At 72.4% G+C, this 114313-nt stretch carries 107 protein-coding genes and 1 pseudogene (1 of these 108 cut by a window edge); 49 read left to right on the top strand and 59 right to left on the bottom strand.

Translation table 11 applies throughout. The annotated features are described in order from the left end of the window. The 9 genes from glgX (AB0J55_RS41235) to AB0J55_RS41195 form a co-directional block, all read left to right on the top strand. Positions 1 to 63: the 3' portion of a glycogen debranching protein GlgX gene (gene glgX, locus AB0J55_RS41235; protein ID WP_364261979.1), read on the top strand. 2064 nt of this gene lie to the left of the window's left edge; the window shows 63 of its 2127 coding nt (coding positions 2065-2127); its start codon lies off the left edge, out of view; it ends in the stop codon at positions 61 to 63. Then, positions 60 to 2336 carry a malto-oligosyltrehalose synthase gene (gene treY, locus AB0J55_RS41230; RefSeq protein ID WP_364261976.1) on the top strand — a complete coding sequence of 759 codons (2277 nt, stop codon included), beginning with the start codon at positions 60 to 62 and terminating at the stop codon, positions 2334 to 2336. The genes glgX (AB0J55_RS41235) and treY overlap by 4 nt, the downstream gene beginning before the upstream one ends. Beyond that, positions 2333 to 4051 (top strand): malto-oligosyltrehalose trehalohydrolase, encoded by a 1719-nt coding sequence (gene treZ / locus AB0J55_RS41225; protein WP_364261973.1) that lies wholly within the window; start codon positions 2333 to 2335, stop codon positions 4049 to 4051. The genes treY and treZ overlap by 4 nt, the downstream gene beginning before the upstream one ends. Positions 4052 to 4122: 71 nt before the next feature. Beyond that, a complete protein-coding gene (gene glgX / locus AB0J55_RS41220; RefSeq protein WP_364261970.1) occupies positions 4123 to 6270 on the top strand; it encodes a glycogen debranching protein GlgX in 2148 nt (715 codons plus the stop codon). Positions 6271 to 6629: 359 nt separating this feature from the next. Then, the gene (locus AB0J55_RS41215; protein WP_364261967.1) at positions 6630 to 8612 is read left to right on the top strand and encodes a maltotransferase domain-containing protein; all 1983 of its coding nucleotides are present in this window, start codon (positions 6630 to 6632) and stop codon (positions 8610 to 8612) included. 47 nt (positions 8613 to 8659) lie between these two features. Then, entirely contained in the window at positions 8660 to 10468 is a 1809-nt protein-coding gene (treS, locus tag AB0J55_RS41210) for a maltose alpha-D-glucosyltransferase (RefSeq protein WP_364261964.1), read from the top strand. Between the two features lie 5 nt (positions 10469 to 10473). Next, the gene (locus AB0J55_RS41205) at positions 10474 to 11853 is read left to right on the top strand and encodes an aminoglycoside phosphotransferase (protein WP_364261961.1); all 1380 of its coding nucleotides are present in this window, start codon (positions 10474 to 10476) and stop codon (positions 11851 to 11853) included. Further along, positions 11850 to 14060, top strand: a complete 2211-nt coding sequence (glgB, locus tag AB0J55_RS41200; RefSeq protein ID WP_364261958.1) for a 1,4-alpha-glucan branching protein GlgB — start codon at positions 11850 to 11852, stop codon at positions 14058 to 14060. The genes AB0J55_RS41205 and glgB overlap by 4 nt, the downstream gene beginning before the upstream one ends. A 178-nt stretch (positions 14061 to 14238) precedes the next feature. Next, positions 14239 to 14631, top strand: a complete 393-nt coding sequence (locus tag AB0J55_RS41195) for a hypothetical protein (RefSeq protein ID WP_364261955.1) — start codon at positions 14239 to 14241, stop codon at positions 14629 to 14631. 46 nt (positions 14632 to 14677) lie between these two features. Here the strand turns inward: AB0J55_RS41195 and AB0J55_RS41190 are convergent, their stop codons facing one another. From AB0J55_RS41190 to ppgK, 3 genes are all read right to left on the bottom strand, one after another. Continuing rightward, complete coding sequence (locus tag AB0J55_RS41190) at positions 14678 to 15538, bottom strand: LLM class flavin-dependent oxidoreductase (protein ID WP_364261952.1); 861 nt, start codon at positions 15536 to 15538, stop codon at positions 14678 to 14680. A gap of 99 nt (positions 15539 to 15637) precedes the next feature. Further along, positions 15638 to 17038: an RNA polymerase sigma factor gene (locus AB0J55_RS41185; RefSeq protein WP_364261949.1), complete on the bottom strand. Its 1401-nt coding sequence runs from the start codon at positions 17036 to 17038 to the stop codon at positions 15638 to 15640. A gap of 240 nt (positions 17039 to 17278) precedes the next feature. Beyond that, a complete protein-coding gene (gene ppgK / locus AB0J55_RS41180; protein ID WP_364262124.1) occupies positions 17279 to 18043 on the bottom strand; it encodes a polyphosphate--glucose phosphotransferase in 765 nt (254 codons plus the stop codon). 67 nt (positions 18044 to 18110) lie between these two features. Between ppgK and AB0J55_RS41175 the strand changes: the two genes are divergently transcribed. Beyond that, positions 18111 to 18929 (top strand): inositol monophosphatase family protein, encoded by an 819-nt coding sequence (locus AB0J55_RS41175; RefSeq protein ID WP_364261946.1) that lies wholly within the window; start codon positions 18111 to 18113, stop codon positions 18927 to 18929. Between the two features lie 375 nt (positions 18930 to 19304). Here the strand turns inward: AB0J55_RS41175 and cei are convergent, their stop codons facing one another. Next, positions 19305 to 19988, bottom strand: a complete 684-nt coding sequence (gene cei, locus AB0J55_RS41170) for an envelope integrity protein Cei (RefSeq protein WP_364261940.1) — start codon at positions 19986 to 19988, stop codon at positions 19305 to 19307. A 518-nt stretch (positions 19989 to 20506) separates the two neighbouring features. Between cei and AB0J55_RS41165 the strand changes: the two genes are divergently transcribed. Beyond that, a complete protein-coding gene (locus tag AB0J55_RS41165; protein ID WP_013224476.1) occupies positions 20507 to 20815 on the top strand; it encodes a DUF4193 domain-containing protein in 309 nt (102 codons plus the stop codon). 136 nt (positions 20816 to 20951) lie between these two features. Here AB0J55_RS41165 and AB0J55_RS41160 read toward each other — a convergent pair whose 3' ends face one another. Next, positions 20952 to 21434 carry a DUF3093 domain-containing protein gene (locus AB0J55_RS41160; RefSeq protein ID WP_364261937.1) on the bottom strand — a complete coding sequence of 161 codons (483 nt, stop codon included), beginning with the start codon at positions 21432 to 21434 and terminating at the stop codon, positions 20952 to 20954. A gap of 24 nt (positions 21435 to 21458) precedes the next feature. Between AB0J55_RS41160 and dut the strand changes: the two genes are divergently transcribed. Both dut and AB0J55_RS41150 read left to right on the top strand, forming a co-directional pair. Next, on the top strand, positions 21459 to 21962 hold the full coding sequence (dut, locus tag AB0J55_RS41155; RefSeq protein WP_364261934.1) for a dUTP diphosphatase: 504 nt from the start codon (positions 21459 to 21461) through the stop codon (positions 21960 to 21962). Next, positions 21962 to 22630 (top strand): DUF3710 domain-containing protein, encoded by a 669-nt coding sequence (locus AB0J55_RS41150; RefSeq protein ID WP_364261931.1) that lies wholly within the window; start codon positions 21962 to 21964, stop codon positions 22628 to 22630. Before dut ends, AB0J55_RS41150 begins: the two co-directional genes overlap by 1 nt. A gap of 49 nt (positions 22631 to 22679) precedes the next feature. On the opposite strand, the gene AB0J55_RS41145 is transcribed toward AB0J55_RS41150, so the two are convergent. Next, on the bottom strand, positions 22680 to 23363 hold the full coding sequence (locus AB0J55_RS41145) for an alpha/beta hydrolase (RefSeq protein ID WP_364262121.1): 684 nt from the start codon (positions 23361 to 23363) through the stop codon (positions 22680 to 22682). A gap of 137 nt (positions 23364 to 23500) precedes the next feature. Here AB0J55_RS41145 and AB0J55_RS41140 point away from each other — a divergent pair, with 137 nt between their 5' ends. Together AB0J55_RS41140 and AB0J55_RS41135 are read left to right on the top strand one after the other, a co-directional pair. Beyond that, positions 23501 to 23881, top strand: coding sequence for an OB-fold nucleic acid binding domain-containing protein (locus AB0J55_RS41140; protein WP_003074944.1), 381 nt, complete (start codon positions 23501 to 23503; stop codon positions 23879 to 23881). A gap of 9 nt (positions 23882 to 23890) precedes the next feature. Further along, entirely contained in the window at positions 23891 to 24616 is a 726-nt protein-coding gene (locus AB0J55_RS41135) for a DUF3159 domain-containing protein (RefSeq protein ID WP_364261927.1), read from the top strand. A gap of 160 nt (positions 24617 to 24776) precedes the next feature. On the opposite strand, the gene AB0J55_RS41130 is transcribed toward AB0J55_RS41135, so the two are convergent. Together AB0J55_RS41130 and AB0J55_RS41125 are read right to left on the bottom strand one after the other, a co-directional pair. Then, the gene (locus AB0J55_RS41130; protein ID WP_003067924.1) at positions 24777 to 25433 is read right to left on the bottom strand and encodes a TrkA family potassium uptake protein; all 657 of its coding nucleotides are present in this window, start codon (positions 25431 to 25433) and stop codon (positions 24777 to 24779) included. Next, a pseudogene (locus AB0J55_RS41125) lies at positions 25430 to 26104 on the bottom strand (TrkA family potassium uptake protein); the annotation flags it as partial. The pseudogene AB0J55_RS41125 and the gene AB0J55_RS41130, both read right to left, overlap by 4 nt. An 82-nt stretch (positions 26105 to 26186) precedes the next feature. On the opposite strand from AB0J55_RS41125, the gene AB0J55_RS41120 reads away from it, so the two are divergent. Genes AB0J55_RS41120 through AB0J55_RS41110 form a run of 3 tightly spaced genes read left to right on the top strand, consistent with a single transcriptional unit; the run spans position 26187 to position 30001 of the window. Next, positions 26187 to 28220: an APC family permease gene (locus AB0J55_RS41120; RefSeq protein ID WP_364261924.1), complete on the top strand. Its 2034-nt coding sequence runs from the start codon at positions 26187 to 26189 to the stop codon at positions 28218 to 28220. Further along, positions 28217 to 29404, top strand: coding sequence for a class I SAM-dependent RNA methyltransferase (locus AB0J55_RS41115; RefSeq protein WP_364261921.1), 1188 nt, complete (start codon positions 28217 to 28219; stop codon positions 29402 to 29404). Before AB0J55_RS41120 ends, AB0J55_RS41115 begins: the two co-directional genes overlap by 4 nt. A 33-nt stretch (positions 29405 to 29437) precedes the next feature. Further along, complete coding sequence (locus AB0J55_RS41110; RefSeq protein WP_364261918.1) at positions 29438 to 30001, top strand: TIGR03086 family metal-binding protein; 564 nt, start codon at positions 29438 to 29440, stop codon at positions 29999 to 30001. A gap of 169 nt (positions 30002 to 30170) precedes the next feature. On the opposite strand, the gene AB0J55_RS41105 is transcribed toward AB0J55_RS41110, so the two are convergent. Beyond that, positions 30171 to 30602: a hypothetical protein gene (locus AB0J55_RS41105; protein ID WP_364261915.1), complete on the bottom strand. Its 432-nt coding sequence runs from the start codon at positions 30600 to 30602 to the stop codon at positions 30171 to 30173. A gap of 73 nt (positions 30603 to 30675) precedes the next feature. Continuing rightward, entirely contained in the window at positions 30676 to 32145 is a 1470-nt protein-coding gene (locus tag AB0J55_RS41100) for an aldehyde dehydrogenase family protein (protein ID WP_364261912.1), read from the bottom strand. Between the two features lie 174 nt (positions 32146 to 32319). Between AB0J55_RS41100 and dxs the strand changes: the two genes are divergently transcribed. Continuing rightward, on the top strand, positions 32320 to 34233 hold the full coding sequence (gene dxs / locus AB0J55_RS41095) for a 1-deoxy-D-xylulose-5-phosphate synthase (protein WP_364261909.1): 1914 nt from the start codon (positions 32320 to 32322) through the stop codon (positions 34231 to 34233). Between the two features lie 62 nt (positions 34234 to 34295). Here dxs and AB0J55_RS41090 read toward each other — a convergent pair whose 3' ends face one another. From AB0J55_RS41090 to AB0J55_RS41070, 5 genes are read right to left on the bottom strand one after another with little or no spacing between them, the layout of a single operon-like run. Continuing rightward, positions 34296 to 35744: a cytosine permease gene (locus tag AB0J55_RS41090; protein ID WP_364261906.1), complete on the bottom strand. Its 1449-nt coding sequence runs from the start codon at positions 35742 to 35744 to the stop codon at positions 34296 to 34298. Continuing rightward, positions 35741 to 37099: an aminobutyraldehyde dehydrogenase gene (locus tag AB0J55_RS41085; RefSeq protein ID WP_364261903.1), complete on the bottom strand. Its 1359-nt coding sequence runs from the start codon at positions 37097 to 37099 to the stop codon at positions 35741 to 35743. The genes AB0J55_RS41090 and AB0J55_RS41085 overlap by 4 nt, the downstream gene beginning before the upstream one ends. Further along, positions 37096 to 38739 carry a thiamine pyrophosphate-binding protein gene (locus tag AB0J55_RS41080; protein WP_364261900.1) on the bottom strand — a complete coding sequence of 548 codons (1644 nt, stop codon included), beginning with the start codon at positions 38737 to 38739 and terminating at the stop codon, positions 37096 to 37098. Before AB0J55_RS41080 ends, AB0J55_RS41085 begins: the two co-directional genes overlap by 4 nt. After that, positions 38736 to 39680, bottom strand: coding sequence for an agmatinase (gene speB / locus AB0J55_RS41075; RefSeq protein ID WP_364261897.1), 945 nt, complete (start codon positions 39678 to 39680; stop codon positions 38736 to 38738). Before speB ends, AB0J55_RS41080 begins: the two co-directional genes overlap by 4 nt. Beyond that, positions 39673 to 41118, bottom strand: coding sequence for a sodium:solute symporter (locus tag AB0J55_RS41070; protein ID WP_364261894.1), 1446 nt, complete (start codon positions 41116 to 41118; stop codon positions 39673 to 39675). Before AB0J55_RS41070 ends, speB begins: the two co-directional genes overlap by 8 nt. A gap of 98 nt (positions 41119 to 41216) precedes the next feature. Between AB0J55_RS41070 and AB0J55_RS41065 the strand changes: the two genes are divergently transcribed. Genes AB0J55_RS41065 through AB0J55_RS41055 form a run of 3 tightly spaced genes read left to right on the top strand, consistent with a single transcriptional unit; the run spans position 41217 to position 44547 of the window. Further along, complete coding sequence (locus AB0J55_RS41065) at positions 41217 to 42713, top strand: PucR family transcriptional regulator (RefSeq protein ID WP_364261891.1); 1497 nt, start codon at positions 41217 to 41219, stop codon at positions 42711 to 42713. 35 nt (positions 42714 to 42748) lie between these two features. Next, on the top strand, positions 42749 to 43426 hold the full coding sequence (locus AB0J55_RS41060; protein WP_072480390.1) for a response regulator transcription factor: 678 nt from the start codon (positions 42749 to 42751) through the stop codon (positions 43424 to 43426). Next, positions 43423 to 44547 carry a HAMP domain-containing sensor histidine kinase gene (locus AB0J55_RS41055; RefSeq protein WP_364261888.1) on the top strand — a complete coding sequence of 375 codons (1125 nt, stop codon included), beginning with the start codon at positions 43423 to 43425 and terminating at the stop codon, positions 44545 to 44547. Before AB0J55_RS41060 ends, AB0J55_RS41055 begins: the two co-directional genes overlap by 4 nt. A gap of 40 nt (positions 44548 to 44587) precedes the next feature. Here the strand turns inward: AB0J55_RS41055 and AB0J55_RS41050 are convergent, their stop codons facing one another. After that, a complete protein-coding gene (locus tag AB0J55_RS41050; protein ID WP_364261885.1) occupies positions 44588 to 45670 on the bottom strand; it encodes an alpha/beta hydrolase in 1083 nt (360 codons plus the stop codon). Next, a complete protein-coding gene (locus tag AB0J55_RS41045) occupies positions 45664 to 47205 on the bottom strand; it encodes a twin-arginine translocation signal domain-containing protein (RefSeq protein WP_364261882.1) in 1542 nt (513 codons plus the stop codon). The genes AB0J55_RS41050 and AB0J55_RS41045 overlap by 7 nt, the downstream gene beginning before the upstream one ends. A gap of 68 nt (positions 47206 to 47273) precedes the next feature. Here AB0J55_RS41045 and AB0J55_RS41040 point away from each other — a divergent pair, with 68 nt between their 5' ends. Further along, positions 47274 to 47702: a hypothetical protein gene (locus AB0J55_RS41040; protein WP_364261879.1), complete on the top strand. Its 429-nt coding sequence runs from the start codon at positions 47274 to 47276 to the stop codon at positions 47700 to 47702. Here the strand turns inward: AB0J55_RS41040 and AB0J55_RS41035 are convergent. The 9 genes from AB0J55_RS41035 to AB0J55_RS40995 all read right to left on the bottom strand — a co-directional run bounded on the left by AB0J55_RS41035 (position 47699) and on the right by AB0J55_RS40995 (position 60185). Beyond that, positions 47699 to 49810, bottom strand: coding sequence for a 3-hydroxyacyl-CoA dehydrogenase NAD-binding domain-containing protein (locus AB0J55_RS41035; RefSeq protein ID WP_364261876.1), 2112 nt, complete (start codon positions 49808 to 49810; stop codon positions 47699 to 47701). The two genes, AB0J55_RS41040 and AB0J55_RS41035, sit on opposite strands and share 4 nt — an antisense overlap. Then, entirely contained in the window at positions 49810 to 51000 is a 1191-nt protein-coding gene (locus tag AB0J55_RS41030; protein WP_364262118.1) for a thiolase family protein, read from the bottom strand. The genes AB0J55_RS41035 and AB0J55_RS41030 overlap by 1 nt, the downstream gene beginning before the upstream one ends. Positions 51001 to 51127: 127 nt before the next feature. Continuing rightward, positions 51128 to 51757, bottom strand: a complete 630-nt coding sequence (locus AB0J55_RS41025) for a DUF998 domain-containing protein (protein WP_364261873.1) — start codon at positions 51755 to 51757, stop codon at positions 51128 to 51130. A 60-nt stretch (positions 51758 to 51817) separates the two neighbouring features. After that, a complete protein-coding gene (locus tag AB0J55_RS41020) occupies positions 51818 to 51970 on the bottom strand; it encodes a hypothetical protein (protein ID WP_364261870.1) in 153 nt (50 codons plus the stop codon). 31 nt (positions 51971 to 52001) lie between these two features. Further along, entirely contained in the window at positions 52002 to 53642 is a 1641-nt protein-coding gene (locus AB0J55_RS41015; RefSeq protein ID WP_364261867.1) for an allophanate hydrolase, read from the bottom strand. Next, a complete protein-coding gene (uca, locus tag AB0J55_RS41010; RefSeq protein ID WP_364261864.1) occupies positions 53639 to 57172 on the bottom strand; it encodes an urea carboxylase in 3534 nt (1177 codons plus the stop codon). Before uca ends, AB0J55_RS41015 begins: the two co-directional genes overlap by 4 nt. Beyond that, positions 57169 to 57804: an urea amidolyase associated protein UAAP2 gene (locus AB0J55_RS41005; protein WP_364261861.1), complete on the bottom strand. Its 636-nt coding sequence runs from the start codon at positions 57802 to 57804 to the stop codon at positions 57169 to 57171. Before AB0J55_RS41005 ends, uca begins: the two co-directional genes overlap by 4 nt. After that, the gene (locus AB0J55_RS41000; protein WP_364261858.1) at positions 57801 to 58634 is read right to left on the bottom strand and encodes an urea amidolyase associated protein UAAP1; all 834 of its coding nucleotides are present in this window, start codon (positions 58632 to 58634) and stop codon (positions 57801 to 57803) included. The genes AB0J55_RS41005 and AB0J55_RS41000 overlap by 4 nt, the downstream gene beginning before the upstream one ends. 12 nt (positions 58635 to 58646) lie before the next feature. Next, a complete protein-coding gene (locus AB0J55_RS40995) occupies positions 58647 to 60185 on the bottom strand; it encodes an amino acid permease (protein ID WP_364261855.1) in 1539 nt (512 codons plus the stop codon). A gap of 194 nt (positions 60186 to 60379) precedes the next feature. Here AB0J55_RS40995 and AB0J55_RS40990 point away from each other — a divergent pair, with 194 nt between their 5' ends. Next, positions 60380 to 61027 (top strand): helix-turn-helix domain-containing protein, encoded by a 648-nt coding sequence (locus AB0J55_RS40990; protein ID WP_364261852.1) that lies wholly within the window; start codon positions 60380 to 60382, stop codon positions 61025 to 61027. Here AB0J55_RS40990 and AB0J55_RS40985 read toward each other — a convergent pair. From AB0J55_RS40985 to AB0J55_RS40970, 4 genes are all read right to left on the bottom strand, one after another. Beyond that, entirely contained in the window at positions 61024 to 62163 is a 1140-nt protein-coding gene (locus tag AB0J55_RS40985; protein ID WP_364261849.1) for a toll/interleukin-1 receptor domain-containing protein, read from the bottom strand. The genes AB0J55_RS40990 and AB0J55_RS40985 overlap by 4 nt on opposite strands. Before the next feature lie 104 nt (positions 62164 to 62267). Continuing rightward, positions 62268 to 63521 (bottom strand): ribonuclease D, encoded by a 1254-nt coding sequence (locus tag AB0J55_RS40980; RefSeq protein ID WP_364261846.1) that lies wholly within the window; start codon positions 63519 to 63521, stop codon positions 62268 to 62270. A 68-nt stretch (positions 63522 to 63589) separates the two neighbouring features. Then, positions 63590 to 64306, bottom strand: a complete 717-nt coding sequence (locus AB0J55_RS40975) for a response regulator transcription factor (protein ID WP_033291604.1) — start codon at positions 64304 to 64306, stop codon at positions 63590 to 63592. Positions 64307 to 65029: 723 nt separating this feature from the next. Beyond that, the gene (locus AB0J55_RS40970) at positions 65030 to 65593 is read right to left on the bottom strand and encodes a DUF3000 domain-containing protein (protein WP_364261843.1); all 564 of its coding nucleotides are present in this window, start codon (positions 65591 to 65593) and stop codon (positions 65030 to 65032) included. Positions 65594 to 65681: 88 nt separating this feature from the next. Between AB0J55_RS40970 and hemE the strand changes: the two genes are divergently transcribed. Genes hemE through AB0J55_RS40950 form a run of 4 tightly spaced genes read left to right on the top strand, consistent with a single transcriptional unit; the run spans position 65682 to position 70238 of the window. Then, complete coding sequence (hemE, locus tag AB0J55_RS40965; protein WP_364261840.1) at positions 65682 to 66752, top strand: uroporphyrinogen decarboxylase; 1071 nt, start codon at positions 65682 to 65684, stop codon at positions 66750 to 66752. Continuing rightward, positions 66749 to 68149, top strand: a complete 1401-nt coding sequence (hemG, locus tag AB0J55_RS40960) for a protoporphyrinogen oxidase (protein ID WP_364261837.1) — start codon at positions 66749 to 66751, stop codon at positions 68147 to 68149. Before hemE ends, hemG begins: the two co-directional genes overlap by 4 nt. A gap of 56 nt (positions 68150 to 68205) precedes the next feature. Further along, positions 68206 to 68898 (top strand): hydrogen peroxide-dependent heme synthase, encoded by a 693-nt coding sequence (gene hemQ / locus AB0J55_RS40955; protein ID WP_364261834.1) that lies wholly within the window; start codon positions 68206 to 68208, stop codon positions 68896 to 68898. After that, entirely contained in the window at positions 68898 to 70238 is a 1341-nt protein-coding gene (locus AB0J55_RS40950; RefSeq protein ID WP_364261831.1) for a CoA transferase, read from the top strand. Before hemQ ends, AB0J55_RS40950 begins: the two co-directional genes overlap by 1 nt. A gap of 139 nt (positions 70239 to 70377) precedes the next feature. Here the strand turns inward: AB0J55_RS40950 and AB0J55_RS40945 are convergent, their stop codons facing one another. The 8 genes from AB0J55_RS40945 to AB0J55_RS40910 form a co-directional block, all read right to left on the bottom strand. After that, entirely contained in the window at positions 70378 to 70716 is a 339-nt protein-coding gene (locus AB0J55_RS40945) for a hypothetical protein (RefSeq protein WP_364261828.1), read from the bottom strand. Next, complete coding sequence (locus AB0J55_RS40940) at positions 70713 to 71513, bottom strand: DUF692 domain-containing protein (RefSeq protein ID WP_364261825.1); 801 nt, start codon at positions 71511 to 71513, stop codon at positions 70713 to 70715. The genes AB0J55_RS40945 and AB0J55_RS40940 overlap by 4 nt, the downstream gene beginning before the upstream one ends. Then, on the bottom strand, positions 71506 to 72429 hold the full coding sequence (locus AB0J55_RS40935; RefSeq protein WP_364261822.1) for a TIGR04222 domain-containing membrane protein: 924 nt from the start codon (positions 72427 to 72429) through the stop codon (positions 71506 to 71508). The genes AB0J55_RS40940 and AB0J55_RS40935 overlap by 8 nt, the downstream gene beginning before the upstream one ends. A gap of 66 nt (positions 72430 to 72495) precedes the next feature. Next, positions 72496 to 73395 (bottom strand): TIGR04222 domain-containing membrane protein, encoded by a 900-nt coding sequence (locus tag AB0J55_RS40930; RefSeq protein ID WP_364261819.1) that lies wholly within the window; start codon positions 73393 to 73395, stop codon positions 72496 to 72498. 89 nt (positions 73396 to 73484) lie between these two features. Next, on the bottom strand, positions 73485 to 73907 hold the full coding sequence (msrB, locus tag AB0J55_RS40925; protein ID WP_364261816.1) for a peptide-methionine (R)-S-oxide reductase MsrB: 423 nt from the start codon (positions 73905 to 73907) through the stop codon (positions 73485 to 73487). A gap of 19 nt (positions 73908 to 73926) precedes the next feature. After that, a complete protein-coding gene (locus tag AB0J55_RS40920) occupies positions 73927 to 74232 on the bottom strand; it encodes a hypothetical protein (protein WP_354819337.1) in 306 nt (101 codons plus the stop codon). A gap of 53 nt (positions 74233 to 74285) precedes the next feature. Beyond that, positions 74286 to 75947 (bottom strand): serine/threonine-protein kinase, encoded by a 1662-nt coding sequence (locus AB0J55_RS40915; protein ID WP_364262115.1) that lies wholly within the window; start codon positions 75945 to 75947, stop codon positions 74286 to 74288. Between the two features lie 57 nt (positions 75948 to 76004). Continuing rightward, positions 76005 to 76727 carry a TVP38/TMEM64 family protein gene (locus tag AB0J55_RS40910; protein WP_364261811.1) on the bottom strand — a complete coding sequence of 241 codons (723 nt, stop codon included), beginning with the start codon at positions 76725 to 76727 and terminating at the stop codon, positions 76005 to 76007. Between the two features lie 68 nt (positions 76728 to 76795). Between AB0J55_RS40910 and AB0J55_RS40905 the strand changes: the two genes are divergently transcribed. Further along, a complete protein-coding gene (locus tag AB0J55_RS40905) occupies positions 76796 to 77812 on the top strand; it encodes a DNA polymerase domain-containing protein (protein ID WP_364261808.1) in 1017 nt (338 codons plus the stop codon). A gap of 2 nt (positions 77813 to 77814) precedes the next feature. Here AB0J55_RS40905 and AB0J55_RS40900 read toward each other — a convergent pair whose 3' ends face one another. Further along, entirely contained in the window at positions 77815 to 78444 is a 630-nt protein-coding gene (locus tag AB0J55_RS40900) for a hypothetical protein (protein ID WP_364261804.1), read from the bottom strand. A gap of 342 nt (positions 78445 to 78786) precedes the next feature. Between AB0J55_RS40900 and AB0J55_RS40895 the strand changes: the two genes are divergently transcribed. The 3 genes from AB0J55_RS40895 to AB0J55_RS40885 all read left to right on the top strand — a co-directional run bounded on the left by AB0J55_RS40895 (position 78787) and on the right by AB0J55_RS40885 (position 80638). Beyond that, on the top strand, positions 78787 to 79179 hold the full coding sequence (locus AB0J55_RS40895) for a DUF6221 family protein (protein ID WP_103350506.1): 393 nt from the start codon (positions 78787 to 78789) through the stop codon (positions 79177 to 79179). A gap of 48 nt (positions 79180 to 79227) precedes the next feature. Continuing rightward, on the top strand, positions 79228 to 80202 hold the full coding sequence (locus AB0J55_RS40890; RefSeq protein ID WP_364261800.1) for an LLM class flavin-dependent oxidoreductase: 975 nt from the start codon (positions 79228 to 79230) through the stop codon (positions 80200 to 80202). A gap of 217 nt (positions 80203 to 80419) precedes the next feature. Then, the gene (locus AB0J55_RS40885; RefSeq protein WP_364261797.1) at positions 80420 to 80638 is read left to right on the top strand and encodes a S1 RNA-binding domain-containing protein; all 219 of its coding nucleotides are present in this window, start codon (positions 80420 to 80422) and stop codon (positions 80636 to 80638) included. 30 nt (positions 80639 to 80668) lie between these two features. Here the strand turns inward: AB0J55_RS40885 and AB0J55_RS40880 are convergent, their stop codons facing one another. Together AB0J55_RS40880 and AB0J55_RS40875 are read right to left on the bottom strand one after the other, a co-directional pair. After that, positions 80669 to 81325: a maleylpyruvate isomerase N-terminal domain-containing protein gene (locus AB0J55_RS40880; protein ID WP_364261794.1), complete on the bottom strand. Its 657-nt coding sequence runs from the start codon at positions 81323 to 81325 to the stop codon at positions 80669 to 80671. 19 nt (positions 81326 to 81344) lie between these two features. Beyond that, positions 81345 to 82898: a helix-turn-helix domain-containing protein gene (locus AB0J55_RS40875; protein WP_364261791.1), complete on the bottom strand. Its 1554-nt coding sequence runs from the start codon at positions 82896 to 82898 to the stop codon at positions 81345 to 81347. 118 nt (positions 82899 to 83016) lie between these two features. On the opposite strand from AB0J55_RS40875, the gene pruA reads away from it, so the two are divergent. Further along, on the top strand, positions 83017 to 84645 hold the full coding sequence (gene pruA / locus AB0J55_RS40870; protein ID WP_364261788.1) for an L-glutamate gamma-semialdehyde dehydrogenase: 1629 nt from the start codon (positions 83017 to 83019) through the stop codon (positions 84643 to 84645). A gap of 25 nt (positions 84646 to 84670) precedes the next feature. Beyond that, positions 84671 to 85600, top strand: a complete 930-nt coding sequence (locus AB0J55_RS40865) for a proline dehydrogenase family protein (RefSeq protein WP_364261785.1) — start codon at positions 84671 to 84673, stop codon at positions 85598 to 85600. 51 nt (positions 85601 to 85651) lie between these two features. Here AB0J55_RS40865 and trxA read toward each other — a convergent pair whose 3' ends face one another. Beyond that, complete coding sequence (trxA, locus tag AB0J55_RS40860; RefSeq protein ID WP_176176156.1) at positions 85652 to 86023, bottom strand: thioredoxin; 372 nt, start codon at positions 86021 to 86023, stop codon at positions 85652 to 85654. 88 nt (positions 86024 to 86111) lie between these two features. Between trxA and AB0J55_RS40855 the strand changes: the two genes are divergently transcribed. From AB0J55_RS40855 to AB0J55_RS40845, 3 genes are all read left to right on the top strand, one after another. Next, positions 86112 to 86354 (top strand): DUF2630 family protein, encoded by a 243-nt coding sequence (locus tag AB0J55_RS40855; protein WP_364261781.1) that lies wholly within the window; start codon positions 86112 to 86114, stop codon positions 86352 to 86354. 102 nt (positions 86355 to 86456) lie between these two features. Next, positions 86457 to 86867 carry a YciI family protein gene (locus AB0J55_RS40850; RefSeq protein ID WP_364261778.1) on the top strand — a complete coding sequence of 137 codons (411 nt, stop codon included), beginning with the start codon at positions 86457 to 86459 and terminating at the stop codon, positions 86865 to 86867. 35 nt (positions 86868 to 86902) lie between these two features. Then, the gene (locus AB0J55_RS40845) at positions 86903 to 88045 is read left to right on the top strand and encodes a DUF6596 domain-containing protein (RefSeq protein ID WP_364261775.1); all 1143 of its coding nucleotides are present in this window, start codon (positions 86903 to 86905) and stop codon (positions 88043 to 88045) included. A 168-nt stretch (positions 88046 to 88213) separates the two neighbouring features. On the opposite strand, the gene AB0J55_RS40840 is transcribed toward AB0J55_RS40845, so the two are convergent. The 10 genes from AB0J55_RS40840 to AB0J55_RS40795 all read right to left on the bottom strand — a co-directional run bounded on the left by AB0J55_RS40840 (position 88214) and on the right by AB0J55_RS40795 (position 94866). Beyond that, positions 88214 to 89761, bottom strand: a complete 1548-nt coding sequence (locus AB0J55_RS40840; protein WP_364261772.1) for an alpha/beta fold hydrolase — start codon at positions 89759 to 89761, stop codon at positions 88214 to 88216. A gap of 69 nt (positions 89762 to 89830) precedes the next feature. Then, on the bottom strand, positions 89831 to 90910 hold the full coding sequence (locus tag AB0J55_RS40835) for an ATP-dependent DNA ligase (RefSeq protein WP_364261769.1): 1080 nt from the start codon (positions 90908 to 90910) through the stop codon (positions 89831 to 89833). A gap of 27 nt (positions 90911 to 90937) precedes the next feature. After that, the gene (locus AB0J55_RS40830) at positions 90938 to 91537 is read right to left on the bottom strand and encodes an alkaline shock response membrane anchor protein AmaP (protein WP_364261766.1); all 600 of its coding nucleotides are present in this window, start codon (positions 91535 to 91537) and stop codon (positions 90938 to 90940) included. Then, complete coding sequence (locus AB0J55_RS40825) at positions 91534 to 92070, bottom strand: DUF6286 domain-containing protein (protein ID WP_364261763.1); 537 nt, start codon at positions 92068 to 92070, stop codon at positions 91534 to 91536. Before AB0J55_RS40825 ends, AB0J55_RS40830 begins: the two co-directional genes overlap by 4 nt. 2 nt (positions 92071 to 92072) lie before the next feature. Continuing rightward, positions 92073 to 92423 (bottom strand): Asp23/Gls24 family envelope stress response protein, encoded by a 351-nt coding sequence (locus AB0J55_RS40820; RefSeq protein ID WP_364261760.1) that lies wholly within the window; start codon positions 92421 to 92423, stop codon positions 92073 to 92075. Continuing rightward, positions 92420 to 92596: a hypothetical protein gene (locus AB0J55_RS40815; protein WP_013224542.1), complete on the bottom strand. Its 177-nt coding sequence runs from the start codon at positions 92594 to 92596 to the stop codon at positions 92420 to 92422. The genes AB0J55_RS40820 and AB0J55_RS40815 overlap by 4 nt, the downstream gene beginning before the upstream one ends. A gap of 38 nt (positions 92597 to 92634) precedes the next feature. Further along, positions 92635 to 93072, bottom strand: a complete 438-nt coding sequence (locus AB0J55_RS40810) for an Asp23/Gls24 family envelope stress response protein (RefSeq protein WP_364261757.1) — start codon at positions 93070 to 93072, stop codon at positions 92635 to 92637. 89 nt (positions 93073 to 93161) lie between these two features. Further along, positions 93162 to 93575, bottom strand: a complete 414-nt coding sequence (locus AB0J55_RS40805; protein ID WP_364261754.1) for an Asp23/Gls24 family envelope stress response protein — start codon at positions 93573 to 93575, stop codon at positions 93162 to 93164. Beyond that, positions 93575 to 94129, bottom strand: a complete 555-nt coding sequence (locus AB0J55_RS40800; RefSeq protein WP_364261751.1) for a sigma-70 family RNA polymerase sigma factor — start codon at positions 94127 to 94129, stop codon at positions 93575 to 93577. The genes AB0J55_RS40805 and AB0J55_RS40800 overlap by 1 nt, the downstream gene beginning before the upstream one ends. Continuing rightward, positions 94126 to 94866 carry a pyrimidine reductase family protein gene (locus tag AB0J55_RS40795; protein WP_364261748.1) on the bottom strand — a complete coding sequence of 247 codons (741 nt, stop codon included), beginning with the start codon at positions 94864 to 94866 and terminating at the stop codon, positions 94126 to 94128. The genes AB0J55_RS40800 and AB0J55_RS40795 overlap by 4 nt, the downstream gene beginning before the upstream one ends. A gap of 89 nt (positions 94867 to 94955) precedes the next feature. Here AB0J55_RS40795 and zapE point away from each other — a divergent pair, with 89 nt between their 5' ends. Then, positions 94956 to 95975, top strand: a complete 1020-nt coding sequence (gene zapE / locus AB0J55_RS40790; RefSeq protein WP_364261745.1) for a cell division protein ZapE — start codon at positions 94956 to 94958, stop codon at positions 95973 to 95975. On the opposite strand, the gene AB0J55_RS40785 is transcribed toward zapE, so the two are convergent. Further along, positions 95929 to 96543 carry a hypothetical protein gene (locus AB0J55_RS40785; protein ID WP_364261742.1) on the bottom strand — a complete coding sequence of 205 codons (615 nt, stop codon included), beginning with the start codon at positions 96541 to 96543 and terminating at the stop codon, positions 95929 to 95931. The two genes, zapE and AB0J55_RS40785, sit on opposite strands and share 47 nt — an antisense overlap. A 28-nt stretch (positions 96544 to 96571) precedes the next feature. Here AB0J55_RS40785 and AB0J55_RS40780 point away from each other — a divergent pair, with 28 nt between their 5' ends. Further along, positions 96572 to 97453, top strand: coding sequence for an FAD-dependent oxidoreductase (locus AB0J55_RS40780; RefSeq protein WP_364261739.1), 882 nt, complete (start codon positions 96572 to 96574; stop codon positions 97451 to 97453). On the opposite strand, the gene AB0J55_RS40775 is transcribed toward AB0J55_RS40780, so the two are convergent. The 3 genes from AB0J55_RS40775 to rocD all read right to left on the bottom strand — a co-directional run bounded on the left by AB0J55_RS40775 (position 97440) and on the right by rocD (position 101486). Continuing rightward, positions 97440 to 98738: a hypothetical protein gene (locus tag AB0J55_RS40775; protein ID WP_364261736.1), complete on the bottom strand. Its 1299-nt coding sequence runs from the start codon at positions 98736 to 98738 to the stop codon at positions 97440 to 97442. The genes AB0J55_RS40780 and AB0J55_RS40775 overlap by 14 nt on opposite strands. 84 nt (positions 98739 to 98822) lie before the next feature. Next, entirely contained in the window at positions 98823 to 100172 is a 1350-nt protein-coding gene (locus tag AB0J55_RS40770) for a DUF2252 domain-containing protein (protein ID WP_364261733.1), read from the bottom strand. A gap of 81 nt (positions 100173 to 100253) precedes the next feature. Continuing rightward, a complete protein-coding gene (gene rocD / locus AB0J55_RS40765) occupies positions 100254 to 101486 on the bottom strand; it encodes an ornithine--oxo-acid transaminase (RefSeq protein ID WP_364261730.1) in 1233 nt (410 codons plus the stop codon). A 144-nt stretch (positions 101487 to 101630) separates the two neighbouring features. Between rocD and AB0J55_RS40760 the strand changes: the two genes are divergently transcribed. From AB0J55_RS40760 to AB0J55_RS40740, 5 genes are read left to right on the top strand one after another with little or no spacing between them, the layout of a single operon-like run. Then, positions 101631 to 101951 carry a metalloregulator ArsR/SmtB family transcription factor gene (locus AB0J55_RS40760; protein ID WP_364261727.1) on the top strand — a complete coding sequence of 107 codons (321 nt, stop codon included), beginning with the start codon at positions 101631 to 101633 and terminating at the stop codon, positions 101949 to 101951. Further along, positions 101948 to 102418 carry an SRPBCC family protein gene (locus tag AB0J55_RS40755; protein ID WP_364261724.1) on the top strand — a complete coding sequence of 157 codons (471 nt, stop codon included), beginning with the start codon at positions 101948 to 101950 and terminating at the stop codon, positions 102416 to 102418. Before AB0J55_RS40760 ends, AB0J55_RS40755 begins: the two co-directional genes overlap by 4 nt. 17 nt (positions 102419 to 102435) lie before the next feature. After that, positions 102436 to 103287, top strand: a complete 852-nt coding sequence (locus AB0J55_RS40750; protein WP_364261721.1) for a PPK2 family polyphosphate kinase — start codon at positions 102436 to 102438, stop codon at positions 103285 to 103287. A gap of 20 nt (positions 103288 to 103307) precedes the next feature. Then, the gene (locus AB0J55_RS40745) at positions 103308 to 105407 is read left to right on the top strand and encodes a prolyl oligopeptidase family serine peptidase (RefSeq protein ID WP_364261718.1); all 2100 of its coding nucleotides are present in this window, start codon (positions 103308 to 103310) and stop codon (positions 105405 to 105407) included. Next, the gene (locus tag AB0J55_RS40740; RefSeq protein ID WP_364261715.1) at positions 105404 to 106354 is read left to right on the top strand and encodes an LLM class F420-dependent oxidoreductase; all 951 of its coding nucleotides are present in this window, start codon (positions 105404 to 105406) and stop codon (positions 106352 to 106354) included. Before AB0J55_RS40745 ends, AB0J55_RS40740 begins: the two co-directional genes overlap by 4 nt. A gap of 67 nt (positions 106355 to 106421) precedes the next feature. Here the strand turns inward: AB0J55_RS40740 and crcB are convergent, their stop codons facing one another. From crcB to AB0J55_RS40725, 3 genes are read right to left on the bottom strand one after another with little or no spacing between them, the layout of a single operon-like run. Continuing rightward, entirely contained in the window at positions 106422 to 106796 is a 375-nt protein-coding gene (gene crcB, locus AB0J55_RS40735) for a fluoride efflux transporter CrcB (RefSeq protein ID WP_364261712.1), read from the bottom strand. Then, the gene (locus AB0J55_RS40730) at positions 106793 to 107125 is read right to left on the bottom strand and encodes a DUF190 domain-containing protein (RefSeq protein WP_364261709.1); all 333 of its coding nucleotides are present in this window, start codon (positions 107123 to 107125) and stop codon (positions 106793 to 106795) included. Before AB0J55_RS40730 ends, crcB begins: the two co-directional genes overlap by 4 nt. Continuing rightward, positions 107125 to 107517 (bottom strand): CrcB family protein, encoded by a 393-nt coding sequence (locus AB0J55_RS40725; protein ID WP_364261707.1) that lies wholly within the window; start codon positions 107515 to 107517, stop codon positions 107125 to 107127. The genes AB0J55_RS40730 and AB0J55_RS40725 overlap by 1 nt, the downstream gene beginning before the upstream one ends. A gap of 152 nt (positions 107518 to 107669) precedes the next feature. On the opposite strand from AB0J55_RS40725, the gene AB0J55_RS40720 reads away from it, so the two are divergent. The 5 genes from AB0J55_RS40720 (at position 107670) to AB0J55_RS40700 (ending at position 114220) form a co-directional block, all read left to right on the top strand. Further along, positions 107670 to 109304: an aminotransferase class I/II-fold pyridoxal phosphate-dependent enzyme gene (locus tag AB0J55_RS40720; protein WP_364261704.1), complete on the top strand. Its 1635-nt coding sequence runs from the start codon at positions 107670 to 107672 to the stop codon at positions 109302 to 109304. Beyond that, complete coding sequence (locus tag AB0J55_RS40715; protein ID WP_364261701.1) at positions 109301 to 110584, top strand: SidA/IucD/PvdA family monooxygenase; 1284 nt, start codon at positions 109301 to 109303, stop codon at positions 110582 to 110584. Before AB0J55_RS40720 ends, AB0J55_RS40715 begins: the two co-directional genes overlap by 4 nt. Beyond that, on the top strand, positions 110581 to 112308 hold the full coding sequence (locus AB0J55_RS40710; protein ID WP_364261698.1) for an IucA/IucC family protein: 1728 nt from the start codon (positions 110581 to 110583) through the stop codon (positions 112306 to 112308). The genes AB0J55_RS40715 and AB0J55_RS40710 overlap by 4 nt, the downstream gene beginning before the upstream one ends. After that, entirely contained in the window at positions 112305 to 113609 is a 1305-nt protein-coding gene (locus AB0J55_RS40705; protein ID WP_364262112.1) for a glutamine synthetase, read from the top strand. The genes AB0J55_RS40710 and AB0J55_RS40705 overlap by 4 nt, the downstream gene beginning before the upstream one ends. A 92-nt stretch (positions 113610 to 113701) precedes the next feature. Beyond that, positions 113702 to 114220, top strand: a complete 519-nt coding sequence (locus AB0J55_RS40700) for a hypothetical protein (RefSeq protein WP_364261695.1) — start codon at positions 113702 to 113704, stop codon at positions 114218 to 114220. The last annotated feature ends 93 nt before the right edge of the window (positions 114221 to 114313 follow it).

The raw sequence follows: 114313 nt of genomic DNA, 5'->3' as shown, positions 1-114313 counted from the left end.
CGGCTCACCCTGCCCGCCCGGTCCCTGATCGTGCTGCAACGGACGGAGACGGAGCCCGAATGACCGTGCCGGAGTCGACCTACCGGGTGCAGCTGCGCCCGGAGTTCACCTTCGCCGACGCAGCCGGCATCGCCGGCTACCTGCGCGACCTCGGCATCGGCGCGCTGTACGCGTCGCCGGTGCTGGACGCGGCGCCGGGCTCGACGCACGGCTACGACGTCGTCGACCCGACCCGCGCCCGGCCCGCGCTGGGCGGCGAAGGGGCCCGCCAGGAGCTGTCCGCGCTGCTGAAGGAGCTCGGGCTGGGCCTGGTGGTCGACATCGTGCCGAACCACATGTCGGTCGAGGTGCCGAAGGCGAACCGCTGGTGGTGGGACGTGCTCGAGCACGGCCGCGACTCGGAGTACGCGTCCTTCTTCGACATCGACTGGGACCGCGGCCCGCTCCTGCTCCCGGTCCTCGGCGACGACGACGCCGTCGCCGAACTGACGGTCGACGGCGACGAGCTCGTCTACTACGACCACCGGTTCCCGATCGCGCCCGGCACGGACGGCGGGACGCCGCAGGAGGTCCACGAGCGCCAGCACTACCGCCTGATCGGCTGGCGCCGCGGCAACGCGGAGCTCAACTACCGCCGGTTCTTCGACATCACGACCCTGGCCGCGGTCCGCGTCGAAGACCCGAAGGTGTTCGCCGCGACGCACGGCGAGGTGCTGCGCTGGGTCGCCGACGGCGACGTCACCGGCCTGCGCGTCGACCACCCCGACGGCCTCGCCGACCCGGGCGGCTACTTCCGGCGGCTGCGGGAGAACGCGCCGGACGCGTGGATCGTGGCCGAGAAGATCCTGCACCCGGGCGAGCCGCTGCCGCAGAGCTGGCCGGTCGACGGCACCACCGGCTACGACGCCCTGCGCGAGATCGCCGGAGTCTTCGTCGACCCGCAGGGCGAGCCCGACTTCACCGCGCTGGCGAACGAACTCGGCGTCAAGACCGGTTACCACCGCGTCGAGGCCGAGGCCCGGCGCCTGGTCACCGACCGCATCCTGGTCGCCGAGGTCCGGCGGATCGCCGCGCAGCTGCAGTACGTCGACCCGGACCTGGCCCGGCAGGCGGTGGCCGAGACCATGATCGCCTTCCCGGTCTACCGCTCCTACCTGCCCGAAGGCGCGGACCACTGGGCCGCGGCGATCGACGGCGCCCGCCGCGCCCGGCCCGACCTCGCCGAGCCGCTGGCGATGCTCGACGCCGTCATGCGCAAGAACCCGGAAAGCGAGCTGGCCACCCGCCTGCAGCAGACCTCCGGCATGGTCGTGGCCAAGGGCACCGAGGACACGACGTTCTACCGCTACACGCGCTTCGCCGCGCTCAACGAGGTCGGCGGCAACCCGGACCGGTTCGGCCTCGGCGTCGAGGAGTTCCACCGGCTGGCTGCCGAGCGCGAGGCCGGCTACCCGGCCGCGATGACGACGCTGACCACGCACGACACCAAGCGCTCCGAGGACACCCGGGCGCGGATGGCGGTGCTGGCCGAGGTGCCCGGCGAGTTCGCCCAGGCCGTCCGGCGGTGGACCGCGCGGCGGGGGATCGACGAGCCGTCGCTGAACCTGCTGGCCTGGCAGACGCTGGTGTCGACGTGGCCGATCGAGCCCGCGCGGCTGCGGGACTACCTGGACAAGGCGGCCAAGGAAGCCAAGCTCCGGACCAGCTGGACCGACCACGACGAGCCCTTCGAGGCCGACGTCGCCGCCTGGCCCCAGGACGTCATGGACGACGCCGAGCTGGCCGCCGACGTCGAGGCGTTCGTCAAGCGCATCGAGGGACCCGGCTACGCGAACTCGCTCGGCCAGAAGCTCGTCCAGCTCACCGCGCCCGGCGTCCCGGACGTCTACCAGGGCACCGAGCTGTGGGACTTCTCCCTGGTCGACCCGGACAACCGCCGCCCGGTCGACTACGCCGCCCGCCGCGAGCTGCTGGCCCGGATCACCGACGGCGAGCTGCCGGAGATCGACGCCTCGGGCGCGGCGAAGCTGCTGGTCGTGCACAAGGCGCTCCGGCTGCGTCGCGAGCACCCGGCGCTGTTCCGCGGCTACCGGCCGTTGCGGGCCGAGGGCCCGGCCGCGGCCCACTGCCTGGCCTACACGCGCAGCCCCGGCCTCGCCGTGGCCGTGACCCGGCTGCCCGTCGGCCTCGAAGCCGACGGCGGCTGGCGTGACACCGTCCTGCCGCTGCCGCCCGGGGTCTGGACCGACGTCCTGACCGGCCGGGAAGTCACCGGCGAGCTGACGTCCCTGTTCGACCGTTACCCCGTCGCGTTGCTGGTGCGAGGAGACGCATGAAGTTCAGCGTGTGGGCCCCGGCGGCCCGCCGGGTCCGGGTGAGCGTCGACGAAGGCGTGCACGAGATGACCGAGGGCGACGGCGGCTGGTGGCACGCCGACGCCGAGGGCGTCAACTACGCCTTCCTGCTCGGCGACGACGAGAAGCCGCTGCCCGACCCGCGGTCGCGGTGGCAGCCGCACGGCGTCCACGCGGAGTCGCGCGTCTACGACCACGGCGAGTTCGCCTGGACGGACGACGCCTGGACCGGACGGCAGCTGCCCGGCGCCGTGCTCTACGAGCTCCACGTCGGCACGTTCACCGAAGGTGGCACCTTCGACGCGGCGATCGACCGGCTCGACCACCTCGTCGACCTCGGCATCACGCACGTCGAGCTGCTGCCGGTGAACGCCTTCGACGGGACCGCGGGCTGGGGCTACGACGGCGTCCTCTGGGGCGCGGTCCACGAGCCCTACGGCGGCCCGGACGGGCTCAAGCGGTTCGTCGACGCGGCCCACGCGCGCGGCCTGGCCGTCGTGCTCGACGTCGTCTACAACCACCTCGGGCCGTCCGGGGCCTACCTCGACAAGTTCGGGCCGTACTTCGCCGGCCAGAACGACTGGGGACCCGGTCTCAACCTCGACGGCGCCGGCTCCGACGAGGTCCGCCGGTACGTGATCGACAACGCGCTGGGCTGGTTCCGCGACTTCCACATCGACGCGCTGCGCCTGGACGCCGTGCACGCGCTGCTCGACCGGCGAGCCGTCCACCTGCTCGAACAGCTCGCCACCGAGGTCGACAGCTTGTCGGCGGCGCTGAACCGGCCGCTGACGCTGATCGCCGAGTCCGACCTCAACGACCCGCGGCTGGTCACGCCCCGCGAGCGCGGCGGCTTCGGCCTGCACGCCCAGTGGTCGGACGACTTCCACCACGCGCTGCACGTCAAGCTGACCGGCGAGGCGACCGGGTACTACACCGACTTCGCCGCGCCGGACGCCCTCGAGCGGGTGCTGCGCGAGGTGTTCTTCCACGCGGGCACGTGGTCGTCGTTCCGGGAGCGGACCCACGGCCGCCCGGTCGACACGCGGACCGTGCCCGGCCACCGCTTCCTCGGCTACCTGCAGAACCACGACCAGATCGGCAACCGCGCGACCGGCGACCGGCTGTCCGCGACGGTGTCGGCCGACCGGCTGGCCTGCGGGGCCGCGGTCCTGTTCTGCTCGCCGTACACGCCGATGGTGTTCATGGGGGAGGAGTGGGCGGCGAGCACGCCGTGGCAGTTCTTCGCCTCCTTCCCGGACCCGGAGCTGGCCGAGGCCGTCCGCACGGGCCGCCGTCGCGAGTTCTCCCGGCACGGCTGGGGCGAGTCGGACGTGCCCGACCCGATGGACCCGGCCACCGTCGACCGCTCCCGGCTCGACTGGGCCGAGGTGGAGCAGCCCGGTCACCGGGAGGTGCTGGAGCTCTACCGCGCGTTGATCCGGCTGCGCCGGGAGCGGCCGGAGCTGGCCGACCCGTGGGTCGCGGACCTGCGCGTCGACTCCGCGCCGGACGGGTCCTGGCTGGTGCTGCACCGAGGCGGGCTGCGGCTGGCCGTCAACTTCGGCCCCGGCCCGGTGACGCTGCCGCTGGGTGCCACGGCGACGACCCTGCTGGCCTGGGCCGGAGCCGAAGTGGACGGCGGGGCCGCGCACCTGCCCCCGGACACCTTCGTCGTCGCCGAAACGACACCCTGACGGCGGTTGCCTCCGGGCAGATCGTCTGTCATGGCGCGCACGGACCACCGGAGATCTGGGACGATTCAGGAATGGCCACACGACCCTCCGCCGACCACGTCCTCGCCGGCCGTCCCTTCCCCCTCGGAGCCCACCCCGAGGCCGGCGGGGTCCGGTTCGCGATCACGTCCGCCGTCGCGGACGCCGTCGAGCTGTGCCTGATCGACGCCGACGGGTCGGAACGCCGGATCGCGCTCACCGAGCGCACCTTCGGCGTGTGGCACGGCCTGGTGCCCGGGGTGACGCCGGGGCAGCGGTACGGCTACCGGATCCACGGCCCGTACGACCCGGCGCGCGGCCTGCGCTGCAACCCGCACAAGCTGCTCGTCGACCCGTACGCGCGGCAGATCACCGGCGGGCTCACCGACCTCGCCGCGGCCCAGGGCTTCACCGGCGACCCGGAGCGCGGCCCGATGTCCACTGTGGACTCGCTGGGCAGCGTGCCGCTGTCGGTGGTCAGCTCGCCCGGCGGGCCGGACACCGGGATCAAGCCGGAGGTGCCGTTCGAAGAGGCGGTGGTCTACGAGCTGCACGTCAAGGGCTTCACGCAGCGGCACCCGTTCATCCCGGCGGCGCTGCGCGGCACCTACCTGGGCCTGGCCCACCCGGTGGCGATCGAGTACCTGACCCGGCTCGGCGTCACCTCGGTGGAGCTGCTGCCGGTGCACGCGTTCCTCGACGAGCCGTCGCTGATCCGGGCCGGGCGGCACAACTACTGGGGCTACTCGCCGCTCGGCTTCTTCGCCCCGCACGCCGCCTACGCCAGCGAGCCCGGCCACGAGGTCGAGGAGTTCCGGCTGATGGTGGCCGCCCTGCACGCGGCGGGCATCGAGGTGATCCTCGACGTCGTGTTCAACCACACCTGCGAGGGCGGGCCGGACGGGCCGACGCTGAGCTTCCGCGGGCTCAACGCGCCGGTGTACTACCTGCACACCGAGCGTGGCCACATGGCCGACATCACCGGCTGCGGCAATACCCTCGAAGCCGGCTCGCCGACCGTCGTCCGGCTGGTGACCGACTCGCTGCGGTACTGGACGCAGGAGATGGGCGTCGACGGCTTCCGGTTCGACCTGGCCAGCACGCTCGGGCGGCCGCGCGGCGGCGCGTTCGACCCGGCGTCGACGCTGCTCACCGCGATCACCACCGACCCGGTGCTCTCGCGCTGCAAGCTGATCGCCGAGCCGTGGGACGCGACCGGCGAGGGCTACCGCGTCGGCGGCTTCGGCGCCCAGTGGGCCGAGTGGAACGGCCGCTACCGCGACACGATCCGCGACTTCTGGCGCGGCGCGACCGGCGTCCGCGACCTCGCCTACCGGCTGTCCGGTTCGTCGGACCTGTACGACCACAACCTGCGCCGGCCGTGGCAGTCGATCAACTTCGTCACCGCCCACGACGGCTTCACGCTGCGGGACCTGGTGTCCTACAACGAAAAGCACAACGAGGGCAACGGCGAGGACAACCGCGACGGCACCAACGACAACCGCTCGTGGAACCACGGCGCCGAGGGGCCGACCACGGACCCGGCGATCCGCGCGCTGCGCGCCCGCCAGGCCCGGAACCTGTTCGCGACGCTGCTGCTGTCCACCGGCACCCCGATGCTGACCGCGGGGGACGAGTTCTGGCGGACCCAGGGCGGCAACAACAACGCGTACTGCCTCGACGACGAGACGTCCTGGCTGGACTGGACGCCGGACGACCCGGAAGCCGAGGCCATGCTCGCGTTCGCCCGGCGGGTGGTGCGGCTGCGCGCGAACAGCCCGGCCCTGCGCCAGCCGGAGTTCTTCGAAGGCCGGACCACCCCGACCGGCAAGCCCGACCTGGTCTGGTTCCGCCCGGACGGCGAGGAGTTCGGCGAGAGCGACTGGTTCGAGGACCGCCACACGCTCGGCATGTGGATCGACGGCTCGAACAGCCAGGCCCGCAACCGCGAGGGCGAGCTGGTGCCGGACCACTCGTGGCTGCTGTGGCTGCACGCGGGCGACGCCCCGGCCGAGGTGATCCTCCCGGGCCGCGAGTACGGCGAGACGTTCAAGCCGACCCTGGACACGAGCACCGCGGACGGCAGCCCGGCCAACCCGGGCCCCCTGGAGGCCAAGAGCCGCCTGACCCTCCAGTCCCGGTCCCTCCTCCTGCTCCGCGCCCCCCGCCTGGCCGCCGAGCCCCACCCCGAACCCTACTGACGCGTACGAAGAGTCGACACGCGTGATCAGAAGGTCGACACGCGTGATTGAAGGGTCGACACGGGCTAGCCGCCGTGTCGACCCCGCAATCACGCGTGTCGACTCGCCAATCACGCGTGTCGGCTCCGCAAGCACGGGCGAATCGTCCGTTCGGGTACGGGTCTTGGCCGTTCGGGCTCGCGTGTCGGGCGCGCCCGGACTTAACCTGCCGGACACGTGGGCGGAACTCGTTGCGCGGAAAGCGTTTCGGATGATCTCTTTTGGGTACAGGGATAGAGAACCCTGCCTCGTGGGCGCTTGATCGAGTCAGGCAGACTGTCGCCGTCTGCGTCCAACCGACATATCGAAGGGCGTTGCCCATGACCGGCCGGCTCGGCATCGACGACGTCTCCCCCAGCGTGAGCTGCGGCCGGTATCCGGCCAAAGCCGTTGTGGGGGAACACATCCCGGTCTTCGCGACCGTCTGGCGCGAGGGCCACGACGCCGTCGCGGCGACCGTCGCGTGGCGTGGCCCGGAAGACCGGCTGACCCGCCAGACGCGGATGGTGCCGCGCGGCCCCGATCACCCCGACGAGTTCGCCGCGGTGATCGCCCCGGACACCACCGGCCTCTGGACGTTCCGGGTCGACGCGTGGGGCGACCCGTGGGCGACGTGGGAGCACAACGTCGAAGTGAAGGTCGCCGCCGGGCAGGGCCCCGAAGACCTCGCCAACGACATCGAGAACGGCGCCCGGCTGATCGAGCGCGTCTCCCGCCGCCCCGACCGCCGGGCCGAGAAAGCGCTCCTCACCGGCGCGATCAAGGCCCTGCGCGACGAAGAGCTCAGCCTCGCCGAGCGCGTCGGGCCCGCGCTCTCGCCCGAGGTCCGGCAGGTCATGCACGAGTTCCCGGTGCGCGAGCTGATCACCAAGGGCAAGCCGCACAAGATCTGGGTCGACCGCCGCCGCGCCGCGTACGGCTCGTGGTACGAGCTGTTCCCCCGCAGCACCGGCGGTCTCGACGCCGAGGGCAAGCCGGTGCACGGCACCTTCGCCACCGCCGCGACCGCGCTGGACCGGGTCGCGAAGATGGGCTTCGACGTCGTCTACCTCCCGCCGATTCACCCGATCGGCCGGGTCAACCGCAAGGGCCCGAACAACACGCTCGACGCCAAGCCGGAGGACGTCGGCTCGCCGTGGGCGATCGGCGCCGACGAGGGCGGCCACGACTCGATCCACCCCGACCTCGGCACCTTCGACGACTTCGACGCCTTCGTCGCCCGTGCGGAAGAGCTCGGCATGGAGGTGGCGCTCGACTTCGCGCTGCAGGCCGCGCCCGACCACCCGTGGGTGCTCAAGAACCCCGAGTTCTTCACCACCCGCCCGGACGGCTCGATCGCGTACGCGGAGAACCCGCCGAAGAAGTACCAGGACATCTACCCGATCAACTTCGACAACGACCCCAAGGCCGTCTACGAAGAGATGCTGCGGGTCATCACCGTGTGGATCGACCACGGGGTCAAGATCTTCCGGGTCGACAACCCGCACACCAAACCGCCGGACTTCTGGGCCTGGCTGATCCAGTCGGTCAAGGACGCCCACCCGGACGTGCTGTTCCTGGCCGAGGCGTTCACCCGGCCGGCGCGCCTGTGGGGCCTGGCCCGGCTCGGCTTCACCCAGAGCTACACCTACTTCACCTGGCGCACCGGCAAGCAGGAACTGATCGACTTCGCCATCGACCTGCGGGAACACTGGCACGAGGGCCGGCCGAACCTGTTCGTCAACACCCCGGACATCCTCCACGAGTCGCTGCAGCGCGGCGGCCCGGGCATGTTCGCGCTGCGGGCGGCGCTGGCGGCGACGATCTCGCCGACCTGGGGCGTCTACTCCGGCTACGAGCTGTTCGAGCACGTCCCGGTCCGCGAAGGCAGCGAGGAGTACCTGGACTCCGAGAAGTACCAGCTGCGTCCGCGCGATTTCGAGCGCGCGCTCGCCGAGGGGCGTTCACTGGAGCCATGGCTGGCGAAGCTGAACGCCGTCCGGCGCGCGCACCCGGCGCTGCAGCAGATGCGCACCCTGCACTTCCACCACGTCGACAACGACGCGCTGCTGGCCTACTCCAAACAGGACCCGGCCACCGGCGACACCGTGGTCACGGTCGTCACCCTCGACCCGTACGGGCCCCAGGAGGGCACGTTGTGGCTCGACACCGGCGCGCTCGGCTTCGAAGCGCACGAGCGGCTGATCGCCCACGACGAGGTCACCGGCGACACCTGGGACTGGGGCCCGGCGAACTACGTGCGGCTCGAACCCTGGCGGGCGGTGGCGCACATGGTGTCGGTGAGACGCCGCCTGGCCGGCTGAAGACGGGACGGGAAGGGACGGCGAACCGAGGGACTGAGGTGGAACAGATGGCGGATGAGGCCCGGCCCGACGCGGCGTTGGGGCTGGAGGGCGTGCCGCACACCGGCGAGGCGATGACCGCCGACGGCATGCTGGTGGAACCGCAGGCCGGGGACTTCCGGTCGGCGCAGCAGGCGCCGAGCAACCCGGAGTGGTTCAAGGGCGCGGTGTTCTACGAAGTGCTGGTGCGCGCGTTCGCCGACTCCAACGGCGACGGCACCGGCGACCTGCGCGGCCTGGCCGGCAGACTCGACTACCTGGCCTGGCTGGGCATCGACTGCCTGTGGCTGCCGCCGTTCTACGCCTCGCCCCTGCGCGACGGCGGGTACGACATCAGCGACTTCCGCGCGGTGCTGCCGGAGTTCGGCAGCGTCGAGGACTTCGTCTTCCTGCTCAACGAGGCCCACCGGCGCGGCATCCGGGTGATCACCGACCTGGTGCTCAACCACACCTCGGACGCGCACCCGTGGTTCCAGCAGTCCCGCAGCGAGCCCGACGGCCCGTACGGCGACTACTACGTGTGGAGCGACGACGACTCCCGCTACGCCGACGCGCGGATCATCTTCGTCGACACCGAGACGTCGAACTGGACCTACGACCCGGTCCGCGGCCAGTTCTACTGGCACCGGTTCTTCTCCCACCAGCCCGACCTCAACTACGAGAACGTCGACGTCCAGAACGCGATGATCGACGTCCTGCGGTTCTGGCTGGACCTGGGCATCGACGGGTTCCGCCTGGACGCCGTGCCGTACCTGTTCGAGCAGGAGGGCACCAACTGCGAGAACCTGCCGCGCACGCACGAGTTCCTCAAGCGCTGCCGCAAGGTCGTCGACGACGAGTACCCGGGCCGGATCCTGCTGGCCGAGGCCAACCAGTGGCCGTCGGACGTCGTCGAGTACTTCGGCGACCCGGCCGTCGGCGGCGACGAGTGCCACATGGCGTTCCACTTCCCGCTGATGCCGCGGATCTTCATGGCCGTGCGCCGCGAGTCGCGGTTCCCGATCTCGGAGATCCTCACTCAGACCCCGGAGATCCCCAGCGGCACGCAGTGGGGCATCTTCCTGCGCAACCACGACGAGCTGACCTTGGAAATGGTCACCGACGAAGAGCGCGACTACATGTATGCGGAGTACGCCAAGGACCCGCGCATGAAGGCCAACATCGGCATCCGCCGCCGGCTGGCGCCGTTGCTGGACAACGACCGCAACCAGCAGGAGCTGTTCACGGCGATGCTGCTGTCCCTGCCCGGCTCGCCCGTTCTGTACTACGGTGACGAGATCGGCATGGGAGACAACATCTGGCTCGGCGACCGCGACGCGGTGCGCACCCCCATGCAGTGGACCCCGGACCGCAACGCCGGGTTCTCCTCCTGCGACCCGGGCCGCATCTACCTGCCGGTGATCATGGACCCGGTGTACGGCTACCAGGGCCTGAACGTCGAGGCGCAGTCGAACAACGCGTCTTCGCTGCTCAACTGGACCCGCCGGATGATCGAGGTGCGCAAGCAGCACCACGCGTTCGCCGAGGGCGAGTTCGTCGACCTCGGCGGCTCCAACCCGAGCGTGCTGGCCTACAAGCGCCAGTGGCGGCGCCCGGACGGCGGCGAAGACGTCGTGCTCTGCGTCAACAACCTCTCCCGGTTCCCGCAGCCGGTGGAGCTGGATCTGTCCGCGCACCGCGGGTGCACGCCGGTGGAGCTCACCGGCGGCGTGCGGTTCCCCAGCATCGGGGAACTGTCGTACCTGCTGACGCTGCCGGGGCACGGCTTCTACTGGTTCCAGCTGACGAGCCCGGGAGACGAAGGCGAAGCGAGGTGAGTCCCTTGTCCGACCCGCGCGAGCTGGTCGACGACCTGACCGAGGACCTGAAGCGCTGGCTGTCGGAGCAGCGCTGGTTCGCCGGCAAGGACCGGCCGGTGACCGGCGTCCGGCGGCTCGGCGTGACCGAGCTGGTCTCCGGCGATCCGCAGTTGCTGCACGTGGTGATCGAGGTCGCCCAGGACGACCGGCGCGAGCCCTACCAGCTGCTGGTGGGCCGGCGGACGCACCCGCCGGAGATCGCGTCGACCAGCTGGATCGGCGCGGTCGGCGACCTCAACGCCTACGAGGCGTCCGGCGACCTGGACGTCACCGGCGTGCTGCTCGACCTGATGGCCCGTGAGGAGACCGTCGGCTCGCTGACCTTCGAGCACGAGCCCGGCGTCGAGCTGGACACCGGCCTGCGGGCCCGGCCGATCACTTCGGAGCAGAGCAACACGTCCCTGGTCTACGGCGGGCAGTACATCCTCAAGCTGTTCCGGAAGCTGACCCCGGGCAAGAACAAGGACCTGCTGCTGCACCGCGCGCTGCAGGGCGTCGGCAGCAAGCACATCGCACCGGTGCTCGGGTCGATCACCGGCGACCTGGGCGGCGAGCCGACCACCGTCGGCATGCTCCAGCAGTTCGTCTCGGACGCGGTCGACGGCTGGGCGATGGCCACCACCAGCGTCCGCGACCTGATGGCCGCGCCCGAACTGCACCCCGAGGAGGTCGGCGGCGACTTCGCCGGGGAGGCCGAGCGCCTGGGGCGTGCCGTCGCGGAGGTGCACGCGGACCTCGCCGAGGCGCTCGGCACCGAGCCGGTCGACGCCGCCGAGCTGGAACGCTCGGCGAAGGCGATGCTCGACCGGCTCGACACGATCGCCGGCCGGGTGCCGGAGCTGGCCGCGCACGCCCCGAAGCTGCGGGCGGCGCTCGAGCAGCTGCGCACGGTGCCCGCCGGTGCGGTGGAGATGCAGTACATCCACGGCGACCTGCACCTCGGCCAGGTGCTGCGGACCGTCGGCGGCTGGCTGCTGATCGACTTCGAGGGCGAGCCCGCGGCCCCGGTCGAGGAGCGGCACGCGCTGCGGTCGCCGTTGCGCGACGTCGCGGGCATGCTGAGGTCGTTCGACTACGCGGCCCAGCAGATGCTGGTCGGCCAGCCGGACGAGCCGGCGCTGGCCGAGCGCGCCCACGAGTGGTCGGAGCGCAACCGGGCGGCGTTCTGCGAGGGCTACGCGGCCGTCGCGGCGGACCCGCGCGAACAAGGCGAGCTGCTGCGCGCCTTCGAACTCGACAAGGCGGTCTACGAGGTGGGCTACGAGCACGCGAACCGGCCGGACTGGCTCGGCGTGCCGCTCGCCTCGATCGCCCGGATCACCAGCGGAGGGACGACACCGTGAACCCGGCTCCCGAAGGTCTCCCGGCCGCGGCCCCGCCGGCCGCGGACATCGACCGGCTGCTCGCCGGCTCACACCACGACCCGCACTCGGTGCTGGGCGTGCACGCGGTGGGCAAGGCCTTCGCGGCCCGGGCGCTGCTGCCCGGCGCGAAGGCCGTCACGCTCTGCGCGGGCGGCGAGAAGTACCCGATGGAACCGGTGATCGACGCGCTGTTCGCCGTCGCCGTGCCCGAGCACCCCGGTGACTACCGGCTGGAGGTCGAGTACGACGGGCACACCGTCACCACCGACGACCCGTACCGCTGGCTGCCCACGGTGGGCGAGCTGGACCTGCATCTGATCGGCGAGGGCCGGCACGAGCGGCTCTGGGAGGCGCTCGGCGCGCACCTCCGGTCGTACGAGACGCCGAACGGGGTCGTCGAAGGGACGTCGTTCGCGGTCTGGGCGCCGAACGCGCGCGGCATCCGGGTGATCGGCGACTTCAACGGCTGGGACGGCCGCGGGCACGCGATGCGCTCGCTCGGCGGGTCCGGCGTCTGGGAGCTGTTCGTGCCCGGTGTCGGCGCGGGCACCTGCTACAAGTTCCGGATCCTCGGCGCCGACGGCAACTGGCACGAGAAGGCCGACCCGATGGCGTTCGCCACCGAGCAGCCGCCGGCGACGGCGTCGGTCGTCAGCAGCTCGGCGCACGTCTGGGAAGACGACGAGTGGGTCGCTCAGCGGGAAGCCACGCAGTGGATCGCGGCGCCGATGAGCGTCTACGAGGTCCACCTCGGCTCGTGGCGGCCCGGGCTGGACTACCGGGAGCTGGCCGACCAGCTGGGCGACTACCTCGTCGAGACCGGCTTCACGCACGTGGAGCTGCTGCCGGTGTCGGAGCACCCGTTCGGCGGTTCGTGGGGCTACCAGGTGACGTCGTACTACGCGCCGACGTCCCGCTTCGGCTCGCCGGACGACTTCCGCTACTTCGTCGACCGCCTGCACCAGCGGGGGATCGGCGTGCTGGTGGACTGGGTGCCGGCGCACTTCCCGCGTGACAGCTGGGCGCTGGCGCGCTTCGACGGGACGCCGCTGTACGAGCACGCGGACCCGCGCCGCGGCGAGCAGCCCGACTGGGGCACGCTCGTGTTCGACTTCGGCCGCAACGAGGTCCGCAACTTCCTGGTCGCCAACGCGCTGTTCTGGCTCGACGAGTTCCACCTCGACGGCCTGCGCGTGGACGCGGTGGCGTCGATGCTGTACCTCGACTACTCCCGCAAGGAAGGGGAGTGGCTGCCCAACCAGTACGGCGGGCGGGAAAACCTGGACGCGGTGCGGTTTCTGCAGGAGCTGAACGCGACCGTCTACAAGCGACACCCGGGTGTCGTGATGGTCGCGGAGGAGTCGACGGCCTGGCCGGGCGTCACGCGCCCGACCCACCTGGGCGGCCTCGGGTTCGGCTTCAAGTGGAACATGGGCTGGATGCACGACACGCTCCGGTACCTGTCCCATGAGCCGATCCACCGGGCGTACCACCACAACGAGATGACGTTCTCGCTCGTGTACGCGTGGAGCGAGAACTTCGTGCTGCCGCTGTCGCACGACGAAGTGGTGCACGGCAAGGGATCCCTGTGGGGCCGGATGCCGGGCGACGCCTGGAACAAGGCGGCCGGGCTGCGCTCGCTGCTGGCGTTCATGTGGGCGCACCCGGGCAAGCAGCTGCTGTTCATGGGCGGCGAGTTCGGCCAGCCGGGGGAGTGGTCGGAGCAGCGGTCGCTGGACTGGCACCTGATGGAGGAGCCGCTGCACCTCGGGGTGTGGGAGCTGCTGCGCTCGCTGAACACGATCTACCGGTCGTCACCGGCGTTGTACAGCCAGGACGGCTCCCCGGACGGCTTCCGCTGGATCGACGCGAACGACTCGAGCGGCAACGTGCTGAGCTTCCTCCGCATCGGCGCCGACGGCTCGCGCCTGGCCTGCGTGGCGAACTTCGCCGGGGTCCCGCACCACGACTACCGCGTCGGCCTGCCTTCGGCGGGCCGCTGGCTGGAGGTCGTCAACACCGACGCGGAGGCGTACGGCGGGTCCGGAGTCGGGAACATGGGCGCGGTGGAGGCGACGGAGGAGCCGTGGCACGGCCAGCCGGCCTCCGCGGTCCTCCAGCTCCCCCCGGCCGGAGTCCTCTGGCTGGTCGAAGAAACCCCACCGACGACCCCCGAACTCCCGTGATCCGAGGGTCAACACGCGTGATCAGGAGGTCGACACGCGTGATTGAGGGGACGACACGGCGAGTGGCATCGTGTCGACCCTTCAATCACGCGAGTCGGCTCTCCAATCACGCGTGCTGACCCTTCAATCACGCGAAAAGCCCTCCGCGGGGCGGGGGTGGCGGGCTTACCATCGGGGGATGGACGGCTCCGGTGGCGTCCTCGCGAACCTGATCCTCTTCATCGTGGTCTGCCTCGCGCCCACGGTGCTGTTCTGGTGCGCGCTGCGCGTCCCGAAGCTGGTCGCCTGGATCCGGTCGAGGCGGGCGGAGCCGCAGCCGGACGGCCCGCCGATCGAACGCGTCGCCGCGGACCTGCGGCGGGTGCACCGGTTGCTGGCCGGCTACCCGTCGGGGACGCCGGCCGCGCGCCGGATCGGCACCCGGCAGGCGTACGACGAACTCCTCACCGTGGCCTGCCGCCAGGTCGGCGTCCCGCACCGGCTGGGGGAGCTGCCCGAGGGGATGGACCGGGAGATCGAACGCCTGCGCGTCGAGCAGTCGCTGCGGGAGCGCGGGCTGGCCGTGCCCTGACCCGTCGCGCGGCGAGCTTCCCCCGGCCATCCTTTGTGGACGGTGCTTACCGGCCGGGCGTGACGATGTCCGCGAGGCGGGCGATGTCGTCGAGCTCGTCGGTGGCGGGGTTGAAGATCAGCTCGTCCGCACCGAGGTCACCGAAGGCCTTGACCGCGTCCCGCACGGCTTCCGGGGTGGTGCGCACGCCGGAAGCGATGAAGTCGGCCGCGTCGCCCATGTTGCTGTAGTAGTCGCGCACCTTCTCGCGGCCGGTATCGGGCGCACCGAGGGCGAAGTAGGCGATGGCGACCAGCCGCGGCTCGCCCGCGCGCCCGGCGTCCCGCCACGCGGCGCGAGCCTGGTCGAACGCCCCGGCGACCATTTCCGGCGGCACCGAACCGCCGACGTACCCCGTGCCCCACTTCGCCATCCGGGCGAGGGCCTTCGGGGCGAACCCGCCGAACAGCAGGGGAACCTCGCGGGTGCCCGGTGGTACCGCGGGGTTGTCGCCGCCGCCGACCGGCTTGCCGGTCCACACGTCGCGGTAGACCTCGAGGTCGGCGTCGATCCGCTTGCCGAGCCCCTTCGGGCCGAGCCCGTCGGCGACGAAGTCGTCCTCGCGCCCGCCGATCCCGATGCCGAGGGTGAGCCGGCCGCCGGAGACCCCGTCGATGCCGGCGATCTCCTTCGCCAGCAGCACGGGCGGCCACACGGTGCCGAGGAGGACGTTGCTGATCAGCCCGATGCGGCTGGTGGCGCCGGCCGCGGCGGCGAGCGCGACGGTGTCCATCACGCCGGGGTAGGCGATCCGGCCGACCGTGCCGAGGGTGGAGAACCCGGCTTCCTCGGCTTTCGCGGCCCAGGCGGGGATGACGTCCGGACGCATGTCGCGGACCTGGTTCGGCAGTCCGATGCCGATCTTCATGAAGGCTCCTGGAAGAAAGGGGTGATCTTCTTCCAAGATCCACGGAACGGGAAAACCCCGCCACCAAGGTGACGGGGTTTTCCCTTTCGTGCCAAGAAATCAGTCCAAGTAGTCCCGCAGCACCTGGGACCGCGACGGGTGGCGCAGCTTCGACATCGTCTTCGACTCGATCTGCCGGATGCGCTCGCGGGTCACCCCGTACACCTGGCCGATCTCGTCGAGCGTGCGCGGCTGGCCGTCCGTCAGGCCGAAGCGCAGCCGGACCACGCCCGCCTCGCGCTCGGACAGCGTCTGCAGCACCGACTGCAACTGGTCCTGCAGCAGCGTGAACGACACTGCGTCGACCGCGACGACCGCTTCGGAGTCCTCGATGAAGTCGCCGAGCTGCGAGTCGCCCTCGTCGCCGATGGTCTGGTCCAGCGAGATCGGCTCGCGCGCGTACTGCTGGATCTCCAGGACCTTCTCCGGGGAGATGTCCATTTCCTTCGCGAGCTCTTCCGGGGTCGGCTCGCGGCCGAGGTCCTGGAGCAGTTCGCGCTGGATGCGGCCCAGCTTGTTGATGACCTCGACCATGTGCACCGGGATGCGGATGGTGCGCGCCTGGTCGGCCATCGCGCGGGTGATCGCCTGGCGGATCCACCACGTGGCGTACGTCGAGAACTTGTAGCCCTTGGTGTAGTCGAACTTCTCCACCGCGCGGATCAGGCCGAGGTTGCCCTCCTGGATCAGGTCCAGGAACGCCATGCCGCGGCCGGTGTAGCGCTTGGCCAGCGAGACCACGAGCCGGAGGTTCGCCTCGAGCAGGTGGTTCTTGGCGCGCTCGCCGTCACGCACGATCCACTTGAGATCGCGGCGCATCTGGGTGACGAGCTTCTCGCCCTCCTCCTCGGCGGTGCGCACGCGCTCGGCGGCGTAGAGCCCGGCCTCGATCCGCTTGGCCAGCTCCACCTCCTCCTCGGCGTTCAGCAGCGCGACCTTGCCGATCTGCTTGAGGTAGGCACGCACGGAGTCGGCGGACGCGGTGAGCTCGGCGTCCTTGCGCGCCTGGCGCAGCGCCTCGGACTCCTCCTCGTCCCAGACGAAGTCCGGGTTGTCGGAGCCCTTCGCCGCCTTGTCGGCCGCGGCGCCGCGGCGACGCTGCGCCGGGGTCTCCTCGTCCGACTCCTCGTCGTCATCGTCGTCGTCGGCCGAGTCGGTGTCCGGCTCGTCGTTGACCGTCTCGTCGACGACGTCGACCTCGACCTCTTCCAGGTCCGACAGGTCGGGCGCACCGAGGTCGTCGTCCTCGAGCTCGCCGGGACCGTCCGGCTCGCCGTCCTCGGTCTTCGGGCCCTTGGTCGCGGCCTTCTTCGCCGGTGCCTTCTTGGCCGGCGCCTTCTTGGCGGTGGTGGTCTTGCGCGCCGCTGGCTTCGCCGTCCCGGTGGCTGCCTCTTCGGCCGGCTCGCCGGCTGCGGTCGCTGTCTTCGTCCCGCCTCGGGTTGCGGTTCTTGCGGCTGCCACTTACGCCCTTTCGCAGCGGTCGATCATGACGAGCAACGGCCGGGGGGCCACTGCTGCCTCACATTCGGGGATCACGCCTCGGCCTGCGGTTTTGCCCTCCGCAGCCGTGGGCCGTGTTCCATTGTAACGACGGTACGCGCATGCGGTGCGAAGCGATCACCCTCCGGCCGGTTCCGGTGCCCGATCGCCCGTCGCGATCGGTGCCGGAACGACTCCCGGCGGTACCGGATCGACCCCGGATCAGTGCTGGATGCCCTCGGCCGCGGCGGCCGCGGCACCCACGATCCCGGCGTTGTTCTGCAGCGTCGCGACCAGCACCGGAGTGCGGATGTCCAGCAGCGGCACCCATTTCTCGGCCTTCTTGCTGACGCCGCCGCCGACGATGAACAGGTCGGGCCAGATCAGGTTCTCCAGCACGGTCAGGTAACGGTGCACGCGCTTGGCCCATTCGGGGTAGGAAAGCCCCTCGTTGTCCTTCACCGAAGCGGCCGCGCGCTTCTCGGCGTCGTGGCCGTCGATCTCCAGGTGGCCGAATTCGGTGTTCGGGACGAGCTTGCCGTCCTGGAACACGGCGCTGCCGATGCCGGTGCCGAAGGTGAGCAGCGCGGTCACGCCCTTGCGCGCGACCGGGTCGCCGAAGCGGATCTCCGCCATGCCCGCCGCGTCGGCGTCGTTGAGCATCGCGATCTGGTCGACGCTGCGGCCGAGCCGCTTGGCGAACAGCGCGTCGGCGTCCGTGCCGATCCACTGCTTGTCGATGTTGGCCGCGGTGTGCGCCACGCCCTTCTTGACGACCGCGGGCAGCGTCACGCCGACCGGGCCGTCCCAGCCCGCCTGCGTGACGATGTCGTGCACGACGTCCGCCACCGCCGACGGGGTGGACGGCTTCGGCGTCTCGATCCGGATCCGGTCGCCGATGAGCCGGCCCATTTCCAGGTCGACCAAGGCGCCCTTGATCCCGCTGCCGCCGATGTCGATGCCGAAACCTCGGCGGGTCGCCTCCACCACGGACGTGGTCCCTTCTCGCACGATTCAGAAGCCTGCCTCGGAGACTTTAACCGGATGTGGTGACATGTCGGACGTGGGAGTTGACGAGTCGTTGCTGAAAAGCGTCGCGGTGCAGGTCGCGACGGAGGCCGCCACCCTGGTCCGCGAGGCGTGGGAGGGCATGGCTGCCGGCCGTTCGGTGGCCGTGGGGACCAAGTCCGGGGCGACCGACGTGGTGACCGCGGTGGACCACGAGTCGGAGGAGCTGGTGCGCTCGCGGCTGGCTTCGCTGCGGCCGGGGGAGCCGGTGCTGGGCGAGGAAGGCGGTGGTGCGGCGGGCGATGGCGTGACGTGGGTGGTCGACCCGATCGACGGGACGGTCAACTTCCTCTACGGCCTGCCGTGGTTCGCGGTGTCGGTGGCGGCCCAGGTCGGCGGGGTGTCGGTGGCCGGCGCGGTGGTCGAGCCGGCGAGCGGCCGCGTGTGGTCGGCGGCCCGCGGCCAGGGCGCGTACCTGGACGGCCGGCGGCTTGCCGTGTCTTCGCCTTCGGCTCTCGAGGTGACGTTGGTCGGAACCGGTTTCGCGTATTCGCCGGAGCGCCGGACGCGCCAGTCGCGCTTCGCGGCCTCGCTGCTCGGGCAGGTGCGGGACATCCGGCGCAACGGGGCGGCGTCGCTGGACCTGTGCGCGGTGGCGGCGGGCTGGCTCGACGCGTACGTGGAGCACGGGCTCAACCGCTGGGACTGGGCGGCGGGAGCGCTGATCGCGGCCGAGGCGGGTGCGGAGGTGTCCCTGCCGGGGTCGGCCCCGGAGCTGGGCGCGGACGCGACCTACGCGGCGGCGCCGTCGATCGCGGAGCCGTTGCGGAAGGTGCTGGCCGACTGCGGCGCAGCGGAGGTCTGACCCTGTCCCGCTGACCGGGACGGTCAGTTCGCGTACCCAGCCGGTCGGTTCGCGTCCCCGGACGGTCGGCTTGCGTCCCCGGACGGTCGGCTGGCGTGCCTGGAGGGTCGACTCGCGTGATCAGGAGGTCGACTCGCGTGATCAGGAGGTCGACTCGCGTGATTGCAGGGTCGACTCGCGAGCCGACCGTCCAGGTACGCGAACCGACCCTCTGGGTACGCCAACTGACCCTCCGGGTACGCGAGCCGACCCTTCGGGCGCGTGAATTGACGCTGCCGAGGCGCGGAGCGGCCGAAACTGTCGGTGCCGTCCGGTAGCGTGGAAAACGGGGGGCGCCCCCGCGGGCGCGGGTTGGCGAGCGGGGCGGGAGCGGGGTCAGCACTCCACGTCGCGGGCCGAAGCCAGCAGCGTCTGGTCGACGACCGGCGCCTTGGCGCCCGCGGACTGCTCGTTCGTGCCGCCGCCCTGGTGGGCCTTCGACCAGTCGGCGAGCTGCGTGATGATCTGGCGGGCCTCCGCGCGGGGCCGGATGTCGCCGAACAGCGTGCCCGTCACCAGGTCGACGCTCGCGTCCTTGCGGTTGTCCTGGACCAGCTCGGCGCACGGCACCACCAGGCTGAGCGTCCGGGCCGCCGTGACGCCGTTCTCGCCGAAGCGGATCTGGCCGCGGCACTTGGCCTCGCGGTTCTCGTACGCGGGGTCGTTGGCCGGTTCGGCCGCGCCGGTGAACCCCATCTCGCGCAGGGCCGTCGTGGTGATGCCGCCCTGGCCGCGGCTGCCGGAGGCGTTCAGCACCCGGTAGGCGACCTTGTCCGGCGGGACCGGCGCGCGGTCGTCGAGCGCGTTGTGCGGGAGGGTGCTGAACGTGACACCCGGTGGCGGGCTCGCCGGCGGGTCGCACTTCACGGCGTCGTCGATGTCGCCCTTGCCGACCGCGGCGTTCACCCAGACGATGATCGCGCCGAGGGCGAGCACGCCGATCACGATCAGTGCCGGCAGCGGCTTGTGCTTGCGATACGGCCGCGTCCCACGGTCCCCGATGCCGTTCCCCGACGCCACCTGCCCGTCCCTTCCCGAACACCGAACCCCGGCCGGTGCGGACCCGAGCACCGTCGTGGCCGCTCAGCCTAGGCGCTGCGGCCGGCGCGCGTCGTCCAGGGTCACCCGGCCGGTTCCCCGTGCTCTGCCTGCGGTACCGGGCCGCGCCCGGCACCGATCCCCGTCCGGCGATCGCACCACGGCGGGGGCGGCGGGGGCAAGCGGACACCGGCCGCGCGTGAAGTTCTCCACCCGGGCGCAACCCGAACGGACGACAACGCGTCTTACCTGCGGGTTCCCCCTGTCGGGTGACGATTCCCCGGCAATGTCTGACTCGTTGCAGAACCCGGACAGCGGTGAGCTACCCTTCGCGGGCTCCGGCCGCAGGAAGAGGCCCGAAAAGAAGAGACCTCGGTCACTTCGGCCGTCGGGCACAAACAGGGGCCCTGGAACGTTGACCAGCGGCACGGCGGATCCACGGGCGCACCCGGGGGTCCGGGAAAACGACTACACAAGCTGATCGCAGGGGTGAGGGACACATGGCTACCGACTACGACGCTCCGCGCCGCAGCGAAGCCGACGAGCTGGCCGAAGACTCGTTGGAGGAGCTCAAGGCCCGGCGGAACGAGAACCAGTCCGGCGTCGTCGACGTCGACGAGGACGCGACCGCCGAGAACTTCGAGCTGCCGGGTGCCGACCTCTCCGGGCTTTCCGGTGAGGACATGACCGTGAAGGTGGTGCCGAAGCAGGCGGACGAGTTCACCTGCTCCGTGTGCTTCCTGGTGCACCACCGCAGCCGGCTGGCCGAGGACAACGGCGGACGCCTGATCTGCCGCGACTGCGCCTGAGAAACGCAGAGGGGTTCTCGGACACAGGGGACGAACAGACGCGACGAAGAGCCTCGAGGGAGACCGGGGAGGCTCGGAGCGCGCTGGGGACAAGGGGGCCGGCCGGCAGGCCGGCCCCCTTCCCATGTCCGCCGGGTCAGGCGCCTTTCAGCAGCTCGGCGACCTTTTCCGGGTGCCGGGTGCTGAACAGCCAGTACGGCGTCGGGTCGTTCGCGTCGGTCAGGTGCACCTTCACGACCGGACCGACCCAGCCGCGGTGCAGCACGTAGGCCGCCGGGTCGCCGTCGCGCCCGAGGGCCTTGCGCTTGGCGTCCTTGTCGAAGATTTCCACCTCGCCCGCGTAGCGCAGCGGCAGGTGGGCGTCGCCGACCCACAGTTCCGGCTCGTCACCGTCGGTGATCCGGACCTTCGACCGGCCCAGCGACAGCAGCAGGGCCACGACGACCGGCAGCGCGATCACGTACGGCAGCCACGCCCGGATGCCCGGGTACCCGAGGTCGATCTCGGCCGCGAGCAGGACCGCCCCCAGCACCGGCAGCGGCCAGCCCCACCACGGGACGTACAGCCGTTCGGAGTGCCGGACCGCGGTGTTCGCGGCCGTCTTCGCTGATTCACCCACGGGTAGAGAGTAATCTCGCCGCCCGTGTCCAGCGTTCAGGTACTCCTCTCCCGGCTCGACCCGGATGTCCCGCTGCCCGCCTACGCCCGGCCGGGCGACGCGGGGGCCGATCTCGTCACCACCTCGGATATCGTCCTGGCGCCCGGGGAACGCGGCGTCGTCGGCACCGGCGTCGCGATCGCGCTCCCGGCCGGGTACGCGGGGTTCGTCCACCCGCGGTCGGGCCTGGCCGCCCGGGTCGGCCTCTCCGTGGTGAACACCCCGGGCACCATCGACGCCGGCTACCGCGGGGAGATCAGGATCTGCCTGATCAACCACGACCCGGTGCACCCGGTGGAGCTGACGCGCGGCGACCGCATCGCCCAGCTGGTCGTGCAGCGGGTCGAGCACGCGCAGTTCGTCGAGGTCGACCGGCTCGACACGACCGAGCGGGGCGACGGAGGCTACGGCTCCACGGGTGGACACGCCACACTGGGAGCACCGGCGCTCGCCGCGAGCGCCGCCACGGGGGAAGGAACGGAGAAGTAGTGGGGATTTTCGGACGCAAGCGGCGGACCGAGGGCGGGTCCGCCGGACGGCACGCCGCGCCCGAGGCCGACGACACGATCGAGGGCGAGGCGTACGAGGACGAGGACGGGCCGGAGCTGTCGGACGTCTCCGACGGCCCGTTCGACGTCGCCGACTTCGAGGACGACGGCATCCCGCGGATCGACCTCGGCTCGGTGAAGGTGCCGGTGCCCGACGGTTCCCAGGTCCAGGTCGAGATGGACCCGGAGACCGGGGGCGTGCGGGCCGTGCACGTCGTCACCGAGCAGGGCCAGATCACGGTCAGCGCGTACGCGGCGCCGCGCTCGGGCGGGCTGTGGCGCGAGGTCAGCTCCGAGCTGGCCGACCAGCTGCGGGCCGACGGCGCCAAGGTCACCATCGGCCGCGGCGCGTGGGGCCTGGAGATCTCGGCCATCATCGGCGACGTCGCCCTGCGCTTCGTCGGCATCGACCGGCCGCGCTGGATGCTGCGCGGCGTCATCGCCGGCCCGCAGTCGGAGGCGGCCGCGGCCGTCGAGGTGCTGCGCGAGATCGTGCGGCGCACGATCGTCGACCGCGGCGACGCGCCCATGCCGGTCCGGACCCCGCTGACCATCACGCTGCCCGAGGCGGTCGCCGAGCACATCGCGGCCCAGCAGCAGCAAGGCTGAGTGCCCGTGGAGGCCGCATCGAGGGACGCTGAACCCCTCGATGCGGCCTTCACGGCTTTTCCAGCGCCCGGAGGAAGGCCAGGACGGTCGCCCGGCCGAGGGATTCGCGGTCGGCGCCGAGCGCGGTGAGCGTCGTCTCGCCGAGGGCCGCCCGGGGGAGTGCGCCCGCCCACTCCGCTGCGACTTTCGTCGGGTGGATCGGGTCGTCGGTGCACGTGCCGATCCCGGCGGGGACGTTCAGGTCCGCGAGCTCGGCGAGGGTGGGCGACGGCCGGCCCGCGGCGACACGCAGGCCGTCTGCCAGCCCGTCGCCGTGGCGGCGCCACGCCCGGTCGAGTTCGGCCCGCAGCCAGTCCGGGCTGCCGGTGGTCTGGGCCAGGGCCGCGTCGACGCCGGAACCGGCCACCAGGTCCGCCGTCAGCGTCGCGGCCTGCGATGCGGGTGCCAGGCCCGGGAGGCCGTTCCAGGCCGGGAGCGCGGCCAGCAGGCCCCCGCAACGGTGTGAATTGCGGACGGACCACTCCGCGGCGAGGTGAGCGCCGAACGAAATGCCGCCTACGAGCAGTTCGCCGTGTTCGTCCGCCAGCCGGTCGAGGGTGGCCAGGTAGCCGTCGGCGAGGGCCGCGCCCGGCGGCGGCGGTGGCGCGATGAGCGGGACACCGAGGGCGCGCAGCGGCCCGGCGAAGACGGCCCGGACGAACACCTCGTCCGAGCCGGTGCCCGGCAGCAGCACCGCGGCGGGAACTCTGATTGCGGACGTCACGTTGCGATCTTTGCGCAAAGGCGTTTCCCTGGCGGGGACCGCAGTACGCTGGAATCGCACGGGCCGCAAGCAGTTTTGTCGCCGGGCCCCGGAGCACAGGAGCACCTATGTCCGCCAAAGACGGCGGCTACTTCAGCCGGCTGGTACGCAAGCTGACCAGCGACGTCGAGGATCTCGACGCCGACGAGATGTCGATGAGGTCGGGCGCCGAGGGGGCGCAGCGGGCCTGCGACTGCCGCTCGGGCGAAGAGGTCACCGTGATGGGCCGGCTGCGCAGCGTCGAGCTGTGCCCGACCAACGAGGCCGCCACGCTGGAGGCCGAGCTGTTCGACGGAACACAGGGCGTGACGCTAATCTGGCTCGGCCGCCGCCGGATCCCGGGCATCGAGCCTGGCCGGACGATCAAGGTGCGCGGCCGGATGGCCGAGCGTGACGGCCAGAAGGTGCTGTACAACCCCTATTACGAGCTCCAGAGCCCAGTGAGTTGATCACCCATCGTGACTGAACCCGCCCCGAGCGAGAAGAAGACCGACGACGCGGAAGAACCGCAGCCGACCCTGCTCGAGCAGATGGGCGGCGTGTCCGGCCTGATCTACTCGTCGGTGCCGGTGATCGTCTTCGTGCTGGCGAACTCGTTCTTCGGCCTGACCGCGGCCATCTGGACGTCGATCGGCAGCGCGGTGGCCATCGCGGTGCTGCGGCTGGTCCGCAAGGAGCCCCTGCAGCCGGCGATCTCGGGCTTCTTCGGCGTCGCGATCGCGGCGTTCATCGCCTACCGGACGGGGTCGGCGAAGGGCTTCTTCCTGTTCGGCATCTACGCGAGCCTGATCTACTGCGGCATCTTCGTGCTGTCGGTGGTGGTGCGCTGGCCGATCGCGGGCGTGGTCTGGAACATGCTCAACGGAACCGGCCAGGCGTGGCGGCGCGACAAGCCGTCCCGCTACGGCTACGACATCGCGACGCTGGCGATGGCGCTGATCTTCGCGGCGAGGTTCGTGGTGCAGCGGTGGCTGTACCAGGAGGACTACACGGGCTGGCTGGCCTTCGCGAAGATCGCGATGGGGTACCCGCTGTACGCGCTGGGCCTGCTGGTGGTGGTGTGGGCGGTGCGGCGGTCGGACAAGCGGCTGAAGGCTCTCGCCGAAGCCGAGCCGGCCCCGGAGACGGACGCGCAGGTCGAGGCCCGGCTGCGGGAGAAGTACGCCCAGGCCCCCGACGCCTGACAACCCGCGCGCGTGGGGGGACCCCCGGTCTTTACGCTACCGGCAGCCACCGACAGTTTCGGCCGCCGCGACACCCCACCGGGGCGTCGGCACCCCCGCAGGCAAGCCCGGACCACGAAAAAGGCCCCCAGCGAATCCGCTGGGGGCCTTTCCCACGTCCTCAGTAACCCAACGCCGTCCGGATCTCCGGCTCCACATCCGCAGTCGCCACGAACAGCAGCTCGTCCCCCGGTTCCAGCGGGTCCTCCGGCTGCGGCACGATCACCCGATCGCCCCGCAGGATCGTCACCAGCGCCGCATCCCGCGGGAGCGTCAGCTCGCTCACCGGCTTCCCGGCCAGCGGCGTCTCCGCCGGCAGCGTCAGCTCGACCAGGTTCGCGTTGCTCTGCCGGAACGTCATCAGCCGGACCAGGTCGCCGACGCTCACCGCCTCCTCGACCATCGCCGCCAGCATCCGCGGGGTCGAGACCGCCACGTCCACGCCCCAGGCGTCGGTGAACAGCCACTCGTTCGCCGGGTTGTTCACCCGGGCCACCACGCGCCGGACCGCGAACTCCGTCTTCGCCAGGAGCGAGACCACCAGGTTCGCCTTGTCGTCGCCCGTCGCCGCGATCACCACGTCGCACTGCTCGATGCCGGACTCCTCCAGGATCGACACCTCGCACGCGTCGCCCAGCACCCAGTCGGCCTGCTCGACCGCGTGCGGCTCGAACTGGTCGGCTTCGCGCTCGATCAGCATCACCTGGTGCCTGCCGTCGATCAGCTCGGCGGCGATGGAACGGCCGACCGCTCCGGCGCCCGCAATCGCGACCCTCATGCCTCGTCCTCCGGTTCCCGGTGGGCCACACTGGTGACGTCGGTGACGGTGCCGGACCGCGCGGCCACCCACACGACGTCGTCGGCCTGCAGCACGGTCTTCGTGTCCGGCAGCACGCCGGTGCCGAAACGCATGATGAACGCCACCCGCGCGCCGGTCGCCTGCTGCAGGGACTGCACCGAGTGCCCGACCCAGCCCTCGTGCAGCGGCAGCTGCAGCAGCGCCACGTTGCCCGACGGGTCCCGCCACGCCGACGCCACGCCGTCCGGCAGCAGCGTCCGCAGGAACCGGTCGGTCGTCCACGGCACGGTCGCCACCGTCGGGATGCCCAGCCGCTCGTACACGGCCGCGCGCTTGTGGTCGTAGATCCGCGCCACCACGTGCTCGATGCCGAAGTTCTCGCGGGCGACCCTGGCCGAAATGATGTTCGAGTTGTCGCCGCTGGACACCGCCGCGAACGCACCCGCCCGCTCGATGCCCGCCTCGATCAGCACCCGCCGGTCGAAGCCGACGCCGACGACCTGCTGGCCGTGGAAGTCGCTCCCGAGCCGGCGGAACGCCTGCTGGTTCTTGTCGATGACGGCCACCTCGTGGCCGAGCCGCTCCAGCGCAGCGGCCAGGGACGCGCCGACCCGGCCGCATCCCATGATCACCACGTGCACGCCCTGCCTCCTCCTCGGCGGTTACCCGTCCGTCTTACCCCCGACATACCAGCGCCGAACCTACCGTGCCCGGTACAGCTACGCTTTCGTGGTGTCGAAGTTCCCGACCGTGCTGAAACGCCTGGTCCTCGGACGTCCGTTCCGCAGTGACCGGCTCTCTCACACGCTCCTGCCGAAGCGCATCGCGCTGCCCATTTTCGCGTCGGACGCGCTCTCGAGCGTGGCGTACGCCCCGGAGGAAATCTTCCTGACGCTGAGCGTCGCCGGACTGTCCGCCTACGCGATCGCGCCGTGGATCGGCATCATGGTCGCCCTGGTCATGCTGGTCGTCGTCGCCTCCTACCGGCAGAACGTGCACGCCTACCCGAGCGGTGGCGGCGACTACGAGGTCGCCAACACGAACCTCGGCGGCAAGTTCGGCCTCACCGTGGCGAGCGCCCTGCTGGTCGACTACGTCCTGACGGTCGCGGTGTCCACTTCGTCCGGTGTGGCCAACATCGGCTCGGCCGTCCCGTGGGTCGCGCAGCACAAGGTGCTCGCGTCGATCGTCATCGTGGTCGTGCTGACGTCGCTGAACCTGCGCGGCATCCGCGAGTCGGGGAAGGCCTTCGCGATCCCGACATACGGGTTCATCCTCGGCATCCTGGTCATGGTCGCCTGGGGCCTGCTGCAGGCGGCCACCGGCACCGAGATGAAGGCCGAGAGCGCCGGGTTCACTCTCAACGCCGAAGGCACCTTCGCGGGTGTCGCGTACGCGTTCCTGATCCTGCGGGCGTTCTCCTCCGGCGCGGCGGCGCTGACCGGTGTGGAGGCGATCAGCAACGGCGTCCCGGCGTTCCAGAAGCCGAAGTCGAAGAACGCGGCCACCACGCTGCTGATGATGGGCCTGCTCGCGGTCACCATGCTGGTCGGCATCATCACCCTGGCCACGATCACCGACGTCAAGTTCGCCGAGGACCCGGCGAAGCAGCTCGCCGGCGCGCCCGCCGGCTACGAACAGAAGACGATCGTGGCGCAGATCGCGCACGCGGTGTTCGCCGACTTCCCCCCGGCGTTCTACTACATCTCCTTCTCCACCGGCATCATCCTGCTGCTGGCCGCGAACACCGCGTTCAACGGCTTCCCGGTGCTGGGCTCGATCCTGGCGCAGGACCGCTACCTGCCGCGGCAGCTGCACACCCGCGGCGACCGGCTGGCGTTCTCCAACGGCATCCTGTTCCTGGCCGCGTTCGCGCTGGTCCTGATCATCGCGTTCGACGCCGAGGTGACCCGGCTGATCCAGCTCTACATCGTGGGCGTGTTCGTGTCGTTCACGGTGAGCCAGGCGGGCATGATCCGGCACTGGAACCGGTTGCTGGCCAGGGAAACCGACCCGGGCGCGCGGCGGCGGATGCGGCGCTCGCAGACGGTCAACGCCATCGGCCTGACCATGACCGCGACCGTCCTGGTGATCGTGCTGATCACGAAGTTCCTGCTCGGCGCCTGGATCGCGATCGCCGCGATGGTGGCCATCTTCGTGCTGATGACGGCGATCCGGCGGCACTACGACCGCGTCGCCGACGAGCTGAAGGAGCTCGGCGACACCCCGACCGTGCTGCCCTCGCGCAACCACGCGATCGTCCTGGTGTCCAAACTGCACCGGCCGACGCTGCGCGCCCTGGCCTACGCCAAGGCGATGCGCCCGGACGTCCTGGAAGCCGTGACGGTCAATGTGGACGATGCCGACACCCGAAAGCTCACCGCCGAATGGGACGCGCACAACTTCAAGGTGCCGCTGAAGGTCGTCGAGTCGCCCTACCGCGAGATCACGAAGCCGGTCCTCGACTACGTGAAACGCGTGCGCGGTGACAACCCGCGCAACGTGGTCACCGTGTTCATCCCGGAGTACGTGGTCGGGCACTGGTGGGAGCAGGTGCTGCACAACCAGAGCGCGCTGCGGCTCAAGGGCCGCCTGCTGTTCCAGTCCGGCGTGATCGTGGCCAGCGTGCCGTGGCAGCTGGAGTCGTCGGCCAAGGCGGCCGCGCGGGTCCGGAACGAACGCCCGGCCGCGGGCGACGTCCGCCGCGGATTCTCGCCCAACGGCAAGCCCGTCGCGGCGCCGAAGCCCAAGGAGCCCGCCGAATGACGAGCTGGCTGGGCCGCGTCCTCGAGGTCGAGGTCGGCGCGGTGGCGCACGGCGGCCACTGCGTCGCCCGCGCGGAGGGCCGGGTCGTGTTCGTCCGGCACGCGCTGCCGGGCGAGCAGGTCCGCGTCGAGATCACCGAGGACAACGGCGGCTCGTTCTGCCGCGGCGACGCCGTCGAGGTGCTTTCCCCGTCACCGCACCGGGTTCCGCCGCCGTGCCCGCTCGCGGTGCCGGGCGGTTGCGGCGGGTGCGACTGGCAGCACGCTTCGCCGGACTACCAGCGTTCGCTCAAGGCGTCGGTCGTGGCGGAGCAGCTGCAGCGGCTGGCCGGGATCGAGCGCGAGGTCGTCGTGGAGGCCCTCGACGGCGGGCCGCTGGACTGGCGCAGCCGCGTCCGGCTGGTCGCCGGCCGCGACGGGCGCGCGGGCCTGCGCGCGCACCACAGCCACCGGGTGGTGGCCCTGGACGACTGCCCGATCGCCGTCCCGGGCGAGCTCGACGACGTCCTGGCGCGGCGCTGGCGGCCGGGCAGCGAGCTGGAGGTCACGACCGACGGCGACGGCGAGCTGCACGTGCGGGAGCTGTCGACGGTCCGCGGCAAGGTCCGCGCCCGGCAGCTGACGGGTGGCGTCGCGGTCCAGCACGCGGCGGGCCGCGACTGGCGCCTCGACGCGCACGGTTTCTGGCAGGTCCACCCGGCGGCGGCGTCGACGTTCGCCGCGGTGGTGGGGGAGTGGGCGGAAGCGCCGTCCGGCGGCACGGCCTGGGACCTCTACGCCGGGGTCGGGCTGTTCGCTTCGGTGCTGGCGGCGCAGGTGGGATCGTCGGGCCGCGTGCTGGCGGTGGAGTCCGGCCGCCGCGCGGTCGCCGACGGCGAGCGCAACCTCGAGGACCTGCCGCAGGTGTCGTGGCGCGCGGGGCGGGTGGAGCACGTGCTGGCGTCGGCGGCCAAGCCGGTCGACGTGGTGGTGCTCGACCCGCCGCGCAAGGGCGCGGGCAAGGCGGTCGTGGAGTCGATCGTGGCGGGTGCGCCCGACCGGATCGTGTACGTGGCCTGCGACCCGGCGGCGCTGGCGCGGGACGTGGCGACGTTCGCGTCCCACGGGTACTCGCTGACCGACCTGCGCGCTTTCGACGCGTTCCCGATGACGCACCACGTGGAGTGCGTGGCGCTGCTGTCGTGAGTTTTTGTCGGTGGTGGTCGGCACACTTGCCGCATGACTCCTCTCGACGAGTTCGACCTGGCGGCGTCGACGGTGGGTTCCCTGGTGTCCGCGATCCGCGCCGACCAGTGGGCGCTCCCGACGGCGTGCGCGGAATGGGACGTGCGCGCGGTGGTGAACCACCTGGCCCACGGCAACGCGAAGGTGGCGTTCTGGGCGGGCTCGGGCCCACCGGCGCCGGACGGTGACTACCTGGGCGAGGCGCCGGCCTCGTCGTTCGCTGCCTCGGTGGCGGCGGCCCGTGCGGTGCTGGCTTCGCCCGGGTTGTTCTCGCGCCAGGTGACGACACCGCTCGGCGAAGTGCCGGGGGTGTTCCTGGTGCACATGAGGGTGAACGAGTACGTGGTGCACGGCTGGGACATCGCCGACGCGACGGGGGTGTCGACGGACCTGGTGCCGGGGTTGGCGGAGCAGGCGCTGGAGCAGTGGCGAGCGCGGTTCGGGGCGGCGCCGCGGCAGCCGGGCGGGCCGTTCGGGCCGGAGGTGGAGCCGGCGCCGGACGCGACGGCGGCGGACCGGTTGGCGGCGTTCCTGGGCCGGAAGGCGGTGAGGGGGTAGGGCGGCGGGTGGCTGCTGTCGGGCCGCCCCCGCCGGAGGGATGCGGTGCTTCGGCCGACGTACGGGGGTGAGCGCCGCTGTGAGCTGTGCGCGCCCGGCTTCGGGCCGCTCGGCGCGCCGCGAACGCTGCGGCTTGGCGGTGCGGTGTCTGCAACCCCGAGCCCGCTGCTCAGCCCGCCCGGCGTACCGCGAACGCCGCCGCCAGGCCCGCAGCCGTCATCGCCACCCCCGATACCAGCAGCACCCACGACCCCGCTCCCGGCACCACCCTCGCCGCCGGCTGGATGCGAGTCACTCCCGGGATCGTCACCACCAGGTGGCGCAGGATCACGCCCGTCACCACCAGTCCCGGCAGGCACGCCATCGCCAGTGGCTCGTCCTGGTGGCGGGCGAACGTCAGGTACGCCAGCGTCACCGCGATCAGCACCGCCGCCGCGCACACCAGGCGCAGGCCCAGGTCCAGCTCCGGGTCCGGGGTTCCCGGGGGCAGCGTCCCCGGGTACTCCGCCGTCCGCAGGGTCAGGCCGGCGATCACGCCCAGACCGGCCAGTCCTGCCAGGACGGCCCGCGGGCCACGCAACCCCGGTCGCTGCTGGTCCACTCCGGCCTCCCTGCGTCGCGGTGGAGGCAGCATAAGGCGCTGGGCCGTCCGGGGGTTCCCGATCGGGCGATGCTCAGCCGGCGAACCAGCGCTGCGGGGCCGGGCGCAGGTTCTGGTAGATGTGCTTGACCTCGGTGTACTCGGCCAGCCCCGTCGGGCCCAGCTCGCGGCCGAAGCCCGACTGCTTGTAGCCGCCCCACTCCGCCTGGGGCAGGTACGGGTGGAAGTCGTTGATCCACACCGTCCCGTGGCGCAGCCGCCCCGCCACCCGCTGGGCGCGCCCCGCGTCCTGGGTGAACACCGCGCCCGCCAGGCCGTAGTGCGTGTCGTTCGCGATGCGGACCGCGTCGTCCTCGTCGGTGAACGTCTCGACCGTCAGCACCGGGCCGAACGACTCGTCGACCACCGCCGACGAGCCCTGTTTCACCTGGTCCAGGATGGTCGGCAGGTAGTAGAACCCGTCGGCCAGCGCCGGGTCGTCCGGGCGGCGGCCGCCCGTGCGCAGCACCGCGCCCTCGGCCAGCGCCGCCGCCACGTACGCCTCGACCTTCGCCCGGTGGGCCGCCGAGATCAGCGGGCCCGTCTCCGCGTGCGAGTCGAACGGGCCGCCCAGGCGGATCCGCTCGGCCCGGCGCACCAGCTCGGCGACGAACTCGTCGTGCCACTCGCGCTGCACGATCAGCCGCGCCCCCGCCGAGCACACCTGGCCGGAGTGCAGGAACACCGCCGTCAGCGCGTAGTCGACCGCCGTCTCGAAATCGGCGTCGGCGAACACCACGTTCGGGTTCTTCCCGCCCAGCTCCAGCGCCACCTTCTTGACCGTGGCCGCGGCCGACGCGGCGATCACCTTGCCGGTCGCCAGGCCGCCGGTGAACGACACGAGGTCGACGTCCGGGTGCGACGCCAGCGGCGCGCCGGCCTCCGCGCCCGCGCCCAGCACCAGGTTCCCGACGCCCGGTGGCAGGCCCGCCTCGGTGAGCAGCTTGAGGAACAGGATCGCGGTGTGCGGGGTCAGCTCGCTCGGCTTGAGCACGAACGTGTTGCCCGCCGCCAGCGCCGGCGCGATCTTCCACACGGTCTGCAGCAGCGGGTAGTTCCACGGCGTGATCAGCCCGCAGACCCCGACCGGCTCGTGCACGATCCGGCTGATCGCGTCCGGGTTGCCGGTGTCGACCACGCGCCCGGCGTCCTGCGCCGCGAGCTTGCCGAAGTAGCGCAGGCAGGCGGCGATGTCCGCCATGTCGTACCGGCTCTCGACCAGGCGCTTGCCGGTGTCGAGCGACTCGGCGCGGGCGAACGCCTCCGCGTCGCGGTCGAGCAGGTCCGCGGTGCGCAGTAGCAGGTCGCCGCGCAGGTGGGCGGGGGTGCCGGGCCACGGGCCGGTGTCGAACGCCCGGCGCGCCGCCGCGATCGCGGCCTCGGTGTCCTTGGCGGTACCCTCGGCGACCGTCGCGACCAGGGAGCCGTCGGCCGGGCAGCGGATCTCGCGCCGCCCGCCGTCCACCGCGTCCACCCACTCGCCGCCGATGAAGAAGTCCGCCATGCCGCCCATTCTCGTGGCCACGCGGCGTGACCGCCACAGCGACGCGGCGAGACGAGGTTCACCCCGGGTGCTGACCGGCGATCGCGCTCGGGTGTGACGCCGGACGCGGCGGGCGGAACCGCGCTGGCGGGTCTCCGTAGACTGGGCCGAACCGAGCGAGTGAGGTGGAGACGAGTGACGATGCTGGAGTCCGTGAGCGGACCGGCGGACCTGAAGCGCATGAGTGTCGAGGACCTCGGCGAACTGGCCGCCGAGATCCGGGACTTCCTCGTCGACAAGGTCCGGCGGGCGGGCGGGCACCTGGGGCCGAACCTCGGCGTCGTCGAGCTCACCCTGGCGCTGCACCGCGTGTTCGACTCGCCGCGCGACGCGATCGTCTGGGACGTCGGTCACCAGGCCTACGTGCACAAGATCGTCACCGGCCGCGCGGAGGGGTTCGACCTGCTGCGCCAGACCGGCGGTGTCACCGGTTACCCGTCGCGCGCGGAGAGTGAGCACGACTGGGTGGAGAGCAGCCACGCGTCGGCCGGTCTGTCCTATGTGGACGGGCTGGCGAAGGCGTTCGAGCTGGCCGGCGGCGGGCGGCACGCGATCGCCGTGGTCGGCGACGGCGCGCTCACCGGCGGCATGTGCTGGGAGGCGCTCAACAACATCGCCGCGCACAAGGAGCGGCCGGTCGTCATCGTGATCAACGACAACGGCCGCTCGTACTCGCCGACCATCGGCGGGCTGGCCGACCACCTCGCGGCGCTGCGCCTGCAGCCCGGCTACGAGCGGCTGCTCGACGGCGGCCGCGAGCTGCTGCGGCACACCCCGGTCGTCGGCCGGCCGATCTACGCGGCGCTGCACGCGGCGAAGGCCGGCCTGAAGGACGCGCTGAGCCCGCAGGCGATGTTCTCCGACCTCGGCCTCAAGTACCTCGGCCCGGTCGACGGCCACGACCTCGTCGCGCTGGAGAAGGCGTTCCAGAGTGCACGCTCCTTCGGGGGCGCCGTGATCGTGCACGTCGTCACCGAAAAGGGGCACGGCTACGCGCCCGCGGTGAACAACCAGCACGACCAGATGCACCAGACCGACCCGATCGATCCGGAGACCGGGCTGCCGCCGGTGAAGGGGCCCAGCTGGACCGGTGTGTTCGGTTCCGAGCTGGCGGCGATCGGGGCCGAGCGGGACGATGTCGTCGCGATCACCGCGGCGATGCTGCGGTCCACCGGGCTGGACAAGTTCGCCGAGGCGTTCCCGGATCGGTGGTACGACGTCGGGATCGCCGAGCAGCACGCGGTCACCTCGGCTGCGGGGTTGGCCATGGGTGGGCTGCATCCGGTGGTGGCGATCTACTCGACGTTCCTGAACCGGGCTTTCGACCAGGTGCTGATGGATGTCGCGCTGCACCGGCTGCCGGTGACGCTGGTGTTGGACCGGGCCGGGATCACCGGGCCGGATGGGCCCAGTCATCACGGGATGTGGGATCTCTCCCTGCTGGGGATGGTGCCCGGGATGCGGGTTGCTGCTCCTCGCGACCCGGCCACTCTCCGCGAGGAGCTGCGCGAGGCGGTGGCGGTGTCGGACGGGCCGACCGCTCTGCGGTTCTCGAAGGGGAAGGTCGGGACCGACGTGACCGCCGTCGAGCGGGTCGGGACCGTCGATGTGCTGCGGCGGCCGGCTGACGGTGCCGATGTTCTGCTGGTGACCGTGGGTGCCTTTGCGACGCTCGGGTTGGCGGCTGCTGATCGGCTGGCTGATCAGGGGATCGGGGTTACTGTCGTTGATCCTCGGTGGGTTCTTCCCGTGCCCGCTGAGCTTGTTGCGCTGGCTTCTCAGCACAAGCTTGTCGTTACCGTTGAGGACAGTGGGCGGCATGGGGGGTTCGGGTCTGCCTTGGCTGCCTTGTTCCGGGATGCCGAATGCGATGTTCCCGTGCGGGATCTTGCTGTTCCGCAGGCGTTCCATGACCACGGGAGCCGGGACGAGGTTCTGGGGCGGATCGGGTTGACCGCCCAGGATGTTGCTCGGCGGGTTACCGAGTGGGCTTCCGGGCGGTTGGGTTCTGCTGATGAGCCTGCGCCCAAGGATGCCAACCGGAGTTGAGGCTGCAGGAGTTTTGGAGATTGTCCTCGCCGGACGGGCAGGCTCTGGGATGACCAACCAGCTCAGGGCTCTGCCGGGAGGGGGATCCGGGCTTTTGCTGGGGCTGGGGCGAGTACTTCCGGCGGTTCTGGGAAGAGCTTGACCAGTAGTGGGTAGGTCAGGGCTGCTGTCAGGAGGGTTGCCAGCAGGCTTATGTCCACGCCGCCGGCTATGTTGCGTAGGGGGCCCGTGATCATGGGGGTGTTTGCGCACAGCAGGCCCAGTGTTGTTGCTGGGATCCAGGCCGCCATTGCTCGCCAGTTCACTCCTCCGGTGAACCAGTAGCGGCCGCCCTTGCGGCCCTCGTTGAACACCTGCAGGTCCTGCACGTCGTAGAAACCTCTGCGCTGGACGAAGCCGATCATCATGATCACCATCCAGGGGGATGTGCACAGTACGATCAGGGTGGCGAATGCGTTGATGCTCGACACCATGTCCAGCACGAAGTTGCCCACGAAGATGAATGCCACGCTCAACGTGCCGATCAGCAGCGTTGCCTGGACGCGGGACAGGCTCGGGAAGATCGAACTGAAGTCCAGGCCCGTTCCGTACAACGACGTCGTGCCCGTGGACAGGCCGCCGATCAGGGCCACCACGATCAGCGGGATTGCGTACCACAGCGGGGAAATTGCCGTCAGGCCCGTTATGTAGTCGGCCGGGTTTGGCACCAGGGTTGCCGTTGCGATGCCGAAGCCGAACGGGAGCATTGTTGCCACCTGGGCCAGGAATGGGGCCGTCAAGAGGGAACGCTTGCTGTACCTGGCGGGGATGTACCGGGCCCAGTCGCCGAGGAATGCGCCGAACGAGATCGGGTTCGCCAAGGCCGTCAACGCCGCCAGGGTGAACGTCGGCCAGAACGTTCCCAGCGCGTACGTTCCCGTTCCCGCGTAGGCCGGGTCGAAGGTGCCGCCGTAGGCGAACACGCCCAGGAGCATGATCGCCGTGCCCAGGATCACCGCGATGCGGTTCACCAGCAACATGAAACGGTAGCCGTAGATGCACACCACCAGCGTTGCGATCGCGATCACGCCGTAGGCGATGCCGCGCAATGCCGCGCCGCCGTCGAAGGTGAACAGGCGCTGGGCTGCTCCGGCCACCGCGTCGCCGCTCACCCACACCGAGATCGCGAAGAACGTTATTGCTGTCAGCAACGACAGGAACGAGCCCACGCAGCGGCCGACCACGCCGAAATGGGCGCCCGATGACACCGCGTTGTTCGTGCGGGTTCGGGGGCCGAACAACGCCATCGGGGCCAGGACCAAGCCGCCCACCACCACACCCAGGGCTGTGGCCAGGACCGCGTCGCGGAAGCTCAGGCCGTACGCGATCGGCAGTGTTCCCAGGATGATCGTGGCGAACGTGTTCGCGCCGCCGAACGCCATGCGGAACAGGTCTCGCGGGCGGGACGTCTGTTCCGCCGGGGGGATCGGGGCGATCCCGTGCTGCTCGACCTCCGTGATCCTGTCGCTCATGCGAACCTCGTCATCACGTGCTTGACGCGGGTGTACTCCGCGAACGCGTACGACGAGAGGTCCTTGCCGTGGCCGGAATGGCCGAAGCCGCCGTGGGGCATCTCGGCCACCAGGGGGCCGTGCGTGTTGACCCACACGCAGCCGAAGTCCAGTTCGGCCGACACCCGCGCCGCGGTCGCGAGATCGCGGGTCCACACCGAGGACGCCAGGCCGTACGGGACGCCGTTCGCCAGCTCGATTCCTTCGGCTTCGTCCGCGAAGGGCTGGACCGTGATCACCGGGCCGAAGATCTCCTCCTGGACGATCTCGTCGTCCTGGCGCAGGCCCGAGATCACCGTGGGGGAGAAATAGAAGCCCTGCGAGCCGAACCGGGTGCCGCCGGTCTCGATGCGGGCGTGCGACGGGAGCCGGGCGAGCAGGCCCTCGACGCGGGCGAACTGCGCCGCGCTGTTCAGCGGTCCGTAGTCGACGCCCGGCGTCTGCGCCGCTGCGGCCTTCGCCAGCGATGCGACGAAGTCGTCGTGGATCGACGCGTGCACCAGCACCCGGCTGCCCGCCGTGCAGTCCTGGCCCGCGTTGTAGAACGCCGCGCCCACGATGCCTTCCGCCGTCGTGGACAGGTCGGCGTCGGGGAACACCAGCAGGGGTGCGTTGCCGCCCAGCTCCAGGTGGGTGCGCTTGAGGTCCGCGGCCGCCACCGTGGCGACGTCGATGCCCGCCCGCGTCGAGCCGGTGATCGAGACGAGCGCGGTGATCGGGTGCTTGACCAGCGCCCGGCCCGTGTCGCGGTCGCCGGTCAGGACCGTGAATGCCCCCTCCGGCAGGAACTCCGCCGCGATCCCGGCCAGGCGCACGGCCGTCGACGGGGTCGTCTCGGCCGGCTTCAGCACCACCGTGTTGCCCGCCGCCAGGGCCGGGGCGATCTTCCAGACCGCCATCATCAGCGGGTAGTTCCACGGCGCGATCTGGGCGCAGACCCCGACCGGCTCGCGGCGGATCACCGACGTGTGGCCGGGTGTGTACTCGCCGGCCGCCGTTCCCTCCAGGTGCCGGGCGGCGCCGGCGAAGAACCGCAGGGCGCTCACGCACTCCGGGATCTCCTCCTCGAGCACCACCGACCGGATCTTGCCGGTTTCGCGGACCTCCAGGTCGGCGAACTCGGCCGCCCTGGCCTCCAGGGCGTCGGCGATCTTCAGCAGCGCCAGCTGCCGCTCGGCCGGGGTGCTGCGCCGCCAGACCGCAAACGCCTGCGCGGCCGCTTCGAGCGCCGCGTCCACTTCGGACGGGGAGGCGACGGGGCTGGTGCCGAACACCTCGCCGGTCGCCGGGTCGGTCAGGTCGAGCGTGCGGGTCATGTCTGCTCCAGGTGGGTCGGCGCGAACATCTTCAGCAACGCGGGCAGGACGACGACGGACGGCCCGGGCGTGCGCAGGGCCTCGGCCAGATCGGCCCCGACGGTGTCCAAAGAGGACAACCGGGCGGGAACGCCGAAGGAGGACGCCAGTGCGGCGAAGTCCGGCCGGGCCAGCTCGGTGGCCGTCGACCGGCCGAACGCGCCGGTCAGGTACTCGCGCAGGATGCCGTAGCCGCCGTCGTCGACGATCAGCCACGTGACGTCGAGGCCGTGCTGCACCGCCGTGGCCAGCTCGGCGACGCCGTACATCGCGCCGCCGTCGCCGGACACCGCCAGCGTGGTGCCGCCCGCGGCCGCGCCGCCGAGCGCGCCCGGCAGGCCGTAGCCCAGGCCGCCCGCACCCTGCGCGGTGTGGATCGGCGCCCCTTCGGGGTTCCACGCCGACCACGCCCAGTACGCCGCGATCGTCATGTCCCAGAACGTCTGCGTGCCCTCGGGCAGCGCCGCGCGGATGTCGTCGATCAGCTTCCGCTCGGCGGCGCGGTCCTGACCGTCCAATCGCGACTCGATCCGCGAGAGCAGCCCGGAGACCGCCTTCTCGGCCCGGCCGTCGGACGCGCGCATCGGGACCCACTCCAGCAACGCCTGCAGGGTGAGCCGGACGTCGGCGTGGATGCCCAGGCCCGGGTAGTTCGACTCCAGTTTCCCGAGATCGGCTTCGACCTGGATCACCCGGCCGCGCGGGGCGAACTCGCGGTAGTTGCTGGACAGCTCGCCGAGCCCGGAGCCGAGCACCAGCAGGACGTCGGCGGCGGCGAGGAACTCCGTGGTGTGCCAGTCCTCCAGCCACGACCGGCCGGACAGCTCGTGGTCCCAGCCGAAGACGCCCTTGCCGCCGAAGGTCGACACCACCGGCGCGCGCAGGGCTTCGGCCAGCGCCAGCAGCTCGGCGTGCGCCCCCGACCGCAGCGCGCCGCCGCCCGCGAGGATCACCGGGTTCGCCGCCTCGCCCAGCAGGCGGGCGGCTTCGGTGACCAGCTCCGGCAGGGGTTCCAGGGCCGGGGGAGCGGCCGACACCGACGTGATCGGCGGAATCCCGGCCGGGCCGAGCAGCACGTCCTGGGGGATCTCGACCCACACCGGGCCGTAGGGTGCGGTCGCCGCCGACGTCCACGCCTCCCGCAGCGCCGACGGGATCTGGCTCACCCGCCGCACGACGTGCACCGACTTCACGACGCCGGCGAAGCTCGCCTGCTGGTCGGGCAGCTCGTGCAGGTAGCCGTGCCGGCCGCCGCCGAGCCCGGCGACCGGCACCTGGCTCGAGATCCCCAGCACCGGCACCGACGCCGCGCGGGATTCCTGCAGCGAAGCCAGCGTCAGCAACGCACCCGGGCCGGTGGAGACGATCAGCGGTGTCACCGGCACCGGGCCGTCCGGGTCCGCCGCGAGCCGGGCGCGGGCGTGCCCGTCGGCGGCGAAGGCCAGGTTGTTCTCGACGCGCCCGCTGATCACGCGCAGGTCGTCCGCCCGCCGCAGCGCCTCGAACAGGCCCAGCGCGTGCTGGCCCGGCAGGCCGAACACCGTGTCGGCGCCGAGCGCCCGCAGGGTCTCGACGACGACGTCGCCGCCGATGCGCGTCATGCGCCCTTCCCGAGGGTCAGCAGGCTCACCAGGTCGTAGGCGACGTGGGAGGCCGCGATGGCGGTGATCTCGGCGTGGTCGTAGGCCGGGGCGAGCTCGACGACGTCCGCGCCGACCAGGTTGAGGTCGCGCAGCCCGCGGAGGATCTCCAGGAGCTCGCGGCTGGTCATCCCGCCCGCCTCGGGAGTGCCGGTGCCGGGCGCGTGCGCCGGGTCGAGGACGTCGATGTCGACCGAGACGTAGAGCGGCCGGTCGCCGATGCGCTGCCGCAGCGCGTCGACCGTCTCGGCGACGCCGCGGCGCAGGACGTCGCCCGAGGTGACGATGCCGAAACCGAGCCGGCGGTCCTCTTCGAGGTCCCGCTTGCCGTACAGCGGCCCGCGCGTGCCGACGTGCGACAGCGCGCTCGTGTCGAGGATCCCTTCCTCCGACGCCCGCCGGAACGGGGTGCCGTGGGTGTACGGCTCGCCGAAGTAGGTGTCCCAGGTGTCGAGGTGCGCGTCGAAGTGCAGCAGGGCAACGGGTCCGTGCTGCTTCGCCGCGGCCCGCAGCAGCGGCAGCGCGATGGTGTGGTCGCCGCCGACCGTGACCAGGCGCGTCCCATTCGCCTGCAGTGCTTCGGCTTCCTGCTGCAGCGTCTCGATTGCTTCGCCGATGTTGAACGGGTTGACCGCGATGTCGCCGGCGTCCACGACCTGCTTCTCGGCGAACGGCGAGACGTCCAGCTCCGGGTGGTACGGCCGCAGCAGCCGGCTCGCCTCGCGGACGGCGGCCGGGCCGAACCGCGCGCCGGGGCGGTAGGACACGCCGGAGTCGAAGGGCACCCCGACGACGGCGACGTCGGCGCGCTCGACCTGGTCGATCCGCGGCAGCCGCGCGAAGGTCGCGAAGCCGGCGAACCGGGGGACGCGCGACGAGTCGAGGGGTCCGATGTTAGGCACTGGTGGGCTCCTGTTCCCGGTTCGAAAGGGGCGTTTCCGCGCCGTTCAGGCGGCGGGTCCAGACGGCGAGGATCGAGTCGGCCGTGCGGGGCGTGGCGAAGCTGACGGCCAGGTAGACGACCAGGCTCGCGCCGAGGCCCCAGTAGATCGGGGTGTTGGCGTCGACGCCGTCGATGATCATGAAGGCGATCACCGAAAGGGTGCCGGCCACCATCGACGCGTACGCGCCCTGGCGCGTGCCGCGCTTCCAGAACAGCGCGCCGACGATCGCCACCAGCAGGCCGCCGACCAGGATGTCGTAGGCGATGGTGAGCGCGTCGACGACGTCGTCGACGATCATCGCGATCCCGATGGCCAGCAGTCCGAGCACGAGCGTGGCGATCCGGTTGCGGCGGACCTCGCCGCCCTGCTTGAGGCCCAGCTTGGTCAGCAGGTCCGACGTCGTCGTGGTGGAGCAGGCGATCAGCGCGCCGCTCGCCGTCGACATCATCGCCGACAGGGCGGCGGCCAGGACCAGGCCGCGGACGCCGGTCGGCAGCAGCCGCTCGACGATCGTCGCGAAGGCGTCCTGCGCGCTGGCGATGTCCGGGTACAGCGTGTGCGCCGCGGTGCCGATCAGGGCGCCGGCCAGGCCGTAGACCAGGCAGTAGACGCCGGAGGTGATGCCGCCGGACGTCGCGATCGCGGGCGTGCGGGCGGTGAACACGCGCTGCCAGATGTCCTGGCCGATGAGCAGGCCGAAGGTGTAGATCACGAAGTACGTGATGATCGTGTCCGTGCCGATCGAGGTGAAGCTGAAGAAGCTCGCGTCGAGCTTGGCGCTCATGCCGCTGAAACCGCCGGCCGAGCTGATCGCGACCGGCAGCAGGATCGCCAGGATGCCGATGGTCTTGATGACGAACTGCGCGATGTCGGTGAGCGTGATCGACCACATGCCGCCGAGCACCGAGTAGAGCACGACGATCGAGCCGCCGACCGCGATCCCGGCCCAGTTCGGCAGGTCGAACAGCACCTTGAAGATGGTGGCGAAGGCCAGCGTCGAGGTCACCGTGAGCATCAGGGTGTAGCCCCACATGACGACGCCGGACACCGCGCTGGTGCGGCCGCCGTAGCGCAGGTCGAGCATCTCGCCGACGGTGTAGACCTTCAGCCGCACCAGCCGCCGCGCGAACAGCGCGTGCAGCACGAGGATGCCGACGCCGATGCTGACGACCAGCCACATGCCGGAGATGCCGTAGGTGTAGCCGAGCTTCACGCCGCCGACGGTCGACGCGCCGCCGAGGACGACGGCCGACATCGTGCCCGAGTACATGAACCAGCCCAGCCGCCGCCCGGCGACGAGGTAGTCGGACTTCGTCTTCGCGAGCTTCAGGCCGTACCAGCCGACCCCGATCATGCCCGCGATGTACAGCGCGATCACCGCGTAGTCGCCGGTCACGGTGTCCTCCTCACGTCGGTTTCGGGTCACCGTAGGGGCGCGGGCCACCGCGTCGGCATGGGATGATTCGTCCCCAAGCCGACACGGGTGGGGATGAGATGACCCAGAACGCGGATTCGCTGCACACGGAGGTGAATGTCCCGTTACGAGACGTGGTCGGCAACCGGGAGCTCGCGCTGGAGGTCGTCCCCGAGACGCTGCGGCCGGGCGCGCTGGACCGGCCCGTCCGCTGGGCCCACGTCAGCGAGCTGCAGGACCCGGCGCCGTACCTGGTGGGCGGCGAGCTGATCCTCACTGCGGGCGTCAACCTGCCCGAGCGGATCGACCGGTACGTGCGCGGGCTGCACGAGGCCGGCGTGACGGCGCTGGGCTTCGGGCTCACCCCGAACGTGCACGAAACCCTGCCGGAGTCGCTGCGCCGGGCGTGCGCGCGCCGCGGGCTGCCGCTGCTGGTGGTGCCGGCGCGGACCCCGTTCCTGGCGGTCAACCGGGCCGTCTCGGTCGCGCTGACCGAGGCCGGGCAGCGGGACCAGCGGCGGATCACGGCGGCGCGGGAGGCGCTGACCCGCGCCGCGGGCGGCGGGCTCGGTGAGCTGACGTCGGCGCTGGCGGCCCGGCTGGAGGCCTGGGTCGCGCTGGTCGGCGCCGGGGATGTGCTCGCGTCGGCGCACGGCGCGCCGGTGCCGTTGCCGCCGCAGGTGCGGGAGCTGGTGGTGACCGTGCGCGCGGGCAGCGGCATCCGGAGCGCGACCACCGAGGTGGACGGCGGCTTCGTCGTGGTCCAGCCGGTGTACCCGCAGGCGACGGCGTCGCACCTGGTGGTGACCGGTCGGCCGCGGCGCTTCGGCGGTGCCGACCGGGCGATCCTGGCGGTCGGCGCCGCGCTGCTGGGCCTGGTCGGGCGGGCCGGTTCGGACGCGGCAGAGCTGGGCGCGGCGGCCACCGGCCTGCTGCTCGGCCGGACGTCGGCCGGGGACGCGGCCCGGTCGCTGCTGGGGTCGGAGGTCGTCCGGCTGGTCGCCGGGGCGGCCCACCGGCGTGGTCCGGACGAGGTGGCGCAGCGGCCGGACTGGCTGCGCGCGCGGCTGGACACGCCGCTGGTCTCGGTACTGCCCGGCCGGTTCGTGGCGATCGCCGGGTCGGTGCCGCCGCGCGCGGTGCTGGAGGACCTGCGCGCGCACGGCTGGCTGGCGGCGGTGGGGTCCCCGGCGCCGGCCGGGCAGCTGTCCGAGGGGGAAGCCGAGGTGCTGCTTTCGCGGGCGCTCGCGCTCGGCCGTCCGGTCGTGGCCGGGAGCGAGCCGCTGGACTTCGACGCGCTGCTGGACCCGGGCGCGTCGCGCGGGTTCGCTTCGCGGGCCTTGGAGCCGTTGCTGGCGCTGGACCGTGCGGGGGACCGGTCGCTGGTGCCGACCCTGCGGACGTGGCTGGCCCACCACGGCGGCTGGGAGCCGGCGGCGGCGGAACTGGGCGTGCACCGCAACAGCGTCCGGCACCGGATCGCGCAGGTGGAGAAGGCGTTGGGGGTGGATCTGGCGGACCCGGAGATCCGGATGCGGCTGTGGTTCGCGCTCCGGTGGGCGGCCCTGCATCCTTAAAGGGCACTCTCAGGAAAATATGGGATTGTGGGCTCGTGCGAGTTTTGGTAGTCGAGGACGAAGAACCCCTGGCCGACGCGATCGCCCGCGGGCTGCGCCGGGAGGGCATGGCCGTGGACGTGGCGCTCACCGGGGACGACGGGCACGAGAAGGCCGCCGTCACGCGGTACGACGTCGTGCTGCTGGACCGGGACCTGCCCGGGATGTCCGGGGACGAGCTGTGCCGGGAGATCGTCGCGTCCGGGGAACTGACCCGGGTGCTGATGCTCACCGCGAGCAGTTCGGTGTCCGACCGCGTGGACGGGCTGTCGCTGGGCGCCGACGATTACCTCGCCAAGCCGTTCGCCTTCCCCGAACTGGTCGCGCGGGTGCGGGCGCTGGGCCGCCGGGCCACGCCGGCCGCGCCGCCGCTGCTCACCGCCGGGGACGTCGAGCTCGACCCGGCCAAGCGGACCGTCCGGCGCGCGAGCGGGCCGGTCGAGCTGACGCGCAAGGAGTTCGGCGTCCTCGAAGTGCTGCTGCAGGCGGCCGGGTCCGTCGTCAGCAGCGAGGAACTGCTCGAGCGGGTCTGGGACGAGAACGCCGACCCGTTCACCACCACCGTCCGGGTCACCGTGATGACGCTGCGCAAGAAGCTCGGCGAGCCGGGGATCATCGAGACCGTCGTCGGCTCCGGGTACCGGGTGCCGGAGCCCGGCGCGCCGCGCGCGTGAACCTGCCGGGCACGCGCACCCTTCGCGCCCGGATCACCCTGCTGGCGACCGTGCTGGTCGCGGCCGTCAGCCTGCTGCTGCTCTGGCTGGCCTGGACGCTGGTGCGGGACTCGCTCGACGCCGTCCCGCAGATGCCGCCGGGCAGCGTGGTGGTCGTCGACGGCGTCACGGTCGACGCCTCGACGCTGGCCGAGCACCTGCGCGTGCACGCCCGCAACCGGATGCTGCTGTTCGGGTCGATCGCGTTCCTGCTGGTGGTGGCGGCCGCGGCGATCCTCGCCTGGACGTTCACCTCGCGCGTGCTGCTGCCGCTGCGCGAGATCACCGGCACCGCGCGGCGGCTGTCGGTCGAGTCGCTGGGGGAGCGGATCGGCGAGATCCGCTCCCGCGACGAGCTGGCCGAGCTGGCGAGCACGTTCGACGACATGCTCGACCGGCTCCAGGCCGCCTTCGACGCGCAACGCCACTTCGTCGCGAACGCCAGCCACGAACTGCGGACGCCGTTGTCGGTGATCCGCACCGAACTCGACGTCACCCTGGCCGACGACGACGCCGACGAAGCCGAGCTGCGCCGGATGGGCGGCGTGGTCCGGGACGCGACCGAGCGGGCCGGGCAGCTGGTCAACTCGCTGCTGCTGCTGGCCCGCACCGACGGCGCCGGGCTGGGCGTGCACGAGCCGGTCGATCTCGCGGTGGTGGTCGACCGGGCGTGGCGCGCGGTTCAGCGGGAAGCCGCGCAACGCGGCATCCAGGCGACGTTTTCGGTGGCGCCGGCGCCGGCGTTCGGCGACCCGGCGCTGCTGGAGCGGATCGCGGGCAACCTGCTGGAGAACGCCGTCCGCCACAACGTCGACGGCGGCTGGCTGGAGGTCGTGACGCAGCCGGGGCCGCGCTGGTCGACGCTGCGGGTCCGGTCCTCGGGTGGCCTGGTCGACCCGGCGGGGGTGGCGGAGCTGTTCGAGCCGTTCCGCCGGGCCGGGGTGGCCCGGACGGCCCGCTCGGGCGCGGGCCTCGGGCTGTCGATCGTCCGGGCCGCGGTGTCGGCCCACGGCGGAACGGTCACGGCGGAGCCGATCGTCGGCGGCGGCCTCAGCGTGACGGTCCACCTCCCGGTCCGCTGACCAGCCTCGTGAGTGGGAAACAGTGTTCTAACACTGTTTCTCAATCACGAGGGCCGCGGGAGAGGGCGAGGCCGGCGCGGAGGACTCCGGCCGCGTGGAGCATGGCTGCGCGGGCGTCCGGGTCGACGCCGACTCGGTTCGCGAAGCCGTGGAGCTGGCCTTCGTGCCTTCGGTGGACCAAGGGGACTCCGGCGGAAGCGAGGCGGGCCGCGTACGCCTCGCCTTCGTCGCGGAGCAGGTCGAAGCCGCACGTGGCCACGTACGTCGGCGGGAGGCCGTCGAGAGCCTCGTCGTAGAGGACCGAGGCCCGTGGGTCCGTGTAGGACGCCGGGTCACGCAGGTACTGGTCGCGGTACCAGGCCCACTCGTCCCGGTCGAGGCGGAAGCCGGAGCCGAACTGCTGATGGGAACGAGACGAGCCGAGCGCGTCCGTCGCCGGCGTGAGCAGGAGGCTGAACGCCGGCCGCGGCAGCTCGCCGCGGGCCGCCGCGTGCGCCACCACCGCCGCCAGGTTGCCGCCGCTGCTGTCGCCGCCCACCGCCAGGCGGGCCGGGTCGATGCCGAACTCCGCCGCGTGCGAAACGACGTACGCGAACGCCGCCACTGCGTCCGAAGCCGCCGCCGGGAACGGGTGTTCCGGGGCGAGCCGGTAGCCGATCGACACCACCCGCACCCCGGCTTCCTCGGCGAGCAGCCGGCATGCGCCCTCGTGCGTGTCGAGGCTGCCGAGCACGAACCCGCCGCCGTGGAAGTACACGATCGCCGGGCCCGGCGCCGGGACCCCGGCCGGTTCGTAGCGGCGCAGCGGCAGCGGCCCGGCCGGCCCGGGCCAGGTGCCCTCGCGGGTCCGGACGCCGGGGCAGATCCCGGCGCCGGCCAGCGCGCCCGCCAGGTTCAGCTCGGTCCGGGCCCGCGCCAGGCTGCCGTTGCGGTGCGGCGCGTCGAACGGCGCGAAGCGCGACACCTGCATCAGCATCCGCGCGGTGGGCACCGGCTGCCGCCCGTCGACCACCACCGGGCGCCCCGCCAGCACCCGCAGCACCGGCGCGGGCAGGCGCAGCAGCCACCGCAGCCCGGTCATGATCGACCACACGAGCACCCGGCGGGACAGTCCGTTCAGCACACGTCCACGAAAATCGGGTTCGCGTACAACCACAAGTCCTCGAACGGGTTCGCCTGCCCGACGACGTCCGGGGTCGGCTCCCCGCCGCCGTTCGTCCCGCGGATCCGCGCGTAGAACGGATCCCGGACGTTCCGGAAGGTGTGCCGGTACACCACCTGCCGCCCCGGCGCCCAGCGCGGCTCGAAAGACTCGACAACTCGCGTGCCGGGCGCGGTCATCGTGTCGCGGTCGGTGACCGGGCCGGTGACCGGGCCCGCGACGACGTCCAGGCGGGCCAGCCGCGGCACCGAACCACCGCCGTTCGGCCGGGACGCCAGCCGCGCGCGCACCACGACCGTCACGTCGGAGCCTCGCCGCACCCGCAGGCGGCCGCCCAGCGTCGCCGAGGAGCCGCCGCCGGACGCGGCGACCTCGAGCTCGGAGACCAGGCCGCCGTGCGACAGCCAGATCCGCCCGGCCCGCAGGCCCTCCAGGACGCCTTCGAGGCTGCGCCGCGTGACGCCGACGTGGGTGCGGCTGAACTCGCCGGGGTAGAAGTCCGCGTACGGCGGGACGAACTGCCGGACGCCGCTGTCGACCGGGTCCGGGAACTTGCCGGTGCCGTCGTACCAGCCGTCCGGGACCGGCGGGCGGACCAGCGTGTCGCCGCGGTTGTAGTGCGAGTCGGAGTTCGTGGTGATCCACCACGGCTTGCCCTCGGCGAGCAGCGAGTCCCACAGGCCGCCGACCTTCGCCGTCGCCCAGTCCCAGCCGCCGAACGTCCGGTACGCCTCGGCCGGGAACCCGGGCCACGAGTTCGCGCCGGGGCTGTTCGCGTAGCCGCCGCGGGCGCCGCCGTTGCCGAGCGGCTTCGGGAAGCCGTCCGCCTGCGCGCCGGGCGCGCCCTCCATGCCGATCACGATGCGCGGCGCGGCGTCGCGGTAGGCACGCAGCTCGTGCGGGGCGACCCGGCCGTTGCGCAGCGGGTGGTTGATCAGCACGACCGGCGCGTGGATCCGCCGCGCGCGTTCCTCGTCGGCCAGCCAGCGCAACGCCCGCAGCGCCAGGGCCTCGTTCGCCGGGCTCGACGCCTCCGAGTTCGTCAGCCGCCAGTCGAAGGTCCGCTCGAACTCGCGCAGCTTCGCCGCCTGCTGCGCCCCGGCCTGGAAGAAGACGGTCGCGTGCTCGGCGCCCGGGACGTTCCACTCCATGCCGTGCCACAGCAGCAGGTCCGGGTACTTCCGCCGGGCGGCGAGGAAGTCGGCCTCGGTGGGCTCGACCGACACCTTCTCGTGCTCGGCGTGGCCGTGGTCGGTGAAGACGATCCAGTCCGCGCCGTGCGCCCGCCCCCCGGCGGCGATCTGGTCGATCCGGTACATCGCGTCGTACGAGTACTGGCTGTGCGTGTGGTGGTCGCCGACCAGCCACTGGTAGCGGCCGCACACCCGGCTCGGGTCGAGGTCGAGGTCGGCGGGAGCAGGAGCCGGGAGGGGCACGCCCGCGGCGGCGGCCGCGAGGCCGGCGCCCTTGAGGAAGCGGCGTCTGTCGGTGGTCACGGCGGGACGCTAAGCCGCCGGGGTGAACGGGCGGTGTCCCGGCGGCCAACTGTGCTGTGATCTTCGGTGTGGAGGAGAGACCCCTGGTCCGCGTGCTGGTGCCGGTGATCGCGCTGGCCCTGGCCGCCGGCGTCGGGCTGGCGTTCTTCGTCGCCGCGCTCGTCCGGCCCCCGGAGCTGCCGGTGGACCGGAACCCGGCACCCCTGGCGGGTCACACGCTGTGCGCGGCGGTCGTCGTGGTCTTCGAGTCAGACGCCGAAATGCGGGCGGCCGAACCGTCGCTGCACGACGAACCGAAGGCGCGGCGGGTGTTCGAGGACCCGCCGTCGGTGTCCCTGCTCGCCGTTCCGGGCACCGACCTGAAGGCGTGGGCGCAGGAGCTGCACGCCCGCTACCGGAAGGCCGAGCGGGTGACGGTCATCGATTCCGACGCGACGGCGGCGCAGCTGAAACTCACTGCGCCGCCGCCGAAGTGCCCTCGCGAGGGCGAGTACTAGCGCGTCGGGACCGAAGCCACGCCCGGGGCGAGGAACGGCTTGCCGTTCACGCGCTCGGACACGCCGGAGCGGTCCAGGTACGGCGTGATGCCGCCGTTCCAGAACGGCCAGCCCGCGCCGAGGATCAGGCACAGGTCGATGTCCTGCGCCTCGGCGACCACGCCCTCGTCGAGCATGATCCGGATCTCCTCGGCGATGGCCGCCAGGGCGCGCTCGCGCACCTGCTCCGAAGTGGACGGCTTGTCGCCCTGCGTCCAGAGCTCGACGACCTCGGGGTCGGCCGACTGGTTGCCCTGCGCGTCCCAGATCCAGACGCCCTTCTTGCCCGCCTTGACGAACTTGGCGAGGTTCTCGGACACGGTGAACCGGTCCGGGAAGGACTCGTGCAGCGTCTCGCCGACGTGCAGCGCGATGGCCGGGCCGACGAGCTGCATCAGCGTCAGCGGCGTCATCGGCAGGCCCAGCGGTTCCAGGGCCTTGTCGGCGACGTCGAACGGCGTGCCCTCGTCGACGGTGACCAGCACCTCGCCGAGGAAGCGCAGCAGCAGGCGGTTGACGACGAACGCCGACGCGTCCTTGACCAGCACGCTGGACTTCTTCAGCTGCTTGCCGACCGAGAACGCCGTCGCCAGCGCAGCGTCGTCGGTCTTCTCGCCGCGGACGATCTCCAGCAGCGGCAGCACGGCGACCGGGTTGAAGAAGTGGAAGCCGACCACGCGCTCGGGGTGCTGCAGCTTCGACGCCATCGCGGTGATCGACAGCGACGAGGTGTTCGTCGCCAGGATCGCCTCGGGCTTGACGTGCTGCTCCAGCTCGGCGAACACCTGCTGCTTGACGCCCAGCTCCTCGAAGACAGCTTCGATGACGAAGTCGGCGTCGGCGAACGCGGCCTTGTCGAGCGAGCCGGTGACCAGGGCCTTGAGCCGGTTGGCGCCGTCGGGGGAGACGCGCTTCTTGCTCAGCAGCTTGTCGATCTCGGCGTGGACGTACCCGACGCCCTTGTCGACGCGCTCCTGGTCGACGTCGGTCAGCACGACCGGCACCTTCAGACGGCGGACGAACAGCAGCGCGAGCTGGCTGGCCATCAGGCCGGCGCCGACGATGCCGACCTTGTTCACCTTGCGGGCCAGGTTCTTGTCCGGCGCGCCGGCCGGGCGCTTGGCGCGCTTGTTGACCAGGTTGAACGAGTACAGCCCGGCGCGCAGGACGTCGGACATGAGCAGCTCGGCCAGGCCGTCGGTCTCGGCCGCGTAGCCGCGGTCGAGGTCGTTCTCGCGGGCCAGTTCCAGCAGCTCGACGGCCTTGGTCGCGCCCGGCGAAGCGCCGTGCGTCCGGGCGTCCACAAGGGACTTGGCGCGCGCGATGGCGGCGTCCCAGGCGGAACCGCGGTCGATTTCGCGGCGCTCCGGGGTGATCTCGCCGTTGACGACCTTCGCCAGCCACAGCAGCGACTGCTCGAGGTAGTCGGCCGAGCCGAAGACCGCGTCGACGATGCCGAGCTCGGCCGTCTGCTTCACGGTGAGCATCTTGTTCTGCGCCAGGGCGTTCTCGATGATCACCGTGACGGCGGCGTCCGCGCCGATCAGGTTCGGCAGCAGCTGCGTGCCGCCCCAGCCCGGGAACAGGCCGAGGAAGACCTCGGGGAACGCGATCGCCGCGGTGTTCTCCGACAGCGTCCGGTAGTGGCAGGACAGCGCCAGCTCCAGGCCGCCGCCCATGACCGCACCGTTGATGAACCCGAACGTCGGGATCTTCGATTCGGTGAGGCGGCGGAACACGTCGTGCCCGGTCTGGGCGATCTCGCGGGCCAGGGCCGGGTCGCTCACGGCCTCGACGCCGGACAGGTCGGCTCCGACGGCGAAGATGAACGGCTTGCCGGTGACGGCGATCGCGGCCGGCTCGGCCTCGAACGCCTTGTCCAGCGCGGCGTTCAGCGACACCAGACCCTGGGGGCCGAAGGTGTTCGGCCGGGTGTGGTCGTGGCCGTTGTCGAGCGTGATGAGCGCGACGGGCTTCTCGAGCCCGGGCACCTTCACCAGGCGCGTCACGGCGTGCGTGACGACCTCGTCCGGGAAGGCGGCCTTCGCTTCTTCAGCGGTGAAAGTCATTACTTCGCCCCCTCGAAGGCCGGGTTCTCCCAGATCACGGTGCCGCCCATGCCGATGCCGATGCACATCGTGGTCATGCCGTACTGCACGTCGGGCCGCTCGGCGAACTGGCGCGCCAGCTGCGTCATGAGCCGGACGCCGGACGACGCCAGCGGGTGGCCGCAGGCGATCGCGCCGCCCCACTGGTTGACGCGCGGGTCCTCGTCGTCGATGCCGAAGTGGTCGAGGAAGGCCAGCACCTGCACGGCGAAGGCCTCGTTGATCTCGAACAGGCCGATGTCGTCGATCGACAGGCCGGTGCGCTTGAACAGCTTCTCGGTGGCCGGCACCGGGCCGATGCCCATGACCTCCGGCTCGACGCCGGCGAAGGAGTAGCCGACCAGCCGCATCGCGACCGGCAGGCCCAGCTCGCGGGCGGTTTCTTCGTCGGCGAGGATCGAGGCGGTCGCGCCGTCGTTGAGGCCGGCCGCGTTGCCCGCGGTGATCCGGCCGAACGGGCGGAACGGCGTCTTCAGGTTCGCCAGCTGCTCGACCGTGGTGCCCGGCCGCGGCGGCTCGTCCTCGGTGGCCAGGCCCCAGCCCAGCTCCTTCGAACGGGTGGCGACCGGGACCAGCTCGGGGCCGATCTTGCCGGTCTTGACGGCTTCGGCGTAGCGCTCCTGGCTGCGCGCGGCGTAGGCGTCGGTGCGCTGCTTGGTGATCGCCGGGAAGCGGTCGTGCAGGTTCTCGGCGGTCTGGCCCATGACGAGCGCGGTCGGGTCGACGAGCTTGTCGGCGATGATCCGCGGGTTCGGGTCGACGCCTTCGCCCATCGGGTGGCGGCCCATGTGCTCGACCCCGCCGGCGATGGCGATGTCGTAGGCGCCGAAGCCGATGCCGGAGGCGACGCTGGTGACGGCGGTCATCGCGCCGGCGCACATGCGGTCGATGGCGAAGCCGGGGACCGACTTCGGCAGCCCGGCCAGCAGCGCGGCGGTGCGGCCGATGGTCAGGCCCTGGTCACCGGTCTGGGTGGTGGCGGCGATGGCCACCTCGTCGACGCGCTCGGGCGGCAGTTCGGGGTGCCGCCGCAGCAGCTCGCGGATGGCGTTGACGACGAGGTCGTCGGCGCGGGTGCCGGCGTAGATGCCCTTGTCGCCGGCCTTGCCGAAGGGGGTGCGTACCCCCTCGACGAAGGCGACGTTTCGCACGCCCCGCGCGTTCGGCGCGAGCGGCGTTGCTGGTGCGGCCACTGATGCTCCATGGGATAGAGGTCTTTGACCGCACGATAGCCCTTGTTACCCACCGGTAACCAGGGGTGTGGCCCGGTCGAGTGGGCTACGGCACACTCTTGGGCTCCATCGTCCGTCCTTTCACGAGCCACGCGACGCCGAACGCCTCCACGGCGACGGCCTCCAGCCACAGCGCCGGGTGCAGTGACGGCGTCAGGCCGAGGTACTTGGCCAGGGCGATCAGCACCAGGCAGGCGAGGATCACGCCGCCGCAGACCCGGTAGAGCGTGCCGAACTTCTCCGGTTGCTCGCCGTCGTGGGGGAAGAGGCGGAGGCAGAAGTAGGCGAGGGAGAGGAAGAACACCGCCGCGAAGGCGAGGTGCAGGACGCCGGAGGTGCGGTCCCAGGCCGTGACGTCGTGGTCCGGGGTGGTCGGGAACAGCGCGAGCCCGATCGCGCCGAGCCCGGCGACGCTGCTCGCGACGTTGTCGACGTAGTCGTGGCCGTAGTAGGCGAGGAGGAACACACCGACCGCGCACATCGCGCCGACCAGGACGTCCCGCAGGTCGGTGTAGTAGTAGCTGCTGAGCGAGCCGGCGAGGTCGCCGCCCTGGGCCAGCTGCTTGCCGAGGACGAGGACGAACGGCAGCGCGAGCCCGATGAGGCCGATGGCGCGCCGGAGGAACAGGTACGAGTGGACGAGGGTGTTCTGCGGGGATCTGGTCGCCGTGGTCATGGCCGCCTCCGGGGGTTCACTGAGGTGGATCGGCGGGGAAGTGCCCACGGGTGAGGCTTGTTACCGGGGAGTTGTCCAAGTTCTCAGCTGATCGTTACGGAGTTCGGCGAAGGTGCCGTCTTCGAGGAACCCGATCCGCGCGCCCTCGGCGGGGTCCCAGACCTCCAGCCCGGCCTCGGCCGGGGCGGGATGGCCGCACGGAAGAACTCTCACTCCTTCAGTGTCGACCCCCGGCGCAACCCGGTTACCCGGCGCCGAGGTGCGCCAGCCAGCCGCCCTTCGCCGAGATGTCTTCCGCGTCCTCGACCGCCGCCGGTTCGCACAGGAAGCCGGGCACCCGCGTGCCGTCGGCCAGCTCCAGCTTCCCGATCGCCAGGGGGGCCGGGATCCCGGCCACGAACTCGCCGAAGCCGGCGGCCGGCAGCTCCCACACCTCCGCCGCGATCGGCGCCCCGCCGGAGGTGACGCGCACCAGGCCCGGCTTCGGCGGCACCGTGTCCAAGGCGTACAACCGGTACGCGGCCGCCGTCGAGACCGCCGACACGAACCGGGCGCCGCGAGACGTGAGCTCGTGGTTCAGCGGCTGGCCCCGGAGATGGGCGCCGACCACCACGATGGGGATGCGAGAGCGGCGCAATCCGGCCAGCGCCGCCAGTTTCAGGTCGTCGTGCGGGGCACCCAGGAACATCACGCCGAACGGCCGCCCGGCCACCGATCCCGCCGGCACCGCCAGCGCCGAGAGCCCGAACAGGTTGGTGGCGTTGGTGAACCGGCCCAGGCGGGCGTTGACCGCCACCGGGTCCGCCGCGACCTCGGCGAGTGTCGGGTGCTCGGTCGTCGTCGGCAGCAGGAGCGCGTCGACGCCGGCCAGCGTGGCCAGGGCTTCCGCCCGCAGGGCCGCCAGGGTGGCCTGGTCGGCGAACAGCCGGTGGGCCCGGACGTCGCGGGCCGGCCCGATGATCGACGCCACGACGGGGTCGACGCCGTCCGGGTGGGCGTCGATGAACTCGCCGACCGCGGTGTACCGCTCGGCGACGAACGCGCCGCCGTACAGCAGCTGTGCCGCCTCCAGGAACGCCGAGATGTCCACAGTGGTCACTTCGGCGCCCGCGGCGGCGTAGTCCGACACGGCGGCGTCGAACGCCTCCGCCCAGCCCGGCGCCAGCGGGCCCAGCTGTTCCGGGGACGGCACGCCGAGCCGGAACCGTCCCGTGTGGACCTGGGCGGGCTCGGCCAGGCAGGTCAGCGCGAACGACGCCTCCTCCACCGTCCTGGCGAACAGCGACACGCAGTCGATGCTCGCGCACGCCGGGACGACCCCTTCGGTGGGCAGGAGACCCGGCGTCGGCTTGAGCCCGACGATCCCGTTGAACGCCGCCGGGACCCGGCCCGAACCCGCGGTGTCCGTGCCCAGGGCCAGGTCCACGAGGCCGAGGGCGACCGCCACCGCCGAGCCCGAGCTCGACCCGCCGGAGACGTAGGCCGGGTCCACGGCGTTGCGCACCGCGCCGTACGGGCTGCGCGTCCCGACCAGGCCGGTCGCGAACTGGTCCAGGTTCGTCGTGCCCAGCACCAGCGCCCCGGCCGCGCGCAGCCGCGCGACCACCGGCGCGTCGGCCTCCGGCTGGTAGGCGTAGGCCGGGCAGCCCGCCGTCGTCGGCAGCCCCGCGACGTCGATGTTGCCCTTGACCGCGACGAGCTTCCCGTACAGCGGCCGCCCGTTTTCCGTCAGCGCGGCGGCCTCGGCCAGGACGTCGGCTTCCGGCCGCAGGTCGATCCAGATCTCCGGGCGGTCCACCCGCTCGATCCGCCGGTAGGCCGCCCGCACCCGCTCCACGGCGGTGTTCGATGCCGCCTCCGCGGGAGGGAGTGCGTCGGCGCTCATCCCAGCACCACCAACGGCGTGCCGGGCGCCACCTGGTCGCCGGGGGACACGAGCACTTCGACCACCTCACCGCTCGCCGGCGCCGGAATCCGCGCCTCGGTCTTCATCGCTTCCAGGGTCACCAGCGACTGCGCGTTCTCGACGCGTTCACCCGCGGCGACGTCGACCCGCCACACCGTCGCCGCGAACGGCGCCTCCACGACGTGCCCGCCCGGTGGCGCCTCGACCCGGGCCGGCGGCCGGGTGACCGGCTCCGGTTTCGGGTCGAACTCGCCCGCCGCGGCCCACGCCTGCCGTTCCGCTTCGAACGCCGCCGCCTGCGTCGCCCGGAACCCGGCGATGCTCTCGGCGTTGTCCGCCAGGAACTGCTGGTAGTCCGCCAGCGCGAAGGTGCCCTCGGTGGTGTCGAGCTCCAGCTGCCCGGCCGAGCTTTTCGCCCGCAGCTCCAGCAGTTCGTCCGCCGGCACCGGGTACCACGAGATCCGGTCGAAGAACCGCAGGTTCCACGGCCGCTCCCCGCCGTGCCAGCTGTTCCACACCTGGACGGTCCGCCCGACGAACTGGTAGCCGCCCGGACCCTCCATGCCGTAGATGCACAGGTAGGCGCCGCCGATGCCGACGGAGTTCTCCGCCGTCCACGTCCGCGCGGGGTTGTACTTCGTCGTCACCAGGCGGTGGCGCGGGTCCAGCGGCGTCGCCACCGGAGCGCCGAGGTAGACGTCGCCGAGGCCCAGCACGAGGTACTCCGCGTCGAACACCGTCCGGTACACGTCGTCCACAGTGGACAAGCCGTTCACCCGCCGGATGAACTCGATGTTCCAGGGGCACCACGGCGCGTCGTCGCGCACACCGGTCATGTACCGCTCGATCGCCTCGCGCGTGGCCGGGTCGTCCCACGACAGCGGCAGCCGCACGCTGCGGCTCGGCACCACGAGGTCGCGCGTCGGCGGCAGGTCGCGCTCCAGCTCGCGCACCAGCCCGAGCGCCTTGCCGACCGGCAGCGCGTCCGGGTCGACGTGCACCTGCAGCGACCGGATGCCCGGGGTGAGGTCGACGATCCCCGGCACGCCCTCGGCGGCGAGCCGTTCGCCGAGCGCGTGCACCCGCATCCGCAGGGCCAGGTCGAGCTTCATCTCGCCGTACTCGACGAGCAGGTTGTCGTCGCCGCTGCGGCGGTAGGTGACCGACGGCTCTTCATCCGAAGAGGACAGTCGCGAGAGGACGCCGCCGTCGTCGCGCGCGGGCCGGCTCGGCTCGACCGCCGACGCGGGCCGCGTCCGCAGCGCCGCCGCGTGGTCGGCGCCGATCGGCACGAACCGCACGGTGTCGCCCGGGCGCAGCTGCCCGAGCTTCCAGCGTTCACCGGTGGCGACCGTCGCCGGGCAGACGAACCCGCCGAGGCTGGGCCCGTCCGGGCCGAGCAGGATCGGCAGGTCGCCGGTGTAGTCGACGGCGCCGATCGCGTACGGCGTGTCGTGGATGTTCGACGGGTGCAGGCCCGCCTCGCCGCCGTCCGGCCGCGCCCACTGCGGCCGCGGGCCGACGAGCCGGACGCCGGTGCGCGCCGAGTTGAAGTGCACCTGCCAGTCCGTGGCGTAGAACGTGTCGACGTCTTCCGGGGTGAAGAACTCCGGGGCCGCGTGCGGGCCTTCGAGCGCACCGATCGTCCAATGGGGAGCGAAGGACGGCCGTTCGGCGGCCGGGACCGGCCCCACGACCGGGTCCGCGGGCGCCGGGCCGGGCCGCAGGACGTCCCCGGCGGCCAGGGCGCGGCCGCCGTGACCGCCGAACCTGCCCAGGGTGAACGTCGCCGCGCTGCCGAGGAACTCCGGCACGTCGACGCCGCCGCGGACCAGGACGTAGCTGCGCAGCCCGGCGGTGCACGCCCGGACGTCGAGCGTCGCCCCCGCGGGCACCTCGACCGGGGTCCACAGGGGCACCTCGGTGCCGTCGACGAGGACCGTCGTCGGCGCGCCGGTGACGCACACCTCGGTGGCGCGGGAGAACCGCAGCGCCACACCGTCCACAGTGCACTCCAGGCCGGGCGCGCCTTCGGGGTTGCCGAGCGCGAGGTTGCCCAGGCGCAGCGAGAGGTCGTCCATCGGGCCGCTCGGCGGCACCCCGACGTGCCAGAACCCGGTGCGGCCCGGCCAGTCCTGCACGGTCGTCATGGTTCCGCCGCGCACCACGTCGATCCGCGGTTCGGCGTCTTCGATCGTATCCAAAGTGGACGTATCATGGCCGGCGGCGCCGAAGGCCGGGTCGGCGGCCGCCGCCCGCAGCTGGCCCAGGTTGGTCTGGACGCCGTCGAACCGGGTCGCGGCGAGCGCTTCCCGCAGGTTCGCCAGTGCGTCCGCGCGGTCGGTGCCGGTGCAGATCACCTTGGCCAGCAACGGGTCGTAGTGCATGGTGACGGTCGTGCCCGGCTCGACCCAGGTGTCGACGCGGACGTCCGCGGGCAGCGTGACCCGCGTGACGAGGCCCGCGCTCGGCCGGTGCCCGGCGCCCGGGTCCTCGGCGTACACGCGCGCTTCGACGGCGTGCCCGCGCGGGACCGGGATCGCGCGGAACATCCCGCGGTCGCCCTGGGCGAGCCGCAGCATCCAGGCGACCAGGTCGACGCCGTACACCGCCTCGGTGACCGGGTGCTCGACCTGCAGCCGGGTGTTCACCTCGAGGAACGCCGCCTCGCCGCGGTCGGGGTCGTAGACGTATTCGACCGTGCCCGCCGAGCGGTAGCGCACCGACGAGCACAGCGCGACGGCGGACTCGACCAGGTGCTTCCGGACGTCCTCGGGGAGCTCCGGGGCCGGGCACTCCTCGACGACCTTCTGGTTGCGCCGCTGCAGCGAGCAGTCGCGGGTGCCCAGGGCCAGGACCTCACCGAAGCCGTCGCCGAAGACCTGCACCTCGACGTGCCGCGCGCGGGTCACCAGGCGTTCGAGGAAGACGCCGGAGCTGGCGAAGCTCTTGGCCGCGACACTGCGCACGGAGTCCCAGGCGGCGCGCAGTTCGGCCGGGGACGCGCAGGCACGCATCCCGATGCCGCCCCCGCCGCCGGTCGCCTTGAGCATCACCGGGTAGCCGATGTCCTCCGCGCGGGCCAGCGCCTCGTCCACATCGGACAGCAGGCCGGTGCCGGCCAGCAGCGGCACGCCCGCGGCGATCGCCGCCTCGCGTGCGGTGTGCTTGCTGCCGAACACCTCCAGGTGCTCGGGGGACGGCCCGGCGAACGCGATCCCGGCGTCTTCGCAGGCCCGCGCGAACGCGGTGTCCTCCGAGAGGAAGCCGTAGCCGGGGTGGATCGCGTCGCAGCTGGTGTCGAGCGTGGCCTGGATGATCGCCTCGGCCCGCAGGTAGCTTTCCGCCGCGGGCGCGGGCCCGAGCCGGACGGCCCGGTCGGCGAGCCGCACGTGCGGGGCGAGGCGGTCGGCGTCGGAGTACACCGCGACGGTTTCGAGGCCCAGTTCCTTCGCGCTGCGCAGGATCCGGACCGCGATCTCGCCGCGGTTGGCGACGAGCAGCCTCACGCGGCGACTCCCGGGGAGATGACGACCATCCGCACCGGCGTCGGGTCGAACCCGTTGCAGGGGTTGTTGATCTGCGGGCAGTTCGAGACGAGCACCAGCACGTCGGTCTCCGCGCGCAGCCGGACCTCCAGGCCCGGCGCGGAGATCCCGTCGACGATGCCGAGCGTCCCGTCCGCTTCGACCGGCACGTTCATGTACCAGTTGACGTTGCTGACCAGGTCGCGCTTGCCCAGGCCCCACTTCGCGCCCTCGATGAGGAAGTTCTCGACGCAGGCGTGCTGGTAGCGCGTGTGCTGGCCGTAGCGGAGGCTGTTGGACTCCTTGCTGCACGCGCCGCCGAGCGTGTCGTGCCGCCCGCAGGTGTCGGCGACGACGGTCAGCAGCGGCGCGCCCTCCTGGGTGCGCAGGACACTGCCGGTGGTCAGGAAGATGTTGCCCTGCGCGGCGATCGTCGCGGCCGCGCTGTAGCGCTTGGCGGTGTCGTTCGCGTCGTAGCAGAGGAAGTCGACGGCCTGGTTGCCGCCGAGGTCGACGATCGCCAGCTCCTGCCCCTGCTGCAGCACCGTCGAATACGGTGCCCGTGCGGGAACGTCGACGCTGACTTCCAGCTGGGATTCGTGGGCCGTGCTCATGCGATCCCCCGGGCGTTCAGGTAGTCCGCGGTGTTCTCGAACGCGCGCTGCGCCTCCGGCGTGTGTGTCCACTCGGGACTGTCCGGAGTGGTCGGCCGGTCGCGCCACGCGAGGACCTCCAGCCGGGACACGGTGTGCTCCGGCCGCGGGTCGACCGGGTGGGCGACGTTGGCGAGCAGCACGATGGCCGGGATTTCGATCCGCAGGTCGACGGCCTTGCCGGCACCCGCGGAGCCGGTGAACTCCAGCCCGCCTTCGGACTGGACCCGCACGCCCTGGAAGAAGGACAGGCTCGGCGGCAGGTCCCGCGGCCCGAGGCCGTTCTTGGCCGCGGCCAGGGTGAACAGGGCCAGCCCGGCGGGGGAGGGGCCGTGCGGGGAGCCGTCGCCGTAACGGGCGGTGTTTCCGTCCACAGTGGACGTCCCGCAGAGCGCGTCGTGCCGCCCGCTGGAGTCGGCGACGATCGTGGCCAGCACCCGCCCCTGGTCCGACAGCAGCGCCACCGATTCGCCGAGGTAGGCGTTCCACTGCACCTTGACCGTGTCGGCGACGTTCAGCCGCTCCCACGGCGCCACGGCGTTGAACAGCAGCAGGTGGGCGCAGGCGTCGCCGTCGACGTCGGTCAGCCGCAGCCGCGTGCCGCGCGCCAGCACCTTGTGCGTGTACCCGCCGCCGGCCACGGTTTCGGCCCAGGTCAGCGCCTCCGGATCGACCTCCGGTGGCGGGGACGGCCAGCTGCTCGCCGGGATCGACGGCATCGTGTCGACCACGGTGCCGGCCTGCGCGCGGGCGTGGTCGCGCGCTCCGTAGGTCGTCGCGGTGGTGCTCATGGTCGTCCTCTCTCAGGTCGCGGGTTCGAGGGCGGGAGCCGGGCGCAGCCGCAGCCAGCAGAGCCAGCCGATCACCAGTGCGCCGCCGACGAACTCTATCGGGAACAAGAGCATCCAGGGGGAGCCCGAACCGGCGAGATCGTAGATCTCCGCGCGCGGCCAGGCGATGTTGACGATCATGGCGATTCCGTAGAGGACGGCTGCGCCGTTCAGCGGAACGCCCCACCGGCCCAGGGAGAACCGGCCCGGCTCGGCCGGGAGGCCCCCGCGCAGCCGGTGCACCAGCAGCGGCCCGGTGACGAGCAGGTAGGCCAGGTAGACGACCACCACCGACGTCCCGGTGATCGTGCTGAACAGCGTCGGGTTGCCGACGTTGAGCAGGAGCAGCCCGATGGCCAGCGCGCCGGACAGCAGCGCGGGCACGACCGGCGTCCCGGTGCGCGGGCTGACCCCGGCGAGGCGGGCGGAGGCGGGGAGCGCGCCGTCGCGGGCCATCGCGTAGATCAGCCGGACGGTGCCGGTCTGGATGGTGAGGGTGCAGACGACGACGGCGATCGCGACGTCGGCGAGGAAGACCCGGCCGAGGGTGTCGCCGAAGACGGCGGTGATCACATACGGCAGGCCCTTGCCGGCGAGCTGCCCGTCGGTGAGGCTCGGCGCGGCCATCAGCGCGGTGACGACCACGGCCAGGCCGCCGATCCCGGAGACCAGCACGGCCCGCAGCACCGCCCGCGGAGCCGTCTTGCGGGCGTCCTTCGTCTCCTCCGCCACCGAAGCGGCGGTGTCGAAGCCGTAGAGGACGTACGCCGCCATGAGCGCCGAAGCGAGCACGCCGCCGACGCCCGCGCTGGTGCCGGGTGCGTCGTGCAGCACGACCTGCGGACCGCGGACGGCGAACAGCGCCAGCCCGGCGATGAGGACGAGGACGCCGAGGAGTTCGGCCGCGACACCGACGTCGTTGATCCGCGCCATCAGCCGGACACCGCCGGCGTTGACGGCGGTGGTGAAGACGAGCAGCACGGTGCCGAGCAGCACGGCGTTCGCCGCGCCGGTCGGCGACGTCACCGACGGGTCGCCGCCGACGACCTGGAAGCCGTCCCACACCGACGGGAGCACGATCTGCAGCGCGATCGCGGCGGCGGCGAGGGCGACGATGCAGCCGAGCAGCATCATCCAGCCGGCCAGCCAGCCGAGGAAGCCGCGGCCCACGTTCTGTTGGGGGGTCCAGGGGGGCTTGCCCCCCGGCTGGGGTCTGGGGCTCGGCCCCGGAAGATACAGCTGTTTCGCCCACTGGTACACGGATCCCGCCAGCGGGTAGCGCGCGGCGAGTTCGGCGAAGTTGAGGGCCACCAGCAGCTGGCCGGCCAGGACGACCGGCCACGTCCAGAAGAACAGCGGGCCGCCGAAGGTGTAGCCGAAGCCGAAGAGCTGGAAGACGGTGGTGAGGATGGAGACGAAGGAGAAGCCGGCGGCGAAGGCGGAGAACCCGCCCAGCGACCGGCGAAGCTCTTGGCGGTAACCGAAGGCGGCGAGTTCGTCGGGTGGCGTCATGCGGGCTCCTTGTTTCGATCGCATGACAGAAATTAGGTTTCCGCCGCGACGCGATGATCTCCGCCGCGTTAGGGATCCGTTAACGGCGGGATCGACACGGCGTCAATGACGACATCCGGGCGTAACCCCGCCAGTCGTGCGCGTGTCGCGGCGGCCGACCTGGCAAGATCACGTCCGTGGTCAAAGGGTCGGGAGTGGGCAGGCCGAGGGCGAGCGGAGCGGCGGCGAGCCGCCCGGACGCGCGCCAGGCGGTGCTCGACGCGGCGGGCGAGCTGTTCACCGGAGCCGGGTACGCGGCCACGACGACCAGAGCGATCGCCGAACGCGCGGGGCTGCGCCAGGCGTCGCTCTACTACCACTTCCCGGCGAAGGAGGACATCCTCGCGGCGCTGCTGGCCGAGACGGTCCGCCCGTCGCTGGCCCTGGCGGCTCGCCTGGTCGCCGGAGAGGCGCCGGCAGCGGTCCGGTTGTGGGCGTTGGCGTACGCGGACATCGGCCTCCTCGGCGGCGCCCGCCACAACCTCGGCGCGCTGTACCTGCTGCCGGAGGTGGGCTCACCGAACCTGGCGCACTTCCGCACCGAACGCGCGGAGCTGAAGGCGGCGTACGGCCGTCTGGTGGCGGCTTCGGGCGTGGCGGCGGCCGCGGTGGGGATCCGGACGGACCTGGTGTTCGGGCTGGTGGAGAGCATCGCGGTGATCCGCCGCGACGACCCGGCGCTGGACGTCGAAGCCCACGTGCGAGAAGGGGCCGACGGCGTGGTCCGGTTGGTGGGCCTGCCGGAGCCGACGGAGGAGTTGCGCGCCGAGGCGCACGCGTTGCTGGCGGCGCTCGCGGACTAGCGGGGCCGGGGGCTGCCGCTCAGCAGGTTGCCGATGATCCGCGACAGCTCGCGCATCGTGCGGATGCCCAGCTGCATCGACTGCGCTCCCGCGCGCAGGGGGTGGATCGCCGCGCGCAGGGGTGCGTTGATCGCTTCCAGCGGGCGGATCTGCGTCAGGAATTCCGTGATCCGGATCTCCAATTCCATCAGGCCGGTCAGCATTTCGGCGAATTCGTCGTATTCGCGGCGGGCGCGGTCCAGCAGTTCCGGGGTCATGTGCGAGTCCATCAGGCGCATGTACGACCGGATCGTCGCATCGGTTTCCGCGACCGTGGTCTCGAACGCCGTGCCGACCTGCTGGATGTTGACCGCCATCGGTTTGATCGTGTCGGCCGCGCGGACCACCCTCGCCTTGATCGCCTCCGGGCGCAGGCCGGCCACGTCGCCGGTCAGCTGGCGCATTTCCTCGGCCAGCTCGTCCAGCGAGTGGCTGATCGCGTCGAACTGCCGTTCCATCAGCTCGCCGATCTTCGTGAGGTTTTCCTTGTATTCCTGGAGCCCGGGACCGTCGCGTTCCGGGGCGATACCGGCGAGGAGCAGCCGGTCGCACTTCTTCAGCTTCTCCAGGGCCGCCTCCGCCGAGCGGATCGCCCGGATCAGCTTGTCCGCCACCACGTCCATCGTGCGCCGCCACTCCGCGGTGCCCGCGCCGGCCAGCACCGCCTCCTTGATGTCGACGTACTGCAGCTTCTCGATGATCCGGATGTTGGCGTCGTCGCTCTGGCCGGTGATCAGCTCGTGGCCCAGCACGATCAGGGGCAGGATCAGCTGGGTGAGGCCGAGCTCGTTCGCCTTGGCGTAGAACGCGGTCAGCTCTTCCCGGCAGGCGCCGCTTTCGTAGAAGTAGTTCATCGAGATGACCGGGACGAACACCATCGCGGCGTTCAGGCCGTCCTGGATCTTCGTCCGCCAGTCCTCGCCCCACCCGATGCTTTCGCGGTCCACGAACACTTCGATCTTGCGCCCGTGCGCCGAGGCGCAGAACTTCTCCAGCGAATACTTGAGCGGTGTGACGAAATTCAGGAAACTGTCATCTTCGTGGGTGAAGCTGAGAAAGCACTGCACGGCAGGCTGATCGGACATGAAATCGGTCATCGGAATACCTTCGGGCGGTGCGGCGTTTTCCGGCGCAGCCTAGGGCAGCCGGTGCCCGGTTTCGCCCGGTTTCCCGAGCTGCCCGGCGAAGTGTCCCGTATCTGTCAGGAAGCGGTGGCCTGCAGGGCTTTGCTCAGCACGCTCGCGGTCAGCTCGACCTGCCACGGCCGGGCGCCGCCCGCGCGCAGGACCTCCGCGACCGCGTCCTCGTCTGTCTCGGCCGGCGGGCGCCAGCACGTGCGGCGGACCAGGTCCGGCAGCAGCAGGTTCTCCACCGGCAGCCGGCGGTCCTCGGCGATCGCCGTCAGCGCCGCCCGCGCCGCTGCGAGACGCGCGGCCGCGTCGGGGTCCTTGTCCGCCCAGCGGTTCACCGGGGGCGGGCCGTCCGTCGGCTGCGACGGCGACGGCAGCTCCGAAGCCGGCAGCGCGCGGGCCGCCTGGAGGTGGCGCAGCCAGCTCGCCGTGTACTTGCGCTGGACGCGGCCGCTGAACACCGGCAGCGCCTGCAGCTCTTCGACCGTCTTCGGGTCGGCCGTGACGGCGTTGACGATCGCGCTGTCCGGCAGGATCCGGCTCGGCGCGCGGTCGCGTTTGCGGGCGAGCTCGTCGCGCGCCTGCCACAGCTCGCGGACCGCCGCGAGGCCGCGCGGGCTGCGGATCTTGTGGACGCCGGACGTCCGGCGCCACGGCTCGGCCCGCGGGGGCGGCGGCGGGGCCGTCCGGACGTTCTCGAACTCCTGCCGCGCCCACTCCAGCTTGCCCTGGGCGCCCAGCTCCGCCTCCAGCTTTTCGCGCAGCTGGACGAGCAGCTCGACGTCGAGGGCGGCGTAGTTCAGCCAGTCGACCGGCAGCGGCCGCTTCGACCAGTCGGCCGCGCTGTGGCCCTTTTCGAGGGTGTAGCCGAGCAGCAGCTCGACGAGGGTCCCCAGCGCCACGCGTTCGTACCCCGCCAGCCGGCCGGCCAGTTCGGTGTCGAACAGCGCCGCCGGGCGCAGGCCCAGCTCGGCGAGGCAGGGGAGGTCCTGGGAGGCGGCGTGCAGCACCCACTCCAGGTCGTTGAGGACGTCGCGCAGCGGCTGGAGGTCGTCGGCCAGCGCGATCGGGTCGATCAGCACCGTGCCGGAACCCTCGCGGCGCAGCTGCACGAGGTAGGCCTTGGGCCAGTACCGGTAGCCGGACGCGCGTTCGGTGTCGACGGCGACCGCGCCGGTGCCCGCGGCGAGCCGCGCGCAGGCCTCGGCCAGCGCGGACGGCTCGGTGATCACCGGGGGCGTGCCCTCGGCGGGTTCGCGTAGCAGCACAGGGCCGCCCGTGGACTCGATCTCCATCCCGGTGTCCTCGGCCTCTGCACTTCCCATGAATGACGACCCTACGGGACGGGCATACCGCGCCTGGTCTGCCCGCCCCGCAGGGCTGTTCGCTTGCGTCAGCGGATCACGCCGGCCCGCATGGCCAGCGCCACCATCTGGGCCCGGTCGCCCGTGCCGAGCTTGCGCCCGATCCGGGACAGGTGGGACTTGACGGTGAGGGCGGAGAGCGAAAGCTCCTCGCCGATCTCCTTGTTGGACTGCCCGTCGGCGACCAGCTGGAGCACTTCCACCTCGCGAGCGGACAGCTCGCGCGGGGTGTTGTCGGTGCCCGCGACGCGGGTCCCGGTGGCGAGCACCGGAGCCACGCTCGGGTCGGCGTAGACGCCGCCTTCGAGCACGCGCCGCACGCCATCGGTCACGACGACCGGTGACGCGGACTTCAGCAGGTACGCCTGGGCCCCGGCCTGGAAGGCCGAGCGGACCGCGTACGGGTCGTCCGAGGATGCGAGAACCACCACGCGCGGCCAGCCGTGGCTACGGAGTTCCGTAACCAGCTCGATGCCGCTGCCGTCCGGCAGTCCGAGATCGAGGATCGCCAGGTCACAAGGCCCGGTGGCCTGTGCTCGCGCCCTCGCCTCGGCCACCGTGGCGGCTTCGTGGACGGTACCCGCACCCATCTGTGCGAGTCTTGCTGCGATTGCCTCCCTCAACAGCGGGTGGTCATCGACCACCAACACGGAAAACAGCTCTTCCCGCGGGTGCGGAACCATGCTCGCCGGCAATGCACCGGCTGGCGTGGATCGGACGGCCTGAGATAAGCCGACGGTAGCCACGTCACTACCTCCCTGGAGTCGGTCGTGCCCCCCGACCGGCACCGGGACCTTCGGCCGTTCAGCCGCGCCAGCTTTAGACCGAAAGTGGTGTCGTCGAAGGCACTGTAGCCGCCCTGAGCCCTTCGCGGGGGGATCGAATGGGTATCTATCTCAAACGAACAGTCACTCAGTGGGTTCGAAGTAACACGATCGGGCTAGTACACGGCCGGTTGCTAACGGATAGCCCAGCGAACACGATGCTATGGAGTTACCGGCGGCCAAATGGCCGTGCAGATGAGCCGTGCAGCTTCCGGTGCGCCTAGTGACGGGGGGCCGGATGGGCTCCCCCGTGGCGGGGAATGTGGCTCCGGCCGGGGCTTGATCGTCCGTCTCCGCCGGGCCCCGGAGCCCGTGCCGAGGCCCGGGGCTGTGACTGTCCGTGTCCGTTGGCGGGTCCCGGCGGGTCCCGGGACGCCGGATTGATCTTGTTGCGGTGCGTGACCGCCTGGTGTCACGAACGAGGAGACGTGAAACAGCCTCAGACGCCGCGGACGGGCCTGGCGGGCTCCGGTGGTCCAGGAGGCTGCCGGAGGCGTTCAGGGGTGTTTCAGAGGGCGGACGTGCCGTGAACGACGTTCAGCGGATGTGAATTTTGCTCACATCCGTACAAGGGGCCGCGCCCGGCGGAGTCCACCGGCGCCCGCCGTTGCCGTTTCGTTGCCGAAGATCGCCCGGACGGCCGGGTCAGGAGCCCTGGCGCTGCCCGAACAGGGTCACCCCGACCGGCGGCAGGCCCACGACGCTGGCCATCACCTGGCAGAAGGCCTGCCCGTGCGGCACCAGCGAGGCGTCCGCGGGCGTCCACGACGCCCTCAGTTCCAGGTCGTCGGTGCGGGCGGGGCCGGAGATGTCGCCGAAGCGGGCCGACGACGTCTCGGTCACCGTGCCGCCCAGCGCCTTCCAGCTCGCGCCGGACACCTCCAGCGCGTCGGTCAGCCACGACCAGCCGACCGCCGGCAGGAACGGGTCCGTCGCCAGCTCCCGGTCCAGCTCCGCGCGCACGTACATGACCAGGCGCAGCACGCCGTCCCAGCCGTCCTGGCCGTCCGGGTCGTGCAGCAGGACCAGCCGACCCGACGCCAGCACATCGGCCGGCCCGGCGACCTCGCAGCTGACCGCGTACGACCACGGCGCGAGCCGCTGCGGCGGGCGCATCGGCTCCAGCAGCACCTCCCGGCGGGGCCGGACGGACTGCAGCGCCGCGACTGCTTCGCGGAAGAGCTCGGGCACTGGCGTCATCGCGGTCACGCACCGACTTTAGGGCGGGCACGCCCTGTTGCGGGCGCAGGCGCGCCGAGGAACGGGCCCGCCCGGGCTCGTGGCACGATTGACGGCGATGTCTCAGACCACGCCCCTGCCGCGCCAGTCCGCCCCGTCCGGCCGCCGCGAGCTGCCCGATGCCCCGTTCCTGGCCGCCGCGCGCGGCGAACGCCCGGCCCGCACGCCCGTCTGGTTCATGCGCCAGGCGGGGCGCTCGCTGCCCGAGTACCGCGCGCTGCGCGAGGGCGTGCCCATGCTCGACGCCTGCTTCGACCCGGAAATGCTCGCCGAGATCACGCTGCAGCCGGTCCGGCGGCACGGCGTCGACGCGGCCATCCTCTTCAGCGACATCGTGGTGCCGCTGAAGGCCGCCGGCGTCGACATCGACATCGTGCCGGGCACCGGGCCGGTGGCCGCCGCGCCGGTGCGCGACCTCGCCGCGGTGCGGGCGCTGCCGTCCCTCGAGCCCGAGCAGGTCTCGAAGGTCGCCGACGGCGTCCGGCTGCTGGTCGAGCGGCTCGGCGAGACGCCGCTCATCGGCTTCGCCGGCGCGCCGTTCACCCTGGCCAGCTACCTCATCGAGGGCGGCCCGAGCCGCAACCACGAGCACACCAAGGCACTGATGCACTCCGAGCCGGCGCTCTGGCACGAGCTGGCCGGGCGGCTGGCCGACGTCGCGCTGACCTTCCTGCGCGCGCAGCTCGACGCGGGCGTCGACGCGGTCCAGCTGTTCGACTCCTGGGCCGGGGCGCTGTCCGAGCGGGACTACCGCGAGTTCGTCCTGCCGCATTCGGCGAAGGTCCTTGCGGGCGTCGCCGAGTACGGCGTGCCGCGGATCCACTTCGGCGTCGGCACCGGCGAGCTCCTGGCCGCGATGCGCGACGCAGGCGCGGACGTCGTCGGCGTCGACTGGCGGATTCCCCTCGACGAAGCGGTGCGGCGCCTGGGCGGGCGCGCGATCGTGCAGGGCAACCTGGACCCGGCGCTGCTGCACGCGTCCTGGCCGGTGCTGGAAGCCGAGGTCCGGCGGATCGCCGAAGAGGGCAAGGCGGCCGACGGCCACATCTTCAACCTCGGCCACGGCGTGCTGCCCGGCGTCGACCCCGACGTGCTGACCCGCGTGGTCGCGCTGGTGCACGAGCTGTGAAGCGCGTCGCGGTCGTCGGGGGCGGCGTTTCCGGGCTGACCGCGGCGTACCGGCTGCGGCGCCTGCTCGGCGCGGGCGCCGAAATCACGGTGTTCGAGAAGACGACGACGCCGGGCGGGAAGCTGCGCACGGCCGAACTCGCCGGCGTGCCCTACGACGTCGGCGCCGAGGCGTTCCTGGTCCGCCGGCCCGAGATGCTCGCGCTGGTCCGCGAGCTCGGGCTCGACGTCGTCCACCCCACGAAGGCCCGCGCGAAGATCCACGCGGGTGGCGCGGTCACCGGGCTGCCGCCCGGCACGGTGATGGGCGTGCCGGCGTCGGCGGAGTCGGTGGCCGGGGTGCTGTCCGAGGCGGGCCGGAAGGCCGTCGAGGCCGAGCCGTCGCTGCCGGCGCTGCGGCTGCCGGGCGGGGACCTGCCGCTGGGGCCGCTGCTGCGCGAGCGCTTCGGCGACGAGCTGGTGGACCGGCTGGTCGACCCGCTGCTCGGCGGCGTCTACGCGGGCGGGGCCGACGGCCTCGGCCTGCGCGCGACCATGCCCGGCCTGGCGTCGGAGCTGGCGGCGGGCGCGGGCTCGCTGACCGCGGCGGCCGCCGCCCAGCTCCCGGCGAACCCGTCGGCGGCGCCGGTGTTCGGCACCGTCCCGGGCGGCCTCGGCACGGTGATCGACCGGCTCACCACGGCGTCCGGCGCCGAGCTGCGGACCGGCCTGCCGGTGTGCGAGATCGAGCGGCACGGCTCCGGCTGGCGGCTGCGCCTCGGCGCGGCGCCGACCGCGCACGCGCCGGCGGGCAACACCGCCGAGGCGGACGCGGTGGTGCTCGCGGTGCCCGCACCGTCGGCCCGCCGCCTGCTCGCGGACCTGGTGCCGGCGGCTTCGGCGGCGTTCGGCGAGGTCGAGCTGGCGTCGATGGCCGTGGTCGCGCTGGCCCTGCCGCCCGGCACGGCGCTGCCCGAGGCGTCGGGGATCCTGATCGGCCAGGGCGAGCGGGACGCTTCGGGCGGGCCGTACGCGTCGAAAGCGTTCACCTTCTCGTCCCGCAAGTGGGCGCACTACGGAACGGGCCCGGTCCTGGTCCGCGGTTCGGTCGGCCGGTTCGGCGAGCCGGGCGCGCTGCGCGCCGACGACGTCGAGCTGGTCCGCGTGGTCCGCGACGACCTGGCCCGCCTGACGGGCGTGACGGCGGCCCCGATCGAGACCCTGGTGACGCGGTGGGGCGGCGGCCTGCCGCAGTACGGCAGCGGGCACCTGGAGCGGGTGGAGCGGATCGAGAAGGCCGTCGCGGGGGTGCCGGGGCTGGCGATCGCCGGGGCGACCCTGCACGGCGTCGGGCTGCCGGCGTGTGTGGCGACCGCCGAAGCGGCGGCGCAGCGGATCGCGGCGCACTTTTCCGCGTGAGTGCTCTCACCTGACCCGTGGCGGCGCACGCAGGGCCGCGGTGACAGGATGGAGCCATGGCGCGGGTCAACTACAACGAGCTCAACGACACCATCCGCTACACCACCTGGTCGGTCTTCCGGATCGAGCCGGGCCGGCTGGGCGAAGACCGCGGGGCCGCCGGCCGCGAGACCACGGAGTACCTGGACGGTCTCGAGGCCAAGGGCGTCACCGTCCGGGGTGTCTACGACCTGTCCGCGCTGCGCGCCGACGCCGACTTCATGATCTGGTGGCACGCCGAGGAGATCGAGCAGGTCCAGGCCGCGTACGCCGGGTTCCGCCGGACGCCGCTGGGCCGCGCGTCGACGCCGGTCTGGAGCCAGACCGCGCTGCACCGGCCCGCCGAGTTCAACAAGAGCCACATCCCGGCCTTCCTGGCCGGGGAAGAGGCCCGCAAGTACGTCTGCGTCTACCCGTTCGTGCGGTCCTACGAGTGGTACCTGCTGCCGGACGCCGACCGCCGCAAGATGCTCGCCGACCACGGCAAGGAAGCCCGCGACTACCCGGACGTGCGCGCCAACACCGTCGCGTCCTTCGCCCTCGGCGACTACGAGTGGATCCTCGCCTTCGAGGCCGACGAGCTGCACCGGATCGTCGACCTGATGCGGCACCTCCGCGGCACCGAGGCCCGGCTGCACGTCCGGGAGGAGATCCCGTTCTACACCGGCACCCGGGTGCCGCCCGCCGAGCTCGTCGCGGCGCTCCCGTAGTGCGCGAGATCGTCGAGCGTGTCTGGGACACCCTCACCGGGTCTTCACCGGGCGCTTTCGAGCTGACCGGGACCGAGGCCGTGCTGCCGGGGCCGTACCGGGTGGCGGCGGCCGCCACGGCGTCGATCGCGGCGGCCACCCTGGCGGCCGGGGAAATGCTGCGGCTGCGCGGAATCGAGCCGGGTGTCGTCACGGCGGACACGCGCCACGCGGCGGCGGCGTTCCACAGCGAGCAGCTGCTGAAGGTCGACGGCGTCGGCGCGGAGTCGGTCTGGGCGCCGCTGTCGGGCAACTACCGCACGGCCGACGGCTGGGTGCGCCTGCATTGCAACTACCCGCGTCACGAAGCGGCGGTGTGCTGGGGCTTGGGCGTGCCCGGAACGCGCAACGCGGTCGAGAAGGCGGTCGCCGGCCGGAGCGCCCGCGAGGTCGAGCACGCCGTGGTCAGCGCCGGGGGAGCGGCCGCCGAGCTGCGCTCACCCGAGGACTGGGCGGTACACCCGCAGGGTGAAGCGGTGGCCTCGTTGCCGCTGGTTTCGCTGGAGCCGGTCGCGGACGCGCCGAAGCGGACGTTGTTCTACTCGGACCGGCCGCTGGGCGGCATCCGGGTGCTGGAGCTGACGCACGTGCTCGCGGGGCCGGTGGCGGGCCGGGTACTGGCGGCCCACGGCGCCGACGTGCTGCACATCGGGGCGGCGCACCTGCCGCGGGTCGAGGCGTTGGTGCGCGACACGAACCAGGGCAAGCGCTCGGCGTTCGTGGCCCTGGACACCGAGGGCGGCCGCGCCCGGCTGAAGAAGCTGATCAGCCGGGCGGACGTGCTGGTGCAGTCGTTCCGCCCGGGGGCGCTGGAGCGCATCGGGTTCGGGCCCGCGGAGCTGGCTTCGCTGCGCCCGGGGCTGGTGATCGCGGACCTGAGCGCGTACGGCTGGGAAGGCCCGTGGGCGCGGCGGCGCGGGTTCGACAGCCTGGTCCAGATGTCGAACGGAATGGCGTTTTCGCCGGACGAGCCGACGCCCCTGCCGGTCCAGGCCCTGGACCACGCAACGGGCTGGCTGACGGCGGCAGCGGTGATGACGGCGTTGCGACGCCAGGTGACGGACGGCGGCACCTGGCGGGCGCGGCTGTCCCTGGCCGGAACGGGCCGGTGGCTGGATTCCCTGGGGCGCAAGGACCCGGCCGGCTCGCCGGTGGACTACAGCGACCTGATGGAGGAAGCGGACAGCGGCTACGGGCGCCTGACGCGGGTCCGGATGGCGGGCGGGCTGCCGGGGTCGGAGCCGTACTGGGAGTTCGGAACGCGGGAGCCGGGAGTCGACAAACCGACCTGGACCCCGTAGCGCAGGGCCCGCCCTCCCGGGGGTCCGTCCCGATTCCAGTCTACCGGCGGTGGCCGGCAGGAAGGCTGGTCAGGGCCTGGTTGTCCACAGCCTGGCGACCCTGTGGATCACCGGCGCCGCAGGCGGTCCACCAGCAGGATCACCCGCGCCGGAGACGGTCCACCAGCCGACGCTTCGGCTTCGGCAAGTGCCCACCCTCGATCAGCCACGTCACGAACTCATCCGCGTACGCCCCCGACCGCTCCGCCGCCTTCTTCGGGCGCCCCGCGCTGAACTCCGCGAACAACGGCCCGTACCGCTCGCCCAGCGCCTCCGCCAGCTCCGGCCGCTGGTACGCCAGCACCCGCCCGTGCTTCCGCTGCAGCACGGCCGCCTCCACCCGCAGCCGCGAAGGGTCGAAACCCTCCGGGGCCGGGCCGTTCGCCAGCAACGCCTGCAGCAGCTCCGCCTGACGCCGCGCCAGGTCCGCGCGGCTCACGTCGTCACCGCCGTGCGCAACGCCGACAGCTCCGCCGCCAGTTCCGCGTCGCTCGGGTAATCGTCGTCGCGTTCCAGCAGGACTCCGGGTGGGTCCGTGCGGCGGCGGAGCTCGGTCAGCAGGTCGAGGACCTCCGGCAGCACCGGGTGGGCGTGCGTGTCGTGGTACACGCCGTCGCGCTCGATGCCGCCCGCCATGTGGACGTACGCCAAGCGCTCCCACGGGATTCCGTCCAGGAACGCCGCCGGGTCCGTGCCGATGTTGCGGGCGTTGGCGTACAGGTTCGCGACGTCGATGATCAGGCCGCAGCCCGTCCGCTCGGTCAGCTCGGTCAGGAACTGCTCCTCGGTCAGCTCGGCGTCCGGCCAGTCGAGCACCGCGGCGATGTTCTCCAGCGCCAGCGGCACGTCCACGATGGACTGGGCCAGCCGGACGTTCGCCACCAGCACGTCCAGGGCCTCGCGGGTGCGGGGCAGCGGCATCAGGTGCCCCGAGTCGAGCCCGCCCGCGCGCACGAAACAGACGTGGTCGCTGACCAGCGGCGCGTCCAGGGCCCGCGCCACCTCCGCCAGGTGCTGGACGCGGCCCGTGTCGAGGGGCTCGGCCCCGCCGAGGGACAGCGAGACGGCGTGGGGCAGCACCGGCAGGCCCCGCTTGCGCAGCGCCACCAGCGTCTCCGGCAGGTGGTCCGCGTGCAGGTTTTCGGCCACGACCTCGACCCAGTCCACGCCCGGCAGCCGCGCGATGGACAGGTCGAGCTCGTGCCGCCAGCCGATGCCGATGCCCAGCTCACCCACCGCAGCCCCCTCCGCCGCACCCGCCACCGCCGCACGACGAACCGCTGCTGCACGACGAGCTCGAACAGGACGACCCGCTGCTGCAGGACGACCCGGACGACCCGGACGAGCCACCGCCGCCGAACGATCCCATCGGCGGGGCCAGGGCCGCACTCAGCTCCTCGTCCGGGTACATCGCCCAGCCGCCCAGTGCCACCGCGGCCGCCGCCCCGCCCAGAAGGACGCCGCCGGCCAGCATCCCGGCCGGGACCGGGCCACTCGCCGCCGCGCGGGCCTGGCCCAGGAGGCGGTGGCCCGCGGCCGACGGCTGCCGCGCGCCCGTCTTCGAGCGGCGGACCGCCGCCACGATCGCCAGCACCGCCGCGACCAGGACCAGGAACACCAGGATCCCGACCGGCCGGCCGAGGGAGATGCCGTTCACCAGCCGCGCCACGCCGAAGGCCAGCACGGCCAGCTGCAGCACCAGCCCGAACGTCCGCGCCTGGCGCTTCGCCGTGGCCGACGCCAGCAGCCCGCGCTGGTCGAGGCCCTCCTCCAGGGCCCGCATCGCCGCGGAAGCGCGGACCTTCGCCCGGATCATCGCCGTCGTCTTCAGTTTCGCGACGTCGAAGACGGCCCGCTCCAGCGGGTCCACCGGCCGCGTGCCGGTCTTGCTGATCTGCTTGTAGCTGTTGACGCGCAGCTGCCCGCGTTCGACCAGCGCCGCGATCGCCGCGTCGGTGGCCCGGTCGGGACCGCCGGCGAGGAAGGCGAGCTGGTACACCGTCGGCGGCGGGCCGGCGTGCGCCTGGTCCGACCGCATCGCCCGGCTGGTCACGATCCCGGACACGACGACCCTGACCAGCAGGACCGCGCCGAGCAACGCGATGTAGAGGACCACGAAATCCGGTCCGGAAATGCCCCACGGGTCGCCCATCGCCCGTCTCCCCTCAGTGTGTCGCGGTTACCGTAGCTGTGAGACGCAAGCGCTCGCGTCGGCGTTTCAACCGCCGCAGCCCCCGCCGCCACCGCCGCAGGAGCTGCCGCCGCCGCAGGAACTCCCGCCGCTGCTCCCGCAGCCGCCGTAGTAGCCGGCGCCCGCGCCGCCGGCGGCCGCCCAGCCGCTGCGCCGGGGACGGCGGTAGACCTGCGCGGCCGCCTGCCGCACGGCCCGGCCGACGGCCAGCCGGACGTCCTTGTCGGGGTGCCCGCTCAGGCCCTGGGAGGCGACGGTGCCGGCCGGGCCGGCGGAGAACGTGCCGTCGCGGCGCGCCTGCTCCAGGGCGGCGCGGCCGGCGGCGGTGATCTTGACCTGCGGCCGGTTCGCGGCGCAGACCGAGGTGACGATGCCGGCGATCGTGTTCACCACCAGCAGCAGGACCAGGTAGCCGACCGGGTGCCCGGTGGCCGACCCGGCGATCAGCCGGACCACGCCGAGCACGGCCAGCGCCCAGTAGGCCACGGCCGTGGTCAGCCAGGCCGCACGGACCGCGCGGACGTCGGTGAGCAGGCCGCGCGCGATCAGCCCGGCCTCCAGCCCGGCCACCGACGCGTGCTGCCCGGCCTCGGCGCCCACGCGGGCGATCGAGTTGCCGGACTTGCCGATACGGGCGAGGGCGGCGCGGCCCAGGTCGTCCGGCGCCGCGCCGCCGGTGCGGTGCAGCTTGCCGGTGCCGTCGAGGCGGACGAACTGCCGCTCCAGCAGCGTCGCGACGACGAATTCGCCGAGCCGGTCCCGCCCGCCGGCCAGCAGCGCGAACTCCTCCGGCCGCTCGGGCGCGCCACCGGCGTCCCCCTGCGCCAGCCGCCTGCCGCGCACCGCGCCGTACAGCGCCACCGCCAGCAGCAGGCCCAGGTAGAGCCCCGAAAACACCGGTCCGGGAATGCCCCAGGTGTCGGTCATGAGTCCGCCCTCCCTCGTCCGTGTGCGGAGACTACGTTCGAGGAAGGGCGGCGGGTTGCTCGCTTAAGGGAGATTTAGGCTGGTGCCTTTTACGGCTGGGGTACCAGCTTCAGCGAAATCGAGTTGATGCAGTAACGCTGGTCGGTCGGGGTCGGGTAGCCCTCGCCCTCGAAGACGTGCCCGAGGTGGCTGTGGCACGAGGCGCAGAGCACTTCGATCCGCTTCATGCCCATGGTGCGGTCCTCGCGCAGCAGCACGGCCTCGGAGTCGGCCGGGTCGAAGAAGGACGGCCAGCCGCAGTGGCTCTCGAACTTCGTGTCGCTGCGGAACAGCTCGGCACCGCACGCCCGGCATTCGTAGACGCCGGTGGTCTTCGTGTCGGTGTACTCGCCGGTGAACGGCCGTTCGGTCCCCGCCTGGCGGAGCACGGCGTACTCGTCGGGGCTGAGCTGCGCCCGCCACTCCTGCTCGGACTTCACGACGCGCGGGGTCGCGCCGACAACGGGTTTCATACCTTTCACCCGATCCACGTTACGCCGCGAGCCAGGCGAGGGCGTGCACCACGATGTCCCATGCGGCCACGATCACGCCGAGCACGATGAGAACCACGATCAGGGCGGAGACCCAGTAGCGCAGGCCGCCGAGGCGGTTGCTGGAGTCGGCGAAGTCGGCCACCCCGTCGAGGGCGGCTTCGATGGTGAAGTTGGGGCCGCACCGCTCGATGCGGTCGAGGTGCTCGGCGAACGCCCGCGCCTCCGGGTCGTACGGGTCCAGGCCGACCAGGTCCTCGTGGAAGCGAGGATTCTGGCCCGGCAGCGAAGCTCCGTTGTCGGCCATGCCACCACGGTAGGCCATCAGCGCCGTTCAGCCCACTGAAGGCGCGTTAACTCTCAGTTGTTCGAACCGGAAGCGCTGAGCCGGGTGTCGGCGTCGATCAGCAGCCGGCCGCCGACGTTGACCAGCCGGTAGCCGGGGCGGCTGCCGCCGACGTTGACGTTCATGACGAGCGAGCCGTCGCTTTCGTTGCCGCCCGAGTCGGCCCTGGCCGTGGTCGGCCCGTTGATGTTCTTCTTGTTCTCGGCCCAGTACTCCGCGTACTTTTCCTGGTCGCCGTACACCTGCTGGGCGGCCGGAGTCAGCATGTCCCAGTGGGCGGCGGGATCGCTGAAGTACTCGATGATCTGGGTGCCCGCCGCGCTGTAGTTGGTGACCCGGCTGTCGGTCGGGGTCTGCCCCAGCTTGGCGGAGACGTTCGAGCTGCTGCTCGACCCGGTGGTCTTCGGGGTGCTCTGGCCCGAGGTGGCCTGGTGGCCCGGCGACTGGGCGGTCTGCGTGCCGCCGGAGTTGCCGTTGCCGGAGTTCAGCACCAGGAACACGACCACCGCGACCACGACGACCGCGGCGCCGGCCCCGGCGAACAGCGCGTACTTGCGCTTGTTGTCCGGCTTCGGGGTGTTCGACGAGTACTGGGGCGCCCTGGCCGTCGGCGCGGCCGCGGGCATCGGTCTGGGCGGGGTGTTCGGCGGCGCGGCCGGCGACCGCATCGGCATGAACGCCGCGGTCGGGCGCGGCGGGTTCGACGGCGCCTTGCTCGCGGCCGCGGGTGCCGGCGTGCCGACCGGCGGCGAGGACGGCGCCTGGTTCTCGGTCCGCTGCCACGGCGGGCGCTCGCCGCCGTCGGCGGGCGCGGCGGGCTTGCGGCCGCCGCCCCCGGACAGCAGCGGCGGCGACGCCGTCATGCCGCCGGGCTCGGTCCGGGCCAGCGCGGCCAGCCGCTCGCGGGCCTCGGCCATGCTCGGCCGCTCGCCCGGCTCGCTGCGCAGCAGGCTCATCAGCAGCGCGGTCGCCGCCCCGGCCTGCACCGGCGGGTTGATCTGGCCGTTCGCCGCCGCGTAGAGCAGCGCCAGCTGGTTCGTGGTGTTGCCGTACGGCGTGGTGCCCTCGATCGCCTGGTAGAGGGTCGCGCCCAGGGCGAAGACGTCGGAGCTGGGCACCGGGTCCGCGCCGCGCGCGAGCTCGGGCGCCAGGTAGGCGGGGGTGCCGCCGATCAGGCCGGTCGCCGTCAGCGTCATGTCGCCGGCCGCGCGGGAGATGCCGAAGTCGGTGATCTTCGCGGTGCCGGTCTCGTCGATGAGGATGTTGCCCGGCTTGACGTCGCGGTGCACGATCCCGGCGCGGTGCGCGGCCACCAGCGCGGACGCGACCTGCTCGCCGATCCGGGCGACCCGCCCGAGCGGGAGCGTGCCCTCCTCGGCGAGGATCGTGGAGAGGCTGGGCCCGTTCAGGTACTCCATCACCAGGCACGGGTCGCCGTTGTGCTCGGCGATGTCGAACACCACGATCGCGTTCGGGTGCTGGAACCGGGCCGCGTTCTTCGCCTCGCGCATCGCGCGCTGGCGCATGTTGTCGCGTTCGGTCTCGGAGACGCCCGGCTGGGGGAGGATCTGCTTGATCGCGACGGTGCGCTCGAGGCGCACGTCCGTCGCGCGCCACACCACTCCCATGGCGCCACTACCAATGTGCTCGACGAGGCGGTAGTGCCCGGCGATCAGCTGACCGGTGTCGATGGCGACTGCTCCTGACGAAATTCCCGGTGGTGGTGGCCCTGCTCAGCGCGTTTCCGCTTCGCGCACCCGATCGAGTGTAGCGGTCGGCCGCGTGCTCTTCGCGTCAGCCAGCCCGTCCGGCGGGCCCGCTTCGGCCGGTGCCCGCTTCTTGAACACCTTGACCAGCCCGATCGCCCCGGCCAGCGCGAACACGCCGTAACAGGCGAGCAGCGCGGGCGGCGTGTCGCCGGTCAGCGCGTCGCCGAGGACGACCACCGCGACCGTACCGGGCACACTGCCGAGCAGCGTACCGGCCAGGTACGGGGCGAGCCGCACCGAGGACACCCCGCAGAGGTAGCTGAAGGGCGCGAACGGCACCACCGGGATCAGCCGCAGCGACGTGACGGCCAGGGTGCCGCCGCCGGCGAGCCGGTCGTTGACCGTCCGCACGGCCGACCGGTGCAGGTGCCGGGTGACCAGGTCGCGGCCGAGCGCGCGGGCCAGCCCGAACGACAGCGCGGCCGCGATCGTGGTGGCGACCAGGCCGATCGCGATCCCGGCCGTGGTGCCGACGAGCAGGCCGGCGGCGAGGTTGAACACCGTGCGCGGGATGGGGGCGACGGTGAGCAGCGAGTACGCGACGAGCAGCACGAGCGGCGTCGCGGGGCCGGTGGTGGCGGCCCAGGCCCGCAGTTCGGCCGGACCGGGGATCGGCAGCAGCACCGCGGCCGCCGCGAAGAGGGCGAGCACGGCGAGCGCGCAGATCAGCTTGGTGCGGCCGGACACCCGCTCCAGCCTACCGGCCGGGCATTTTCGCGGGAGCCGGGCGGCGCGATCACCGCTAGCGTGGCCGCATGCCCAAGCACGGTGACCCGGTCGAGTACGAGGTGGGCGGCCGCACGGTCCGCGTCACGAGCCCGGACAAGGTGTACTTCCCGCAGCGCGGGATCACGAAGCGCCAAGTCGTGGAGCACTACATCACCGTCGGAGGGCCGCTGCTGCGCGCGATCGGCGAGCGGCCGACGACGCTGAAGCGCTACGTCGACGGCGTCGAGGGCGAGTGGTTCTACGCCAAGCGCGTGCCGAAGGGCGCGCCCGACTGGGTCTCGACCGCCGAGATCACGTTCCCTTCGGGCCGCAAGGCGGCGGAGGTGTGCCCGGCGGAGCCCGCGGTGTTCGCGTGGGCGGCCAACCTGGGCACGTTCGACTTCCACCCGTGGCCGGTCCGCCGCGCGGACGTCGACCACCCGGACGAGCTGCGCATCGACGTGGACCCCCCGGACCGCGCGGGGTTCGCCGACGCGGTCGAGGTGGCGATGGTGGTCCGCGAGGTCCTGGCGGACGCGGGGCTGACGGGCTACCCGAAGACCTCCGGCGGCCGCGGCGTGCACGTGCTGGTCCGCATCCGCCCGGAGTGGGACTTCGTGGCGGTCCGCCACGCGGTGATCGCCCTGGGCCGCGAGGTGGCCCGCCGCATCCCGGACAAGGCGACGGTCGCGTGGTGGAAGGAGGAGCGCGGGGGGAGGGTGTTCCTGGACTACAACCAGGCGGCCCGCGACCGCACGGTGGCCTCGAGCTGGTCGGTCCGCGGCACCCCGCGCGCGACGGTGTCGACCCCGCTGACGTGGGAGCTGCTGGGCGAGGTGGACGCGGACGACTTCGACGTCCTGACGATCCCGGCGTTCCTGGAGAAACACGGCGACCTGCACGCGGCGATGGACGCCTCGCCGTTCGGCTTGGAGACGGCGCTGGAGTGGTACGAGCGGGACGCCCGCGACCGCGGCGAGGGGGAGCTGCCGTACCCGCCGGATTATCCGAAGATGCCGGGCGAGCCGAAGCGGGTCCAGCCGAGCAAGGCGCGGAACGACTGACGTCAGGGCTTGCGGCAGCTGACCGCGGTGACGGTGGCCTTCGGGACGACCTTGCCGTTCTTGGTGCTCATGATGGTGCGGTCGACGCGGTAGGAGCTGCCGCCCTGGGCGTAGGCGGTTTCGACGAGCTCCCCGGAGGTGTCTCCCGAGATGCTGTAGGTGATGTCGCACTCCCACAGCAGGGTGCTCGCGCCGAGCGCGCTGAGCTTCGGTTCGACGACCACGTTGCACCCCGCCGAGCCGAAACACTGCTTGGACTGGACGGCCAGGTCGACCGAGTAGTCCTTCGCCGTGGGCTCGGGCAGCACCGGTTCCGTCGTGGTCGGGACGGCGAAGGCGGGGATCGACGGGCTGGTGGTGGAAGGCGCGGCGGTGTCCCGCGGGCGGACGGTCCCGTCAGCGGAAATCCACGTGCCGCCCGGTCCGGCGCAGGGGACGTGCTGCGCCTTGTTCAGGCACGGGCCGGCCACTGACCTGCCGAAGGCGAGCGCCAGCACGACGCCCGTCGCCAGTGCGGCCACCACGGCGAGGCCGCCGACCACCCACGGCCACCGCCGGCGACGGGGCCGGGGGGCCGGGGCGGCCGGTGGGAAGTACGGCAGCTGCGGGCCGGGTGCGGCCGGAAGGGACATCAGGACCTCCGTGGCTGTGCGCTCGGGAGACAGACGCGACAGCAGCGGCCGGTGTTACGCAGCGGCACGGATCCTCCGGAATCCGGCACGAACTGTAACCAGCCCCACAACAGTGGCGGCCATCACCGAATTGGCGACTTCCCACGCAATTCGCACTGCGCCGAATGCCCGAACCCAGGACGCGGAGTGATCACGCAAGTGCCCGCTGTCGCCTTTCGGGTTACAAATGTTGCACGGCCGATCTCGTTGTCACGATCTTGACCTCCGACGGCGTAACGTGCCGTTCCGAATCGACGACTCCCCGGGGCCATCGGGGAGCGGGTTCGAGGAGGGAGGCCCTGCGTGGACGACCTGATCGCATTCCTCGCCGCGCGTGTGGGCGCGCGGCAGGCGTTGATCATGCAGGCCGTCAACAAGGCGAAAGCCGGCGAGACGATGAACCGCGGCGAGACCAAGGTCGCCGTGGAGCAGAAGATCCGCGGGCTGACCGACCTCGAGCTCGACGTGGTCAACCAGATGATCAACGAGATCGAGGCGACCCGGCGGATCCTGCTCGCCCACCGCACCACGGTGTCGGAGAAGGTCCCCGGTTTTCCGCTCTACGGCAGCGAATACTGGTGTGAGACCTGCCACGTGCCCGCCGACGAGGCCGGCTCCAACTGGTGCCTCACCCTGCGCCTGCTGGCCCTGCCCTACGCCGACCACCCCGAATACAGCGAGCGCTGGCGGCCCTGACGGGAATCTCCGCGCACCACGGGTGTTGCACCCGGGGTGAGGTTTTCCGTGCTCGATCGCTCGCCCGTGCGGCGGGACGGCGGGACCGCCCAGGCGCTGCGGGACACCGTCACCTTCGCCGCCGGCATCGAACGGCTGGGCTACCACCGGTTCTGGGTGTCCGAACACCACGGCGTGCCCGGCGTCGCCGGGTCCGCGCCGACCGTGCTGGCCGCCGCCGTCGCCGGGGCGACCAGCCGGATCCGGGTCGGGACCGGGGGTGTGATGCTGCCGAACCACCGGCCGCTGGTCGTGGCCGAGCAGTTCGGGGTCCTGGAAGCGCTTCACCCCGGGCGGATCGACATGGGGCTCGGCCGGTCGGTCGGCTTCACCGCCGGTGTCCGCGAAGCACTCGGCCACGGGAAGGAAGCGGCCGACGGGTTCGGGGCGCAGGTCCGTGAGCTGCTCGGGTTCTTCGCGGGGGCGCACCGCGGTGTCCACGCCTATCCGGCCGAAGGGCTGCGCGTGCCGCCGTTCCTGCTGGCCACCGGCTCCGGCGCCGATCTCGCCGCGGAACTCGGCCTGCCGCTGGTGATCGCGCCGGTCCGCGGGCAGCGGGCGCTCACCGAAGCCGTGACGCGCTACCGGGACGGCTTCCGGCCGTCCGAGTGGGCGCGCGAACCCTACGTGGTGGTGTCGACGGCGATCGCCGTGGCGGACTCGGCCGCGGACGCGCGGCGCCTGCTCGTCTCCGAAGCCTGGGCGACGGTCTATTCGCGCTCCCACGGCGTCTTCCCGCCCCTGGAGCCGCCCGGCGACATCCTCGGCGGGCCGATGACCGCCCGCGAGCGCGCACGGCTCGAAGAGACCCTCGACGGCCAGATCTCCGGCACGCCGTCCGAGGTGGCCGACCGGCTGGGGGCGCTCGTCGCGGCCGCCGGAGCCGACGAAGTTCTGGCGACGACCGCCGCCTACGACCAATCCGCGCGTTTCGAATCTTTCGCCGCGCTCGCCGAACTGGCGGATCTGCGCGCGCCCGTGTGAGCCGATTTCCCGATGCCCGGACAACGCGTCGGAGAATTACCGTTCGCCGGTTTCCCCGCCCGGGCGCTATCCTTTTCCCGTGACTGCCGGGTCGGCCTCGAGCCGTGAGCAGACGGGGTACCCGGCTGTGCCGTGACCTCCGGGCGGCCCCGCGGGCCGCCGCCTCCTCGCACGCAACCCCCTGATCGGGACGTGCGCGGAAAGGAGGTGAAATCGCATGACCCCATGGCAGGAGTTCGTCGCGGCCCACGCCGAGGGCGGCGTCCTCGACGGCGTCGTGACCCGGGTGGTGCCGTTCGGCGCGTTCGTCGAGGTCGCGGACGGCATCCACGGCTTGCTGGTGACGGACGCGGCCCCGCAGGCCGGGACGCGGCTGCCGGTCCGCATCGAGCAGATCGACGTCGAGCGGCGCCGGTTCAGCCTGGTGAAGGCGTGACGTGAGCCGGGTGAGGCAGGGCGCCCTGCCTCACCCGAGCACGAACGGCAGCCGCGCGGCCAGGTCGCCCAGTGCCTCGCGCTCGGCGTCGGTGGCGGCGCGGCGACCGGTCCCCACCAGCAGCACGTCCTCGTCCGGCATCGACGCCGGGAACGCCGCCCCGGCGATCTTCTCCAGCATCACCCGCGTCCGGGCGACGCCCTCGGCGGGCGGCCCCGCCACCGACGGCACGTGCGCCACCAGGTCCAGGTGGTGCAGCGTCCACTCCAGGACGTACGCCGACAGGTAGTCGCCCGCTGTCAGGACCATCTCCTGCGTCGACACCCGCTCGCCGGGGTCCACCAGGTCCGCCGCCCGGCCCGCCGCCGATCCCACGTCGTCCAGGTGGAACTTCAGCAGCGCCGGGTCTTCGTACGCCGCTGCCAGGCGGACGATCAGCGCCGACAGCGGGTCGTCGCCCGAAGGAAGCGAGGACGACACAGCCCAGTACGTGATCGCGTCGTGCGTCAACGCCGAGGAAGCCGGAGTGGCGAGGGTGATCAGCACGTCCTGCGCGTCGATCACCAGGTGGCACACCAGGTCACGGACCAGCCAGCCCCGGCAGCCCGAGGGCTTCGCGAAGTCGGCGTCGGGCAGGGAAGCGACCGCGGCGCGCAACGCCGCCCACGTGCGCGAGAAGAGATCCACGCGCGCGAAGCTAGCAGGGTCAAAGCCGCAGCTGCAGCTGAGTAAGCAGGCGTTGGGCGGGGTCGTCGAAGTCCACCCCGGACACCTCGGCCGCGCGCCGGACGCGGTAGCGGACCGTGTTCGGGTGGATGCTGAGCACCCGGGCCGCCGCCCGGACGTCGCCGAAGGCGTTCAGCCAGGCCAGGACCGCCGGGACCAGGATGCCGCCGTGCTCGGTGTCGTGCTCCACCAGCGCCGTCAGCCTCGGGTCGCGGATGCGCGGCTGCGAACCCAGGTAGGCCAGGACTTCCGAGAGCAGCACCTCGGCGCGGACGTCGGCCAGCGAGGCGACGTCCGCGGCCCAGTGCCCGCGCGTCATCGCCGCCAGGACCCGGTCGGCGTCGCCGCGGGACGCCGCTGCCTCGGACAGCCGGGACACGACCCCGCCCAGGGCCGCCCGCACCGGGACGTCGAGGTGACGGCGGGCGGTGGCGGCGATTTCGCGCGCCAGCGCCAGCACGGCCGCGTCCGAGTGCTCGGGCAGGTCCGGCAGCAGCGCGTAGACGCGGCCGCCGATCACGCTCACCAGCGCGCTGCGCCGGTAGGCCGCGGTGTGCACGGCGATCAGGTGCACCAGTTCGGCCCGCCGCAGCTGCCGGTTGTCCGATCGCTCCAGCGAGAAGGCGAGCACCTGCGCCGGGCGCGCCGGGTCCGCGCCGATGTCGTCGGCGACGGACTCCGCGTCCAGCCGCCCTTCCAGCAGGCTGGCCAGGAGGTCTTCGCGCAGCCGCAGCTCCGGGCTCGGCAGCGTGCGGGCGCGGATCAGCTGGGGTGCCAGGGTGCGGCTCGCGCCGAGCAGGGCCGTCTCGGCGCGTTCGGTGAGCGGCTGGGCGCCTTCCTGGACCCAGATCGTGCCGAGCGGCTGCTTGCCCGCGTGGATGCCCGCCGCGATCCGGCGGCGGATGCCGAGCTCGGGCCGCTCGTCGATCCGCACGATCCCTTCGCCCGCGCGAAGCCGCTGGTAGACGCCCCATTCGCGGAGCATTGCGAGGTAGCGTTCCGGGCCTTCGCGGCCGAGGATCGACAGCCGCCGCAGCTCGTCGACCTCGTCGCCCGCCCGGGAGTACGCGAGCACGCGGTTCGCGGTGTCCTCGATGCTGACCAGGCCGCCGGTGAGCGTCGCGATGGTCTGGGCCAGGGCGAACAGGTCGCCGAGCACCTCGCCACTGGCCGCCTCGCCGCCCGCGCGCGCCACCTCGACGACCCCGCGGGCCAGCGCTTCCACCTGCTCCCAGCGCGCCTCGGTGCCGACGGTCAGCAGCGCGACACCGGCGTCGGCGGCGACGTCGGCGCCGGTCGCGCCCTTGACCGCCACCGCGGCCGCGCCGCCGCGCCCAGCCGCCCGGATCGCCGGCGCCGCCGCCCGGCCGCGCGCGCCGATCACCAGCACCAGGTCGCCGGGGGACGCCTCCAGGGGGTCCTCGGGGTCGAGGATGACGACATCGGCGACTTCGACACCGAGGCCGTGCGGGGCCACGACGACCTCGACGAGCGGCTCACCGAGGGTCGCCAGGACGTGTCGCAGCGAGGTCACCGCGGGGTTATCCGATCGGCCAAGATCATACGGACGATTTTAGCCGTTCGGACAAGTTCCTGGAGGGTGTCCGGAGTTACCGTTCGGGGCATCCGGACTACAGAGCAGAGGAGCCGCCGTGGACGCCGTGACCCAGACCCCCGCCCCGACGAACGAGCCGGTGCTGACCTACGCACCGGGCAGCGCTGAGCGCGCCGAGCTCGAGGGTGCGCTCCAGCGGCTGGGCCAGGCGGAACCGGTCGACCTGACCGTCACCATCGGCGGCGAACAGCGCCCCGGCGGCGGCGAGAAGATCGACGTCGTCCAGCCGCACAACCACAAGCACGTGCTGGGCACCATCCACAGCGCTACCCAGCAGGACGCGACCGACGCCATCGCGGCCGCCGCGAAGGCCGCGCCGGAGTGGCGCGCGCTGTCCTACGACGACCGCGCCGCGATCCTGCTGCGCGCCGCCGACCTGCTCACCGGCAAGTGGCGCGCCACCCTCAACGCGGCCACCATGCTCGGCCAGTCCAAGACCGCGACCCAGGCCGAGATCGACTCCGCCTGCGAGCTCGCCGACTTCTGGCGCTTCAACGTCGAGTTCGGCCGCCGCATCCTCGCCGAGCAGCCGATCAGCTCGCCGGGCGTGTGGAACCGGATGGAGCACCGGCCCCTGGAAGGCTTCGTCTACGCGATCACGCCGTTCAATTTCACCGCGATCGCCGGCAACCTGCCGACCGCGCCCGCGCTGATGGGCAACACCGTGCTGTGGAAGCCGTCGCCGACGCAGTCGTTCGCCGCGCACCTGACCATGCGGCTGCTCGAAGAGGCCGGCATGCCGCCGGGCGTGATCAACCTGCTGCCCGGTGACGGCAAGGCCGTCTCCGAGGTCGCCCTGACCCACCGCGACCTGGCCGGCATCCACTTCACCGGCTCGACCGCGACCTTCCAGCACCTGTGGGGCACGGTCGGCGCGAACATCACCGGCTACCGCGGCTATCCGCGCCTGGTCGGCGAGACCGGCGGCAAGGACTTCGTCCTCGCGCACGCCTCCGCCGACATCGACGTCCTGCGCACCGCCCTGGTCCGCGGCGCCTTCGAGTACCAGGGCCAGAAGTGCTCCGCCGCTTCGCGCGCGTACATCCCGCGCAGCGTCTGGAACGAGCTGAAGGACGGCCTGGTCGCCGAGACCGAGGCGCTGACCTACGGCGACGTCACCGACCTGTCGCACTTCGGCGGCGCGGTCATCGACCGGCGCGCGTTCGACAAGCACGCGGCTCTGTTCGACCGGGTCAGGGGCGACGGCTCGGTGGAGATCCTCACCGGCGGCACCGCCGACGACAGCGTCGGCTACTTCGTCCAGCCGACGATCCTCGTCTCGGACGACCCGAAGCACGAGATCTTCTCGACCGAGTACTTCGGCCCGATCCTGTCGGTGTTCGTCTACGAGGACGGCGGCTTCGACGACGTCCTGAAGCTGATCGACTCCTCCGCCGCGTACGCGCTCACCGGCGCGGTCATCGCCAACGACCGCACCGCCGTGGCGAAGGCGTCCGAGGCGCTGAAGTTCTCCGCGGGCAACTTCTACGTCAACGACAAGCCGACCGGCGCGGTCGTCGGCCAGCAGCCGTTCGGCGGGGCGCGGGCCTCGGGCACCAACGACAAGGCCGGCTCGATCTTCAACCTCCTGCGCTGGACGAGCCCCCGCTCGGTCAAGGAGACGTTCGTGCCGCCGACCAGCGTGCGTTACCCGCACCAGGGCTGAGCTCCCTCAAGACTGGAGGACCGACATGTTGCGTGCCCCGCTGCTCGCCGCCGCCCGGTCGAAGGGCATCCGGCGGCTCGTCGAGGCCGTGCCCGCCACGCGCTCCGTGGTGCGCCGGTTCGTCGCCGGGTCCGAGACCGCCGACGCCGTCCGCGTGGCCCGGGAACTGGCCGCGGACGGCCGCCGGATCACCCTCGACCACCTGGGCGAGGACACCACCGACGCCGCGCAGGCGGCGGCGACCGTCGCGGCCTACGAAGCCGTGCTGTCGGCGCTGGCCGCGGAGGGCCTGGCCGAAGGCGCGGACGTGTCGGTGAAGCTCTCGGCGGTCGGGCAGTTCCTGCCGGCGGACGGCGAGGACGTCGCCCTGGAAAACGCGCGGAAGATCTGCGCGGCGGCCGAGGCGGTCGGCGCGACCGTGACGCTCGACATGGAGGACCACACCACGACGGACTCGACGCTCGGCATCCTGCGTGAGCTGCGCGGCGAGTACCCGTGGGTGGGCGCGGTGCTGCAGGCGTACCTGCGGCGCACCGAGCAGGACTGCCGGGAGCTGTCCGGGCCCGGGTCCCGCGTGCGGCTGTGCAAGGGCGCGTACGCCGAGCCGGAGTCGGTCGCCTTCCCGGACAAGGCCGACGTGGACAAGTCCTACGTCCGCTGCCTGCGCGTCCTGATGGCCGGGCAGGGCTACCCGATGGTGGCCTCGCACGACCCGCGGATGATCGAGATCGCCGCCGCGCTGGCGGAGGAGAACGGCCGCACGGACGACGACCACGAGTTCCAGATGCTCTACGGCATCCGGCCGGAGGAGCAGGCGCGGATCGCCGCGTCGGGGGCGCGGATGCGCGTCTACGTGCCCTACGGCGACGAGTGGTACGGCTACTTCATGCGGCGGCTGGCCGAGCGCCCGGCGAACCTGGCGTTCTTCCTGCGCGGGCTCGCCACCCGGTCCTGAGACATGACGAAGGCCGCCCCCGCGGGGGCGGCCTTCGTCATGTGGTGGTGGTCAGGCCTGTTCGGCCTCGGCTTCGGCGGCCTTGCGCTTGACCTCGTCCATGTCGACCTCGCGGGCCTGCTTGATGAGGTCCTCGAGGGCGGCTTCGGGCAGCGCGCCCGGCTGGGCGTAGATCAGCGTCTTGTCCCGGATGATGGCCAGCGTCGGGATCGAGCGGACGTCGAAGGCGGCCGCGAGCTGCTGCTGCGCTTCGGTGTCGACGCTCGCGAAGACGATGTCCTCGTGCTTCTCGGAGGCCTTCTCGTAGACCGGCGCGAACTGGCGGCACGGCCCGCACCAGCTCGCCCAGAAGTCGATCAGGACGAACTCGTTGTCGGTTACCGTCTGGTCGAAGTTCTCGGCGGTCAGCTCAACGGTGCTCATGCCCTGGTCAACGAACCGGGCGCGGCGGGAATTCCCGGGGCCGGGGTAGCGTCTGCACGGAGCGCACCCGGCGACGAGGAGGAACAAAATGGCCGACGGCGAGATCCTGGGCCGGATCGACGAGCTGATCGCGGAGGAGCACGAGCTCCGGTCGCGCTCGGTCGGCGTGGGGCTGAGCGGCGGCGACAAGGACCGGCTCACCGCGGTCGAGCAGCAGCTCGACCAGTGCTGGGACCTGCTGCGCCAGCGGCGGGCGAAGACGGAGTTCCACGAGAACCCGGACGAGGCCGTGGCCCGCCCGGTGTCCGAGGTGGAGTCCTACCGGCAGTAGCCGGAAAAAATCTCCGGCGGCGATGTCGAAACGCCGGGACCGGCTCCGTCCCCGGGGTGGAAGCGGCCAGAATGGGCCGTCCGACACCGAGGGAGCACCACGATGGCCAAGTACCTGCTGCTCAAGCACTACCGCGGCGCGCCGGCCCCGGCGAACTGCGACGCGCCCATCGACCAGTGGACGCCGGAGGAGGTCTCCGCGCACGTCAAGTACATGCAGGACTTCGCGGCCAAGCTCGAGACCACCGGCGAGTTCGTCGATGCCCAGGCCCTGGCGCCCGAGGGCACGTTCGTCCGCTACGACGGCGAGGGCCGCCCGCCGGTCACCGACGGTCCGTTCCCCGAGACCAAGGACCTCATCGCCGGCTGGATGGTGATCGACGTCGACAGCTACGAGCGGGCCCTCGAACTGGCCGGCGAGCTGTCGGCCGCGCCCGGCCCGAACGGGGAGCCGATCCACGAGTGGCTCGAACTGCGGCCGTTCATGGCCGCGGCACCCACCATCACGGAATGACGGGGGACACCGTGGTCGAGCGGATCGGCTGAGCCGTGGACGAAGCCCTGCTCCGCAGCCTCACCCCGGGTGTCCTGGCCGTCCTCGTCCGCCGCGGAGCCGACTTCGCGGCGGCCGAGGACGCCGTCCAGGAGGCGCTGGTCGAGGCGTTCCACAGCTGGCCGGCCGACCCGCCCCGGGACCCGAAGGGCTGGCTGGTCACCGTGGCGTGGCGCAAGTTCCTCGACGCGACCCGCGCGGACGCCGCCCGCCGCCGCCGCGAGGACGTCGTCGAAGCCGAGGTGGCGCCCGGGCCCGCGGCGGACGTCGACGACACGCTGCAGCTGTACTTCCTGTGCGCGCACCCGTCGCTGACGCCGTCGTCGGCGGTCGCGCTCACGCTGCGGGCCGTCGGCGGGCTGACCACCCGGCAGATCGCGCAGGCGTACCTGGTGCCCGAGGCGACCATGGCGCAGCGCATCAGCCGGGCCAAGCGGACCGTGTCCGGGGTGCGGTTCGACCAGCCGGGTGACGTCGCCACCGTGCTGCGCGTGCTCTACCTGGTGTTCAACGAGGGCTACTCGGGGGATGTCGACCTCGCCGCCGAGGCCATCCGGCTGACCCGGCAGCTGTCGGCGTCGATCGACCACCCCGAGGTGGCGGGGCTGCTCGCGCTGATGCTGCTGCACCACGCCCGGCGCGCCGCCCGGACGGCGGCGGACGGCAGCCTGGTCCCGCTGGCCGACCAGGACCGCTCCCGGTGGGACACCGCTCTGATCGCCACCGGCGTGGAGATCCTGCAGGCGGCGCTGGCCCGCGACCGGCTGGGCGAGTTCCAGGCCCAGGCCGCCATCGCGGCCCTGCACGCCGACGCGCAGGACGCCGCCGACACCGACTGGGTGCAGATCGTCGAGTGGTACGACGAGCTGGTCCGCCTCACCGGCAGCCCGGTGGTGCGGCTGAACCGCGCGGTGGCCGTCGGCGAAGCGGACGGCCCGCGTGCCGGCCTCGCGGCCCTGGCGGAGCTGGACCCGGCCCTGCCCCGCTACACAGCGGTGTCGGCCTACCTCCACGAACGCGACGGCGACCTCCCGGCCGCGGCCAAGCTCTACGCCGAGGCGGCCCGGAAGGCGTCCAGCCTCGCCGAAGCCGACCACCTCACCCGCCAAGCCGCCCGCCTCAACACCCGCCAGCCGTGATCCGAGAGCCGACACGCGTGATTCAAGGGTCGACACGCGTGATTGAAGGGTCGACATGCGTGATTGGAGGGTCGACACGGCACTGATCTCGTGTCGACCCTCCAATCACGCGAGATGACCCTTCAATCACGGGAGATGACCCTTCAATCACGCGTGCTGACCCTTCCGTCACGCGGGGCAGAGGGTGCCGTCGGTGGGGATTTTGCCGTCGATCAGGAAGGCGCGGGCCGCTTCGGTGATGCAGGGGGAGGCGGGGAGGGCGCCGTGGCCGGCGCCCTGCCAGGTGATCGACACCGCGGACGGCATCTGGTCGGCCGCGCGGGTGCTGCCGACCTGGGGGGTCGCCGGGTCGGCCGCGGTGGCCGCGACCAGGATCGGCGGGACGCCCGGCACGCCCGGGGCCGGCAGCGGCTCGGTCCGCACCGGCCACGGGCCGCACCAGGCCAGCTGCTGGGCGACGACCGTGCCGAACTGCGGGTACTTCGCGCGCATCCCGGCCGCGACCTGGTCGAGCTGGTCGGCCGAGAGCCGGGTCTGGCTGTCGTTGCAGCGGGTCGCGATCGTGGCGTCGATCCGCGACGGCTGCGCGCGCGTGTCGTGCAGCACCGGCGAGACGAACGCGGCGAGGGGTTCGATGTTCCCGGTGCGGGCCGCGGTGAGCGCGTCGGCCAGCTCCGCCCACCGCGCGCGCTGCGTGAGTCCCGTGTAGACGGCGAACATCGCGACACCCGGGCCGAACGCGACGTCGTCGGCCGTCGACGCCGGGGTGCGCCGCAGCTGGTCGGTGAGCGCGGCCAGGGCCGCCTTCGGGTCACCGAGGGCGCAGTGCCGCGCCGCGCAGTCCGCGGCGAAGGCGTCCAATGTGGACTGAGCGCCGGCCGCGACGGCGTCGAGGACCGCGGCCGTGTCGGCGCCCGGGTCGGGCACGCCGTCGAGGACCATGCGCCCGACCTGGGCGGGGAAGCGGACGGCGTACTCGGCCAGCACCTTCGAGCCGTCGCCGTGGCCGAGCGCGTCGAGCCGCTCCATACCCAGCTGCTTGCGCAGTTCGTCGACGTCGCCCGCGGCGCGCCAGCTGTCCAGCGCGGTCTGGGAGTCGTCCAGCTCGATCGCGCACTGCTGGCCGGCCTTGCGGGCCGCGTCCAGCACGTCACCGAGGCCGCCCTGGGCCGGGTCGGCGTCGATGAGGTCGTGCCGGATGTCGGGGGGAACGCACTGCGCGGCGCCGGAAAGCCCGGTGCCGCGCCGGTCCAGGCCGATCAGCGAGAACTTCTCCAGGAACGCCGGCGGCAGCGCCGCGGCCAGCCGCGCGGCGTACACGCTGCCCGGTTCGCCGTCGACGTCGTTGACCACGACGAGCGGCACCGGCCCGCTGCCGGCCTTCAGCGCCAGCAGCCGCACCACCGAACGCCGCGGTTCGCCGGGCGCGTCGAGCGGGGCGGTGACGCGGGCGCAGGTGAAGTGCAGGCTGTCCGGCACGGCGGGGGTGCCGACGCGCTGACGCGTGTCGTCGTCGCAGTCGGCCCACTTCAGCGTCGGCGACTGCGGTTCGCCCAGCGGCGGCAGCGGCACCCCGGGCGCCCGGGTGGGCGTGCTGCCGGTCGTCTTCCCGTCGTTCTCGACCAGCGCCGGCCGGACCGACGGCCCCGCGGCGCAGCCCGCGGCGGAGACCAGGGCGAGCAGCGCGACCAGGAGACGGGTACGGCGGCGGCGCACGGGCGGGGTCCTCACGGTTTCGTCGATCACGGGCAGGCCGAGCTTCGCACGGCCGGTGTGGGACGCGGGTTAGCGGGTCCGCACCACCTGGCCGCGGAAGACGGCGTCGAGGTCGTAGCGGGCCGGCTCGTCTAGCTGGCCGTAGTCGCACGACGCGGGTTCGCGGTCCGGGCGCCACCGCACGAACCGCGCGTTGTGCCGGAACCGCGACGGCATCCCGCCTTCGGTGTTCTCGTAGGCGACCTCGACGACGCGCTCGGGCCGCAGCGGCACCCATTCGTGTTCGGTGGCGCGCCAGCGCGTGATGCCGCCGGGGATGCGCTGGCCCTCGCCGGTGGCCCGGCCGCCCCAGGGGTGGTCCTCGCCGTCGGTGATCAGCGGCGCCAGCTCCTCGGCCAGCTCGCGGCGGCGTTCCTTGGGGAACGACCCGACGGTGCCGACGTGGTGCAGCACGCCGGCGTCGTCGTGCAGGCCCAGGAGGAAGCTCCCGACGAGGTCGCCCGGGCCGCCGTCGACGTGCCAGCGCAGGCCGGCGAGCACGCAGTCGGCGGTGCGCAGGTGCTTGTACTTGAGCATCGCGCGCTTGCCGGGCGTGTACGGCTCGTCCAGGGGCTTGCCGATGACGCCGTCGAGGCCCGCGCCTTCGAACAGCTCGAACCAGTGCCGCGCGGTGTCCGGGTCGGTGGTGGCCGGGGTGAGCGGGAACCGGTCGCCGGCCAGCTCGGTGAGCCGTTCGCGGCGCTTGGACGTCGGCTCGTCGAGCAGGGTTTCGTCGCCCAGCGCGAGCACGTCGAAGGCGACGAACTCGGCGGGTTGTTCGGCGGCCAGCAGCGTGATCCGGCTTTCGGCGGGGTGGATCCGTTCGGTGAGCGCGTCGAAGTCGAGCCGGCCCCCGCGCGCGACGACGAGTTCGCCGTCCAGCACGACCCGCGGCGGCAGGATCTCCAGCAGCCGCGCGACCGCCTCCGGGAAATACCGGTTGAGCGGCTTTTCCGCGCGCGACTGCAGGTACAGCTCGTCGCCGTCGCGGAAGACGATGCAGCGGAAGCCGTCCCACTTCGGTTCGAACAGCAGGCCCCCGGAGTCCGGGATGGCCTTGGCGGGCTTGGCGAGCATCGGCTTCAGCGGCGGCTGCAGCGGTAGGGGCATGCCCCGCATTCTGCGGAAAACCCCGGCTCAGCGCACGCGTTTCGCCGGGCTCGTGTCGAGTTCCAGCCGGACCGCGGCGGGCAGCGACGGCAGGCCCAGCGATTCCCGGGCCCTGGTCAGCACCTGCGCGTCGAGCTCCGCCCAGACGCCCTTGAGGTCCGTGCCCTCCCGCAGCCACAGCGTGATGCGCAACGCCGGAGAAATGCGCGAGCCGACGGCGCGGACCCGGGCCCGGCTGACGCCGTCGAGCCGTTCGGCGTCGGCCTGGACCGCACCGGCGATCGCCGCCGCCGTGACCACCAGCTCCGCGCCTTCCGTGCGGTCGAGGTCCAGGTCGGGGCGCGGTTCGGGGCGCAGCGAGCGCACCGCCCACTTCAGGCCCGCGGCGAACAGCAGCACCCCGAGCACGATCGCGGCGATCCGCGCCGGGGTCGCGTGCCCGCCGAGCCAGCCGAGGGCGATCGGGTCCAGCAGCGGACGGCGGCCGCGGAACTCGCCGAGCCAGCCGAAGCCGACCACCAGGGCCAGCGCCCCGCCGAGCAGGGCCAGCAGCCCGACCAGGAACGTCAGCGTGCGTTCGCCGGTGTAGGACCGGGAGAGCGCCTTCGTGGCGACCGAGCGGCTCATCGGCGGTCCTTCGGCGAGTCGACGACGACCGAGACCTTCGGCCGCCGCACCAGCGGGACTTCGTCGAGCAGCGCCGACACCGTGGCCAGCAGCCGCGGCCGCAGTTCGCCTTCGCTCTCGAGGGTGCTCTTGGCGCGGACGCGGATGCGGCGGGCGCTCGCGGTGACCGAAGCGCCGGCGACGTTGTCCTGCGCCCGCACGGTGAGCCCGACCAGCCGGGCCAGCGAGCGCGGCGACGTCGAAACGCCGACGTCCTCGGCCGGGTCGGTCAGCCGGACCGCGCGGTTGCCCGCGGCGAGGGCACAGCCGATGAGCACCAGGCCGGCCGCGGCGACCACGCCGGCGCCGACGCGGACCGCGTAGGCGTCCCAGCCCAGCGACGCCAGCCCGGCCTGCCACCGCGGCCACGGCACCAGCAGCGGCGCCGAACCCGGGCGCCACCAGTGCCACCCGACCTCCAGGGCGAGCAGCGCCCCGGCCGCGGCGAAGGCCAGGCCCAGCAGGGTCGAGAGGATGCGGACGAACGGGCGCACGGCTACCGCACCCTCGGGGGCGCGTCCGGCAGCAGCGCGGACACCGTCACGGCCAGCGTCCGGACGCGGTAGCCGGTGATCAGCTCGACCTCTTCGGTGACCTTCTCGCGCACGTCGCCGACGACCGCGCGGACCGCCGCCGGGTAGCGCAGGGCGACGTCGAGCGCGAGGTCGACGTCGTTGTCGTGCCCGCCGACCTTCGCCTTCGGTCCCTTCCGGCCGTCCCGCGCGGTGCCGGGCACCGTGTCGGCGGCGTGCTGGGCGACCTTGCGGACCACCGCGTGCCCGATGGTGAGGGTGCCGCGCTCGCCGGGGTCGGCGAGCTCCCGCGGCACGTCGAGGACGCGGCTCACTTGTCGCGGCCCTTGCCGAAGAGCTCGCCGAGGTCGAGTTCGCCGTCGAGGACCCGGCCGGCGACCAGGCCGATGATCCCGACGGCCAGGGTCACCAGGAACGCGGTGAACCCCTGGGTCGCGGCCAGGCCGAGGATCAGCCCGGCCAGGAGCCCGGTCTGCGTTGCGTTCACATGTCCTCCTAGGACTGGGACGGAAGGTCGCCGCGCGGTCATTCGACGCGCGTGGATTCGGGTTCTTCCTCGCCCGGCAGGAAGATGTCGTTGACCGCGATGTTCACCTCGATCACCTCGAGGCCGGTGATCTGCTCGACGGCGGTGATCACGTTGCGCCGCACCGCGCGGGCGACGTCGGTGATGCGCGCGCCGTACTCCACCACGACGTCGAGGTCGATCGCCGTCTGCTTCTCGCCGACCTCCACCGACACGCCGGTCGTGGTGACCGTGCCGGAGCCGGGAATGCGCTCGCGCAGCGCGCCGATCGCGCGCGAAACCCCGCCGCCGCCGAGGGCGTGCACGCCGGCGATCTCGCGGGCGGCCAGGCCGGCGATCTTCTGCACCACCAGTGACGCGATGGTGGTGCGGCCGGCGGCGCCCTCCTCGTTGAGCGGCGTGACGGTGCCGGGGCTCTCGGTCCGTTCCGGGTGCATGCGTGCGGGCTCCTCTCGTGGCGGGCTTTCGCCGTTACGATGCCCGGAGGGGCACAACCCTCACGCGATGTCACCCAATCGGGGTAATTTCACCCCGGATGGACGTCAACGACGTGCACGTTCACCGCCGTGGCGGTCCCGAGCTGCCGGGCCAGCTCCGCGGTGATGTCCCGGCGCAGCGTTTCGGCGGCCTCGTCGGCGACGACGCCGAACCGGACCGACACCAGCACCTCCACGACGTCGTCCTCGACCGCGACGGCCGACACCCGCACGCCGTCCGGGGCCCGGTCCGCGGCGATCGTCTCGGCCAGCCGGGTGACGACGTCGCCGGTGATGCGCAGCCGGCCGCCCTCGCCGGGCACGTCGATCGCCGTCCGGCGGCCGCGCGCGACCGCCCGCAGCACGCGTTCGACCAGGCCGGGCGGGGTCGGCACCCGGCGCCGGGCCGCGGCGCGCACGGCGTCCCAGCGCGGGTCCCGCTCGGGATCCTCGGTCTCGGCCATCACCGCTCCCTCAACTCGGCGAGCAGCGCCACCCTGGCCCGGTGCAGCCGCGAACGCAAGGCACCGACGTTCACGTCGAGCACTTCGGCGACCTCTTCGTAGCTCAGCCCCTCCAGTTCGCGCAGCACGAGCGGCACGCGCTGGGACACCTCCAGCCTGCCGACCGCCCGCAGCACCGCGTCGACCTCTTCGGCCCGCACGACCCGGCCTTCCGGGCCGGGCACCGCCGCGGCGAGCAACGCGCTGTCCACAGTGGACTGCGGATCGGGGTCGTCGAGCGAGACCGTCGGACGGCGGCGGCGCAGCACGGCGAGCGCGCTGTTGGTGACGACGCGGTAGAGCCAGGTCGACACCGCCGACTCCTGCCGGAACCCGGCCAGGGACCGCCAGGCGGCGAGCCACGCCTCCTGCACGACGTCCTCGGCCTCGGCCGCGCTGCCGGTGATCCGCAGCGCGACCCGGTACATCCGGGGCGTGTGCTGCCGCACCAGGGCGCCGAACGCCGTTTCGTCGCCGCCGGCGGCCTTGGCGAGCAGCTCGGCGTCGTCGCTCACCCGGCGTCCCGGCGGTAGCGCAGGAGCGTGAAGCCGTCCTCGACGAGGACGGAGGCCAGGGCGAGCCGGCGCGGCACGGCGGGGGCGGCCCCGGCGGCGATCCGGCCCGCGGTTCCGGCCACGAGCAGCGGCGCGACGGTCAGGCACAGCTGGTCGACGAGGTCGTCGGCGACGAGCCGCGCGAAGAGCCCGGGCCCGCCTTCGCAGTCGATCCGGCGCAGGCCGCGGGCGGCGAGCAGGCCGAGGGCGCGGGGCAGGTCGACGTCGTCTTCGCCCGCGCGCAGGACTTCGGCCCCGGCGGCTTCGAGGGCACGCGTGTCGGCGGTGTCCGTGGTGACCACGATCGGGGGCACGGCGGTTTCGGTGAACAGCCGGGACGCGGGGTCGAGGTCGGCGGTGCGCGTCACGACGGCGATCGGCGGCACGCCGTCGAACCCCAGCCGGCGACGGCGCTCCAGGCGTTTCGGGCCCGCGACGACGCCGCGGTAGTTCTCGGCGCGGGCGGTCCCGGCGCCGACCAGGATCACGTCGGCGAGATCGCGGCCGAGCAGGAAAACCCGGCGGTCGGCGGCGTGCGAGAGACCCGCCGACGTCGTGTCGATCTCGACGGCGCCGTCGGCGGACGCGACGAAGTTCACCTGCACCCAGGGCCGGTCCGGGTTCTCGGGGTAGGAGTAGATCTCCTCGAGGTCCGAATCGGTCAGTTCGCCCGTCCGTTCGGGCCACACAAGCTGCACCCGATCATCCCAGCACGAGCGTGAATCACGTCTCTACCGGGGCATATGCCCGCTCATCGGCAACTGGGGCGCCGATAGGCTCTCCGACCATGCCCGCGCACCTGGTCGATCGCCGTCCCGAGCTGTCCGCCGACGAGCTGATCGGCGCGCTGGTGCCGCCGCCGCGCTTCGACGCCGTCCGGTTCGAGACCTACATTCCGAATCCCGACGAGCCCAGTCAGGCCGCCGCCGTGGAGGCGTGCTCGGCGTTCGCGGAGAAGGTCGGCGCGCGCCGCGAAAAGAAGCGCTTCAAGCTCTTCGGCGGGTCCTCGGAGCCGGCCGGGCCCAGGGGCCTCTACCTCGACGGCGGGTTCGGCGTCGGCAAGACCCACCTGCTGGCCTCGACGTGGCACGCGGCGCCCTCGCCCAAGGCGTACGGCACGTTCGTCGAGCTGACCCACCTGGTCGGCGCGCTGGGCTTCGCCGAGGCCGTGCGGCGGCTGTCGGAGCACCGCGTCCTGGCCATCGACGAGTTCGAGCTCGACGACCCGGGCGACACCACGCTGGTCACCCGGCTGCTGCAGGAGCTGATGGACGCCGGGGTGTTCGTCGCGGCGACGTCGAACACGCTGCCGGAGAAGCTGGGCGAGGGCCGGTTCGCCGCCGAGGACTTCCTGCGCGAGATCCAGTCGCTGTCGGCCCGCTTCGGCGTGGTCCGCGTCGACGGCCCGGACTACCGCCACCGCGGCCTGCCGGACGCGCCGCCGCCGGTGTCGCCGGAGGAGCTGGAGACGTCGGCCGCCGCGCACGACGGGTCCACTGTGGACGATTTCGACGCGCTGTGCGCCCACCTCGCCGAGCTGCACCCGTCCCGCTACGGGCGGCTGCTCGACGGCGTCACCCGCGTGCACCTGCGTGGCATCCACCCGGCGCCGGACCAGAACGTGGGCCTGCGGCTGGTCGCCTTCGCCGACCGGCTCTACGACCGGGCCGTCCCGCTGGTCGTCTCGGGCGAGCCGCTGCCGTCGCTGTTCACCGAGGAGATGGTGAACGGCGGCTATCGGAAGAAGTACCTGCGCGCGGTCAGCCGGCTGACGGCGCTGGCCCGTGACGCGGCGCCGGCCAGCTGACCAGCACGACCGCGACGGCCCACAGCGTCCCGCCGGCGACGTCGGTGAGGTAGTGGTAGCCCATCCCGACGAGCCCCGCCGCCGCGGCCAGCAGCGCCACCGCGGCCAGCACCACCACGACCACCCGGCGGGTGACCAGGACGAGCACGGTCAGCACCGCGGCCAGGCTCACCGTGTGGCCGCTGGGGTAGACCAGGGTGCCGTTCTTCCACCGGTCGTACAGCGGTTTCAGCAGGAACGTCGTCAGCAGGATGGCCAGCACCGGCACGGCCAGGGCGAGCGCGGCCTCCAGCCGCCGCCCGGCGCGCAGGCACAGGACGACCGCGAGCAGGCCCAGCGCGAGCACGACGTACGGCTCGGTCGGGAAGACCAGGGCCCGCACCACACCCGGGTTGAGGTGCGCGACGGCCCGGGCGGCGGCGTCGTCGACCGTGCCGGGCGTGCTCCCGCCGGCGAACGGCAGGCCCAGCAGCAGCGCGAGCAAACCGCAGACGGCGGCGATCGTCCTCACCCGCGCGAGGGTAGCCGGGCCCCCGCGGCCCGCCGGGCGCCGCCGGTGCGTCACCATGCGGGGGAGCCCACCTTGGGAGGAGCGGATGCGGGTCACAGTCGCCGGGGCCGGGATGGTCGGGCTGAGCAGCGCGTACCGGCTGGCGGAAGCGGGCCACGACGTCACGGTCGTGGCGGCGGCCCCGCCGCGGGAATCGACGTCGGCGGTGGCCGGCGGGGTGCTGTACCCGCCGGGGCACCGCCTCGACGAGCGCGTGGTCCGGTGGACCGCGGCGAGCCTCGCGGTGTTCCGCGGGCAGGACGCCCCGGGTGTCCGCTTCCGCCGCGGCCGGGTCCTGCTGGCGGCCGGGGCACCCGACCCGCAGTGGCTCCCGGCGGTCGGCGCGGCCCGCGTCGGCGACCGCGTGGAGTTCACGACGGCAGTGGTCGACACGCCGGTGTACCTGAGCTGGCTGCTGGCCGGGGTGCGCGCGCTGGGTGTGCGCGTCGAGTACCGGACGCTGACCTCGTTGTCGGGTCTCGACGCGGACGTCGTGGTCAACGCGGCGGGCCTCGGCGCGGGTCCCCTGGCCGGCGACGACTCGATGGTCCCGGTCGGCGGCCAGGTGGTGCACGTGACCGACCCGGGCGTGGCCGAGTTCGTGGTCGACGAGACGGGCCCGGGCGTGACGTACGTGATCCCCCACGGCACCCACGTGGTGTGCGGCGGCACGGAGGAACCGGGCCGCGGCGACACGGACCCGAACCCGGGCGTGACGGCGGACATCCTGCGCCGCTGCCGCGAACTGGAGCCGCGCCTGGCGGAGGCGAAGGTGCTGCGGTCGCTGGTGGGGCTGCGCCCGTTCCGTCGTGAGGTGCGGCTGGAGCGGGAGGGTGACGTCGTGCACTGCTACGGGCACGGGGGAGCGGGGATCACCCTGGCTTGGGGCTGCGCGGCGGACGTCGCCGCGCTGGTCACGGCTGGATGAGCTCGGTGATGCCGCGCGCTCGCAGGTAGGCCGCGTCCGCAGCGCGGCTCTGCAGCACGAACGCCACCCGCTTGCCCTCGGCCGCCAGTTTGAAGAACCGGTCGTTGCCCGCCGTCGGGAACAGGTCCGGGACCACGATCGCCGTCGTGCGCGGGGCCGGGGACGGTGGCGTCCGGTCGAACTCCGCCACCAAAGCCTTCAACGCCGCTCCGGCCGGTTTCAGGACCCGGTCGTTCGTGTACAGCCCCAGGTCATATTCGAGGGGGTTCAGGTTCGGGACCAGCGCCGGGTTCACGTCGTGGGAGCACCACCACGTGAAACCCAGCGTGTGCGCGCAGGAAGCCGCGTTGCGGATCGACTGGGACAGCCACTCGCCGTACTGCGGGCGCGTCGCGTCGCTGAAGTGGATCGACGGTGCCGCGCCGTCCTCCTGGATCCACACCTGGCGGGCCGGGTCCGTCGCGTACGCCTGCGCCACCTGGATCAGGCGTTCCGCGTTGTGCGTGGCGAACGCGGCGAGCGGGTCCGTCTTCAGCGTGCCGAAGAACGACGTCCACGGGTGGATGGCCACCACGTTGCCCGCGTCGGCGAGGCCGGGGCGGGTGAAGTAGGTGCCGTTGTCCCACGGCGCCCGGTCGCAGCCCACCGTGTGCGCCTTGCCGGGCGCCACCTCCTCGGCCGTGGCGCACAGCGTGCGGGCCCACGCGTCCGCCTGCGCCTGCGTGACGAACAGGCCGGCGTAGGAATCCCAGTAGTAGTACGGCTCGTTCGACAGGTCGAACCCGAGGAACCGCGGGTGCCGGCCGATCCGCCCGGCCAGCGCCGCCAGCAGCGCGCGCTGCGCGTCCAGGGCGGCCGGGTCGGTGAACCAGTTCACCGGCTTCGGCGTCGTCTGCAGCCAGTTCGGCGTCCAGTAGCGGGCCGAGATGTGGCCGTTGAACACCGTCACCTCGACGTCCAGCCCGGCCGCGCCGGCGAGGTCGAGGAACCGGTGCAGCCGGTCGAGCTTCTCGCCGCTCACCAGGTGCGGTTCCGGCTGGAAGGCCGACCACAGCAGCATGATCCGGATGTGGTCGAGCCCCAGCGCGGCGATGTCGTGGAGGTCGCGGCGCAGGTCGTCCTCGCGCCAGTCCTCCCACATGTGGAACCAGCGCGTGGACGGCGTGTAGTTGACGCCCAGCCGGAACGCCCGGCGCCGGGGAGCCGCGAGCGCGGGTGCCGCCGTGGCCGCCAGTGCCGTCGCGACCGCGCCCGTGAGCACCGACCGCCGCTTGAGATCCGCCACGCCGCCTCCCTCGCCGTCACCCGTTCACGAACGTCTAGCACGGCCGGGAAGTCGTTCTCCAGCGTTGACCGGCAACCTGTCCGGTCAGGTCCCCGAGAAGGCGGCGTGGTCGGCTTCCGTCCGGTCGGCGTAGCGCACGGCGAACGCGCCCATCGCCTCGTCGAGCTCGGAGTCGTCGGCGAAGTACCCGGCGAGGAGCTTCGGATGCAGCGACCGCGTGTGGGCGCGGGCGAGCAGCGCCCCGGCCAGCCGGCCGTAGTCGTCGAGGTGGTCCTTCTCCAGCGCCGACGGGTCGATGTCGCCCTTGAGGTTGCGGAACTGCCGGACGATGAACGGCACGGCGCCGATGGTGGTCCAGCCGAGGAGGATGTCCGTCTCGGCCTGCACCAGGCGGGCGCCGTCGACGATCCGCTGCCCTTCGTGCGCCGCCGTCGGCAGGCCGAGGTACGGCGCCAGCGCGGGCCGCTGCGCCTGCTTCACCTGCAGCACCAGGTCTTCGTCGTCGTTGCCGTGCAGCAGGGCGACGTAGCTGCGCAGGCCGACACTGCCGGTGCCGACGACGCGGAAGGCGACGTCGGCGAGCCGGTACCGCGCGATCAGCGTGCGCCGCGACTCGCGCAGGGTGTCCACATAGGACACCAGGCCGGCGTGCACGGCTTCGGCGGTCGCCGCGTCGACGTGCGTCAGCACGGGCGGGTCTTCGACGAACCGGTGCCGGGCCAGGCCGGTCTCGTGGTCGTCGACGCGTTCGGTCCACTTCGCGGCGACCTTCGCGCTGTCGTTCTTGCGGGCCTTCTCGGCGGCGTCGGCGAAGTCGTCGATCAGCTCGTCGGCCCGCGCCTTGGACAGCACCGAGGAGTCCGGCAGCGCGTTCCAGCTCCGCAGGAACGGCAGCTCGGCCAGGGCGCGGATGGTCCGGCGGTAGGACTTCACGGCGTCTTCGGCGGCCTCGCGGCAGCCGGCCTCGCCGATGCCGCCTTCGCGGCCGGCGAGCACGAGGCTGGCGGCGAGCCGCTTGAGGTCCCATTCCCACGGGCCCGGCACGGTCTCGTCGAAGTCGTTGATGTCCATCACGATCTTGCCTTCGGGGGTGCCGTAGAGCCCGAAGTTCGCCGCGTGGGCGTCGCCGCAGAGCTGGGCGGTCAGCCCGGAGTCCGGCGTGCCGGCGAGGTCGGCGCCCATCAGGCCGGCCGCGCCGCGGAAGAAGGTGAACGGCGACGCGAGCATCCGTTCCCGCCGCAGCTCGACGAGCTCGGGCAGCCGTCCCGTGTTGGTGGCTTCGAAGTACTGCTGTGGCGACGGCCGGTCTTTCGCCGTGGCCTCGTGGTCGTGTGCGGTGACCGGCGTCTTCTCCCGGAGCCGCTTCCCCTGGTCGTACAGCTCGGCCGGTGTGACGCATCCGGTGCCCACGAGCGGGCGTTCCCCTGATCCCATACCGGGCACAACGTCCGAAGGGGACGTTGTGCTCCCGGACGCCGCCGGGGCGGGAGGCTCACCCGGCGGCGTCCGGGTGGTCTACGGGCGGATCACCTCGGCGATCGCGTCGATGCCGCGGTCGAGCTCCTCGCGGGTGATCACCAGCGGCGGGGCGACGCGCAGGGTGCGCTCGTGCGTCTCCTTGCACAGCACGCCCCGCGCCGACAGCGCCACCGACGCCTCGCGCCCCGACGGCCCACCGGGGGCGATGTCGATGCCCGCCCACAGGCCGCGGCCGCGGACTTCGGACAGCCCGGTGCCGATCAGCGCGTTCAGGCGCGCGTGCAGGTGGGCGCCCAGCTCCGCGGACCGCTGCTGGAACTCGCCGGTCTTCAGCAGCTTGACGACCGCCCGCCCGACCGCGCACGCGAGGGGGTTGCCGCCGAAGGTCGAGCCGTGCTCGCCCGGCTTCAGGACGCCCAGCACGTCGCGGCGGCCGACCACCGCGGACACCGGCAGGATGCCGCCGCCGAGGGCCTTGCCCAGGGTGTACACGTCCGCGCGGACGCCCTCGTGGTCCAGCGCCAGCACGGTGCCGGTGCGGGCCAGCCCGGACTGGATCTCGTCGGCGATCAGCAGCACGCCGTGCTCGTCACACGCCTGCCGCACGTCGGCGAAGTAGCCCTCCGGCGGCACGATGACCCCGGCCTCGCCCTGCACCGGCTCCAGCAGCACCGCGGCGGTGCGCGGGGTGATCGCGTCGCGCAGCGCGGCCGCGTCGCCGTACTTCACCGTGACGAAGCCCGGGGTGAACGGGCCGAAGTCGGCGCGCGCGGTCTCGTCGGTGGAGAACGACACGATCGTGGTGGTCCGGCCGTGGAAGTTCGAGCCCGCGACGATGATCTCCGCGGTGCCGTCCGGCACGCCCTTCACCCGGTGCGCCCACTTGCGGGCCACCTTGACCGCGGACTCGACGGCCTCGGCGCCGGAGTTCATCGGCAGCACCAGCTCGGTGCCGGTCAGCTCGGCCAGCTCGCGGCAGAACAGCCCCAGCTGGTCGTGGTGGAACGCCCGCGACGTCAGCGTGACGCGCCCGAGCTGCTCCACGGCGGCGGCGATCAGGTCCGGGTGGCGGTGGCCGAAGTTCAGGGCCGAGTAGCCGGACAGGAAGTCCAGGTAGGACCGGCCCTCGACGTCCGTCACCGAGGCGCCGGACGCTTCGGCGATCACGACGGGCAGCGGGTGGTAGTTGTGCGTGCTCCATTGCTCGTCGAGCTCGATGAAGCTCGCGGCGGTGGGGGCGGCGGTCTCCCGGCCGGCGAACGTCGTCATGCGTTCAGGTTAGAGGCAGAACACGCAGACTTCAGCCGGGAATCGTTGCTTTCACCCGTTGTTCGTTGCGCAATACCGGGTTCACACCCCCGAAACAATGCGTGCCGGTTGACGACCGGATCGGTAAGCCGTAACTTACCGTTCGTGGCGACTTACGGAAGCGACCAGCTGGCCGCCCTCGCCGACCCTTCGCGCCGCGCGATCTTCGAAGCGCTGCGGGACGGGCCGCGCGCGGTCGGCGAGCTGGCCGCGGACCTGCCGATCAGCCGCCCGGCCGTCTCCCAGCACCTCAAGGTGCTCAAGGAAGCGGGCCTGGTCACCGATCGGGCCGCCGGCACCAAGCGGCTCTACCGGCTGGAACCGGCCGGGATCGCCGCCCTGCGCGCCTACCTCGACGGGATGTGGTCGGACGCGCTGAAGTCCTTCGCCGAGCTGGCGGAACGAACCGAAGAGGAGCAGTCATGACCACGCTGGAACCGATCCGCAGGACGATCACCGTCGCCTGCTCGCGCGAGCACGCGTTCAAGACCTACACCGAAGCCTTCGACAGCTGGTGGCCGCGGCAGCACCACATCGGGGCGGGCGACCTCGCCGAAGCCGTCCTCGAGCCGAAGGAAGGCGGGCGCTGGTACGAGCGGACCGTCGACGGCGCCGAGTGCCAGTGGGGCGAGGTGCTGGTCTGGGAGCCACCCACCCGGGTGGTCCTCTCCTGGCGGATCGACGGCGACTGGAACATCGACCCGGACCCGGCGCACGCCAGCGAAATCGAGGTCCGGTTCATCGAGGAAGGACCGCGGTCGACCCGTGTCGAGCTGGAGCACCGCGGCTTCGAGCGGCACGGCGAAACCGGTCCCAAGGTCCGCGAAGGCGTCTCGGGCGAGGGTGGGCACGGCGCGCTGTTGAAACTCTTCGCCGGGAAAGCCGCCGCCTGAACGGGTACTTTTTCCGGATGGCCAAGAAGCACGACGGAAGCCGGGTCCGGGACGCGCTGCGCGTCGGCGGTGAGCTGCCGGACCCGGGCTCGGCCCCGGTCGGGCCGGGCAAGAAAGCCAAGGCCCTCGCCGGGCTCGACAGCGCGGGCGAGCGGCTCTCGGCGTTGCAGGAGGCGCTCTTCGCCGAAGGTGTCGCCGGCGGCCCGCGGCGGGTGCTGCTCGTGCTGCAGGGCATGGACACCTCCGGCAAGGGCGGCACGGTGTCGCACGTGCTCGGCCTGGTCAACCCGATGGGTGTCCGGTACGCGGCGTTCAAGAAGCCGACCGCGGCCGAACAACGTCACGAATACCTGTGGCGGATCCGCAAGCAGCTGCCCGCGGCCGGCCAGATCGGCGTCTTCGACCGCTCGCACTACGAGGACATCCTCGTTCCGCAGGTCAGCGGCCTGCTGACCGGGGCCGAGCGGCGCCGCCGGTACGCCGAGATCAACGCGTTCGAGGCGGAACTGGCCGAGGCCGGCACCACCGTGCTCAAGGTGTTCCTGCACATCTCGCCGGAGGAACAGCTCAAGCGGCTCAAGGCCCGGCTCGTCACGCCCGAGAAGCGCTGGAAGTACAACCCGGGTGACCTGGAGGCGCGGTCGCACTGGCCGGCGTACCAGCAGGCCTACGCCGGCATCTTCGAGAAGACGTCGACCGCGGACGCCCCCTGGTACGCGGTGCCGGCCGACCACAAGTGGTACCGCAACTGGGCCGTCGCCGAGCTGCTGATCGAGACCCTCGCCGACCTGAAGCCGCGGTTCCCGGAACCGGACTACGACGTCGACGCCGAGCTGGCCAAGCTGAAGGGCGTTGGCGCCCCGGCGTGATCGTCTGGAAGAGTGCGGGCGTGACCGATGTCGACGACCTCCCGTTCCTCCGCAAACAGGCCCGGACCCAGCGCTTCACCCTCGGCGCGCCGAAGGAGTTCCGGGTCGCCCCGGACGGCTCGCGCGTGCTGTTCCTGCGCGCGGAGTCGGGCACCGACCCCCGGCACAGCCTGTGGTCGGCCGACCTGGCGACCGGCGCCGAGACGAAGCTCGTCGACGCCGCCGAGCTGCTGCCCGGCGAGGAGGAACTGCCCGCCGAAGAGCGCGCGCGGCGCGAACGGGCCCGCGAGACCGGCGGCGGCGTCGTCCACTACGGCGTCGACGCGGCCTTCACCGTCGCGGTGTTCTCGCTCTCGGGCAAGCTCTACACCCTGGACCTCGCTTCGGGCGAGGTGACGCTGCGCGTCGACGGCGCGGTCATCGACCCGCGGCCCAGCCCGGCCGGCACGCACGTCGCCTACGTCCAGAACCGGCGGCTGCACGTGCTGGAGCTGGCCACCGGCGACGACCGCGTGCTGGTCGAGGAGGACGGCGAGGACATCGCCTGGGGTCTCGCCGAGTTCATCGCGGCCGAGGAGATGGACCGCACCCGCGGCTACTGGTGGGCCCCCGACGGCCGCAGCATCCTCGCCGAACGCTCCGACCGCGGCCCGGTGCCGCGCTGGACCATCGCCGACCCGGCCAACCCGCAGCACCCGGCCAACGTCGTCGCCTACCCGGCCGCGGGCACGGCGAACGCCCTGGTGTCGCTGTCGGTGCTTGGCCTCGACGGCTCGCGCGTCGACGTCGCGCCGGGCGACTGGGAGTACCTGGCCTCGGTGCACTGGTCGGCCGGCGGGGCGCCGCTGCTCGCCGTGCAGCCGCGCGACCAGAAGCGGATGGACGTCCTCGCCCTGGACGTCACCGACGGCTCGACGTCGGTCGTGCACACCGCGTCCGACCAGCACTGGATCGACATCGTCGGCGGCGTCCCGGCGTGGACGCCGGACGGGCGGCTGGTCGTCGAGGGCATGGTCGACGGCGACCACCGGCTGTTCGTCGGCGGCGAGGCCGTCACCCCGGCCGGGCTGCAGCTGCGGGCCGTGCTCGACGTCGGCGACGAGATCCTCTTCAGCGCTTCGGAAGCCGACCCGACGCAGATCCACGTCTTCCGCACCGAGGGCGCTTCGGTGCGTCGCCTGTCCACTGTGGACGGCGTGCACGTCGGCGCCGGGTCCGCCGCCGTCACCGTGCTTTCGTCGTGGAGCCTGGAGTACAGCGGCCCGCGCGTTTCAGTGTTGCGGGACGGCTCGCCGGTCGCCACGATCGAGTCGTCCACTGTGGACCCGGACATCGTGCCCAACCTGACCTGGCTGACGCTGGGCGAGCGTGGGTTGCGCGCGGCGCTGCTGCTGCCGCGCGGGTACGAGCCGAGCGAGGGCAAGTTGCCGGTGCTGCTCGACCCGTACGGCGGGCCGCACGCCCAGCGTGTCCTGCAAAGCCGCAATGCGTTCCTGACCTCGCAGTGGCTGGCCGACCAGGGTTTCGCGGTGCTCGTGGCGGACGGCCGCGGCACGCCGGGCCGCGGCGCGGTGTGGGAGCGCGAGATCCACGGGCGTCTCGCCGACGTCACGCTGCAGGACCAGGTCGACGCCCTGCAGGCGGCAGCGGCGTCCTGTCCCGAGCTCGATGTCGAGCGAGTCGCGATCCGGGGCTGGTCGTACGGCGGGTACCTGTCGGCGCTGGCGGTGTTGCGGCGTCCGGACGTCTTCCACGCGGCGGTCGCGGGCGCGCCGGTCACCGACTGGTCCCTGTACGACACGCACTACACCGAGCGGTACCTGGGGAAGCCCCAGGACGAGGCCGAGAGCTATGCGCACAACTCGCTGATCGAGAGCGCGGGCGAGCTGAGCCGGGCGCTGCTGATCGTCCACGGGCTGGCCGACGACAACGTGTTCGTCGCGCACGCGCTGCGGCTGTCGTCGGCGCTGCTGGCCAAGGGGCGGCCGCACGTCTTCCTGCCGCTGGCGGGCGCGACCCACATGACGCCGCAGGCCGAAGAGGTCGCGGAGAACCTGATGCGCACGCAGGTCGACTGGCTGCTGCGTGAACTGTCCGCCGTCGAGAAGGAGACTGCATGAGCCGCTGGGGCCTGACGATTCCGCTGACCGGGGTGCCGCTGACGGCGCACCGCGAACTGGTGGAACAGCTGCCGGACCTGGGCTACACGGACGCGTGGACGGCCGAAACGGCGGGCACGGACGCGTTCACGCCGCTGGTGCTGGCTTCGCAGTGGGCACCGCAGCTGCGCCTGGGCACGGCGATCGTCCCGGTGTACACCCGCGGGCCCGGCCTCCTGGCGATGCAGGCGGCGACGGTGGCGGAGCTGGCGCCGGGCCGGTTCGTCCTCGGCATCGGCGCGTCGTCCCCGGTGATCGTGTCCCAGTGGAACGCGGCCTCCTTCGACGAGCCTCTCGCCCGTTCTCGTGACACCCTGCGGTTCCTGCGCACGGCGCTGGCGGGGGAGAAGGTGACCGAGAAGTACGAGACGTTCGCGGTGTCGAAGTTCCGCTTGGAACGCCCGGCGGACCCGCCCCCGTCGATCATGCTGGCGGCCCTGCGCCCGGGCATGCTCCGCCTGGCGGCACGCGAGGCGGACGGCGCGATCACCAACTGGCTGGCGGCTTCGGACGTGCCCCGCGTGCGGTCGGTGGTGGGCCCGGACGTCGAGCTGGCGGCCCGGATCTTCGTGTGCCCGACGGAGGACGCCGAGGCGGCCCGCGGTCTGGGGCGGATGCTGATTTCGAGCTACCTGACGGTGCCGGTGTACGCGGCGTTCCACGAGTGGCTGGGGCGTGGCGAGGCATTGGCCCCCATGCACGAGGCGTGGGCGGCGGGGGACCGGCAGAAGGCGAACCAGGTCATCCCGGACTCGGTGGTGGACGAGCTGGTGATCCACGGGAGCGTGGATTCCTGCCGGGAGCAGGTGCAGTCCTATGTGGACAACGGGCTGACGACGCCGATCATCGCGCTGCTGCCCACCGGGGAGGACCCGTTCGAGCGGGTGCGCGGGCTGGCGCCGCGCTGATATTTCGGTGCTTCCCTCCGGGGCCGGGTGTTACCTGGCCCCGGAGGCGGATGCGGCGTCCGGACCGCTAAGCGAAGACGCCGGTCGCGAGAAGGAGCCCGGCTGCGCCCGACGCCAGGCCCGCGAGGGTGGTGACGACCACGTTCAGTACCGCATACAGCCGAGTCTTCTGCAGGAACAGCCGGACCGTCTCGTAGCCGAACGTCGAGAACGTCGTCAGCCCGCCGCAGAATCCCACCGCCACCAGCGCCCGGACCGACGACGGCTCCGCGCCGTGCAGGAGCCAGCCGCTCAGGAAGCCCAGGACGAACGAGCCCGCGATGTTCACCGTCAGCGTCCCGAACGGGAACGGCGAGTCGCGCCACTGCTGGATGCGGCGGTCGGTCAGGTAGCGCAGCACCGACCCGGCCGCTCCGCCCAGGGCCACCAGGACCAGCGTCACTCGGTCCGCCCCACGTGGCGGACCACCTCGACCTGGTCGAGCGTCACCAGGCCCTCGCCGATCAGCTCGTCCAGCTGGGGCAGGAACGCGCGCAGTTTCGCCTCTTCGTCGATGATCACGATCACCACCGGCAGGTCTTCCGACAGCGACAGGATCCGCGTCGTGTGGATCAGCGACGAAGCGCCGTAGCCCTCGACGCCGCGAAGCACCGAAGCGCCCGCGAGGCCGGCGTCGCGGGCTCGGCGGACGATCTCGTGGTAGAGCGGCTTGTGGTGCCAGTGGTCGTCTTCGCCGATGTAGATCGTCAGGCGGGTCGCGGGTCCGTCCATCAGCGTCCCTTTCGCACAACTCGCGTGGCCGTGAGACCGGCGGCGACGGCGGTCAGGCACAGCACCAGCGAGGCCAGGGCGTAGGCCAGGGAACCCAGTATGCGCCCGGTGGTGGCCGCGTCGAGGGTGTCGGTCACGAACGTGGAGAAGGTCGTGAACCCGCCGAGGATCCCGACGCCCAGGAACGGCCGCAGCAAGTGGTGGGGGCGCGCGGTGGTGGTCAGGATCGCCATCAGGACGCCGATGAGCAGGCAGCCGAGGACATTGGTGAGCAGCGTCGCCAGTGCGAACTCGCCGCGCGCGTGCGGGATCGCCACGGACAGGCCGTAGCGGGCGAGGCTGCCGAGCGCGCCGCCGGCGCCGATCGCCGCCAGGACGTCCCACCGGGGCACGTGATCACCTCCTCGCGGTGAACCTACTCCCGATGGCCGACGCGTTCCCGCCACCCGGTCGAGCATGCTGGACGGGACCGGATGACAGGCAGCCGCCGGTCGCCGTACTGTGGCTCAGCGTAGGCAAGGCAACCCTAAGGAAGGCGGGGCACATGCGGGCAGACGGGCTGGCCGGTGGCGAGGGCGGCGCGGACCGGCTCGGCGAGCTGATCCCGCTGGCGCTCCGCGCCATGGCGGCGGGCATCGCGGAACGCGGCGGCCCGGCCCCGGCAGGCGGCCCGGCCGCGGTGGCGGCGGCGCTGGTGGCGGAGCGTGGCGACCTGGGCCAGGTGACGGCGGCCGCCGGGCTGGGCGAACTCGCGCCTGCTGCGGGTCTTCGCCATGCCCTGGCCGCCGAGTCGGCGCCCGCTTCCGGGCCGGACCATGCCGTACCCGCCGAACCGACCGCGCCGCAGCCCGCCAGCCCCCACCATCCCGCCCCCACCTCGGCCGCCCCGCGCGGCGGCCGAGAGTCCGTCACCGGTGCCCTGCCCCGGACCGGCGTCGGCGCCGAAGCCGCGCTCGAACACCTCAGCCGCCTCCTCGCCGCCGGGTCCGCCGATCCCGCCGACCCCTCCTGCGCCGCCCACCTGCACTGCCCGCCGCTCGCCGTCTCCGTTGCCGCCGATGTCGTCGCCAGTGCCCTCAACCCCTCCATGGACTCCTGGGACCAGGCCCCCGTCGCCAGTGAACTCGAACGCGAATTCACCGCCGGCATCGCCCGGTTGTGTTACCCCTACGCCGAAACCCCGGATGCCGTCGTCACCACCGGTGGCACCGAATCCAACCTCCTCGGCCTCCTCCTGGCCCGTGAACGCAACCCCCGCGCCCAGCCCGTCTGCGGCGCCAACGCCCACCACAGCGTCGCCCGCGCCGCCTGGCTGCTCGGCCTGCCCGCCCCCGTCGTCGTCCCGTGCGAAGGCGACCGCATGCTCCCCGGCGCCCTCGCCGATGTCCTCACCGCGGACTCCGTCGTCGTCGCCACCGCCGGGACCACCAACACCGGCACCCTCGACCCGCTGCCCGAAATCGCCCGGATCTGCCGCCGAAAGCGCGCCCGCCTGCACGTCGACGCGGCCTACGGTGGCATGGCCCTCTGCAGCGAAACCCTCAAGGCCAAGCTCGACGGGCTCGAGCTGGCCGACTCCGTCGCCCTCGATCTGCACAAGTTCGGCTGGCAACCCGTCGCCGCCGGGCTCTTCGCCGCGCGGGAAGCCGCCGATCTCGCCGCCCTCACCGTCCGCGCCGAGTACCTCAACGCCGACGACGACACCGAAGCCGGCCTGCCCGACCTGCTCGGCCGCTCGATCCGGACGTCGCGGCGGCCGGACGCCTTCCGGATGGCCGTCACCGTGCACGCGCTCGGCACCGAGGGCCTCGGTGCGCTCGTCGAACGCTGCTGCACCACCGCCACCGAGGTCGCCCGGCTGGTGGACGACCACCCGGGCCTGCGGCTCTGGGGCAGGCCCGAACTGTCCACTGTGGTCCTCCGGCCGGTCGTCGCCGACGAGGCCGGGGGCGACGAGCTCGTCGCCCGCGTCCGCCGCGCCCTGCTCGAAGCGGGCACCGCCGTCATCGGCCGGGCCGCGCTGCCGACCGGGCCGGGCGGCGAAAACCAGCTGTGGCTCAAGCTGACCCTGCTGCACCCGCACACCACCGCCGAGGACTACCGCCCGCTGCTCGACCGGATTGCCGCCACGGCGGGGGCCGAGCTGGTGACCGGCCGGGAAAGCCCGGTTGCTTCGTGAGGCGCCACCACCTCGCCGGCATCGGGATCGGACCCTTCAACCTCTCGCTCGCGGCCCTCGCCGCCCCGGTCGACGGCCTGGACGCGGTCTTCTTCGACGCGCGCCCGGAATTCCGCTGGCACCCGGGCCTGCTCGTCGAGGGCGCGACGCTGCAGGTGCCCTTCCTGGCCGACCTCGTCACCCTCGTCGACCCGACGAGCCCGTTCTCCTTCCTCAATTACCTGCGCGACCGCGGGCGGCTGCTGCCGTTCTACTTCGCCGAGCGGTTCCACCTGCCCCGCGCCGAATACGACGACTACGGCCGGTGGGCCGCCGCCCGGCTGCCGTCGTGCCGGTTCGGCCACGAGGTCACCGGCGTCCGCTGGAACGACGCCGAAGCGGCGTTCGAACTGACCGTCACCGGGACCGAGCCGGTGCTCGCCGACGCCGTCGTGCTGGGCGTCGGCTCGGTGCCGTCGGTGCCGGAACCGCTGCGCGGGCTGGCGGACGATCCGGCCGTCCCGGTGCTGCACTCGGCCGACTACCTGACCCACCGGGACACGCTGCTGGCCGCGGACAGCGTCACGGTCGTCGGGTCCGGGCAGTCGGGTGCCGAGGTCGTGCTCGACCTGCTGCGCAGCCGCTCCACTGTGGACGGTCTGCGCTGGCTGGCCCGGACGCCGGCGTTCGCGCCGATGGAGTACTCGAAACTCGGCCTGGAGCAGTTCACCCCGGACTACACCCGGTACTTCCACGGCCTGCCGGAACCCGTCCGCGACCGACTGCTGCCCGCGCAGTGGCAGCTGTACAAGGGTATCGACACCGAAACGATCGGCGCGATCCACGACGAGCTCTACCGCCGCAGCATCACCGGCCCGCCCGGCGCGGTGCTGACCCCCGGCGTCGAGGTCGTCTCCGCGTCCACTGTGGACGGTCAGGTCGAGCTCGGCGTGCGGCACGCGCAGCAGGGCCGCAGCGGCACCGTGCGCACCGCCGCCGTCGTCGCGGCCACCGGCTACGCGGAGACGCCGACCGGGCCCCTGCTGGCCGGGCTCGGGGACGCCGTCCACCGCGACCAGCGGGGCCGCCTGGTCGTCGACGCCGGCTACCGCGTCGCCCTCGACGTGCCGGGGCCGCTGTTCGTGCAGAACGCCGAACGGCACACCCACGGCCCCGGCGCCCCGGACCTCGGTCTCGGTGCCTGGCGGGCGGCCGTGATCCTCAACGCCGTGTGCGGCCGGACCGTGCACGAGCTGCCCGACCGCACCGCCTTCACCACGTTCGGCCTGGAGGACCTGTGACCCTGGATGAGGCGGCCGCCTGGCGCGCGGCCGGCGCCCTGATCACCCACAAGATGCTCGGCGAGCTGTCCTACGAGCACATGCTGGAGCCGGTCGGCGGCGGCGACGGCTACCGGCTGGACCTCCCGGACGGCGTCACGTACACGTTCCGGGCCCGGCGCGGCGCCTTCGAAGCCTGGACGGTCGAACCGGGCAGCGCCCGGCGGGGCGGCGAGCCGGTCACCGATCCGCGCACCCTCGTCGTCGACGCCCGCGCGGTGCTGGGCCTCGGTGGCCTGCGGCTGGCGGACGTCCTGGCCGAGCTGACCGCGACGGTCGCCAACGAAGCCGCCCGCCTGCGCCGCGCGCCGACCGCGGCCGAATTGTCCACAATGGATTACAACTACGCGGACGGGCACCTCACCGGCCATCCGCGGCTGGTGCTCAACAAGGGCCGGGTCGGTTTCTCCGCCCGCGACCGCGCACGGTACGCCCCCGAAGCCGGCGAAGACCTGCGGCTGCGCTGGTTCGCCGTCCACCCCGAGCACGCCGAGTTCCGCTGCGTCGGCGAGCTGAGCCGGGACGCGCTGCTGGACGCCGAACTCGGCGACCAGCGCGGCGAGTTCGCGGCGCGGGCGCCCGAAGACTACGTCTGGGTGCCCGTGCACCCGTGGCAGGCCGACGAAATCGTCGGCACGCTCTACGCCGCCGAGCTCGCCACCGGCGTCGTCGTCGACCTCGGCGAGAGCGCCGACGCCTACCGGCCGCACCAGACGGTCCGGACCCTGGCCAACGTGAGCACGCCGGGCCGCCACGACGTCAAGACCGCCGTGTCGGTGCGGAACACGCTCGTCTACCGCGGGCTCAACTCCGCGGCGACGCTCGCCGGGCCGTCGGTGACGTCGTGGCTGCGCCGGATCAGCGCGGCCGACCCTCTGCTGAGTGAGGAGTACCGGTTCGGGTTGCTCGGCGAGGTCGCGAGCGTGTCGGTCAAGCATCCGCTGTTCGGGCACATCGAGGAGCTGCCGTACCGGTTCCACGAAACCCTGGGCGCGCTGTGGCGCGAGCCGCTGCCGCCCGGGGAGCGCACGATCTCGTTCGCCGCGCTGCCCTACCGGGGGCCGGACGGTGTCTCGGTGCTGGCGCACCTGATCGGGGGCGGTGACGCGATGGGGTGGCTGACGCGCCTGTTCGACCTGCTGCTCACCCCCTTGCTGCAGTGGCTGCTGCGCCACGGTGTCGGGTTCTGCCCGCACGGGCAGAACCTCATCCTCGTCGTCGACGCCGCCGGGTTCCCGCAGCGGGTGCTGATCAAGGACTTCGCGCAGGGTGTCGACCTGCTCGACGAGCAGCTGGACAGCTACGCGTCCCTGCCGGCCGAGGCCGCGGCGGACATGCTGCGCTGGCCCGCGCACCTGCTGGCCCAGTCGCTGTTCAGCTCGGTGTTCTCCGGGCAGTTCCGGTTCTGGGCCGAGCTGCTGCTCGATGAGCTCGGCCTGCCGCGGGCCCGGTTCTGGGCGGCGGTGCGGGAGGTCGTCGGCCGCTATCGCGACGAGAACCCGGAGGTGGCTGCGCGCTTCGACGCGTGCCGGCTGTTCGCGCCGGATGTCGAGCGGGTCACCCTCAACCGAGAGCACTTCGCCGGGCAGGGCTTCGACAAGGTGGAGCGCGACGACGAGTTCGACGTGCGCTGGGGACGGGTGCCGAATCCGCTGCACTCGCCGGATGCCGGTGGGGCGTGGTGACGGCGTTCTCGCGGCCGGCCGGGCCGCGGTCGCTGGCCGCCCGGCGTGCGACGGCCGTTGCGGGGGAAGGGGTGTTGCGCGGCGTGCTCGCTGAGGATGGCGCGCGGTTGCTTCTGCTGGTGCCCGACCCGCACGCCCGGTTTGCCGCGGTGGAGGTTGCTGCTCCCTTCGCCGCTTCGGTGCTCGATGAGGGTTATGGCGTCTGCAGTTACGTTTTTGCGTGGACGCCGTCGCGGGAGCCGTTGCCGGTGTCCGGGGTGCTGGGTGGATACCTCGAGGGGTTCGGGGATCTGCGGGTGCGGCCGGATGCGGCTTCGGCCGTTCCGCTCGGTGAGCGGACCTGGGCCGTGGTCTGCGATGCCGAATGGCCGTCGGGGGCCGCTGCCGAACTGGCTCCGCGGGAGGTGCTGCGTGGTCAGCTCGCTGCGTTGGAGGGGCTGGGGTTGGTACCTTCGGTAGGGATCGAGCACGAGGTCGTCTTCCGGGACGCTGAGGGGCCGCTTACTTCGCATGGTGTCGACTATGCTTTGGGCGGTACCGAGCGGATGACGCCTCTTTTGGGGGATCTGCGGGTGGCTCTGGATGAGGCCGGGCTCGGGGTCGAAAGTGCTCGTGCCGAGTGTCATCCGGGGCAGTACGAGATCGTGCTGCGTCATCGGGATGCCCTTGCTGCTTGTGATGATGTTCTCCTGCAGCAGCTTCTCGTGCGTCGGGTTGCGGGGCGGCACGGCGTTACCGCGGACTACCTGGCTGCGCCCGAGCCTGGGCAGGGGAGCTCGGGGCATGTGCATCTTTCCCTGTCTGCCGTGGATGGTTCGGAGCCCGATCTGCTGGGCGGGTTTCTGGCCGGTGTTCTTCGGGATGCGCGTTCTTTGAGCGCTGTTTGGGCTCCTACGTGGAACAGCTATGTCCGGTTGCGGACGGCGCCGTTTTCTCCGCGGGAGGTGCGGTGGGGGTATGACGATCGGACCGCTTCGGTCCGGGTGGCTGGGGCGGCTTCCAGTCCTCGGCTGGAGTTCCGGTTTGCCGGTAGTGATGCTCAGCCGCATCTTGTGGTTGCTGCTCTTCTTGCCGCTGGGCGGTTCGGGTTGGAAGAGGATCTTGCTCCGCCGGAGCCGGGGGCTGTGGTCGGTGAGTTGGCGGGTTCGCCTTGGGAGGCTTTGTCTTTGCTGGATCGGGTTGGGGAGTTGCTGGGTTCCGATGTTGCTGGTCAGCTTGGTGCTCTGCTTACCGAGGAGATCGAGGCCGGGTTGGATGCTGTGACCGATTGGCAGCGGCGTCGGGGTTCTCTGCGGTCCTGACGGTGATTCGCCCACCTTCGGTGCCGTAACGACGGTTCGCGCAATGGCGACTCCTGTGGGCGTACCGCGCCGACGGATCGCTGGGAGCCGCGTTGTCGAAAGAGGGCTTGTTCACCAGGATCGGGGCCATTGCCGCCGTTGTCGCCCTGGTTCCGGCCTACCTGGCCGTCGCGGGTGATCGGGAGTGGTGGCCCTTTCCGCTGTCCGTTCCGGGCGTGGCCCAGCCGGTTGCCTCCGGTGCTTCACCTGCCGAGGCGGTTCGGTCCACCGAGCCCCCTCGGTCCGCTCCGGCGGCTGATGGTGTGGCGAGCGGCCTTGCCGACTTCGTTGTCGGCTATTACCGGTCGATGCCGGACACCGCGGCCGGGTGGGCGTTGATCGGGCCGAATCTGCGGGGGCGGGGGCGGGCGAGCTATGACCGGTTTTGGGGGCGGTACAGCAGTGTTGATGTGCTGGCTCAGCCGTCCGTGCGGGATGATCAGGTCACTGTGCGCATTGCGTTGCATCCGCGGGATGGGAGTGCGGCCGTTGTCGAGCGGCATGTGCTTACGGTGATCCGTTATGACGGGGGGCTTCGCATCGATGCCGATGAGTTCCTTGGCCGGGGTTGAAAGCTTTTTGGATTTCCGCAACCCCGAAGCCTGATTGTGACTACGGCCGGCGGTGGTTTGTCAAGGCGGGAAAGCGTGCCTTGACAAACCACC

The sequence above is a fragment of the Amycolatopsis sp. NPDC049688 genome (assembly GCF_040674975.1).
Classification (GTDB): domain Bacteria; phylum Actinomycetota; class Actinomycetes; order Mycobacteriales; family Pseudonocardiaceae; genus Amycolatopsis.
Note: the sequence above shows the minus strand (reverse complement) of the source record. Positions and strands in the feature narration are given on the sequence as shown.

Coding starts and splice junctions, on each gene's coding strand:
- AB0J55_RS41100 (WP_364261912.1), bottom strand. CDS start 32,145: ATGGCGGACTTCTTCATCGGCGGCGAGTGGGTGGACGCGGTGGACGGC.
- AB0J55_RS40750 (WP_364261721.1), top strand. CDS start 102,436: ATGGCCAAGAAGCACGACGGAAGCCGGGTCCGGGACGCGCTGCGCGTC.
- AB0J55_RS40830 (WP_364261766.1), bottom strand. CDS start 91,537: ATGAGCCGCTCGGTCGCCACGAAGGCGCTCTCCCGGTCCTACACCGGC.
- AB0J55_RS41025 (WP_364261873.1), bottom strand. CDS start 51,757: ATGACCACGGCGACCAGATCCCCGCAGAACACCCTCGTCCACTCGTAC.
- AB0J55_RS40900 (WP_364261804.1), bottom strand. CDS start 78,444: ATGTCCCTTCCGGCCGCACCCGGCCCGCAGCTGCCGTACTTCCCACCG.
- AB0J55_RS40980 (WP_364261846.1), bottom strand. CDS start 63,521: ATGGGAAGTGCAGAGGCCGAGGACACCGGGATGGAGATCGAGTCCACG.
- AB0J55_RS41195 (WP_364261955.1), top strand. CDS start 14,239: ATGGACGGCTCCGGTGGCGTCCTCGCGAACCTGATCCTCTTCATCGTG.
- AB0J55_RS40920 (WP_354819337.1), bottom strand. CDS start 74,232: ATGGCCGACAACGGAGCTTCGCTGCCGGGCCAGAATCCTCGCTTCCAC.
- AB0J55_RS40740 (WP_364261715.1), top strand. CDS start 105,404: ATGAGCCGCTGGGGCCTGACGATTCCGCTGACCGGGGTGCCGCTGACG.
- AB0J55_RS41110 (WP_364261918.1), top strand. CDS start 29,438: ATGACTCCTCTCGACGAGTTCGACCTGGCGGCGTCGACGGTGGGTTCC.
- AB0J55_RS41035 (WP_364261876.1), bottom strand. CDS start 49,810: ATGACTTTCACCGCTGAAGAAGCGAAGGCCGCCTTCCCGGACGAGGTC.
- AB0J55_RS41190 (WP_364261952.1), bottom strand. CDS start 15,538: ATGAAGATCGGCATCGGACTGCCGAACCAGGTCCGCGACATGCGTCCG.
- trxA (WP_176176156.1), bottom strand. CDS start 86,023: ATGAGCACCGTTGAGCTGACCGCCGAGAACTTCGACCAGACGGTAACC.
- AB0J55_RS41215 (WP_364261967.1), top strand. CDS start 6,630: ATGACCGGCCGGCTCGGCATCGACGACGTCTCCCCCAGCGTGAGCTGC.
- AB0J55_RS40755 (WP_364261724.1), top strand. CDS start 101,948: ATGACCACGCTGGAACCGATCCGCAGGACGATCACCGTCGCCTGCTCG.
- AB0J55_RS40785 (WP_364261742.1), bottom strand. CDS start 96,543: ATGGTGACGCACCGGCGGCGCCCGGCGGGCCGCGGGGGCCCGGCTACC.
- AB0J55_RS40730 (WP_364261709.1), bottom strand. CDS start 107,125: ATGGACGGACCCGCGACCCGCCTGACGATCTACATCGGCGAAGACGAC.
- AB0J55_RS40780 (WP_364261739.1), top strand. CDS start 96,572: ATGCGGGTCACAGTCGCCGGGGCCGGGATGGTCGGGCTGAGCAGCGCG.
- AB0J55_RS40885 (WP_364261797.1), top strand. CDS start 80,420: ATGACCCCATGGCAGGAGTTCGTCGCGGCCCACGCCGAGGGCGGCGTC.
- AB0J55_RS40935 (WP_364261822.1), bottom strand. CDS start 72,429: ATGGGCGACCCGTGGGGCATTTCCGGACCGGATTTCGTGGTCCTCTAC.
- hemE (WP_364261840.1), top strand. CDS start 65,682: ATGTCTCAGACCACGCCCCTGCCGCGCCAGTCCGCCCCGTCCGGCCGC.
- AB0J55_RS40995 (WP_364261855.1), bottom strand. CDS start 60,185: ATGACGCCACCCGACGAACTCGCCGCCTTCGGTTACCGCCAAGAGCTT.
- AB0J55_RS40985 (WP_364261849.1), bottom strand. CDS start 62,163: ATGACCGATTTCATGTCCGATCAGCCTGCCGTGCAGTGCTTTCTCAGC.
- AB0J55_RS41080 (WP_364261900.1), bottom strand. CDS start 38,739: ATGACGCGCATCGGCGGCGACGTCGTCGTCGAGACCCTGCGGGCGCTC.
- AB0J55_RS40805 (WP_364261754.1), bottom strand. CDS start 93,575: ATGGCCGAGACCGAGGATCCCGAGCGGGACCCGCGCTGGGACGCCGTG.
- AB0J55_RS41000 (WP_364261858.1), bottom strand. CDS start 58,634: ATGAGCACCACCGCGACGACCTACGGAGCGCGCGACCACGCCCGCGCG.
- AB0J55_RS40835 (WP_364261769.1), bottom strand. CDS start 90,910: ATGCCCCTACCGCTGCAGCCGCCGCTGAAGCCGATGCTCGCCAAGCCC.
- AB0J55_RS41065 (WP_364261891.1), top strand. CDS start 41,217: ATGACCCAGAACGCGGATTCGCTGCACACGGAGGTGAATGTCCCGTTA.
- AB0J55_RS40865 (WP_364261785.1), top strand. CDS start 84,671: ATGTTGCGTGCCCCGCTGCTCGCCGCCGCCCGGTCGAAGGGCATCCGG.
- AB0J55_RS40930 (WP_364261819.1), bottom strand. CDS start 73,395: ATGACCGACACCTGGGGCATTCCCGGACCGGTGTTTTCGGGGCTCTAC.
- AB0J55_RS41085 (WP_364261903.1), bottom strand. CDS start 37,099: ATGACCCGCACGCTCGACCTGACCGACCCGGCGACCGGCGAGGTGTTC.
- msrB (WP_364261816.1), bottom strand. CDS start 73,907: ATGAAACCCGTTGTCGGCGCGACCCCGCGCGTCGTGAAGTCCGAGCAG.
- treY (WP_364261976.1), top strand. CDS start 60: ATGACCGTGCCGGAGTCGACCTACCGGGTGCAGCTGCGCCCGGAGTTC.
- AB0J55_RS40905 (WP_364261808.1), top strand. CDS start 76,796: ATGCCCAAGCACGGTGACCCGGTCGAGTACGAGGTGGGCGGCCGCACG.
- treZ (WP_364261973.1), top strand. CDS start 2,333: ATGAAGTTCAGCGTGTGGGCCCCGGCGGCCCGCCGGGTCCGGGTGAGC.
- zapE (WP_364261745.1), top strand. CDS start 94,956: ATGCCCGCGCACCTGGTCGATCGCCGTCCCGAGCTGTCCGCCGACGAG.
- AB0J55_RS41130 (WP_003067924.1), bottom strand. CDS start 25,433: ATGAGGGTCGCGATTGCGGGCGCCGGAGCGGTCGGCCGTTCCATCGCC.
- AB0J55_RS40855 (WP_364261781.1), top strand. CDS start 86,112: ATGGCCGACGGCGAGATCCTGGGCCGGATCGACGAGCTGATCGCGGAG.
- rocD (WP_364261730.1), bottom strand. CDS start 101,486: ATGACGACGTTCGCCGGCCGGGAGACCGCCGCCCCCACCGCCGCGAGC.
- hemQ (WP_364261834.1), top strand. CDS start 68,206: ATGGCGCGGGTCAACTACAACGAGCTCAACGACACCATCCGCTACACC.
- AB0J55_RS41165 (WP_013224476.1), top strand. CDS start 20,507: ATGGCTACCGACTACGACGCTCCGCGCCGCAGCGAAGCCGACGAGCTG.
- AB0J55_RS41115 (WP_364261921.1), top strand. CDS start 28,217: ATGACGAGCTGGCTGGGCCGCGTCCTCGAGGTCGAGGTCGGCGCGGTG.
- glgX (WP_364261970.1), top strand. CDS start 4,123: ATGGCCACACGACCCTCCGCCGACCACGTCCTCGCCGGCCGTCCCTTC.
- AB0J55_RS41140 (WP_003074944.1), top strand. CDS start 23,501: ATGTCCGCCAAAGACGGCGGCTACTTCAGCCGGCTGGTACGCAAGCTG.
- AB0J55_RS40810 (WP_364261757.1), bottom strand. CDS start 93,072: ATGCACCCGGAACGGACCGAGAGCCCCGGCACCGTCACGCCGCTCAAC.
- AB0J55_RS41005 (WP_364261861.1), bottom strand. CDS start 57,804: ATGAGCACGGCCCACGAATCCCAGCTGGAAGTCAGCGTCGACGTTCCC.
- AB0J55_RS40850 (WP_364261778.1), top strand. CDS start 86,457: ATGGCCAAGTACCTGCTGCTCAAGCACTACCGCGGCGCGCCGGCCCCG.
- AB0J55_RS41015 (WP_364261867.1), bottom strand. CDS start 53,642: ATGAGCGCCGACGCACTCCCTCCCGCGGAGGCGGCATCGAACACCGCC.
- AB0J55_RS40770 (WP_364261733.1), bottom strand. CDS start 100,172: ATGGGATCAGGGGAACGCCCGCTCGTGGGCACCGGATGCGTCACACCG.
- AB0J55_RS41175 (WP_364261946.1), top strand. CDS start 18,111: ATGTCGGACGTGGGAGTTGACGAGTCGTTGCTGAAAAGCGTCGCGGTG.
- AB0J55_RS40720 (WP_364261704.1), top strand. CDS start 107,670: ATGCGGGCAGACGGGCTGGCCGGTGGCGAGGGCGGCGCGGACCGGCTC.
- AB0J55_RS41090 (WP_364261906.1), bottom strand. CDS start 35,744: ATGAGCGACAGGATCACGGAGGTCGAGCAGCACGGGATCGCCCCGATC.
- treS (WP_364261964.1), top strand. CDS start 8,660: ATGGCGGATGAGGCCCGGCCCGACGCGGCGTTGGGGCTGGAGGGCGTG.